75 protein-coding genes and 2 pseudogenes (2 of these 77 cut by a window edge) are annotated in these 115343 nt (G+C 50.1%); 14 read left to right on the plus strand and 63 right to left on the minus strand.

Annotation, left to right across the window (positions count from 1 at the left end; all coding sequences use genetic code 11):
* The 3 genes from H7F31_RS25180 to H7F31_RS25190 all read left to right on the plus strand — a co-directional run.
* Positions 1 to 696: the 3' portion of a YhgE/Pip domain-containing protein gene (locus H7F31_RS25180; RefSeq protein ID WP_187101033.1), read on the plus strand. 480 nt of this gene lie to the left of the window's left edge; the window shows 696 of its 1176 coding nt (coding positions 481-1176); its start codon lies beyond the left edge, outside the window; it ends in the stop codon at positions 694 to 696.
* A 554-nt stretch (positions 697 to 1250) separates the two neighbouring features.
* Positions 1251 to 2051 (plus strand): DUF2935 domain-containing protein, encoded by an 801-nt coding sequence (locus tag H7F31_RS25185; protein WP_397373042.1) that lies wholly within the window; start codon positions 1251 to 1253, stop codon positions 2049 to 2051.
* A gap of 134 nt (positions 2052 to 2185) precedes the next feature.
* On the plus strand, positions 2186 to 4591 hold the full coding sequence (locus tag H7F31_RS25190) for a leucine-rich repeat protein (RefSeq protein WP_187101034.1): 2406 nt from the start codon (positions 2186 to 2188) through the stop codon (positions 4589 to 4591).
* Positions 4592 to 4609: 18 nt separating this feature from the next.
* Here the strand turns inward: H7F31_RS25190 and H7F31_RS25195 are convergent, their stop codons facing one another.
* A complete protein-coding gene (locus H7F31_RS25195; protein ID WP_187101035.1) occupies positions 4610 to 5350 on the minus strand; it encodes an SDR family oxidoreductase in 741 nt (246 codons plus the stop codon).
* A gap of 216 nt (positions 5351 to 5566) precedes the next feature.
* Here H7F31_RS25195 and H7F31_RS25200 point away from each other — a divergent pair, with 216 nt between their 5' ends.
* Genes H7F31_RS25200 through H7F31_RS25210 form a run of 3 tightly spaced genes read left to right on the plus strand, consistent with a single transcriptional unit; the run spans position 5567 to position 7432 of the window.
* A complete protein-coding gene (locus H7F31_RS25200) occupies positions 5567 to 6421 on the plus strand; it encodes an ABC transporter ATP-binding protein (protein ID WP_187101036.1) in 855 nt (284 codons plus the stop codon).
* Positions 6414 to 7067: an ABC-2 transporter permease gene (locus tag H7F31_RS25205; RefSeq protein ID WP_187101037.1), complete on the plus strand. Its 654-nt coding sequence runs from the start codon at positions 6414 to 6416 to the stop codon at positions 7065 to 7067. Before H7F31_RS25200 ends, H7F31_RS25205 begins: the two co-directional genes overlap by 8 nt.
* Positions 7067 to 7432, plus strand: a complete 366-nt coding sequence (locus tag H7F31_RS25210; RefSeq protein ID WP_187101038.1) for a GntR family transcriptional regulator — start codon at positions 7067 to 7069, stop codon at positions 7430 to 7432. The genes H7F31_RS25205 and H7F31_RS25210 overlap by 1 nt, the downstream gene beginning before the upstream one ends.
* Before the next feature lie 197 nt (positions 7433 to 7629).
* On the opposite strand, the gene H7F31_RS25215 is transcribed toward H7F31_RS25210, so the two are convergent.
* The 18 genes from H7F31_RS25215 to H7F31_RS25300 all read right to left on the minus strand — a co-directional run bounded on the left by H7F31_RS25215 (position 7630) and on the right by H7F31_RS25300 (position 34434).
* On the minus strand, positions 7630 to 8196 hold the full coding sequence (locus H7F31_RS25215) for an SDR family NAD(P)-dependent oxidoreductase (RefSeq protein ID WP_187101039.1): 567 nt from the start codon (positions 8194 to 8196) through the stop codon (positions 7630 to 7632).
* A gap of 179 nt (positions 8197 to 8375) precedes the next feature.
* Positions 8376 to 10685, minus strand: coding sequence for a helix-turn-helix domain-containing protein (locus H7F31_RS25220; RefSeq protein WP_187101040.1), 2310 nt, complete (start codon positions 10683 to 10685; stop codon positions 8376 to 8378).
* Between the two features lie 346 nt (positions 10686 to 11031).
* Positions 11032 to 12525 (minus strand): sulfatase-like hydrolase/transferase, encoded by a 1494-nt coding sequence (locus tag H7F31_RS25225; RefSeq protein ID WP_187101041.1) that lies wholly within the window; start codon positions 12523 to 12525, stop codon positions 11032 to 11034.
* Positions 12526 to 12577: 52 nt separating this feature from the next.
* The gene (locus H7F31_RS25230; RefSeq protein ID WP_187101042.1) at positions 12578 to 13801 is read right to left on the minus strand and encodes a TolB-like translocation protein; all 1224 of its coding nucleotides are present in this window, start codon (positions 13799 to 13801) and stop codon (positions 12578 to 12580) included.
* A 23-nt stretch (positions 13802 to 13824) separates the two neighbouring features.
* Positions 13825 to 15243 (minus strand): sulfatase family protein, encoded by a 1419-nt coding sequence (locus H7F31_RS25235; RefSeq protein WP_187101043.1) that lies wholly within the window; start codon positions 15241 to 15243, stop codon positions 13825 to 13827.
* Positions 15240 to 16694 carry an arylsulfatase gene (locus tag H7F31_RS25240; RefSeq protein ID WP_187101044.1) on the minus strand — a complete coding sequence of 485 codons (1455 nt, stop codon included), beginning with the start codon at positions 16692 to 16694 and terminating at the stop codon, positions 15240 to 15242. The genes H7F31_RS25235 and H7F31_RS25240 overlap by 4 nt, the downstream gene beginning before the upstream one ends.
* Before the next feature lie 12 nt (positions 16695 to 16706).
* The gene (locus H7F31_RS25245; protein WP_187101045.1) at positions 16707 to 18026 is read right to left on the minus strand and encodes a Gfo/Idh/MocA family protein; all 1320 of its coding nucleotides are present in this window, start codon (positions 18024 to 18026) and stop codon (positions 16707 to 16709) included.
* Positions 18027 to 18094: 68 nt separating this feature from the next.
* Entirely contained in the window at positions 18095 to 19213 is a 1119-nt protein-coding gene (locus H7F31_RS25250; protein ID WP_187101046.1) for a glycoside hydrolase family 88 protein, read from the minus strand.
* A 44-nt stretch (positions 19214 to 19257) separates the two neighbouring features.
* Entirely contained in the window at positions 19258 to 20667 is a 1410-nt protein-coding gene (locus H7F31_RS25255) for a sulfatase family protein (RefSeq protein WP_187101047.1), read from the minus strand.
* Positions 20668 to 20695: 28 nt separating this feature from the next.
* Positions 20696 to 22099, minus strand: a complete 1404-nt coding sequence (locus tag H7F31_RS25260) for an alpha-L-fucosidase (protein ID WP_187101048.1) — start codon at positions 22097 to 22099, stop codon at positions 20696 to 20698.
* Positions 22100 to 22150: 51 nt separating this feature from the next.
* Positions 22151 to 23029, minus strand: coding sequence for a carbohydrate ABC transporter permease (locus H7F31_RS25265; RefSeq protein ID WP_187101049.1), 879 nt, complete (start codon positions 23027 to 23029; stop codon positions 22151 to 22153).
* A 14-nt stretch (positions 23030 to 23043) separates the two neighbouring features.
* The gene (locus H7F31_RS25270) at positions 23044 to 23958 is read right to left on the minus strand and encodes an ABC transporter permease (RefSeq protein ID WP_108993368.1); all 915 of its coding nucleotides are present in this window, start codon (positions 23956 to 23958) and stop codon (positions 23044 to 23046) included.
* 87 nt (positions 23959 to 24045) lie between these two features.
* Positions 24046 to 25662: an extracellular solute-binding protein gene (locus H7F31_RS25275; RefSeq protein ID WP_187101050.1), complete on the minus strand. Its 1617-nt coding sequence runs from the start codon at positions 25660 to 25662 to the stop codon at positions 24046 to 24048.
* A 246-nt stretch (positions 25663 to 25908) separates the two neighbouring features.
* Complete coding sequence (locus H7F31_RS25280; protein WP_187101051.1) at positions 25909 to 30243, minus strand: chondroitinase family polysaccharide lyase; 4335 nt, start codon at positions 30241 to 30243, stop codon at positions 25909 to 25911.
* A 393-nt stretch (positions 30244 to 30636) separates the two neighbouring features.
* Positions 30637 to 31494 (minus strand): sugar phosphate isomerase/epimerase family protein, encoded by an 858-nt coding sequence (locus H7F31_RS25285; protein WP_187101052.1) that lies wholly within the window; start codon positions 31492 to 31494, stop codon positions 30637 to 30639.
* Positions 31487 to 32557, minus strand: coding sequence for an oxidoreductase (locus H7F31_RS25290; protein WP_187101053.1), 1071 nt, complete (start codon positions 32555 to 32557; stop codon positions 31487 to 31489). The genes H7F31_RS25285 and H7F31_RS25290 overlap by 8 nt, the downstream gene beginning before the upstream one ends.
* Before the next feature lie 48 nt (positions 32558 to 32605).
* Entirely contained in the window at positions 32606 to 33373 is a 768-nt protein-coding gene (locus H7F31_RS25295; RefSeq protein ID WP_187101054.1) for a sugar phosphate isomerase/epimerase family protein, read from the minus strand.
* Positions 33373 to 34434 carry a Gfo/Idh/MocA family protein gene (locus H7F31_RS25300; RefSeq protein ID WP_187101055.1) on the minus strand — a complete coding sequence of 354 codons (1062 nt, stop codon included), beginning with the start codon at positions 34432 to 34434 and terminating at the stop codon, positions 33373 to 33375. Before H7F31_RS25300 ends, H7F31_RS25295 begins: the two co-directional genes overlap by 1 nt.
* Positions 34435 to 34653: 219 nt before the next feature.
* On the opposite strand from H7F31_RS25300, the gene H7F31_RS25305 reads away from it, so the two are divergent.
* A complete protein-coding gene (locus tag H7F31_RS25305; RefSeq protein ID WP_187101056.1) occupies positions 34654 to 35598 on the plus strand; it encodes a VOC family protein in 945 nt (314 codons plus the stop codon).
* A gap of 137 nt (positions 35599 to 35735) precedes the next feature.
* Here the strand turns inward: H7F31_RS25305 and H7F31_RS25310 are convergent, their stop codons facing one another.
* The 22 genes from H7F31_RS25310 to H7F31_RS25415 all read right to left on the minus strand — a co-directional run bounded on the left by H7F31_RS25310 (position 35736) and on the right by H7F31_RS25415 (position 73282).
* Positions 35736 to 37343, minus strand: coding sequence for a response regulator transcription factor (locus tag H7F31_RS25310; protein ID WP_261800126.1), 1608 nt, complete (start codon positions 37341 to 37343; stop codon positions 35736 to 35738).
* 31 nt (positions 37344 to 37374) lie between these two features.
* A complete protein-coding gene (locus tag H7F31_RS25315) occupies positions 37375 to 39156 on the minus strand; it encodes a sensor histidine kinase (RefSeq protein WP_261800127.1) in 1782 nt (593 codons plus the stop codon).
* Positions 39157 to 39209: 53 nt separating this feature from the next.
* Positions 39210 to 40118: a carbohydrate ABC transporter permease gene (locus H7F31_RS25320; RefSeq protein ID WP_187101057.1), complete on the minus strand. Its 909-nt coding sequence runs from the start codon at positions 40116 to 40118 to the stop codon at positions 39210 to 39212.
* A 13-nt stretch (positions 40119 to 40131) separates the two neighbouring features.
* Positions 40132 to 41031 carry an ABC transporter permease gene (locus H7F31_RS25325; protein ID WP_087567979.1) on the minus strand — a complete coding sequence of 300 codons (900 nt, stop codon included), beginning with the start codon at positions 41029 to 41031 and terminating at the stop codon, positions 40132 to 40134.
* Between the two features lie 97 nt (positions 41032 to 41128).
* Positions 41129 to 42874 (minus strand): extracellular solute-binding protein, encoded by a 1746-nt coding sequence (locus H7F31_RS25330; protein WP_187101058.1) that lies wholly within the window; start codon positions 42872 to 42874, stop codon positions 41129 to 41131.
* 246 nt (positions 42875 to 43120) lie between these two features.
* Positions 43121 to 45097: a YjhG/YagF family D-xylonate dehydratase gene (locus H7F31_RS25335; RefSeq protein ID WP_187101059.1), complete on the minus strand. Its 1977-nt coding sequence runs from the start codon at positions 45095 to 45097 to the stop codon at positions 43121 to 43123.
* 30 nt (positions 45098 to 45127) lie between these two features.
* Positions 45128 to 46585, minus strand: a complete 1458-nt coding sequence (gucD, locus tag H7F31_RS25340; protein ID WP_187101060.1) for an alpha-ketoglutaric semialdehyde dehydrogenase GucD — start codon at positions 46583 to 46585, stop codon at positions 45128 to 45130.
* Between the two features lie 30 nt (positions 46586 to 46615).
* Positions 46616 to 47491, minus strand: a complete 876-nt coding sequence (locus H7F31_RS25345) for a fumarylacetoacetate hydrolase family protein (protein ID WP_187101061.1) — start codon at positions 47489 to 47491, stop codon at positions 46616 to 46618.
* 142 nt (positions 47492 to 47633) lie between these two features.
* Positions 47634 to 48392 (minus strand): IclR family transcriptional regulator, encoded by a 759-nt coding sequence (locus H7F31_RS25350; protein ID WP_187101062.1) that lies wholly within the window; start codon positions 48390 to 48392, stop codon positions 47634 to 47636.
* Between the two features lie 333 nt (positions 48393 to 48725).
* A complete protein-coding gene (locus H7F31_RS25355; protein WP_187101063.1) occupies positions 48726 to 54626 on the minus strand; it encodes a fibronectin type III domain-containing protein in 5901 nt (1966 codons plus the stop codon).
* Between the two features lie 179 nt (positions 54627 to 54805).
* Positions 54806 to 56413, minus strand: a complete 1608-nt coding sequence (locus tag H7F31_RS25360; RefSeq protein ID WP_187101064.1) for an extracellular solute-binding protein — start codon at positions 56411 to 56413, stop codon at positions 54806 to 54808.
* A gap of 40 nt (positions 56414 to 56453) precedes the next feature.
* Positions 56454 to 57344 (minus strand): carbohydrate ABC transporter permease, encoded by an 891-nt coding sequence (locus H7F31_RS25365; RefSeq protein ID WP_187101065.1) that lies wholly within the window; start codon positions 57342 to 57344, stop codon positions 56454 to 56456.
* 12 nt (positions 57345 to 57356) lie between these two features.
* Positions 57357 to 58298 carry an ABC transporter permease gene (locus H7F31_RS25370; RefSeq protein WP_187101066.1) on the minus strand — a complete coding sequence of 314 codons (942 nt, stop codon included), beginning with the start codon at positions 58296 to 58298 and terminating at the stop codon, positions 57357 to 57359.
* 238 nt (positions 58299 to 58536) lie between these two features.
* On the minus strand, positions 58537 to 60771 hold the full coding sequence (locus H7F31_RS25375; protein WP_187101067.1) for a helix-turn-helix domain-containing protein: 2235 nt from the start codon (positions 60769 to 60771) through the stop codon (positions 58537 to 58539).
* Between the two features lie 127 nt (positions 60772 to 60898).
* Positions 60899 to 62518, minus strand: coding sequence for a response regulator transcription factor (locus H7F31_RS25380; RefSeq protein WP_187101068.1), 1620 nt, complete (start codon positions 62516 to 62518; stop codon positions 60899 to 60901).
* 28 nt (positions 62519 to 62546) lie between these two features.
* Positions 62547 to 63833, minus strand: coding sequence for an ABC transporter substrate-binding protein (locus H7F31_RS25385; protein WP_187101069.1), 1287 nt, complete (start codon positions 63831 to 63833; stop codon positions 62547 to 62549).
* Positions 63834 to 63950: 117 nt separating this feature from the next.
* On the minus strand, positions 63951 to 65681 hold the full coding sequence (locus H7F31_RS25390) for a sensor histidine kinase (protein ID WP_261800128.1): 1731 nt from the start codon (positions 65679 to 65681) through the stop codon (positions 63951 to 63953).
* A gap of 68 nt (positions 65682 to 65749) precedes the next feature.
* Positions 65750 to 66589, minus strand: coding sequence for a carbohydrate ABC transporter permease (locus tag H7F31_RS25395; protein ID WP_187101070.1), 840 nt, complete (start codon positions 66587 to 66589; stop codon positions 65750 to 65752).
* Complete coding sequence (locus H7F31_RS25400; RefSeq protein WP_187101071.1) at positions 66586 to 67554, minus strand: carbohydrate ABC transporter permease; 969 nt, start codon at positions 67552 to 67554, stop codon at positions 66586 to 66588. Before H7F31_RS25400 ends, H7F31_RS25395 begins: the two co-directional genes overlap by 4 nt.
* Positions 67555 to 67724: 170 nt before the next feature.
* Complete coding sequence (locus H7F31_RS25405; protein WP_187101072.1) at positions 67725 to 71009, minus strand: endo-1,4-beta-xylanase; 3285 nt, start codon at positions 71007 to 71009, stop codon at positions 67725 to 67727.
* Positions 71010 to 71255: 246 nt separating this feature from the next.
* Complete coding sequence (locus H7F31_RS25410) at positions 71256 to 72284, minus strand: S-layer homology domain-containing protein (protein ID WP_187101073.1); 1029 nt, start codon at positions 72282 to 72284, stop codon at positions 71256 to 71258.
* A 698-nt stretch (positions 72285 to 72982) separates the two neighbouring features.
* Positions 72983 to 73282: a YciI family protein gene (locus tag H7F31_RS25415; RefSeq protein ID WP_187101074.1), complete on the minus strand. Its 300-nt coding sequence runs from the start codon at positions 73280 to 73282 to the stop codon at positions 72983 to 72985.
* Positions 73283 to 73361: 79 nt separating this feature from the next.
* On the opposite strand from H7F31_RS25415, the gene H7F31_RS25420 reads away from it, so the two are divergent.
* Positions 73362 to 73820: a winged helix-turn-helix transcriptional regulator gene (locus H7F31_RS25420; RefSeq protein ID WP_187101075.1), complete on the plus strand. Its 459-nt coding sequence runs from the start codon at positions 73362 to 73364 to the stop codon at positions 73818 to 73820.
* Positions 73821 to 74067: 247 nt separating this feature from the next.
* On the opposite strand, the gene H7F31_RS25425 is transcribed toward H7F31_RS25420, so the two are convergent.
* From H7F31_RS25425 to H7F31_RS34620, 9 genes and pseudogenes are all read right to left on the minus strand, one after another.
* Entirely contained in the window at positions 74068 to 75393 is a 1326-nt protein-coding gene (locus H7F31_RS25425; protein WP_187101076.1) for a glycosyl hydrolase family 28-related protein, read from the minus strand.
* On the minus strand, positions 75394 to 77997 hold the full coding sequence (locus tag H7F31_RS25430; protein ID WP_187101077.1) for a glycoside hydrolase family 2 protein: 2604 nt from the start codon (positions 77995 to 77997) through the stop codon (positions 75394 to 75396).
* On the minus strand, positions 77994 to 80750 hold the full coding sequence (locus H7F31_RS25435) for an alpha-mannosidase (protein ID WP_187101078.1): 2757 nt from the start codon (positions 80748 to 80750) through the stop codon (positions 77994 to 77996). Before H7F31_RS25435 ends, H7F31_RS25430 begins: the two co-directional genes overlap by 4 nt.
* Before the next feature lie 134 nt (positions 80751 to 80884).
* The gene (locus H7F31_RS25440; protein ID WP_187101079.1) at positions 80885 to 82012 is read right to left on the minus strand and encodes a GntR family transcriptional regulator; all 1128 of its coding nucleotides are present in this window, start codon (positions 82010 to 82012) and stop codon (positions 80885 to 80887) included.
* 86 nt (positions 82013 to 82098) lie between these two features.
* Positions 82099 to 82929: a carbohydrate ABC transporter permease gene (locus H7F31_RS25445; protein WP_187101080.1), complete on the minus strand. Its 831-nt coding sequence runs from the start codon at positions 82927 to 82929 to the stop codon at positions 82099 to 82101.
* Between the two features lie 42 nt (positions 82930 to 82971).
* Positions 82972 to 83865 (minus strand): carbohydrate ABC transporter permease, encoded by an 894-nt coding sequence (locus H7F31_RS25450; RefSeq protein ID WP_179215525.1) that lies wholly within the window; start codon positions 83863 to 83865, stop codon positions 82972 to 82974.
* An 88-nt stretch (positions 83866 to 83953) separates the two neighbouring features.
* Positions 83954 to 85507: an ABC transporter substrate-binding protein gene (locus tag H7F31_RS25455; RefSeq protein ID WP_187101081.1), complete on the minus strand. Its 1554-nt coding sequence runs from the start codon at positions 85505 to 85507 to the stop codon at positions 83954 to 83956.
* A 57-nt stretch (positions 85508 to 85564) separates the two neighbouring features.
* Positions 85565 to 86137 carry a right-handed parallel beta-helix repeat-containing protein gene (locus H7F31_RS34615; protein ID WP_397374747.1) on the minus strand — a complete coding sequence of 191 codons (573 nt, stop codon included), beginning with the start codon at positions 86135 to 86137 and terminating at the stop codon, positions 85565 to 85567.
* Between the two features lie 201 nt (positions 86138 to 86338).
* Positions 86339 to 86896 (minus strand): annotated as a pseudogene (locus tag H7F31_RS34620) (glycosyl hydrolase family 28-related protein); the annotation flags it as partial.
* 328 nt (positions 86897 to 87224) lie between these two features.
* On the opposite strand from H7F31_RS34620, the gene H7F31_RS25465 reads away from it, so the two are divergent.
* A complete protein-coding gene (locus H7F31_RS25465) occupies positions 87225 to 91340 on the plus strand; it encodes a glycoside hydrolase family 2 protein (protein WP_187101083.1) in 4116 nt (1371 codons plus the stop codon).
* Positions 91341 to 91464: 124 nt separating this feature from the next.
* Here H7F31_RS25465 and H7F31_RS34500 read toward each other — a convergent pair.
* The 6 genes and pseudogenes from H7F31_RS34500 to H7F31_RS25485 all read right to left on the minus strand — a co-directional run.
* Positions 91465 to 91575 (minus strand): annotated as a pseudogene (locus H7F31_RS34500) (transcription elongation factor GreAB); the annotation flags it as partial.
* A 2-nt stretch (positions 91576 to 91577) separates the two neighbouring features.
* The gene (locus H7F31_RS25470; RefSeq protein ID WP_187101084.1) at positions 91578 to 91847 is read right to left on the minus strand and encodes a hypothetical protein; all 270 of its coding nucleotides are present in this window, start codon (positions 91845 to 91847) and stop codon (positions 91578 to 91580) included.
* A gap of 46 nt (positions 91848 to 91893) precedes the next feature.
* Positions 91894 to 93117, minus strand: a complete 1224-nt coding sequence (locus H7F31_RS25475) for a Ger(x)C family spore germination protein (protein WP_187101085.1) — start codon at positions 93115 to 93117, stop codon at positions 91894 to 91896.
* A gap of 45 nt (positions 93118 to 93162) precedes the next feature.
* Complete coding sequence (locus H7F31_RS34625) at positions 93163 to 93375, minus strand: CLC_0170 family protein (RefSeq protein ID WP_397373063.1); 213 nt, start codon at positions 93373 to 93375, stop codon at positions 93163 to 93165.
* 51 nt (positions 93376 to 93426) lie between these two features.
* Positions 93427 to 94536, minus strand: coding sequence for a GerAB/ArcD/ProY family transporter (locus H7F31_RS25480; RefSeq protein WP_187101086.1), 1110 nt, complete (start codon positions 94534 to 94536; stop codon positions 93427 to 93429).
* Positions 94484 to 96175, minus strand: a complete 1692-nt coding sequence (locus H7F31_RS25485; RefSeq protein ID WP_187101087.1) for a spore germination protein — start codon at positions 96173 to 96175, stop codon at positions 94484 to 94486. Before H7F31_RS25485 ends, H7F31_RS25480 begins: the two co-directional genes overlap by 53 nt.
* Before the next feature lie 178 nt (positions 96176 to 96353).
* Here H7F31_RS25485 and H7F31_RS34325 point away from each other — a divergent pair, with 178 nt between their 5' ends.
* Together H7F31_RS34325 and H7F31_RS34330 are read left to right on the plus strand one after the other, a co-directional pair.
* Positions 96354 to 96497: a serine protease gene (locus H7F31_RS34325; RefSeq protein WP_261800129.1), complete on the plus strand. Its 144-nt coding sequence runs from the start codon at positions 96354 to 96356 to the stop codon at positions 96495 to 96497.
* Positions 96498 to 96512: 15 nt separating this feature from the next.
* A complete protein-coding gene (locus H7F31_RS34330) occupies positions 96513 to 96803 on the plus strand; it encodes a S1 family serine peptidase (protein ID WP_261800555.1) in 291 nt (96 codons plus the stop codon).
* 83 nt (positions 96804 to 96886) lie between these two features.
* Here H7F31_RS34330 and H7F31_RS25495 read toward each other — a convergent pair whose 3' ends face one another.
* Positions 96887 to 97342, minus strand: coding sequence for a sulfatase/phosphatase domain-containing protein (locus H7F31_RS25495; RefSeq protein ID WP_187101088.1), 456 nt, complete (start codon positions 97340 to 97342; stop codon positions 96887 to 96889).
* Complete coding sequence (locus tag H7F31_RS25500; RefSeq protein WP_187101089.1) at positions 97327 to 97899, minus strand: sulfatase-like hydrolase/transferase; 573 nt, start codon at positions 97897 to 97899, stop codon at positions 97327 to 97329. Before H7F31_RS25500 ends, H7F31_RS25495 begins: the two co-directional genes overlap by 16 nt.
* Positions 97900 to 97956: 57 nt before the next feature.
* Between H7F31_RS25500 and H7F31_RS25505 the strand changes: the two genes are divergently transcribed.
* On the plus strand, positions 97957 to 98094 hold the full coding sequence (locus H7F31_RS25505; RefSeq protein ID WP_397373066.1) for a VOC family protein: 138 nt from the start codon (positions 97957 to 97959) through the stop codon (positions 98092 to 98094).
* A gap of 266 nt (positions 98095 to 98360) precedes the next feature.
* Here the strand turns inward: H7F31_RS25505 and H7F31_RS25510 are convergent, their stop codons facing one another.
* The 3 genes from H7F31_RS25510 to H7F31_RS25520 are packed head-to-tail and all read right to left on the minus strand — an operon-like array spanning position 98361 to position 101900.
* Positions 98361 to 99197, minus strand: a complete 837-nt coding sequence (locus H7F31_RS25510) for a sugar ABC transporter permease (RefSeq protein ID WP_187101090.1) — start codon at positions 99195 to 99197, stop codon at positions 98361 to 98363.
* Positions 99194 to 100501 carry a carbohydrate ABC transporter permease gene (locus tag H7F31_RS25515; RefSeq protein ID WP_187101091.1) on the minus strand — a complete coding sequence of 436 codons (1308 nt, stop codon included), beginning with the start codon at positions 100499 to 100501 and terminating at the stop codon, positions 99194 to 99196. The genes H7F31_RS25510 and H7F31_RS25515 overlap by 4 nt, the downstream gene beginning before the upstream one ends.
* A gap of 19 nt (positions 100502 to 100520) precedes the next feature.
* Positions 100521 to 101900 (minus strand): sugar ABC transporter substrate-binding protein, encoded by a 1380-nt coding sequence (locus H7F31_RS25520; protein WP_315970521.1) that lies wholly within the window; start codon positions 101898 to 101900, stop codon positions 100521 to 100523.
* A 391-nt stretch (positions 101901 to 102291) separates the two neighbouring features.
* Here H7F31_RS25520 and H7F31_RS25525 point away from each other — a divergent pair, with 391 nt between their 5' ends.
* Complete coding sequence (locus tag H7F31_RS25525) at positions 102292 to 103308, plus strand: LacI family DNA-binding transcriptional regulator (protein ID WP_187101092.1); 1017 nt, start codon at positions 102292 to 102294, stop codon at positions 103306 to 103308.
* 136 nt (positions 103309 to 103444) lie between these two features.
* Complete coding sequence (locus tag H7F31_RS25530) at positions 103445 to 105220, plus strand: glycoside hydrolase family 13 protein (RefSeq protein WP_187105536.1); 1776 nt, start codon at positions 103445 to 103447, stop codon at positions 105218 to 105220.
* 102 nt (positions 105221 to 105322) lie between these two features.
* On the opposite strand, the gene H7F31_RS25535 is transcribed toward H7F31_RS25530, so the two are convergent.
* Together H7F31_RS25535 and H7F31_RS25540 are read right to left on the minus strand one after the other, a co-directional pair.
* Complete coding sequence (locus H7F31_RS25535) at positions 105323 to 110863, minus strand: S-layer homology domain-containing protein (RefSeq protein ID WP_187101093.1); 5541 nt, start codon at positions 110861 to 110863, stop codon at positions 105323 to 105325.
* Positions 110864 to 111094: 231 nt separating this feature from the next.
* Positions 111095 to 115343 carry the 3' portion of an S-layer homology domain-containing protein gene (locus tag H7F31_RS25540; RefSeq protein WP_187101094.1) on the minus strand. 1520 nt of this gene lie beyond the right edge of the window, so the window shows 4249 of its 5769 coding nt (coding positions 1521-5769); the start codon falls outside the window, past its right edge — the gene reads right to left on this strand; the stop codon is at positions 111095 to 111097.

The following is a 115343-nucleotide window of genomic DNA, read 5'->3' on the forward strand; positions in this document are numbered from 1 at the left end:
GAAGAAGAAGCCGCGGCATTGGCAGCCGGCATTCCATCCAAGGTAGCCGCCAATATTGTGCTTACGAACGAGGTTCCGCCGGGCATGCACAATCTGATGGCGCCCATGTTCCTTGTCATGTCCATCTACACCGGCGCCATGATGTACACCATGATCTCCCTTAACGGCTTCCATGCGCTTAAGCGCAGGATGGGCAAGTGGCAATCGTTCTTCGCGCTTCAAGGCGCGCATGTCGTCGTATCGATACTCGCGCCGCTGGCCGGACTCGCCATCTACTTCCTGATGCAGGAGCATTCCGCGGCGTCCTTCTTCGGCGTTTGGCTGACGCATTCGCTGGAGACGCTGGCTTCCATTGAATTCATGACAATCCTCTTCATGCTGTTCGGCCAGATGGGCTCGATCGTCAACATTCCGATCATGCTGGTTATGACGATCGCGAGCGGCGCGGTCATGGCTCCGCAGATGATGTACCCCTTCTTCAAGTTTATTAGTCAGTGGACGGTTATGTATTATCCGGTTCATCTGGACTTCAACTTCCTCTTCGGAGGGGGAGGTACGGGAGAGCTTCTGCTCAAGCTGGTACTATATGCCTTCGTATGCATGGGCATCGCGCTGGGCATCCACTTCTGGAAATACAATAAGAAGATTGCGCCGCCTGCTCTCGGCGCGGCTCCGGCTGTGCAGCCTGTAAGCTAGGCATGACAAATCAGTGGCTGTCCCATACTTTGAGACAGCCCTTTCAAGGCATTCTATCGATTATCAAGTGCCCAGCGGCTTGCCTCAGGCGGGAGCGGAGTACGATTAGGGCCGGCTCGTATCGCTGATATTGGATCAGTTTGGTGGCAAGATCTCTGGCAACGCTCAAATACTACCGCTCCAGCCTGTACAGCTCTGTCGGGCACCAATGATAGTCGTTATTCTTGAACACTCCATACTGTCTATAAGAGAACGGAGCAGACCGCCGCTGCCATTCGGGTATCCGTTCAAAAGATCCACTTGCCGGACAGCCGCAATATACGCTTCCACCCAGTGCCCCTTGATGTCTGTGAAGCTTGATTCGCTTGCAGATAATGCGAGTCCCTTCAGCTTATGCGCGATAACGGCAATCTCCGCACTCCTACATTGTTTCCTCCCAATATAAATTACGGGCTCCACCAGTAGCCAAATTAATAACTCCAGATAGAGAATAGGACAAATTCTCCACTCATAAAGTACTCTAAAGATCATGTTTTAAAAGGGAGAGGCTGCCGTTGTTAGATCAGTCATTTGTTGCCCGTTCTTTAGAGGAAGTTCGGTTTTGGTCCCGAATTATGAAAGAGCATTCTCTTTTTCTTAAACTAGGGTTTCGTTGCGATGATACCCAATTAATTAATGAGGCCAATCACTTCTATGCCATTTTTGAAGCAATCGAAAACAAATCCAATGCATTTAACATCGGAACAGATCCCTCCGTGATTAAAAGATTCAACGAAGAAGTACACATAGCCGTTTCTTATATTTGGGCTTTTAAACTAAAAGTGCTCGGTTTAATACTGAGGTGCCAACTTCCTGGCGCAAACAACTTCCCCTTGTTGGTCGATCATGTTAGCAGAGAAGCCAATTATTTTAGAAATCGGTTATCGGAATTAAATGCCGGCAGGTTGGAGCCTCTCCCTGATGCTATTATTGACGAGAACGTATTCTTTTTAAGAATTATGGCCGATCACGCTAAATTTATAAGCCACTTGCTTGATCCTTCCGAGCGCCAACTAGTGGAACAAGCAAATAATTTTAGCCAGGAATTCGACACCTTGCTGTATCAAGCAAGGGATTTGGAATCGATGCGTCCAGAATCGCAAACGCTTCCTCTGCTCGACCAATTTTTAGATCAAAACAAGGTGTCGGTCAAATCGCTTCGCGACTTCAAAAAAACAGCCCGAGACATGATTGAAGCCTGCCGTATAAAAAGTATCATTCATCCGTTATTGGCGGATCATGTGTTTCGCGAAGCCGAACACTTCCTTGTTATCATCGATATGTTTGAAAATAGTTTAACGGGTAATTCTGCTTAATACTAAACCCCTCAGCCGATCATATGGTCGGCTGCTGTTATGTCTTCGTAACAGTATGAGGCTCGTTTCTTTCATAATTCTTTCATTGCCACCTGTTACACTATAAGCAAACTCGAGGTGGAAGGATGAAAGGTATGTTGCGAGGATTTGACTGGAGGAGACTGTTGCTGGCGGTAGGCGTTGTATGTTCCGTATGGTTCGTATCGGGAGGTGCCACTAGAGCCGATGCGACGCTTTCGGATTTCAGCTTCGACTATTATTCGGATTATGCCGAGATTTTTTATTATTATGGAACGGATACGGAAATTGTTATTCCGGAAACAGCGCGTGAACTTCCGGTGACGGCTATCGGCTATAGAGCGTTTAAGTGGATGAATCTATCAAAAGTTACTTTTCATGAGCGCCTTAAAACGATCGGAGACGAGGCTTTTAGTACAAATCAGCTAACGGAAGTCGAGATACCGGCTAGCGTGACATACATCGGGAAATTCGCATTTTGGCGTAATGCGCTGGAAAAAGTTATCTTGCACGAGGGCTTGCAAACCATCGATGCAGTGGCATTTGCTACGAATGACATATCGGAAATCGAAATACCCGCTAGTGTGAGCAGTATGGGAATGAATGCGTTTAGAGAAAACGGACTCACAAAGTTGAAATTAAATGAAGGGCAGCTGGAGGAAATCGGATATGGTTCCTTTTCTGACAATGCGATAACCGAAGTTGAAATTCCGAAAACCGTAAAAAGTATCGCTCATGCCGCATTTCGAGACAACGCGCTTAATAAAGTGATATTAAATGAAGGTTTGGAGACGATTTGGTATTCTGCATTTGAGAACAATGCGCTAACCGCCATAGTGATTCCGTCTACTGTAGATCTTATTCGAGGCAATGCTTTTTATAATAATGATCTTGCGTATGCCGTAATTCCTCCAAGCGTGACCACGATCGAGCGCGATGCGTTCAGTGAAAATAGACCCGACTTTACCATCATCGGATCACCCGGTTCGCCAGCGCATAATTATGCAATCGAATTCAACATTCCTTTTATAGATGCGGCAACGATACCTCTGCCCGATATTCGCTTTGCCCCTGATGGTCAAGACTGGGCGAGGACGGCCTCAACGACTGTGTCAGGCGATGATTACGGCATCTTCAATCTCAAGTATATCTGGACGATCACGGACCTTGAGCCCGCTCCGGAAGCAGAATGGCGCTCATTCGAAAGCGGCGACGAGATAGAACAATCCTCCGAAGGGGAATCGTTTTTGCATGTTCAAGGATTCCTGTTGGATCGAGCAGCCGCTTGGCGTTCCGAGCGCTTTCGGCTCGACAGGACGCCCCCGACGCTGAGCGTGGAGATGACCACTGGTCCATCAGCAGCTCCATATCTAAACGATACATGGAACGCATCGCCTGTTACAGTCCATGCAACCGCGTCCGACTCGTTAGGTGAAATCCGTGAAATCGTGGTTGAAACGGAATATGACTCGCAGAGTTCGGCAGCAGCCTATCCAGGCAACACGTACTCCGCAAACACGTACTCCGCAACATTCGCTGCCAATGGCACCTATCAACTGAAAATTACAGCTATCGATCAGGCAGGGAATGTATCAGCTGCAGAGCAACACATCGTAAAAATCAACATCACTCCACCCTCGTATGAGAAGTCCGGCAATGCCTGGCTAAAGGAACTGATCGTATCAACCGGAGAACTCGCTCCTGTATTTTCTGGAGACGTCTCGGAATATAATTTGCGAATCGACCCAGATGTACAAAGCATCACCATGACCATGTTGCCGGATCATGCACTGGCATCGACATCGCTGGGTGGACAAGCTCTCGGATCAGGCAGAGTAAAGGCTGATATCTCGCTGGAAGAGGAAGCCGACCTGTTCGAGATCGTGGTCACCGCGGAAAATGGGACCAAGCGAACATACAAGATTTTGCTGGAAAGAGACGAAGCCGAGCTTCCTCCTTCAGAAGCCGCGTGCTCCAAGCCATCCGCTTTCACCGATATCGCCGGTCACTGGGGAAAACCGTCTATCATCGAAGCGAGCTGTCGTGGAATCGTGCAAGGCTACTCGGACGGCAGTTTCGGGCCGGATCATCGCGTTACCCGCGCGGAATTCACCTTAATGATGGCAGCACTCTTTCAATGGGAAAGCGTCGAGTCCGTCCCCATGTTCGGCGATATGGCAGGCAAAGATCATTGGGCAGAGCAGGCAATTTCGCAAGCAGCGAATTCCTTCATCGTAACTGGATATCCGGATGGCACCTTCCGGCCGGAAGCGACAATTACCAGGGCCGAGATGGCCGTCATGATCGCCAAGGCACTCGAATTGCCAACGGATGCCGACCTCCTCTCGGATTTTACCGATAATGAGCAGATCCCTGCCTGGGCAAAGGGCGCCGTAGCTTCGATCCGCCAGCTGGAAATCGTCATCGGTCGCGGCGACAATCGCTTCGTGCCGGGCGGAGCAGCTACCCGCGCAGAAGCAACTGTCATGCTGCTTCGCATAGCGGAGATTAAGAAGAAATGATCGTATAAATCTAGTAGCCTAGCTGTTTTTCAAAATAGCTTCGGCTACGCCCGGAGCCAATCGGTTAAGCCAAGTTAGCAGTTTAACCTTGCCGATAGCAATTTCCAGCCGGTCGCGGCGGTACGATCGCCAAAACTCCGCGGCCAGCTGCTCGGCGGTTATTTTGCCTTTCCCCCTGCCGCTCGTCATAGCCGTGTCGACTAGCGGCGGAATAATCTCAAACACTTTTACGGGAGTCGACTCCAATTGATACCGGAGCGCTTTCGTAAAGATATGCAGTCCTGCTTTCGTCGCGCAATAAACCGGGGCGGACTTCTTGGGCGCGATGCCCAAACCTGATGAAATATTGACGATAGCGGTCTCCTGATGACGGGAAAGCAGCGGCAGCAGTTGGGCGATAAGTCTGATCGGCGCGATCAAGTTAATCTCCGTTTCCTCCTTGATTTTACCGTCAGTATCAAGTGCCTTCAAATCGTTGAAAGCGTAGTTGTGTTGGATTCCTGCATTGTTGATCAGCACGCTTAGATCGGGATGCTCTTCGCTCAACCACTTCACAAGCCTGTTCATATCCCCTTCCTGACTGATGTCGCAACGAATGACATGAACTTCCGGATAACGCGACTTCACCTCGGACAACTTGCTTTCGCTGCGGCCTGCGACGATCACCTTATTGCCATGCCTCACGAACTGCTCGGTCAAAGCCAATCCGATTCCCGAAGCGCCGCCGGTAATCAATACGGTATGTCCTGATGGATTCACAATAACAACCCCCTTCTTACGTAAAGTGTAGAACTTAAAGATGGAGATTTCCTTAACCTAGGTTTATTTTCGTCATTTTTTCTCATTCGGTCCAAGCGCCTCTTATCCGCTTTGGGCGGTCCCGAACGGAACTCGAAATAGGAATTGACACTTGAATTCCCTCAGTGATATATTGTGTATGCACAACATACACAATTTTGAGCGGAGGATAACTTTATGCTTGCATTGGATATCAAAAATTTGAATAAAAAATATGAGCACTTTCAATTGAAAGACGTATCTTTCCAACTGGAAAAAGGATATATTATGGGCTTTATCGGTGCCAATGGCGCGGGTAAAACAACCACCATCAAATCCATTTTGAATCTGAGTCGCATGGATGGCGGCGAAATCAGTATTTTTGGCAAAAACATGGCCGAACACGAAGTCGAATTGAAACAAGAAATCGGCTACGCATTTGGTGACATTAATTTCTATACCCGCAGTAAAATCAAAACGTTAACGAATGTGATCAAACCGTTTTATCGCAATTGGGATGATGGCACCTATTACAAATATCTAAAAAAATTCAACTTGATCGAAGACAAAAAAATAGCCGAACTATCGACCGGAATGAAAGTTAAATACAGCCTAACCCTCGCTTTGTCGCACGGCGCAAAACTTCTTATTCTGGATGAACCAACAAGCGGACTTGATCCGGCTGCCCGAGACAATCTGCTTGATATTTTTCAGGAGCTAGTGCAAGACGGCGAAATCAGCATCCTTTTTTCAACCCATATCACATCCGATTTGGAGAAATGCGCCGATTATATTACCTATATCCACAACGGCCAAATTATCAACAGCGCCGAGAAAGAAGAGTTTGTCGATACGTATCGTTTGCTAAATGGCAAAAAAGAGCAGTTGGATTTGTTCAAAGACCAGCTCATTGCCTACAAAATAAATTCTTTCGGATTCACAGGCTTAATTCATACCAAAGACTTTGATCCGTCTGTAGATATTAAATCCGCCGTGCCCAATTTGGAGGAGATTATGATTTATTTCTCGAGAAAGGAGAATATGCATGTATAACTTATTGAAGAAAGAATTAAAGTTAGGCGTAAATCCGTTTTTTTATGTGCTGCCCTTTTTGACAGGCGCCTTAATGTTGGTTCCGGCATGGCTTTATTTCCTTGTTCTCCTATACTTTTGTTTCATTACGGTACCGAATATGTTAGGGGGATTCAAAAGTCAAAACGATTTAATGTTTACAAGCATGCTGCCAGTAACGAAATCGGACATGGTGAAAGCAAAGGTCTCTTTTATTGTCATTCTGGAATTATTGCATGTGGTTGTCGCCGCTATATATGGCCTGATTAGCGTTCGCTTATATCCGAATCTGATCTACTATTTCTATGAGCCATCCTTTGGTTTCTGGGGGTTATGTTTCGTCATGCTGGCAATCTTTAATATCATTTTAATCCCTATGTATTACAAGACGGCGTATAAATACGGCGCGGCAACGGTTGCATCGATTACAGCCGCTATCCTGTTTGCCGGAGGCGCAGAATGGCTTGGCATACAGAATTCGTTTGTGTCTGATCTATTTAAGGGAGCCGGCGCCGACAATTTAGCTGTTCAACTCACCATCTTGCTTATTGGCATTGCGATTTTTGCAATATTTACGATAATGGCTTATTCTATAGCCAACAAAAGGTTTGAGAAAGTGGATATATAATGAACATTGCGATTTCGAACACATCCGAGAAACCCATCTATCAACAGCTATTCGAACAAATCAGCGCTCAAATTCTTAAAGGCGAACTTGGAGGCGGATATAGCTTGCCGCCTATCCGACAAGCGGCCACGGAGCTTCGGGTTAGCATCATTACCGTGAAAAAGGCTTGGGAAGAGCTCGAACGATGCGGTTTAATTTATACCGTTACCGGCAAAGGATGTTTTGTCACCGAGCTCTCGCCCGATGAGATGCTTCAAAAACGTAATAAAACGATCCTGGAGCAGATGATGATCGACACTTCCTATTACAAATCCTTTGGCCTCACGATAGAAGAAGTTTTTGAGCTGTTAAAAAAAGTTTATTAAACTGCTGAGACAAGCAACGCAAGAAGAATACATGGTCCCCAGGCGAGGAAACAGCGTGGAAAATGATCGGAATCGAAACGGCAAGAAAGCTTCGGTTGCATCGGAACATCGGAAAATGAGCGAGACAACAAAAGTTCCGAGCCGTATGCGAACGGCCTCAACGACTGTGTCAGGCGATGCTTACGGCATCTTTAATCTCAAGTACATCTGGACGAACACGGACCTTGAGCCCGCTCCGGAAGCAGAATGGCGCTCATTCGAAAGTGGTGACGAGATTGAACAGTTGACCGAAGAGGAATGGTTTTTGCATGTTCAGGGCTCCCTGTTGGATCGAGCAGCCACCTGGCATTCCGGGCGCTTCCGGGTCGACAATACACAGCCGACGCTGAACGTAGAGATGACGACTGGTCACTGATCGGCGCGAAGTTAATCTCCGTTTCCTCCTTGATTTTGTTGTCCGTATCCAGTGCCTTCCAATCGTTGAAATCGTAGTTGTATTGAATTCCCACATTGTTGATCAGCACGCTTAGATCGGGATGCTCTTCGCTCAGCCACTTCACAAGCCTGTTCATATCCCCTTCCTCACTGATGTCGCACCGAATGACATGCACTTCCGGATAACGCGACATTACCTCGGACAACTTGCTTTCGCTGCGGCCTGCGACGATCACCTTGTTTCCATGCCTCACGAATTGCTCGGTCAAAGCCAATCCGATTCCCGAAGCGCCGCCGGTAATGAATACGGTATGTCCTGATGGATTCATAATAACATCCCCCTTCTTACGTAAAGTTTAGAATATAAAAAGGAAGCTTTCCTTAACCTAGGTTTATTTTCGCCATTTTTTCAAAAGAAATGGAGGCATTCAAAAATGCCTCCGCCTTTAGGAGCTTGGCCGTAAATAATCTTCGTTCAAGCCGGATTGACACGGCTATGAATTACTTCTCACCCTGACTCGGTTTCTCTGTACTTCCCGGCCGTAATTCCTTGATACTTTTTAAATATCCGATTAAATGTAGTGAACTCGGTATAACCGACCTTTAAAGCAATATCTGCAATGGAAAGAGATTCACCCAGCAGCAATGCCTTCGCTTGTCTGATGCGGTACAAGTTTATATATTCAAGCAGGGACTCCCCGGTCTCCTCACGGAATCGTTTGGACAGATAGGAGGGTGTCATCTCAAACCATTGCCCGATGGCCGAAATGTTCAAATCCGGGTTATGGTAATTTTGATGTACATAATCCTTGACCTTTTTGCCAAAGTGATTAGAATTCAGCTCTCGTTGTGCCTGGATGTGATTCGTTACCTCTTGCAAAATGACCAATAAATGTTCCCGCATTTCCTGAATGGTCTTGCAGTTCATCAACCTCTCCAGCGGCTTGTTCATCTCGTCGATCCCTTGAAAATGATTCAGTTCATCTATCGTCTTCAATATTGTGCTGATAATGTCGAACATGAGACATCTGGACAACATAACAGTGACCGAATCGGCAGCTAAGTGCTGATTAAGGATGTTGTCGATTACTGTTCGAGCTTGCTGGAAATCACCGGATTTAACAAAATTGATTAGCTGCTGCTCCACGTGCAAGGGGTAATAATATCCTCGATGGCTAACTTCCTCGCTCGGAATATCCGTATAGCTGATCATCTCTCCGCTGCCCATCACCAGCTTGTACTCCATCGCTTCCAGCGCTTCTTGATACGCTTGCGGAAGTTTCCAAACATCTTCATGAATATCGCTTAAAGATACGGTTAACTTTACTTCCAAGCTATCATATATAAACTTTTTGGCTAATTGAGCAACTCTGGTAAGTTCCTTCGCCGTGAGGGAGTTTCCATTGATGATGCAGACAAGAAAATCATCTGCCTCGAACATGTACGCTTGATTGCTTTCGCTAGCCAGCTCTACCATTACGTTGGTAATAAAAAAATGGAGCAGCTTCTCATGGTCATAACTTTTTTCAGGTTCGTCGGTAGCCAGCTTCCCCCAATTCTCCGTTTGAACAACGACAACAGCGAACTTTGCGTCAATAAATTGGATTTCGTAAGCAGCCAGCCTCTCATGCAAAGGGAGTGTTGCTCCCAGCTTCCCCTTGACTAGAGAAGCAAGAAATTGGTTACGCAGGGCGTTCCCCTGCTGCTTCAGTTGCACCATCGTTTTTTCCGTCGATTCCAGGCTCTGATACAGCGTCTTAGCGATGAACTGATATTCATTAATCGATCCGTCCATCTTTGTGCCGGATTTAGTTGCAAGATTGCGAATGAGTGCTTGAATAGGATTGTAATTCCGACGCAACACGAACGCAGTGACCAGCGCACCCGCAACCAGACAGAGCAAGATGTAAATCCCGATAAGACGCTTCACGCTCCAGACGCTTTCCATATAAACGCTCGAGGGCGTCACCGAAATGTATTTCCATCCCGTCACATTGGAGGTCGTGTATCGAACTGTCAGTCTCTGCCCTTCTATCTCAACATCCTGCATCCCATCTGTTAATGTCAATGGGTTCATATGAGGCACGCTGTTGGCCGCAGCTTTGCTTGTAGATGCAATAACCTTGCCGCTCATATCTTGAATGACAAAATAGCTGTCTTTGTGTAATTGGATTCGCTCTGCATGCGGCAACAGCTTGTCACTCTTCACTGTAAACATGATGTAAGCACCATCGCTGCCTAGGCCTTTCATATAAGGGGTTCTAATATGCATGATCTGGGCTTCATCACTTGGATCGGACATATCCTTCACCAGAAAAAATCCCTTTATAAATCTGCTGTCCAGTATTTTGCTCCATGATTGATGGAGAGAAATAGGCTGGTACATTTTCTCGAACTGCCCTACCAATATTCGACTGTCGTTGGTAATTACCGTTCCACTTTTATCATAATAGAGGATGATTTTATCAATATATTCGTTGGTAAGCTTAAAGTTGTTCAAAATGAGGGTAAGCTGGCGCGCGTCATAATGATAATCATCGGAGCCCTGATCCTTGATTTCTTTATTGGCAAAAGAAATAATTTCGTTGTTCAGCGATAATTCCAGTCCAAGTCGCTCCAAATCTCTCATGCGACTGTCTGTCAATTCCCTCATTTGTGAAATCAGCTTCTCATTCGACAAATCAATTTCCTGCTCTACAATATGCAAAGTTTGCCAATAAAAAACGATTCCCAAAAGAACCGGAACAAGGAAAATGAATAGATACGAAATCAGCCACTTCGTCCAGATGGAATTCGTTCTCGTGATTTTCTTCAGCAATACGGTTGGCCTCCTCTATCGTCTCCCGGCAGACACACTGGATATGGCAGCAGTAAGAGAAATTGTCCATGAATCAGCTTTACTTGTCAACATCATAAAAGGAAAGCTAGATTCCCCGGCATAAGAGAATACAGCTCCCAAGGTGCGCCGACTGCAGCTCCGGAGATGCCGGATATGGCGAAATCTTTATCGATAAGCCCTTCCTAATTAAATGATGCGCTTTCATTATCCTATAATTTTGGCTTTTACGTATACTGCTAAAACGTAAACTTGACTTATAAAAGCGAAAAAGCAACGATAAAACGACCATTACCCAAACATGAGGATAATGGTCGCAGTTCGTTTATCAGTGTAAACCTCGAGGGTTGTTGTGCGAATTGAGATGCGCGCGTTCGAACTCGGATAGCTCAGGCACTAGCTGCCGGGGCCGTAAAACGCCATCATTGACGGCCGGATCGGATAACCGCGCCCCCAACTTGAACGCCAGCCGATTTCTCCACTCCTCTATGGGCGCTAACGGATCCCGAGATCGATCATGCAGCTCCTGCGGATCGTCCTCGATATGAAAGAGCAATTCCTCGCTTTCTTCTTCGAACCAAATATACTTCCAAATGCCGTCTGTCACCATGAGGGAACGTTTGCCAATAGGACCGAACTCGCCGAGCACCGTCTCTCGCACACGATCCGTCTTGGGCTGGAGTACGGCTCCTAATAAGCTCGTTCCATCCAGATCGTCAGGTACAGGCAGTCCCGCAATGGCAAGACATGTCGGTAGAATATCTTGCAGGCCAACCGGCGAATGATTCACCTGTCCCGGAAGCCATCCCGATTTCAGAATGGATTCCGCATCTATTTTGGCGGGCGGTGTTACAATAAGCGGGATCTGGCAAGCTCCGCTCGTGAAGTTGGCTTTGAACCATAGACCATGATCCCCCATATTGTCGCCATGATCCGATGTGAAGAGAAACCATGTGTTCTCGAGCATCCCCTCCTCCCGGAGGGTACCGATGATTCGGTTGATCGCACGGTCTACTTGCGTGATCGAAGCATAGAATCCCCGATAGGCGTTGTCGATTTGTTTCGGTGTCTTCGACTTCCCTTGATGCCTGGCGACCATTCTTTGGTGATAAAGCGTATGTTTGTCGACCCAGTCTCCCCGAACAGGCTGCGGCATCTCGTCCCTCTCATAGAGGTATAGATCACGCATTAATGGGGTAAGAGGGGGGTGAGGCGCCGTAAAGGAAGCCCACAGAAATAACGGACGGGTCCAGTCCCGCCGCTTGATCGTTCTGCAGCTGTTGTCTGCAGTCCATTCCGTCGGATGCAAGTTGTCTGGCAGATGCCAAGGCGACATGGCATATTCATTGTTGGCAATGCCGTGGCCAAAGGCCTGTCCCGGGTACCCCTGATCGGCAACCCATTGCTCGTAATCATCATACCCTCGTTGTTTCCCGCCTGCTCCCAGCATGCGGCCTTCCTCGCAGAGCAGCATGCTGTCGAATCCATAATGACATCGCTCCGGGTAAACGTGCATTTTGCCTACCACTCTCGTTTCATAGCCGGCATCGCTTAGCAACTTAGGCAATGTGTTGGTCGTAGGAAGCGCATACCCCTCCTTGTAGGTCGTTAATCCAAGCCGATGACCCTCCAGTCCCGTCATGATCGTTGCCCTTGCCGGGATGCACACCGGCGTCAACGAGTAAGCTTGATCGAATCGTACGCCGCTTCGTGCCAAATAATCGATATGCGGCGTCTGGATCAGTGTGTTCCCCGCGCACCCCATCAAATCTCCTCGCATCTGATCTGTCGTAATCAGCACAATATGAGGTTGGTTAGCCACAGGACATTCCTCCTTTCGTTCGCAGCTCGTAGCCCGCTCCTATCTTCTATGGTCATAGATGACCCACTTCGGCTATCAAGACCTGTCTTCTTCCTTCCGGCGTGCCGTTGAAGCATATGTATTTGTTGTCTTCGCTCCAAACGGGATGGGGATCGCAGCGTAAACTGCCATGTATCTCTGTACCCCCAAGCGTCCATATATCAACTAATCGGCGTTCTGATCCATCTATTGTATCGATCAATCGAATGGGCACTTCAAATCGTTCATTCACAAACTCTTTTTCCGTTGTATACGCGTCCGTCAGGATGTACCGTCCATCATTCGAGAAGCTTGGATGACCGCCGCCAGTTGCAAACGGAGCTGCCAGTCTGAAAGATTGTCCATCCTCCGCAAATAGGCAAAAGCGCAGCCTATTTAATTGAATATTCATCAGAATCTCTTTTCCGTTCGTATGCCAGTCCGGATGATGAGATCCATCCAGCCAGAACTCGTATGGTAACGACAGCTTGGCGTCGGACCCATCCATGTTCATCGTGATAATAAAGCGCAGCTCTCTTCTTTCATCATCAAACAGGCAGCGAACGACCTGCATGAGCCGCGTCTGCTGCGGATTGATCTTTACATGGAAAAAGGTAAATCGTGCCCCTTCTACATCCCTCTTATCCGGGAGAAGATCAAGCGCTTGCTTGTAACTGAACACTAGCTCTCTGCAATTGGTTCCAACATCGGTTCTCCACAGTCCATCTTCTTCGGATGCGCCGATCGGGGGCGGACAACTGTATTCGGGTGCCAATGTTGCGCCATAGCCCATCTGGGCATAATTGATAACAGAAAGATTTGGACTGTAGATGTAGCGGCCATCCTTTGACGCCTGATAGACGGATCCGGCTATTCGCACCTTCTCTCCCGTATGCGGATTCAGTTTGTAGGCAAAGACGCGGTCCGCCTCTTTATCGTTGAAGAAAAGCTCATCATCGCTCCCTCCCCAGCACAGATGCGCACCGACTTGAATCCCCCAACCGGTTGTCTTGCAGAGCTCAACGATCGACTGTTCCTGTAAGTCAATCATACAGACGGTTGACTCGTCATCGGGTCCCGGTAATTTATCCTGGAACGGTAGTTTAAGTACCGCTAAATATCGACCGGAAGGGCTCCATGGTTTCACATCGAAGAAATTGTGAATGTAGTAGCCGTCATCGGGCGTTACAATTTGGACGGGAAGCATCCCCTTGTTATAAGTGCGGAACCTGTAGTGCTTAACAAGTCCAATGGTCATCGGTTAAACCTCCATTTGTATAACTACTTGACTGAAGACGCAAGATCTATAGCTTCAGCCTTAAGGCTGAGTCTCATCTCAACTTCCATTCCGCTCTTGGCCAGCGAATACGGTTTAATGCGTTTCGCTACGGGACCGCCGCCTCGCTGAGATTCTTCCATCATCTGTAAATCCATCAAGTCGGCCCGCCAGGTCAGTAGCGCTACAAGCAACTCTTGCTTGACGCGATCATACTGCGGATCATCGTATAGATTATTTCGCTCCGAGGAATCGTTTAATCGGTCGTATAGCCTGCCGGTTTGTTCTTCGACGTAATATTCCAGCTTCCAGCGCCGCGTCGCAATAGCTGCCGATTTATACAGTGTTCCGACGGCGCACCGACGGGGCGAATCCAAGCCTTGCATCAGCGGCGTAAACAAATCGAGACCTTGCACGTAACGGGAGTAGGTGCCTGCGGCTGCCAGAATGGTCGCGGCAATGTCTGTCCAGATCGCAAAATCGCACACTTTTCCGCTTGGCAGCGTTCCGGGCATACTCATGATGAACGGAACGCGCCATGTGGCATCCAAGTAATTGTGCTTATCGTCAAAACCGTGATCGAACAGCTGGGTGCCGTGATCGGAAGTGAATAGGATAAGCGTGTTTTCTCTCAAGCCGGTCTGATCTAAATAGTCGAGCAATCTTCCGATTTGAGCGTCAATGAATGCGGTCATCCCGTAATACAGCCTTCGTTTTTGCTCCATCTCTTGCAACGCTTCCGGGGTCGCCAGACGGGCTTCAAGCTCGGTCTCCTTGCCGATGAATCCAAGCAATCTTCGTGCATGCAGAGGGAGATTCTCCAAATCGCCTGGTTGGTAATCGATTGGCGGCAGCGGCGTGGCGTCAAACAAGGTGGCCCAATCACCTGGAGGGTCCAATGGCGAATGAGGACTCAGCAGCGAGCAGAACGTAAAGAACGGACCCTCTCCCGCTTGTCGGCAGGCTTCCATTTCCTCGATGGCGGTATCGATCAAATAAGCGTCTAAATGCAGATGATCCGGAATGGATCCTAGACCTGAAAGCGAGGCCGCGGACTTTTCACCTTTGACTTCGCGTACAATATCGAATGAAGCCGGCTGCTCGCCGAAGTGTGTTTTGCCGACCATGATGTTTACGTATCCTTGTTCTCGCAATAGATCGGGAAAGGTTGAATGTCCGCTTTTCCGATCGATCCCGTTCTCGATACAGCCGTGAATCGGCGTATGAAGACCCGTCATCAGGCTGCTGCGTGCCGGAGAGCAGACCGGAGAAGCTGTATGCGCATTGTTAAACAACACCCCCTCGCTTGCCAACCGATCCAGATGAGGTGAAATGGCAAATGTCGAACCCATGCATCGAAGCGTGTCGCAACGTTGGGTGTCCGTTGTTAGGAGTAATATATTGGGCTTTTCCTTCTTATTCACCTTATACACATCCCTTCGTACTTCGGTGAAACAATCGGCGGTTTGCCCGCCTGACAGACGAGTGCGCCATTGTCCGTTAAACCCGCATTCCGTTCGGCCAACACCGCAACCAGCTTGTCTCGCCAGCGATTCAGCCCGGTTAAATAAGCTTCGTTATTGGCCAAATCCATACATTCGCCAGGATCTGAGGCCATATCGAACAGCTGCTCTGTGCCTAGTCGAGGAAACCAGATGTATTTCCATCGACCGTCTGTCAAATATTGCATCTCCTGCAGCTCCGAATAGCAAGTGCAATGCTCCCCATGCACGAACTCCCGCCAAGAGGTAGACTTTCCCCGGATAAGCGGCAGCAGGCTCCGCCCATCCACGGAATCGGGAACGGGGACCCTTGCCACATCGAGAATGGTCGGCATAATGTCCTGCAAACATACAGGGGCATTGCTTCGTTCGACCAGGGCGCCCCCCATTGCTTTCGGCAGCTTTACAATGAGCGGGATATGAGCCGATCCTTCATAGGCATAGGTTTTACGCCACAGATGGTGATCGCCCATCATATCGCCGTGGTCCGAGGTGAACAAGATAAGCGTATGGTCGAGCTGACCGATTTTCTTCAAGTACATCAGCAGACGGCCGATTTGCAAATCAATATGATGGATGTTGCCATAATAGCCAATCCGCGCTCTACGAATTTCCTCATCGCTCCGCTTGCCTCGCCAGGCTTCCGGACTGGCAGCGTCCTTCTCTACATGATGCATAGCGGACCATTCTCCGATAAGCGGCTTCGGGATATCCTTTTTCTCATAGATGTCGTAGTAAAAGGCAGGGGCATCATACGGTGAATGCGGACGCGCAAACGACATTTTCAAGAAGAAGGGTTTGCCTGGATCCCGATTTTGTATAAAACGGATCGATTCATTGACGGTCCAGTTGGTCGGATGAAGAAATTCCGGAGCATGGTAGGGCCGAGCCATCCATGAGTTCCAATCGATACCGTGATCGGTGAATCCATAATCGCCTGTTTTGTTTTGCTCAAACCATCTTCGATAGTCGGATACAAAGCCTGGCTCGTCCTCTCTTCCCGATTCGTCCAACACGGTATGATGGAAGCCGAATAATGACCGCTGCGGGTGAAAATGCATTTTACCGACGCCTTGAGTGTGGTAACCCGCCCTTGCCAATTGCTCCGGCAGCGTATTCTCCAGACCTTTCATCGGCCCTTGACCTCGACCCATCCCAAGAATTCCGGTATTCCATGGATCCATCCCCGTCATTAATGAAGCTCTTGCCGGCGTGCAGGAAGGCGTTGACGAGTATGCGCTTGTGAACACTGTTCCTTCCGAAGCAAGCCAATCCAAATTCGCGGTTTCTATCGCTTTGTTTCCATAGCAGCCCAGGGTGTCCCAACGCTGCTGGTCCGTCATAATGAGCAGTACATTCGGTGGCTTTAACATCTTTCTTCCCCCTTATACTCGCTGCAATTCAACGGTCCTTTGCTCCAGTCGCGACTGATCGGCTGCGAATCCGATCAAATGCCCATGAAGCGACTTCTCCAGAGATGTGGAGGAGATCGAAGGCGCGGCTCCCTTTAATACTTTCACGAAATCGGCGACCAGACGTAAATCTCCTCCGCCATGCATATCCTCAGTCACCCCAACTTCAATCCGTTGCTCCGAATAGATATGGCCTTTACGGGCATCGGGATGCCAGACGAAATAGGCGCCTTCCTCCATTTCCCCTTGAATTTCGCCTTTCGTCCCTATAATATGGATGGTTCGGCCGCGCCTGGAGGTGCCCCCTGTCATAATATGCGTTCCCGTGCTGCCATCGGCAAACTCTACGATTACCGTCTGATGATCAACCACATCGTTATCGCAATGCCAGACGCAGCGACCGTACGGGCTGTCCGTTCGCAGCAATTCCGCCAATTCCTCATCGCTCAATGTAACGCCTAAGTGAGTATTATAGGTGACATATGCACCCCACAAGCGCTGATCAATGTAATGCTTCCGTGCGGAATAAGGGCATGACTCCTCAATTGAACAGTCGACCAGGCAACGCGTGCCCGCCCCCAAAGGCGCTTTCTCAGGTCGGAACTGCAGCAAACTTCCGAAGCTGCTTACTTTTACCGGCTGAATGTCCCCTTTCATCCAAGCCATTACGTCCAGGTCATGGCAGCTTTTTGCCATGAGCATGGAGGAGCCTCCTTTATCCAAACGTCCCCATTTCCCCCTGACATAGGCCATAGCCATATGGTGATAAGTGACGTTCTCCTCTGTCGTTATACTGACAATATCGCCAATGACGCCATCTGCAATTGTTTGACGAATCGATTCGTAGAAAGGTGCATAGCGCAGCACGTGACAAATCATGACTTTCCTGCCCAGGCGTTCCGCTTCTTGATACAATTCCAAAACTTCATCCGCGCTGACGCCGATCGGCTTCTCCAGCATGATGTCATAACCAGCCCTGAGCAACGGAATCGTAGTAGAGACGTGCAAATGATCCATCGTACCGTTAATTACGGCATCCGCGAGCTTTGGCTTAGCGATAAGCTCTTCTATATCGGCAAAACAGCATTCATCCTGTAATTCGAATTTCTCCTTGGTTAGAGCTCTGCGCTCTCCATCCGGATCGACGACCCCGACAATTTGCATATGCTCGGGGTGCTTCTTTGCATAAGACGCATATATCAGACTCCGATGACCGGCTCCCACGATAACGACTGTAACAGGTCTTCCATCGCTATTCCCATTATTAGGGCTTATTAATGCTTGGCTGTCCATGCTTTCCTCCAAATAAATAGAATAGAATCGCGTGCTTGTTCAATAGCCTCGAGCTTACTTTCGCTTTTCTACCAGAAAAGCTCTGTCTGTCCGCGCAGTTTCGCTAATGCCTCCACGAAATAATAATCGCCGTAGATCAAGCCGACATCGATATTTTTACCGGCAGGCCAGTGCCCGGTGCCATGAGGCAGAATAGCATCGTCGCTGGAATCCCAGATTGCATAATGATCCACCATCGATTTCAATATACGTCTCGCTGACGTTCCGTATAATCGACCTTCTTCCGCTGGCAGCAGCTCCGCGAGCAGCAGCAGACCGCTTGCCGCGATCGAAGCGGCAGAGGAGTCTCTTGGCGCGCCTTCTTGCGTTGTCAGACGGAAATCCCAATAAGGAACGAGATCTTCTGGCAAATTAGCCAGGAAGAAGTGGGCTACCTTCTCGCTGCCCTGCAAATACTTCTCTTCTTTCGTATACTTGTAGCAAAGCGCCAATCCGTACAGCGCCCATGACGCGCCTCTCGCCCATGCGGATTCCGGAGTAAATCCTTGACCGCCCAATGCCCCAACACGCGCTCCGGTCTCTGGATCGAACTGTACGATGTGATAGACGGAGCCGTCTTCGCGGATAAACTCGCGTAGCACAGTGTCCGCGTGCTCCATGGCTATATGTTTAAATCGCGGATCGTTAATCGTTTCGGAAGCCCAGTACAGCAAGCTCAGGTTCATCATACAATCGATGATCGCCAATCCGCTTCTGCTCTCCCCGTTCCAGGCGCGGATGAAGTTGCCACGGACATTAAACCGGCCTGCAAGCCATGCCGCCACCTTCAATGCGCGCAGCCTTGACTCCTCGCTCCCCGTCAACTTATAATTAGCAACCGAGGTCAGACTCCACATAAAGCCGACATCGTGGTGAAGATTCGTAAATTCGTCGATACATGCGTCCATTGCGCTCTCGCAAGCCACGGCAATCCGTTTCAGCTCCTCATTGCCCGTATCGCGGTAAACAAGCCACAAAAGTCCGGGCCAAAAGCCAGAGGTCCAAAAACTAGGATCCGTACAATCATACTTGCCTTCCTTGGATACATGCGGAAATCCAGCACCTATGATCGGGCTCGTTTGATCGATTTTTTCAACCATCTTGCTCCATGCTTCGTCCACCCATTCTTCTTTCGGATGTTCACCCATTTGTCTGTCTCTCCTTCGAATGACTTAGCGATTTCGGAAGCTTCCTAGCTCCTAACCAATCCCTTACCAACTTCTCCTACAGCCGGTCCTCGATGCATCCTATAGCCAACCTCATGACTTCTCCACCGCAAATCATCCTCCAACTCTTTCCAGTTCAACTCCATAAAATTATCTTTTGTCTTTTCGATATGCTCTTCCAGAAGTTTGCGGTGTCTATCCATCTGTTTGGCATATGCAGCATGCTTTGCTACATTTTTCGTTTCATAGGGATCCAATACAAGATCAAACAGTTCCTCACCGTCGTTGATATAATGCGTATATTTATAGCCTTCTGTCCGGACCATCCTGCCGGGACTTATAGATAAATCCCATTCTGAATACCATTGACCAATAATATATTCACGGTCAAGCAAACCTTGCTCCGTAATGAGCGGCATTAGATTTTCCCCGCGCAGCGTTGCCGGCTGTTCAATCCCAGCGTAGGAACAAAGGGTCGGGAATAGATCCAGCAAGCTCGTCAGAGCATGTTCCTGACGTGAAGACTGGTTGCGGTATTCGGGAAAATTGAAAATAAACGGTACGCGGTTCGTTTCTTCGTAAAAATCCACATCCTTTGTTACCTTGCCATGACATGCCATGCTGTCTCCATGGTCTGCCATAAAAACAATAAGCGTATCCTCATACTTGCCTGATTTCTCAAGCGCGTCCAAAACTAAACCGATTTCCGCATCCACTCTATGAATATAGTGGTAGTAGGCCGCCAGATAATGCCTGAAGCTTTCGCTGCTCCACTCCGATGTCTGAGCCTGACGAGTATGTGAACAACAAATATACTTGACGGCATCCGGTCTGTTCTCGATATCATCAAACTCGAAATTTGGCGGCAGAGGCGGCAACGGACTGCCTGGATCCACATCATCATGCAGCCCTTTGTTTTTACCTGTCCAGGAGCATATATCATGGGGGTTCACAAAATCTGCAATCATAAGGAACGGCTTATCGGAATGTTTATTTTTTTCTAAATATTCAACGGTTTTCTCCGTCGTAAAACGATCTCTCTCGGTATCTTTGGACACCGGCCATGCCAGTGTCCCTTCCACCTCCGACTCTCCCTCCTCTTCACACCAAAAGCCCTTTAATGCTCCGGCTGCATGGGTTTTTCCAAAATGAACCGTATCATATCCCGCTTGATTGAACACCTCTCCTATCGTTGGGAGATCTTCAGGAATAGCATACTTTTTAATATTGGACAAAACGCCCGTCTCATGGGGATAAACTCCGCTCCAGAAAGAGGCTCGTGCGGGCATACATAAAGGAACTGGAGTGTAGCATCGGTCGAAGGCTACGGCCCCATTCGCAATTCTGTCAATATTCGGAGTTTCTGCAATCCCGCCGTAAACAGGAAGCGCCTTCCAGGAAAGCTGATCGGAGACAATAATCAGTATGTTTCTCATTGCGAATCTCCTCCTCTTGTGCTCAAACTTAACTGATACGGAATACGTGCGCGATCGGCGCTGGAGCAGAACGATCAGAATCAGGGAGCCGAACGATGATCCCATTTTCCGTGCGGCGATATTCCAGATTTTCTTGTCCGCCTACCAGATCAATGCGCTCGAAGTCTTGCGTGAATTGAAGGAGTACTTCCTCTTCGACAGTCTCACTCTCGTCTTTATACAAGTAGAAAGCATAGATCGTATCGCCTTTTCTCGTAAAATAGCCATGTTCCGCCGAATAGGGCTCGCAAATACGCGTTCCGTAAATGGCTTCCCCATAAACCTTCAACCATTCGCCCATGGACTTGATTCGGGAAATGGCGGTTTTCGGCAGCCTTCCGTCAGGCTGCGGGCCGACGTTGAGAGCCAAATTGCCGCCCTTCGCTACAACTTCGATAAGCAAATGAATCAACTGCCGCACGGATTTATATTCATGCTCGGTTTCATAGCGGTAAGACCAACCCGCACCCATCGTGATACAGCTTTCCCACGGTACATCCATAGCCACATCCGGCACCGTCTGCTCGGGAGTGATCACGTTCTCATACGGTCCGCCGACGCCGCGGTCTGCCGTCAGGAGCCAAGGTTGGATTTCTCGGGCTTTCTCCACGACTTCACCCAGTCTAATGTCCTCGCCTCTGCTTTCCCTGACCCAGCCCCCGTCGAGCCAGAGCATATCAATGCGACCGTAGCGAGTCATCAGCTCCATAATTTGCTCGTGGGTAAACCGCACGAACTGCTCCCATAGCTCAGGGTAATCCTCCGCTTGATAAGAAGCCGCTCGAGACATCTCGGTTCCGCTCTTCATACCTGGCGCCCAGTAGTATGGCGTGTGCCAATCGGGCTTCGAGAAGTAAGTTGAGATTCCTAAGCCTTTCGCACGGAAGGCATCGAACAGCTGCTTGCAAACATCGGCATACTTATGGGTATGGAATGGACAATCCGGCCCCGTAATGCTGTAATCTGTCGTATGAGTATCCCACATGCAGAAGCCGTCATGATGCTTTGTCGTAAAATTCAGATATTTAAATCCATTCTCCGCAGCCAGTTCGGCCCATAACTCGGGTTGGAATCGAACCGGATAAAACGTTTTATTCAATGCGTAGTATTGCTGCTTGAATTCTTCTGCGTCGACATCCCAATCAATATTAGCACGTGACCAGGATGCATCCCCGTCGCTAAGAGGCCACGAAGATATGACTCCAAGCTGCGAGTAAGGCGCCCAGTGCATCATGAGACCCAGCTTCTGATCTTTGAACCACTCGAGGCGCTCGAGCAGTAGCGGATTCTCGGGCTTTACCCATTGCTCTGCTCTACTGTAGCTATGAACACCTCTTCTTACAATTGTCGCTTGATCCCGTTCTTTTTCTTTTGTGCTATTATTCTGACTCATCGTATCGTCTAACCTCCATGTGGTTTATTCATCATTTATGTTTGGTAACTACTAACCCTTAACAGCTCCAACCAGCGCACCTTTGACAAAATATTTCTGAAGAAACGGATATACAAGAAGAATGGGTACCGTCGCTACCATAATCGTTGCATATTTAATCGTTTCGCCGACAATATTGGTTTGGCCGACGTCCAGACCTGCCGTCATTGCACTCGTATCATTCTGGATCAAAATCTCCCGCAAGATCAGCTGTAGCGGATATTGCGAGCGATCAGCCAGAAAGATCATGGCATTAAACCAAGAATTCCAATGGCTGACGCCATAATACAACGTCATGACCGCAATTACCGGAAGCGATAACGGAAGAATAATACGGAACAGAATGACTACATCGTTCGCTCCGTCTATCCGTGCGGATTCTTCCAGGCTGGCTGGGATCGCTTCGAAAGAGGTCCTCATGATCATCAGATTAAACGTGCTGACCGCGGCAGGAAGGACAAGCGCCCATAACGTATTATTCAAACCGATTCCCTTCACAACCAGGTAGAACGGTATTAATCCACCGCTGAAAAACATCGTAAAAATGATAAACAACGTGATTTGCTTCCTGTACTTTAATTGGCGACGGGACAGCCCGTAAGCTCCGAGTGAAGTTAACAGCAAATTAATTCCGAGGCCGACTACAACATAAGTAATCGTATTGATATATCCCGTCAGTATCATGGGATTTTCAAACACCTTCTGATAAGCAAGCAGTGTAAAACCGAGAGGCTTCCATAACAGGCCGCTATGGGAAAGAATTTCACTAGGCTCGCTCACCGAAGCCATAAATACATACAGGATTGGATAAATGGTTAGTACCATCAAACCTATCAATACCAGATAATTGATCGAATCAAAAAGAGTGCCGCTGAATGTGCGTTTCTCCATGATGTCCCCTCCTCTCACCACAAACTTGTATCATTCAACTTACGGCTTATAGCATTAGCAAGAATAACCAATATGAAATTAATGACGGAATTAAACAACCCTACTGCTGCGCTTAAGCTATAATTGAAATCTTGCAAGCCTATTCGATACACGTAAGAAGAAATAACGTCGGCCGTCTCGTAGGTGATCGGCGAATAGAGCAAAATGATTTTTTCAAAACCGACACTGAGCATTTGACCTAAATTTAAAATGAGCATGATGACAACCGTAGGAAGGATACCCGGGAGTGTAATGTGAATCATCTGACGGAAACGATTGGCTCCATCCATTCTGGCAGCTTCATATTGCTCCATATCAATTCCCGTCAAAGCTGCCAGGTAAATAATCGTCCCCCAGCCAATTTGCTGATAAATTCCGGATGACACAAAAATCGTACGGAACATCTCCGGCTGCAGCAGAAGACTCTCTCCGAGGTTTCTGCCTGAAATCCACTCATACATTAATGTGATAATGCCGCCTGAGCTTGTAAAATCCTTCAGAATTCCACAAATGACGACAAGCGAAATAAAATGCGGCATATACGTAATCGTTTGTACGGTACGCTTAAACACAGCTGATCTCAATTCATTGAGTAACAGTGCCAAAAGAATAGGTGCAGGGAATCCAAACACAAGCTCGTATACGCTTATCAGGATCGTATTCTTTAGAATTCGCCAAAAATAAATCCCATTAAAAAAATCGGTGAAATGACCAAACCCGCTCCAGGGGCTCCCCCATATGCCTACCGCGGGAGTAAAATCCTTAAACGCGATTATAGCGCCATACATCGGACCATAATGGAAAATCGCGTAATACAGCAGGACGGGGGCAATCATTAAATAAATATATTTATTCGTCTTTAGCTCTTTCGCGAATGCTAGCAATCCCATACACTACACCTCTCTCGAATCCATATTTGGAGATGCTGGCAACCTAATCCTTGCGGGAAACCAACATCTCCAGATGAATTCTGTGCATTATCTCTTTAAATAACGGTCATACGCGCTTTGGTAGATGGCAATAACCTTCTCTACTCCAATCGTTTTCAGTTGCTGTTGATACTTCTCGAAATCGTCCAACGATTCTTTGCCCATAATGAATTTCACGAACATTTCTTCCTTATAGCTGTTCAAATCGGTTTCAATTTTGGCAGCTTGTGCGCTTTCCTCAGGTGTCGGTGTAATAAACTTTGGCAGCATGTGCTTGACTGCTTCCGTATCGGACCAGACCTGAGCAGCTTCATCCTGTTGAGGATATGTGTTGGTATTTCGGTGCTTATCCGTAAGGTACGGACCAGCTTGCTTGGAGTACTGGGACAAGATCTGTTGAACGTTAAGATCTTTATTGTTTAATATTAAATCCGTAAATTTCGGCACCTCATTCTCTACCGTGTAGCTTTCGCCCTCGATACCGTAATTGAAGAGCATTTTCCCTTCCTCGCTATAGGCATAATCAAGCCAGCGCGCTGCTGTTTCTACATGCTTGGAGGACGCCGAGATAGCTGCCGAGCCTGAAGGGTTATACTTGAAGTCTCGCTGCCCGATGAATGCCTTCTCTCCTTTATTCAAGACTGGATAAGGAGCTCCCACCAAATCAAATGCAGGATCCTTTGTCTTCATCGTGTCGAGCCAGCGTCCAATGCCTCCTCCTATTAAACCAACTGTGGCTCCAGAAATGCCGGAAGTGATTTTAGTATCAAGGGTTTTCCCGTCGGAATCCGGTATTGCGAAATCTTTATCGATCAGCCCTTCCTGATACCATTTGCGAAGCAGCTCCAGGGCATCCTTAAATTGCGGATCATAGGGGCCGTAATGGACCTTCCCTTGATCGTCGAGATAGAAACCGTTGGAAGTTTGGAATGCCCCGATAAATGTATCTTCCAAATCCCACTTGCCGCCTGCGTATCTCGCGGTAAACGGCGCAGCTACGTTTTTCTTTTCTTTGAAAGCTTTTAGAGTTATATACCATTCGTCAATCGTCGTAGGGACAGGCAAACCTAATTCATCCAGCCAATCCTTGCGTAGTACAGGCCCCTCGTAAACCAGCTGCACAGGAGCCTCCCGTAGCATAGGAAATACATAGTATTGTCCGCTGTCCGTCTTCAGCTGCCTGGCCAGTTCCGGATCCGACTCAATGATCTGTTTCAAATTTGGCGCATATTGATCAATGATGTCATTCAACGGCAGAATGACTTTATCTTTAATCGCCTTCTCCGGTCCTCCCGGATAAGCCGTCCAGGTGTATTCAACAACATCTGGCAGTTCGTTCGATGCAACCATCAAGTTGAACTTCTCTGTCGTTTGCCCCACAGGTGGATGTGTATACGTTACCTTGACGCCAGTTTGTTTCTCAAGCTCCTGTCCAAAGATTGTCTCTGACATGTTCTCAATGTTGACCGACAACAGATTGTTGTTCAGCGTTTGCCATGAAGTAAGTGTCGAACCTGCCTTGAGCGGGTAGCTTACTGTTGCCGGAGCTTGCGTATTATCCGGTATCGATGGCTTCTCCCCCTCGGGAGCGGAGGTGCATCCTGCCGTGAGCATTGCCGCTCCTAACATAATGCTGATTGCCGTACAAAGCTTCTTTTTTGCCATGTTAGTTTCCCCTTCTATTCCATGTAGTGTGATACATGTTCATTATCGATTGGATTTGCTTTTACGTATACTGATAAAACGCAAACTCGACTTGTAAAAGCGGAAAAGGGCGTTGTTAATTCGTAGAGAGCAATTGCAATACATGTGATGTGGAAATAAATCGCCAACTTTGTAGCAACATCCATTTAACGAAGCAACACCCCCGCCGTAAAATCGGCGGGGGATTGTTTTGGGACGATCATAGGGCTAGTTTAACAATGCGTTTGCGTAGCGCAGCAGGTAATCGGCTGCCTCTTTCGTAATATGCTTACCGCTTTGGGCCTGAACATGATGGATGAATGACTGTAACTTATTATGATCCAACATCTTTTGCAGGCTGTTCGTTATTCCTTTGTTATCGATCCAATTGTTGTTTGCAAAACGCTCCACCATTTTTTTCAACCCTGCGATGCTTAACGGTTCAGACACCTCTGTATCATACTCCCCGTATACAGCTACGTTATCAAATACCGCGCGCGCATCCGCGGAAGGCAAGCGTAATCCGATATTTCCGCTGGTGTAGCTGCTGTCCTCCGCTGCCAGCACCTGCACGCCATCGACATAAGCGGTAAAATGGCTGCCATCTGTAACCAAGCGAATTCGATATTTCCGATTCGGATCTACAGGGAATGGCGTGCTGGATAGCTGCACCGCGGATCCAGCAAACTTGTAGAACCTGATCGTATTGTCATAGCTTCTGACATCAAGCAGATAATAATGAGTACTGTCCTGAATTCTAAACACGATGCCTGCTTGCTTATTAAGAACGGTAGCATCCAGGTCCAGGGTATAATTCGTCCATGCAGAGCCTATGTTTGATCTCATCAAGTTGTTATTTGTCAAGGTGAGATCGGCTAGGCCCGGACCCACCGGACCCGTAATAGCGTTGGCCGTATTCTGCCAACCTCCCAAGCCATTCTCCATATCATCCTCTAGCAATATCTCACCGGAAGAAGAAGTCACTCTAATATTATCGAATTTGGCCGAGGCTGTAGCACCAGGCACTCTAAAACCTACATTCCCACTCGTATAGGAACTGTCTGACGCTGTCAACGCCTGAACCCCGTCTACGAACACCGTGAATGTGTGTCCGCTTGCAACAATCTTAATATGATAAGAGCGATTTAGCTCCACGGTAAAATTAGTACTGGCAAGCAAGGTTCCCGATCCTGACATTTTAAACACACTGATCTTATTGTCGTAGTTTCTGATATCGAGCAAATAATAATGACTCAAATCGCTTTGCCCCCGGAATACGAGCCCGCCTTGCCTGCTTTGAACCGTAACATCCGCTTCCAGCGTATAATCCGTCCATTCAGAACCGTCGACGCTTCTCATCGAATTGTTGTTGGTCAGGCTTACATCGGTATTGCGGATATTGGCATTCGTTGTGCCCGTCCACTTCTCCAATCCACCCTCAAAGCCATCGCTGAACATCGATGTCCTTGTCACCAAGTCAACATCGAAGCTTCGGCCGTCCACGCAATCAAAAGCCAATGTAGTGGTATTGGTAGCTAAATCATAACCCACAAGCGTTACACCGGCAGGCGCGGCACCCGGGAACGTCCAATCGCCGTTCAGCTTCGCCAATACCGTCTTGCGTTGACTTGGCGTCTTTAATTGTTCCACCGTTTTGTTGCCAAGCGATGGTGATTTCGCCAGTCGAAGGTCAGGATCCGAGAGACTAAGTACGAAACGGTTATCGGATTTGTTTTTTTCCATCGCCAGCACCGGAGTATCCACGCTTTTCAATACACCATACGTAAGCGGGGTAGTCGGATCGAACAAGGCATAACCAATGACGTTATTCGTATTATGTCTGACAATATGCGCCATATTGTCCTTCCTCAATACCGAATAATCCAAGGCTTGCGCTGCTGCTGCCACTTGCTCGGGCGTCTTTTGGGGGAGAATGACGTATTCATAACCTTGACCAGTCGGCGCCGTTCCGTGGTCAAGCCAAGCTGTTGTATAGTTTCCTTGCGTTTTCTCGTAAGTTCCTGCTTTTTTGGTGTAAGATTCCTGCACCCCTCGCTCGATCCGGAGGCCATTGGCATTCGGAATAATATAGCCATTACCGAACGGATCCACCATCCATACCATTGCATTCGTTGTCGTCGTGCTGCTATAAGGGAACGTATGGGTCGCGTCGGGGGAATTGTTATAGAAAGGCATGACGGTACCGTTCATATTCGATTGGTACAGAGTCGTTTCCGTCCGATTGTCGGTGTCGCTGTTTACGATATCCGATCCCAAGGCAATAATCTCATCTCCGAAATAAAACCACGATTTGTTCGCCCGGAAGCTCTTATCGTAGGCTGTATCATGCATTCTCATGCTGAATACGCCATACTGTCCCTCGCTGCTTACGCCGCCGCCGAACGTTTCGTCCGAATAGGAGCGATGCTTTGCGCTTTCAAGCTCTAGTATCGGGATATGCTTTGTTGTAGTGCCAGGCCAGCGGTTGAAGTCCCAGCCCGCAGAAATATCCAGGCCGCTGCTTTTGTAGCCTCCAGGCAGCATAATCTCCGTGTTTCCATAGCTTAAATAACGGCCGAATGCATTGTTGTTGCCGTCTTTTTCGTAGTCCCAGTTGTATTGATTAAACCCTTTGGTCGTAACTAACCAATTATTTTTTCGGAATAGTGCCACCGCGCCGTAATTATAGTTTTTGAAGCCGAAAGCAGGACTTTGCGCCGATATCCCTTGTTGTGTAAATTGGGCAGCTGCGGATTCCGAGATCTGCAGTTCTCCAAGCGTCGCATTATAAATGATGGAGTTCTCCACCTTGGTAGCAAAATTAGCAGCAATGAGCGGGTCGTTCGGATCCCACAGGTCCAGGAAAATTCCCTTAAGCTCCTCATCTCCGCTTAGCGCGTTGAGCGCATAGGAGATATACTGCGTCTGCAACGTGGAATCGCCTTGCGGAAAACGTCCGGACAGACTATGCGACATCTCGTATTTATTTCCTAAAGAGCGCTGCATGAGTAAAAATTCTTTGATGTTCTTCGTCGTTGCGGCATCCAGCTGAAAGCTGGTGCCGTTGATGAGATAGCGAATTAAAGAGCCGACAAAGATCGCATCCGGAACGTAAGACTTCATATAAAGGCCCTCGTGGTGGTAACCCGTAAAGCCCGGTTTGAGCGTTTCTTGATAGCCAGAGTAAACAGCCAACTCCTTGTCGACAAAATCGAGGAAGCTCTTCATATAACGGACCTTCTCCGGCGAATGATCCATCATAAGAATGTACATCAAATTGTACATGGTTACCGTCCTCATCTCATCCGTGTTCACCAAATCCAGGCTATTAATGTCCAAAGGACGGAAGTCCAAAGCGTCGCCGAACTTGCTGAACCAGCGCAAGGTCGCCATTTCCCTCTCAAATTTGCCCGCTGCCTTTAACTCATCCCTCATCAGGTAGCTAGAATAAGCATAGCCAGACATCCTTAACTTAATGGAGGCCTGGCTACCCATGCCGCTGCCATCAGCCCAGCCCTGATCATGGAAATGATCCAGGAGATCAAAGTATTTTTGTTTGCTTTGCTCATTCCCGTTAAGCTTGTAATCATGGACCAAGGACGTCCAAATCTTCTCAAATTTACTGTGCGACAGTCCATTATACGGGCTTTTGGTGGCGCTCGATTCTTCATCGACAAAGATACCAGGGCCATGCATGACGCCGTTTCCGTCCCTGGTAATGTTGAATGCGTCGTATTCGGCAATATAAGTTGGCAATTTGGCAAGCAAAGCGTCATAACGAGTTTTGACAGGACCGTCAGGCAAATTTGCATAATCCAAATTGTCACCGTAGATGTATGCATCCAAGCGGCTCATGATCGTGTTGAAATCCTGTTCTTGCTGCACCGTTATTTGCGTTTCTTCAGGCAGTGCGGGCTGCTTAAGGGATGCACGATAAGTCTGATTGGACTTGGCATTGCTCATATAAGGAGCCTGGTTATCAGCCGAATACGTATGGTGGATCGTACCGGTAAGCTGAAAATGATCGATGAAGACGTTGGCGGTTGATGGTGTGGGCGGCGCAACAATCTCCATCGTAGTGGGAACTGCGTTGCCGGTGTATGCCGGATTTTTTGCCTCATTGTTCAATTTGATCCAGATCGTCCTCCACCCCGAATAATTCATGTAGAATTTGAACGTATACCGAGGGACGCCCTCCGACAGCTCCGCCCCGGTTCCCAGGTTGAACGTCAGAAATTTGTCGGCCATCGGCTGTTCATTGTACACCCACAATTTCAAGCCCCCGTTACTGCCTATGGCCTCAGACATATTCGGAAGACTGGTCGACTGCAGTTTGCTTCCATTCGACCATGTCCACATCAAAGAATTGGAGCCGGTCTTGGCATGAAGGTTAGAAAGCGCAACAGCGCCGCCTCCTACAGCAGACCAACCTTGAGGGATCGTAGAGTCCTCGAAGGATTCAGGCAGGACTTCATCTGCCGCGCTTAAGGTACCTACCGGAATCAATAAGGAACACAGTAGAGATATGACAAGCAACATGGTTAACCTCTTTGATTTAAACAACACAATTCCTCCTTCTCGCATCTTAATTTTGTGATTGACCATCAACTGTTGGCCCACACTGGTCCACTCCATGAAATGTCAACGCTTTCATTATGTTTTGACGCCTGCTGCCTTGCAAGTGATAAAAACTAAACAACAGTCACAATAAGTGAAATCATAGGGAACAGTTATATACTCAACTTTCGCAGCTTAAATCTATCTGCACATGAGTAAATCCGCCAATCGTAGTCCTTAGCGCATCATTTACGCACCAGTTCGGTACGTTGCTCGAGGTTGCTGAAAAATAAAAAGAGAAAGCGCAAGCAAGCGCCGACCTTAATTGGACGGACACCGACTTTGAGCTTTCTCTCATCAAAGACTGTTTTCATTTACCGTTAGAGATGTTGCGCCAGTTTATTTATGATTTGCAATTGCGTTTACACTATATGCAGTCTTAATCGAGTTCAATCCATACTTCGCCGTCTCTAATGCGCTTCGTCCCGCGTAGCTCTTTTTAAAAAGTTCTAAAGATAGATACCCTCTATATCCGATACTATGCAGTGTCGCCGCGATATGTTGAGTAGGCGCAATGCCTTCTCCCGGGAACAGACGCTCTTCATCGTTTATGTTCAAACGTGATGGCTCGCCCGGGTAGTCATTGACATGAACGATCCCGATTTGGTCAGCTGTAAGGGAGCCCAAAAGTTCATGATTACTCCCTCCTGTATACATATGAAACGGGTCAATGAGCATTTTGCTCATCGGTTGCAGATCAACAATCTGTTTTGCTTGCTCCAGAGTAGATAAATATTCAGCTCTCCCCCAGAACTCAAGGTAAGGCTCGACGCCTGCTTTACGTCCGATTGCCTTTAAGTCCGAGAAGTATTCTGCAATTGCTGCGGCATCTAAATGACTGACATCGCCAAAAGGCGGTGCGGCAATTGCAGGGCATCCAATAGCAGCTAGCATCTCCATTTCTTCTTCTGCTTGACGCAGCCCTTCTTTTCTCGTTTGCAGATCCTGATCACACCATTTAAAAAAAGCTATTGCATTAACAGGCGCAAGTTTCAATCGATCAAGCTCTCGCCTTAGAGAAGACAGTTTCTCTCCGCTGTCTACATATGCTTTTACATCTTTTACCCAAAGTTCAATCCCCTCATAACCGGCCTCGGCAACCAGCTCTATTTGCTGGAGAATATCAAGATTGTACGGGAATAAAGTGGATGTATTAAGGGCGGTTCGAAAAGGGAATATTGTATTTTTTTCAGTCATTGATTTCGTCCCCAATCCGGATTGTACGTTGCTCTCTATGGCTCTTGTAAGCTAATTCGATCAATTGAATCGTCCTTAATGCTTCCTCGGGTTTGACTGCCAATTCTTCCTCTCCAAGTATGTGCTTGTAGACATTATTATAATAAGAAGTATAAGCGCCTGGTTGGGTTTCGACCAATCCCCTTACATGCAAATCCCCTATGGATGTATGAATGGTTCCCCAATTTTTGGGGTCTTCCTTGCCCCAGTTTTTAGAATCGCTTGGACTCTCCCCCGCAATTAATGCAGCCTCTTGCGGATCTATTCCGTACTTGACAAAAGATCCTTTACTACCATGAAGGGTGTATCTTGGACTTGGCTCCCGTACGATCCGGGATGATTTTAGTACAACCTTTAAATTATGGCTATAGCCAAGGGAAACATCGAAGTAGTCATCTGTTATCCCTCCATCTCTAGTAATGCGAATATCGCCGGTTATTGTATCCGGTGTACCAAAAAGCTGTACAGCTTGATCGATGAAATGGCTGCCTAAATCATAAAAAACTCCTGTAGCGGGACCTTTTTTATCACGCCAATTGTCTGATTTCATAACGGGATTAAAACCATCCCAATGGAATTCACAGTCAGATAGTTTGCCTAATAAACCTTGTTCAACGATACTTTTGACGGTCAAAAAGTCTCCATCCCAACGCCTATTATGGAATATGCTTAGTACTTTGTTTCTTTCCTTAGCTAACTCTATTAACTGTATGGCTTCTTGACTTGTAGCCGTAAAAGGCTTTTCGACAACAACATGTTTATCAGCAAGTAAGGCATCTCGCGTAAATTCCACATGATTTGTACTAGGAGTGGTCACAACAATAAGATCTATGGTCGGATCACTGTACAATTCCTCAACGCTGCTTACAACCTCAATCCATGGATATCGCGCCTTGGACAACTGACTTCTGCGTTCCACTACTTTGGACAGTTCTAAACCTGGCACGGATGTAATTACAGGTGCATGAAATGTTTTCCCGGCAAAACCATATCCAATAAGTCCTACTCGAATTTGATTTTTCAAAGGAATCTACTCCCATTGTCATTATTTGTATTGCCATGTAACCCTTCCTTACAGCAAACCTCTCTCCTTCAAGTTTAAATAGCTGACCGTCGCCGTTTCCATTCCAGTAAGGTTACGAAGTTGATCTTGCTCGACTGTCATCCATTCAACCCCGATCTCTTTTGCTGCAGCAATAGATTCCTCAATCTTTACCATGCCTGTACCTACTGCCGTCCACTTGCCGACCTCATCAACTCCGTATACGTCTTTTAAATGAATAGCGGGTACACGACCAGCCATTTTGCGTAGAATATGTGCCGGATCGGCTCCGCCGAGCGTAATCCATGCAACGTCTAATCGAAAATAGACATGACTTGGATCTGTATACTCGGCTAAAATATCTAACGAATAGATGCCATTAAAAACGTTTTGAAATTCATGTGCGTGGTTATGGTAACAAAAACGCAGTCCTTCCGACTTTAATCTGGCGCCAACAGCATTATATAGTTCGGCATCTTGAAGCAATTGCTCCCTCGTGTCCACCACATCCCACCAGAATGTGACATCCTTTGTTTGCAACAAGTGCGCCTCTTTAATGATATGATCCAACTCATTTTGATCGCGCATTTGTTCCTTGTTGATACTGTGAGTTGCGACTTGGAGCCCCAATTGATGAAATCGATCCACGTTTTCTTGTACATGGCCTGTAAGCAAGTACTGACCGCCCTCAATTCCCTCATAGCCAATGTTTGCGATTTGCTGCATGGTTCCCCAGAAATCTTGTTTTGCTTCTTCGTTCACGATACCAATTAAAGCAAGTTTAGGTTTCTTAATCATTATTCCGCACCTCTTCCTTGACCAAATTGGCCGTTCTCTAACATTGTAATAAACGGACTATCTGTTATACCGGTTAGGGGTAATTCTACTCTTGCATGTTGACGCACCGATTCAAAAACAGCAAACGTGATCTCAGAAGCACGGAGTGCCTTTTGGTGGGAAACCTCTGATTCAATCCCCGTTTCCAAACAATCTATTGCATGCTTGACGTATGCCTTCATCTGTTCGGACATGGACGATAAAATCATTTCCGGACTCCAGGAAGGATCCTTGTAGTTGACCCCTCTGATGATTTGGCCATCCCACATCACTTCAATAAATCCTTCCGTGCCATAGAGACGAACTCCAGCCCAAACTTTTGTCATATCATCCGTCGGTTCCCATGTATCTACAGGTCCGCAGTATAAGTTGGCTTGAACGCCATTGGCAAAAACGATATGTCCGGACGCCCCATATTCGGAGGGAACATTAAACCAATTTAGTATACTTGTTGTATCGACTGCGCCTAAAACAGATTTTGCCGGAGTTTCGTTTAAAAAGCTAAGCGCTTGATCAAACGTATGGATCCCGCAATCCAGCAGGTTTTGCGGAGAGTACAGGTCCAATCTGACAAGTTGACCGATTTTCCCTTCATTAAGCAATTGTCGTACTAATTTGTTCCCTTCCGCAAAACGGCGTTGCAAGGAGAAGGTTAACTGGCAGCCCGTCTCTTCTGCAATCCGCGACATCTCCTGACATTCTCCCCAAGTAGGAGACATCGGTTTTTCGCATAACACAGCTTTAACTCCAGCTTCGGCGCAATCACGAAAAACGGAAAGATGCAACGGCGTCCACAAACAAATTAAAACGACATCCGGTTTTTCTTTTTCAAGCATAACTTTATATTCAGTATAAATATTGCCTTGGAATTCAAAATCTGCTTTTAACCTCTCGGCTGACTCCGCAGATAAATCTGAAAACGCCACCACTTCGCATCTGTTATCAGCCTTGATACCAATTGCATGTTCATGTGCCCGTTTCCCGCATCCGATGAAAGCTACTCGATGAACAACTTTACTCATTTAAAGATCGCTCCTTTTTTTTCAAGTCATAATCACAGTCTAAAGCTTTGTTTGCTTCCAGATAGATGAATCGTTGCTCTATTATAGGCTGAACTACTTTCAATTCTGCCATATATCGTTTCAAAACTCTAGCGTTATTGCCGGTGGATTCATGCGAACGTATGTGCTATAATCAAAGGCGTAATAGGCACTTCATTAACGAATTGGGAGGCAATACTGATGAGCGATGCTAATAATGGTCTTGCGCAACCGATCATTCCGCATTTGTGGTTCGACAAAGAAGCAAAGGAAGCTGCTGAGTTCTATTGCTCTGTTTTCCCGCATTCCAAAATAACCAGCTCGACGACCTTAAACGATACGCCTTCCGGAGATGCACCTATCGTTTCGTTTACGGTTTGGGGGCATCCGTTTATGGCTATCTCTGCAGGGCCGCTCTTCAAGTTAAATCCTTCGATTTCGTTTTTCGTTAATTTCGATCCGTCGCGGGAACCAAATGCCGGAGAAATGCTCGAAGAAGCGTGGAATAAGTTGTCCGACGGAGGAACTCCTCTCATGCCTCTGGACAAGTACCCGTTTAGCGAGCGGTATGGCTGGATACAGGACAAATACGGGGTCAGCTGGCAGCTCATATTAACTAATCCGCACGGGGAGCCGCGCCCGCCGATTATCCCTTCCCTGATGTTTGTCGGCGACAACTGCGGCAAGGCGGAGGAAGCTCGCGAGTTCTATCTCTCGGTCTTCCGCAACGCGAAGCCCGGCGCGCTGGTTCGTTATGCCTCCGGTATGGAGCCAGACCGCGAGGGGGACGTCATGTTCTCCGACTTTATGCTGGAGAACACCTGGTTTACGGCTATGGACAGCGCGCATGAACATTCGTTCCAGTTCAATGAGGCGATTTCCTTGCTGGTCGATTGTACGACGCAGGAGGAAATCGACTACTATTGGGACAAGCTGTCCGCCCTTCCCGAAGCCGAGCAATGCGGCTGGCTGAAAGACAAATACGGCGTTTCGTGGCAAATCTCGCCCGCCGCTTTAGACAAGATGATGAACGAAGGCACACCGGAGCAGCGTGATCGCGTCACGAAAGCATTCCTGAAGATGAAGAAGTTTAACATTGCGGAATTGGAACGGGCTTATCTGGGGAATGAACCAACCGGGTCGTAACACCGACATCGATTCGAGCTACCATGACCATCGTTGCCGTCGGTGTGATGGGTTAGAGGAAACAGAACAGCCCAGGAGGCGTACTCCCGGGCTGCATTTTTATATTTTCGTTTCATATTCCAGCTGTTCGTTAATGTCTATGCCTCTCTTCGCTTTCCGGCCTGTTCCCGAAATTCATGCGGCGAAATGCCCGTCCACTTCTTGAATACTCGGGTAAAGGAATGGGGCGCCTCGTATCCGACGCTGGCACCGATCTCCGCGATTTTCATTTCCGTATGCAACAGCAGCTCCTTCGCTCTTGCAAACCGGACATCCTCGATATATTCCGACAGCTTGATCCCCCGTTCTTGCTTGAATAAGCGCGAGAGGTACGAAGGGTTAAAGTGGATTTCGTCTGCCAGACGAACGAGCGACAAGTCCTCTGCGATATGTTCGTCAATATAAGCGCTGATCTTATCAATAGCCGTAACAGCTCGGTTATGCTCCCCGTCTCGTCTCAATTCGAACAGATCTTCCGCCACGCCCCTCAGGACGGAGTATCGTTGTTTCCAGGAGTGATACCCATCCAATTGCATCAAGCCCCCTGCAGACATCGGCAGCTTCTCTCGTTCCCCCCAACGATTGGAGTAGGAAAGCAGGATAAGGGCGATGGAATAATACAGCTCCGTGGCGTAAGCCGTTGTCCATCCTCCCTCCGTAGCAGTCAGCGTAAGCTCGTTAAACAACCCGAGAAAGTCCTCTCTTCTGCCACCCTCCAAATGTGAAGCCAGCGTCTCCGTCTTCTCCTTCGGGAAGCGCAAACGCACCTGAGCTGCCGTTCCCTCCTCGTTTAGCAGCACGGATTGCACCATCGTTGTCCCGTCTCCCGCACGCAAGTGCTGCCGTTCTCGGAGCTTATCGTAAGCCGTGGGGAGCTGCTTCCAGTCCGTTGGCTCCTTCGCCAGCGTAACGGACAACTGAATGCCCAGCGACTGCTGGCAGGCCTCCTGAATCAATTCGAACGTTCCCTCCAGGAATGTAGATAGACGTTCGAATCGGTTATCCTCTTGCTCGGCTACAGATGAATTCGATAGCGGCCGGCATGGATCGGGCGGCTGAACGAGCCAGATCAGATCGCCGTAACGATCGATTACGCCAAGACATCTGCTTTTCTCCTCCAAATAAGTATCAGCAAGGATTTTAACCCTGAGCGCCGTCTCCTGCCGATCGGCATAGTAGCGGTGAGCCTCCGCCGCGGACAGGCTGCCAAGGGCTATGAGGACGGGAGCGCGGGGTTCGAATTCGATGCGCAGTCTATTGAAGTTGTCCGACATCGTCTCGTCCGCTCCGCCTTCGAACAAGAGATGGCGCACAAAATTGCCTGCAGCGAGCGTGTCAAAGGCATTCTGGCTTGCTTTGGAATTCTGCAGTAGCGCAGCCGTTCGCAACTCTTCTTGAATCTCGCTAACAACCAGGCCAACGGTCTCAATCAGTTTGTTATACCCTTCACTCTTAAGCAAATAACGGATACCCGGCCACTGAACCGCCTGGTATACCGTTTCGAAATGGCTGTAGCCGGTCAAAAAAATCATCTTGCATTGCGGCCAATCGGAGCGGATTACGTTCATTAAGGCCAGACCGTCCATCTCCGGCATGGCGATGTCCGAGAGTACGATATCGAATCGGGTCCTCCGCAGCCATAGCAATGCCTCCTGTCCGGAATATGCCTTATACAGATCGAGCTCCAGATCCAGCTTGCTAAGCACCTCGTATAGACCGTCCGTAATAATTTCCTCGTCATCTACGATAAGTAATCGGATTATCTTGTTCTCCCCCCTCCCTAGGCAGCTTCAGCGTCGCCATTAATCCTCCGAGCCCGCTTCTTGACACCTGTAGTCCTCCATCGCCTAGTGTCAAAAGGACACGTCGATGTATGTTGACCATCCCTGTAATCTCGCTTTGGTCTTCGTCATCCTTCAACGAATGTATGATTCTAGCCAATTCCTCGTCAGACAAGCGATCTCCGTTATCCTCCACGATCACTCTAACCTCTTCGTCATCCCATTCGAAGCGAACCACTATCAGTCCGTCGTACGCCTTTTTCTCCAGGCTGTGCTCGAACGCGTTCTCGATGATGGGCTGTACGATCAGACGGGGCACCTGCATAGGCGCAAGTTCGGAAGGAAGCTCCTGGAAATCCACCTTAATACGCCTCGAGAAACGCAGCTCCTGAATCTCCGTGTACATTCTCGCATGCGAGATCTCATGCTCCAGCGACAAATTGTCGGAAGCGTTACGCGTTACGAATTGAAAGTATTTGCCCAATAACGTCGTGAATTGCTCGATGCGCTCGACGTCTCCCGTCTTCGCCATCGTATTTAAAATGAAAAAGCTGTTGTACAGGAAATGGGGATTGATCTGCGATTGAAGCTGTTTGAGTTCCGAGCGCTGCGCCAATATCTTTTGCTTGTAAGCCTGATCGATCAATGAACGCAGATTGGCGACCATTTGGTTAAAGCGGCCGTACAGATAACGGAATTCGTCCTTCGAGGCATGATCAATGAAAATGTCGAGGTCCCCATTCTCCATTCTTCTGAAGCTCTTGACGAACGTTAATAAGGGCTTGTGGATGAATTTGTACGTCGATAGAGCGTAAACGGCTATGATTCCAAGCGATAGAATGAGAAACAACCATGCCCAGGAGTAGAACCGGTCGAGCGGTTCCTGGAATACTCGTTCCGGGATGAACCGGTACAAGGAGAAGTTCAGCTTCTCCGAATTAGCGTGCATATAATAGAAACGCATATTGGACAACTTTACTGCGTCCGTTTTCAGTTCCTCGCTGTCTCGGGATCGCTGCAGGAAAACGGGCATATCTTGCTCTGGAAAGGCTCCTGCCCCATTGGTAATAACTACGCCATCCCGTCCATGCACGAGCATGACCCCGCTGTCTGCGTAGAGGTTGAACTGGTTCAATTCCTCTCGCATGACCCCGCTGTCGAGCGCGATCTCTACGGTAAACAGCGGCTCTGCATCTTTTCTCCCCCCGGGCTTGTACGCACTCAGGTGCAGGCTGCCCTTCCATTCGATAATCTGGGATCCGTGCCCATACACGGAGCGAATCCCGTAAAACCGCTCCGCGTCGAACTCGCGCGCCCCATCGACAGACAACGTCTTGCCGATAGGAGCAATGTGCACGCTGACGTCTTCAATGTAATGGCTGCTGTTCTGGATCGTATAAACCCGTTTCAGCAATAAATTGATATTTTCCATCCGCTCGATCGTGTCCATCGTTTCCCAGGTCAGCGCCAGTTCGTTCAAGTGTTCATCTTCGAGCAGGCTGTACTGGAGCAGCTTTATCCGTTCGATTTCGTTCTCCATGTCCGAGAGGTAATAAACGATCTGCGAGACCGCCGTCTTGGATATGTCCTCGCGGGCGGTCTGCACGATCCAGTTATAAATGTACGCCCCGAACGACCACATAGGGAGCATGATAAGCAGAAAGGTAATCAGCAGTCGCGAAAAAATGGAATTTCTGAGCGAGATATCCTGGCGATTGAACAACAGCGTCGCCTCCACCGTTTTCCCTCATTGTAACGAATGTTCAACATTCTGTCCCTAGATTTCTCCAGTTATCCCTTAACGCTCCCTAGGACGATGCCTTTGACAAAATATTTCTGCAGGAACGGATACGCCAAAATGATAGGCAGCGAACCCAGGAATATCTGCGAAGCCTTCAACGTTCGATCTGAGATTTGGGCCAGGTTCAGCAGATCGTCCCTCGACACATTGGACAGATTCTGTTGAATGACGATCGTCTGAATGTAACTCTGAAGCGGATAATTGGATGGATTGCTCATCAGGATCAATCCGTCGAACCAACTGTTCCAATGCTCCACCATGGAGAACAGAGCGAGTGTTGCAAGCGCCGGCTTCGAGATGGGCACGTAAATGCGCCATAACGTCGTCCAGTGGCCCGCGCCATCGATCAGCGCCGCTTCCTCCAGCTCCTTTGGCACCTCTCGAAAGAAATTAAGCAGCAGAATGATGCTGAAAACCGGAACGGCTCCGGGAAGCACGAGCGCCCATATCGAATTCAGCAAGCCGTATTCCTTGAGCGTCACATACCACGGAATCAGACCTCCGTTGAAGAGCATGGTGAGGAAAAATATCCATGCATACACGAGCCGAAAGCGCAGAGCCTGAGACTCCTTCGACAGAGGATAGGCAACTAGAATCGTCAGCAGAAGATTCAAAGGAGTACCTAACGCAAGACGTTTCAGAGACATCCACATGGATTGCCAGAATTCTCCCCGGCTAGCTGTAAATTCATACGAAGCCCAGGTGAATTCGACAGGCCACAGCTTGACTTGCCCAGCGGCGGTCGCCGCGCTGGAGCTGAAGGAAACAGCGATGATATGAATGAGCGGGAACACGCAAAGTATCGCTACCAGCACTAGAAAGACCGTGTTGACGATCGGGAACCACTGGCGCTTCCTGCCGCCCCCTCGGGATGTGCTTACGGATGACTGCTGATTCATGGCTTCTCTCCTCCTAGAAGATTCGGTACCTAGCAAAGTAGTATGCGAAGAAATAAGAAGCGGAAATGAGAATCAGCGACACAATCGACTTAAAAAAACCAACCGCGGTTGCAACGCCATATTGCGCGTCCAGCAAGCCAATTCGGTAGACAAAGGTGTCCAGAATGTCTCCGCTTTCGTATACTTGAGGACTGTACAGGTTAAACACTTGATCGAACCCGGCATTCAGGAGCTGCCCCAAGCTCAGTACGGACAGCAGGACGATGACCATCCTCATGCCAGGCAACGTAATGTGCCAGATCTTGCGCCATCGATTGGCGCCGTCAATCGTTGCCGCTTCGTACAAGCCGGGATCGATCCCGGTAATTGCCGCGAGGTAAACGATCGTTCCATAGCCGAAGTTCTTCCAGACGTCTGACCCAATCAAAGTCGTAGGGAACCAGTCGTTATCGCCGAGGAAAAAGATTTTGGGCAATCCCAGCGACGTTAGCAGACCGTTCACGATTCCGCCCGATGGGGACAAGATATCAACCAGGATACCTCCGAGCACGACCCAGGAAAGGAAATAAGGCAAATAGATGGTCGTCTGCACTGTGCGCTTAAGCACGGCGTTCTTGACTTCGTTAAGCAGAATCGCGAACACAATCGGCACAAGCAAACCAAGAATCAGCTTGGAACCCGCAATCAATAGCGTATTTAACAGCACTTGCGAAAAGCTGGGCAAATGCATGACATATTCGAAGTTGGACCACCCGATCCATTGTTGGTCGCCGAAGAGACCTTTGGCGGGGATAAACTTTTGAAATGCGATCACGATGCCGGCCATGGGGACGTAAGAGAATAGTATGATGAAGACAAGCCCCGGCACGATCATCAAATGAAGCGGCAGCTCTCTCCTTGTCTTGGCTCCCATTGGATGTTGTCCCTCCCATTCAGTCATAAAACATGGAGGACAGAAGCCGGAACCTTGTTGCCTCTGTCCTTTGCATGACTATGCCGTTACCTTCTTTTTATTTTGTTGCCGCATACCATTCGTTGACCTCCTGCGTAATTTGATCTCCGCCGAGTTTATTCCAGTCATCAACGAATTTATCAAAGTTTGAAATGGGATCGCCCAATATAATCTTGACAAACACTTCGTTCTGCAGCTTCTCCAGCGTAGCTTTGCGCTCCACCATCGTCGGCGTCGGCGCTCCGACAAACTTCTCAAGCAGGAACTGATTGTTTTTGTCGTATTGATCCGTTATGCCCATGGAGCCTTGCTCGCTGTAGATTCGCTCCCAACCCCAAAGCGCAAAGCCCTCCGTGGAGCCGGAATAGTAGGATTCCATTTTCTCTTGAATCGTCTTTGCTTCCCCAATCAGCTTAGACATATCGCCGCTTTTGCGGGCCTCATCGATGTCGCGGAACGCCTCGACATTTTTTTTCAGAGGGTAAGGGGTGACCGGCGATAACTGCCATACGCTTTCCGCCTCCGGCGGCGCGAAATAGTAATCGAAATCTCCCGTCTCTCCCCAGTTTTTCTCCATATGCATATTAAAGAGCTTGACAAGCGCTTCCGGATGTTTCGTTCCTTTCTTAGCCGCAAAGAATCGCGTCGTGCTGAATTTAAGCGGCACCTTCGCCATCTCTCCGGATTCAGTAACGATTGGGAAAGCCTGCCATTCTGCATCGGGGTCGTTGTTTTTGTTGAGTTGTAGCGGATAAATCGAATTCCATTGTTCGCCGTATTGCATGCCAATCTTGCCGGCTGCGATCAGCTCGGATACTTTGCTGCCGTCTTTAATGCCGAACTCGGGATCAATCTGACCATTCTTGGCCATATCCTGAAGTGCTTGAAGCGCCGTTTTCACTTCAGGCTGAATGCTGCCAAACTTGAGGTTGCCGGATTCGTCTTCCAGCCAAATGTTCGGGAAGGCGTTATATCCGGCAAAGAAGCCTTCCAGCCCCATTGCTCCGCCCCATACATTTTTGGTGAAGCCGATGCCGTACGTGTCCGCCTTGTTGTTGCCGTCGGGATCCTTTTCCGTAAACGCTTTGGAAATCGCCAGAATGTCGGCCATTGTCTTGGGTTGCTGCAAACCGAGCTTCTCCATCCAATCCGTGCGGATCCAGACGAACATGGAGCGCTCGATAGATGCCTCGACAAGCGGAACCGCCATCAGCTTGCCATCCAGGGTTACGGCGTCGAAGGGGCTGGAGCCCTCTTGAGTGAGCGCATCCTTTAACATTGGAGAGGCGTACTTCTCAAAGATTTCCGTCATATCTTCAATCTGATCGGAATCCGCCAGCTGTTTGAGCTGCGTCGCGTTGACGGGAATAAAGTCGGGAAGATCTCCCGAGGCAAGCGTCACATTGATCTTTTGCAGATATTGATCCGAGCCGACATCGCCTTTCACTACCCAATCATTGACGATTTTAATGCCCAGTTCTTCTTCGTACACGCGCGTCCAGCGATTGTCTTCCAATGTCTCGTCTTTCAGGACGCCCAATACGTTGTTCTCGACCACATCGCTTAGATGACGTACGAACGATACCTCGATCGGCGGATCGTATTTGCCGAACGGTCCGTCATTCGTTCCGCCGTCCGTATTGGTTTGACCTTCATTGCCGCCGTTTCCGCTCCCTGCCGTCGCCGTAGGCTTTGCCGTGCTTGCAGGCGTTTCGTTCCCGCTTGAACAGGCTGTAATCGCAAGCGATGCCAGCAGCAGAATCGTAAGCCCTTTCAATCCTCTGCTTCTCCAATGCTTATCCATGCGTTCTTCCCCCCAAGTTCATATAGTCTTGCTGGAGCTCCCTCTTGTATACGTTTTCAGTATATGTGCTAGATCAACGAGCCACAATGTGCAACTCTTTACATGCTTACCCGTTGTTTACCTATTTGTAAGCGTTTTATTTGTTAGTGCGAAAACCTCTGGCGTGGTCAAATATTATTGCGCACAATACAAAGCGGTTGTTCCCGTACGGGACAACCGCTTCCAAATTGTTCCTTGTGGTAGAGACTATCGGTTCAACGCTTTTCTTCCCGCTTCCAACAACTCGACTATCCGATCTACGTCGTAGACGCCGCCTCGCCAAATTCCGCCGCTGGCTGCCTGGAGCGCGGCCCACAGACGCGTATCGTCAGGCAGATCCGGATCGGGCGAAAGCAAGGGATGGGCCGGACGTTCATACAACCGCCTAGCCCCTTCGACTGCATCGAAGCGTTCTTCCCCCTCGCCTACGAAGTTGATGCTGCCTTCCAGTTGGTTCAGGTCTACAACAATCTCGATCCAGTCCCCATCGCGCAGCTTCGCCACAGGACCGCCAGCCAGCGCCTCAGGGCCGATATGGCCGATGCAGGCGCCGGTCGACACGCCGGAGAATCGTGCATCCGTGAGCAAGGATACCTTTTTGCCAAATGGCAAATGTTTCAGAGCGGAAGTAAGCTGGTACGTCTCTTCCATCCCTGTCCCGCTAGGCCCCCTGCCGATCAAAGCCAACACGTCGCCGGCCGATATCCCCCCTGTTTTTATCGCTTTTATCGCGGCGCGCTCGGTCGTGAACACTTTGGCTTGACCCAGATGCCTGTATATACCGTTGTCGCTTACGACCGAAGGGTCGATTGCCGCCGACTTAATGACCGAACCTTCCGGAGCGATATTGCCGATCGGGAACGTTACGGTTGAAGCCATTCCAGCCGCTCTGGCGCTTTCCTTCGTATAGATGACCGTTTCGGGGTCGATGCCGTCGGAGCGGAGCAGCACCTCCCGCATTCGTCTTCTTCTCTCGGACGACTCCCACCAATCCAGCACTTCGCCCCACGTCTTGCCCGATACGGTGAGCGCCGACTCCTCCAGCAGTCCGAGTCCCCTTAGACGGAGCATGACTTCCGGCACGCCGCCCGCCAGGAATGCGCGAACCGTCGTATGTGGAACGGGGCCGTTAGGCAATACGCTGACAAGACGAGGAACGCTGCGATTGATGTCCGCCCAGTCGGCTACATTGGGCACGCGAAGACCCGCGGCCTGCGCAATCGCCGGGATATGCAGCAGCAGATTCGTCGAACCCCCGAAGGCGGCATGAACGATCATGGCGTTGCGGATAGAAGCATCGGTCAACACCTTTCCAACGGTTAGTCCTTGCTTTGCGGCGAACATCGCAGCCCTTGCCGATTGACGGGCCAACTCTGTCCATACCTCCTGTCCCGATGGCGCCAATGCAGCATGAGGGACCGTCAATCCCAGCGCCTCTGCCACGATCTGGGATGTTCCAGCCGTGCCGAGGAACTGACAGCCGCCGCCCGGCGTAGCGCATGCCCGGCACCCCATATCCGCCGCTTCTTCGAGCGTCATTTCTCCGTTTGCGTATCGCGCGCCGATCGTCTGTACCTTGCCTGCGTCTTCTCCGAACGTCGGCGGCAGAGTAACGCCTCCGGGCACGATGATGCCGGGTAGCGAAGGGCTACCTGCAAGAGCTAACATCATGGCGGGGAGTCCCTTGTCGCAAGTGGCAACGCCGATGACGGCTTTGCGGGTCGGCAGCGAACGGATAAGCCGCCGAAGTACGATCGCGGCATCATTTCGGTAAGGCAGCGAATCGAACATGCCTGCAGTTCCTTGAGACCGGCCGTCGCACGGGTCGCTGACATATCCGGCGAACGGAACTCCGCCTGCGGAGCTGATCTCCTCGGCTGCCGCCTGCATCAGCAGCCCGACTTCCCAATGCCCCGTGTGGTAACCTAACGCAACCGGTCTGCCATCATCCCGACGTATTCCGCCAAGCGTACTTAAGAGCAGCACTTCCTGACCCCCCAGGCGCGATGGCGAAAGCCCCATCCCGACATTTTGCGACCAGCCGAACAAGTCTCCGCTTGGGGACTCTCGAAGCAGCTCCGGCGTAAGCGGCAACGAACCGGCCGGACCCGAAGCATGGGTGGCAATCCTGTAGACTTCCTCTCCTCCGGGCTCCGCGATTTTACACCAATCATTATGCAGCATGACTTGCTCCTCCTCATGGCTGGAAGTCGATTACGGTTTCATAAATACCGTCTTTATCGAGGTATAGAATTCAATTGCCGCCTGTCCTTGCTCCCTTGTGTGGGAGCTGGACGCTTTCATGCCGCCAAACGGCGCCTGGAGCTCAACGCCAGCCGTCTCTGCATTAATGCGGACCAGCCCGGCATCCATATCCTGAATAAAAGCCAGCGCGCTGGCGATATCCTTCGTGTACAGCGAAGCGCTAAGACCGTATGGAACATCGTTCGCCAGTTCAATCGCATCGGCCAAATCATTCGCTTTAATCAAGGCCAGCACGGGTCCGAATATCTCCTCTTGCGCTATTGCCATACGCGAAGTGACGTTCTCGAATACCGCAGGCGTAACATAGTAGCCGTTGCGAAGCTCCTCCTCCTCGGGCTTGGTCCCGCCGAGCGCCAACGTCGCTCCCTCCTCCACCCCGGTCCGAATGTAGTCGAGAACCGTCTGGTATTGCTTCTCGTTCGCGCACGGTCCCAGCCACGTCGACTCCGACAAGCCGTTCCCCACGCGGAGCGTTGCCGCTTTCTCGAGCAGTTTGTCGCGGAAACTGTCATAGATATCCTTTACGACGATCACGCGGCTAGTCGCCGTGCACTTTTGTCCCGAAGACTTGAAGCCGCCGCTGATGGTCGCATCTATCGCCAGGTCCAGATCCGCATCGGCAGCTACGATGATGGGATTTTTGCCGCCCATCTCAAGCTGATATTTCGCCCCTCGCGCGAACGCAGCCTGCCCCACGGCCTTCCCGGTCCCGTTGGAACCTGTAAACGTGATGCCTTGCACGTCGGGATGCTCGGCCAAGCCCTGCCCGATCTCTCTGCCGCTCCCGATGACCAGATTCAGGACGCCGCTTGGCAGCCCGGCTTCGTGGAAACATTCCATAACCAGCGCTGCGGTGACAGCCGTCTCGGAAGCCGGCTTCCACACGACCGCGTTGCCGTAGATCAGAGCTGGAGCTAGCTTCCAGATCGGTATGGCCACGGGGAAGTTCCAAGGCGTAATCGCGCCGACTACGCCAAGCGGAACGCGAGTCGTGAACATAAAGGCATCGGAGTCCGTCGCGGGGATGACATCGCCGATCTTTCTCATGCCTTCGCCGGCGTAATATCGCAGTATCGCTACTCCCCGCGCTGTTTCCCCCTTTGCTTCCGTCAGCGTTTTGCCCATCTCCAGCGTCATTATGCGGCCGATCTCGTCCAGTCGCCTCTCCAGCATATCCGCCGCTTTGAATAAGAACGCGCCGCGTTGCGAGCCGGCGAGCTTGCGCCAAGCTCCCTGCGCCCCTTTCGCCGCCGCCACGGCTCTTTCGAGATCTTCTTTCGTCGACAATGGAATGCGGCCCACGATTTCATCCCGATTGGCAGGGTTAACGCTTGACGTCGTTCCTCCGTATTGCGCCGGCATCCACTCTCCGCCAATGTAATTCGAGCAGCTCTTTACAACCTCCATATTCTAAACTCCTCCTTTTCTATTTCGCAATCAGGCGACTACAGTATTGACTAACGTTCCAATAGATTTAATTTCGATTTCGATGCGATCGTTCGGCTGCAAGGTGAAGTCGTCCGGCGGAACCAGGCAAGTGCCCGTCAGAAGCACCGTCCCGTCGAACAGCAGATTGTCCCTCTTAAGATAAGATACAAGCTCCTCCAATTTCCGCTTCAGCATCCCGGTATTCGCCGCAATGTCGACGACGATCTCCTCATTGCGATAGATTCGCAGCTTCATCTCCAAATCATAGGGATTCGCAGTCGTTTCTGCGAGCCTAATGGCGGGCCCGACGGAGCAGGACTGCCTCCAAATCTTGGCTTGCGGGAGATACAGCGGGTTCTCTCCTTCGATATCCCGGCAACTCATGTCATTGCCGATCGTGTACGCCACGATGTCCCCTGCGGCGTTTAGAACGAGTCCCAGCTCGGGCTCCGGCACTTGCCATGTCGAATCGCTGCGAAGCTTGACGGTGCCTCCCGGACCCACCGTTCGGGCGGACGTAGATTTAAAGAACAGTTCCGGTCGTTCGGCATCGTATACAAGATCGTAGAACGTGGCGCCTGCATTCGCCTTTCCGCCGGTCGCTTCGTAGTTGCGGGCCTCGCGGCTGCGCTGGTAAGTGACGCCTGCCGCCCACACTTCGGGAGCATCCACCGGAGGAAGCAGTTCGAGAGAACGCCAATCTCCTTGCAACGGCATTTTTTCCGTTATATCGGCAGCAATTGCCTCGAGCGTCGTCATGCCGAGCCGCTGCGCCCTGCGAAACAACTCCCAGACATCCTTATCTTGCAGCCTATAAGCCACTTCATTGTCGCCGACCGCCGCGAGCGCATTCCGATCCCCGTCCAAATACTGAATTAACCTCATTAACACCACTCCCTGTTTTATAATATAGTACACGGTTTTATAATACTGCTATAATAAAACCTCTACGGAGGTCTCTCAATAAAGAGCAGCCTCGCTTAGAGGTGGGTTTTATCGTCTAAATAAACAAATGGAAGGAGAACAACTATAACTTATATCCCAGCCTTCGGGAAACTTCCGCTGCTGTTTGTTGCAATTCTGTTATCAGATTCTCCAGCCCTCGATCGTCGACACGCGACCGCAACGTAGATACGCTGATGGCCGCCGACGTATGCCCGCGATGATCGAAGACGGGAACGGCCGCACATCTGACGCCGATCTCATTCTCCTCATTATCGACAGCGTACCCGCACTCTCTTACGAGTTCCAGCTCTCGGCGGAACGCGGCCGCATCGGTAATGCTCTTCGCCGTAAGGCGAACGAATTCGTATCGTTCAAGAAGTCCGTCAATCCATGCATCCGACTGATAGGCGCTTAATAGCTTGCCTACGGAGCTGGTATGCAGCATGACGCGCCTGCCTACACGGGAGTATCGAATTGGAGCAAGTTCGCCCTCCACCTTGTCAATATATACGCCTTCGTCGCCATCCAATATGACCAGATGCGTCGTCTGCCCCGTGCTCTGCGTGAATAGCTCCAGGCTAGGCTTGGCGACTTGCCTAATATCCATCGATTGCAGCACCTGTTGCCCCTTCTCGATTAGCCGCAAGCCAAGTCGATATTTCCCCGAATCAACGTCTTGCTCCATATAGCCGCGAGCTTGCAGCGTCCTCACCAACGAATGGACCGTACTCTTGTGCAAGCCCATCCGGGTGCCGATCTCCGTAATCTTCAGCTCCGGGGTCCGTTCGTCGAATAAATCCAGAATGAGCAGTGCCCGCTCAACGGCTTGTATAATCGGCATAACCGCCTGCAACCACCTTCATGTTCGATTAGCTTCTGTAACCGTATTCGACGTCTGCCTTCGCATTCCTGCTTGATTCGAAACATTTGAGGCGACATGCCCGCTTGCTTTTAAGATACTAACCTGGACGAATGAGCGAACTGAATCATAAGGGATTCGCCCTTGAAGATGAAGAAGTTTGACATCGCCGAATTGGAACGAGCCTATCTTGGACAATAAACGGTACCGAAAGCGCCTATAGTCCGGACACTCCTTACAAAGTGTCCGGCTTACAGGTGCTTGTTTGTTAATTATCGCCGCGTGAAACATTGACCTTGCTTGCGGTTAATAAATCTATCTTTCATAGATTCTAAAGATAACTACAGCCGCCTGCGCCCTAGTAGTTGAACCCGTCGGGTTGAGGGAAGAGCCGTCTCCCATTATAATCCCCTCGTTTATCAATGCCGCCGCGCTGTCCCGCGCGTATTCCGCAACACTTGAAGCATCCAGGAATCCGCTTAGATCCTCCGCGGTTCCTTTGGACGGCAATTTACCGGCCAGCTTGAGCGCTCTTGCGACGATTACCATCATATCCTGCCTGGAAATCTCGCTCTTTGGATTAAAGTTGCTTCCGTCCACGCCGGTTACGATGCCGAGCCGCTTCGCGATTAGCAACGCCTCATAATAGTAATCGTCGGTGTGGATATCCAGGAAGCTTGCCTCATCGTCCGTTTCGGCCTCGAAGCCGAGCGCCCTGACCAGCAAGACGACAAAGTCCGCTCTCGTTATATTTTTGCCCGGACTAAAGCTAGTATCGGACGTGCCCTTGATAACGCCATTCGCATACAACTCGTCGATCGCTTCGGATGCCCAGTCGTACTTGCCATTGCCAACATCCTTAAAGTTATGGGGCTCAAGCGTAGGCTTCGGCGTTTGCGTTGGTGTTGGCGTCGGTGTTGGCGTCGGTGTTGGCGTCGGTGTTGGCGTCGGTGTTGGCGTCGGTGTTGGCGTCGGTGTTGGCGTCGGTGTTGGCGTTGGTGTTGGCGTCGTTTCCGGCGGCGACCACGCGGATTGTGTAGTCGCGTTTACCGTCGGGCCATCCGCGCTCCAGTTGCCGGCTGCGTCTCCCGCCTGCACCGAGAATGTATATGCCGTGCTCGATGAAAGTCCCGTCACTTGATGGGAGCGTACCTCTCCACCGACTGCCGCCACTTCCGTAGCGCCATTATAAATTTTATACCCCGCTACTCCCGTGTCGTCGGAAGCTGCCGTCCAGGCCAATGTGAGACTGTAGGTAGATACGGAGGAAGCCGTCAACGCGCTTTCTTCCGCCCAAGTCGGAGCCGCAGTATCCGTTTCCGTCAACGTGGTTACGGTAACCGAAGGACCGTTCGCGCTCCAGTTGCCTCCGCCGTCTCCGGCTTCTACTTTAAAGACGTATTCGGTATTCGGAGCTAAACCTTCGACCCGGTAAGTCAAGATCGTTCCGCCCACGGTCGCGATTTCTTCCCTATCATTGAAAATCCTGTACCCCGTAATCCCGGACTCATCCTCGGCCGCCGTCCAAGTCAGCGTAATCTCCCTCGCTCCGACGCCGGATTCCGCAAGCTCGCTTTCTTCCGGCCACACCGGCGCCGTCGTGTCGGCCGACGGCAATGTCCTGACCGTTGCGGTCGGGCCGTCCGTGCTCCAATTGCCTGCCTCGTCTCCAGCTTCGATCTTGAAAACATAATCGGTGTCCGGAGCCAATCCGACGACGTCGTAGGAGCTTGCCGCTCCTGCAACAGCTGCCAGTTCCTCGGAGCCTTTATAAATTTTGTAGCCCGTAACTCCTTTGTTATCCTGCGCGGCGGTCCAGGTCAGCGTAAGCGTGGTTGTCGCTATGTTAGAGCCCGCAAGGGCGCTGCCTTGCTCCCATGTCGGCGAAGCGGTGTCCGGGCTTTCGCCGTCTCCCGTAATCGAGACTCCATGCACTTGGATCGACGCTGCGCCTTTTGCAATCGCCAACGCAAATTTACCGTTATCGACAGCTACGGTGACGGCAACGCCTAACGCCTCCAGCTCCTCGTCTTGGTTAAGGTAGTCTTGCGCTAGCGCCGCAAGTGATTCCGGCTGCGTAACGCTTGTATTCGGCACTATGACGGTCGAACCGATCAGTCCGGCTGCCTGCTCAACCGCCAACTGATCCGCGCCGATCGCCGAAGAACCCGTCGACTTCACAAAGATTATATCGTTGTATGTGACTTGCAGATCGGAAGCGCTTAAGTTATTGCCGTATAATAGCAGTTTTGCGTCTCTAAAGAAATCCGGCGTAAACGTGGTCGGCACGGTTGCGCCGGGGCTGCCGCTCATAATGGTATAGCTGGCCCCGTTATTTGTCGAGAAATACCCTTGTACATCGTTGCCCGTCTTTACGACCCGCAGGAAGTAATTGGTACCGCTCAAGCTCGTTCCGACGGTCTGATTGTTGGAATTCGTCGAGCCCGACAACCCGGAACTCACGACCTTTATGCTGTTGTCCAATTTAGTAGCGGCAAGTCTAAAAAATTCGCCAGTTTCCGCTTTGCGGATGCCGATGCCGACCTGCGTCGCGTTCGTTAATGCGGCGTCGCTAAGCGGTTTGTCCACCGTCAGCTTTGCCGTCAGCGTCCAGTTTCCTTCCGCCGATCCCGGCAATTGCAGGAGATTCGTGCTATTGGGATACGGCGGATCCTGTTTGACCGTATGCAATGTCACGTTCCCCTCCGGATGGAAGCTGAACGCTTCTCCGCTTGGGTTTCCGATGCTCCAGCCATCGGGAAGACCGTCTGCGAAGTCGAATCTTTGCGTCTTGGTGAACGCTACCGTAAACGTCTTGATCGATTGTCCCTTGATAAAGCGTATGATTGCCGTATCGCTGACGCTGCCGGCTTGCGCGATGCTTACCTTCACGCTTGGATCATTGGAGGACGCGGTCACGACCGGCACTTCCGTACCCGCAACCGTGTACGTATAGTCAAGCTTATCCTGCGAGAAGCTTACGGGCAGACTGCCATCGACAAAAATCGTGTAAGTCGTTAGTATGGGAGGCGTCAAAGAAAGCAAATCGGCATACATGATATTCGAATCCTTGGCATAGGCGGCCAAAACGACTTTAGCCGTGCCGACCGGCTCTTGATAGACAAAAGATTCGTTGTCGCTTTCATGCCAGTCCGCGACTCTTACATGAAGAGGCTGGAACGAAGCCAGGTTTAATGGCCCGCCTTGCAGCAACCGTCCGATAAATTGACCGTTCTGCCAATAACCGGCATCCCCGGCTTCGCGCTCCCGATAAGGCTCCGGCATATCGCGGCCGCTGATCGGCGTCAGCGCCAGCTGTTCGCCCTCGCTATCGTAATAAACCAATGCAACCTCTACATCGCCTGGATTGTCCGCGGCAACGTCGTAGCTCTCCGGACGATGTTTCATGGACATAAAGTGTCCCTTGAAATTGTAGGTTTCTCCGGCAGTCAGCGTACCGGTCACGTCCTGCCAGATGCCGTCGTACTGATTATCGGCATCGATCCGGTTGGCCAGCTTCGCGGATCCCGCTATTCTCGAAGTCGCGTTGTTCTTTAAATAACGAGACAGACCCGTGTAGCTTTGAATCGTGTCCGCGGTAAGCTCCGGACCCGCTACGGATTGCAGGAACGTGCCGTTATCGTATCGACCTGCCGCCCAGTTGCTCGTATTGGAAGAATTCACCGAATCAAAGTCGCCGTTAATCAACAAATTGCCCGGTATAGAAACCGTCGAATTGTTGGCGGCGGGGCTCCAGTCGGAATCGTTGGCCCCGAACAAGAATCGGTCGACTACGATCGGGCTGCCGCTTGTTTCCGATACGATATACAAATCTTTATGGCCGTAAGCGCTGAGGTCGCCCGTAGATACCATATCCTGGTATTTGCCGTACCCGTTATTGGCCGGCACCGAAATACGCGCCACCTCTCTGCCTAACGAACGGATGTCGTTCGCATCGCCTACATGCGTGCCTACCGGCACAACATAAGCCGCCAGATCGCCGCCATTGACAGCCTTGGCTTGCGCCGTTAGATAAAGCAGATGCCTGCGGACTACGCCGCCGTTCGCGGAACCATCCGCAAAGTTGATATTGCTGTAAGCCAGGTAGCTGTCGTTGCCCATAGCGACGGCTTCATTGGCGCGGCCTGCATGGCCGGCCTCGTTTCCTTGCACGCCATTGTCGTTTCTTTCTGCCTCGAGCGAAGAGAAAATATCGCGTTCGCCGTCCAGACTGTCAAAAGTCGCGTATGTGCCTTGGGATGGAACAATCGTAACGACGCTAGCCGAAGGAATGTCGATGACAAACTTGCCGTTTACGACGGGAATCGTGCCGAGCTTCTCCTGATTCTCGCTGGCGGAAGTCCGGAATACGGTCACGCTCGACGTGCCTGCCGGGAATTGATTGAGCGTGAACTCCAGCGGTTGAATGCTATCGTCGTTTTTGGCGTTGGATATCGTAATGGAGAAATCCGTATTGTTGCGGAAACCAACGATGTTAATGTCTTGCGCCGGAGCGCGCGTTACATCGAAGCGCTTGTCTCCCGGATTCATAAAGCGGGAGAAATGCCCGAAGCTGTAAAACCGTTTGAAAATCCGGTATTCCCCGGTCAATGTGCTAATGCGCCCCGGCTCCTGCTGGGAGTTCGTTGTGACGAAGCGGATCAAGTCGGAACCGTCGACGCCGTTGTTATCCCACATGCTCCACCAGATGAAGCCATTGAAGCCGGGATTGCTTGTAAACATATTGGTCATCAGGTTGGACCAACGCACCGCATCGTTGATGTTCTGATTGCCGTACCGATTGGTATAGGCGCCGGCGGAACCGTCGCCGGTATCCTGGTTCATGAACTCCGTCTGCCAAAGCTTGTATTTGGTCAGATACTGCGGATACGAGTTGCCCGCTGTCGTATAATCCATTGGCGTCTGCGAGAAGCCGCCCGTATGATACAGCTTGTTCTCGTCCGTGCCGATCCCTGTCGTACCGTACAAGTGAGTCGAAAACACGTCAAGAAACGGATTCTTCATCGTGGCAGTCGCTTCATCGACTTGGGAGAACATCTGACCGCCTCTGCTCAATGAAGCGTTAAGGTTCGTCCCATCCACCGCAACGAGCTGAGGGATAAAGTCGATGGCTTCGCCGTCGGGATTCTGGATATCGTACAGAGCCCCGCCCGGTTCTACGGCTGCTTTCAATGCAGGGCCGACATATTCGTTGACCAGCTCGGTTACATAAGCCGCGCTTCCGCCCGCCAAGTCCACCTCGTTAAAAGGTCCTACATGGGTAATCGGAATCCCCCATTGCTCCCACATGCCTTTTACGTAATAAACCAAATAATCGGCAAACGCCTGATAATAGATTTTCACTTGCTTGCCATCGATAATGGCCACATCGTTGCGAATAATCTTGCTCGGCGAATTGGATGAGGAGTTGCTCATCCAATAGGGCACCGTCCACACGCATGCATAGAATGTCTCGACGCCGTATTGCATGGCTTGACGCATCGTCCATACTTGGTCGAAGTCGAATAATTCCTTCCTTGTGCGCGGCGCGTTCTTGATGACAACGGGATCCGAGCCTTTGTCGCTAAGCAGATTGGTCGGGCCGCCGGCATCGTTCGGGATCGGCTCGTTCCAGGATGGATAATTCCACACGAAATCCTCGAGCGGCACCAGCGTGCCTGGTTCATGCGCCGGCTCGTTCGGCCAGATGCTGTCGGTGTTGCCGTCGTAATAGCGATTCTCGGCATCGATTTTATAGCCGTATTGACCGGCCGTCCCCCTCATGGGGATGGGATTGCCCTCTATATCGAATCCCGGATTCGCGACATCCGCGGGCAACGAGGTTACGGGGTTGAATCCGGGGCTTGCAGCCGTACCGCTTGCGGCGACGCCTCCGTTGTCTCCGATCATGACGCGAACGATATCATGCCCCGTGCCGTTCTTCTCGTCGAAGGTCATATCCAGCAATCTTCTGACCGTATCCTGATGACCCGCGGATGCGAGCTGCATCATTTGTGTGGAAGGCGTATAGGCATAGGCCGCGCCTACGCCATCCATATCCTGGTATGTTGTATACCAGTTCGCTGTTACCGGGGCGGCATCTGCAGCGGCTTGAACCGTACTGCTCATGGACAAGGATGCCGGAGCAACGATGGATGCCGCCAATGCGGCAGCCGTCAACTGCGCAAGAGTCCTTCTCCTAAATCGTGTTAACATGATAAGTCTGCCTCCTTTTTATGAAATCTTCAATTATGAACACGCTTACATTTCGCTGAAGTATTTATGTACCGTTACGTGGCATCCGCCTTTTCCAATGTCGATCGCTGTCTATTCCCGCGTACGCATGATCGATTCCCCGCCGACGAGGCGGAGAATCGAGTTCATGCCTGCGATTCTTATTTCATGGCTTCGAATGCCTGGCGTTTCTCGTCCATGACTTCTTGTCCGCCGATTTTCATATAATCGTTGACTTCGTTATCGTAAACCTTATCGAAGTCTGCCGGTTTTGCCGTTATGACTTTAACGAAAATTTCATCCGTCTTCTCTTTAAGAGTCGTGGCGTATTTAATTTCCGCTTGAATCGGCGTCGTAACGCTAGGCTTGATCACGCCGTCCTTGGTACCCATCTCGAAGCTGGCGACGGTGAAATCCTTATAATTAGGGTCGGATGCGTTTACCGCAAGGTTTAGTTTCTCGTCTGTCGAGCTTGCGAGCTTGCCGTTCAAAATGATGGCGTAGTCCGTATAGTTGTAGAGCGTTTGTTTCGCTTCCTCGTTATCAAGCACTTGCGGCACGCCATCTACCATTTCGTAGGTTTTGCCTTCCGTTCCGTTTTGCAACGGAATGAAGTTTTCGGGCATGGCCATCCAATCCAGATACTTGACTACGGCTTCGGCGTTTTTACTGGTTTTTGGAACGAAGATGTACATTCCGTTTGGCGAATAAAGCGCTTTGGGCGTTTTGCCGTCAGGAGTAGTAAACGGATTGATCGGAACGACCTTCGCGTTGGCATCTGCTTTGCTCACCTCGGCCAAGTAGCCTTGGTAGACCGGCTCGTTCGTATTGGCCGTGCCCGATCCCACGACGCCGTTGATCAAGTCCTTCTGGAACTTCTGGAAATCCTTGTTCATCGTCAACGGGAAATCCGGATCGATCAAACCTTCGTTATACAGCTTGTTCATGAAGCGGAACGCTTCCTTGTTGCCCGGCAGCAGCCAGTCCGGCGTCGCGTATAGATCGGCATCCGAAATTTTATCCCATTCCCAGAACGAATATTGAAGCGGCTTGCTATGGAATGGATCGATGTTGCTATAGGGAATGACCTTGTCGCCGGACTTGCCGGGCTTCTTCTCTTTAAACGCCTTCAGCGTATTGTAGAATTCATCCGTCGTTGTCGGAATCGGCAAGCCCACCTCATCCAGCCAATCCTGGCGCATGATTGTCGTGCTTTCCGGCAAGAGAACCCGGCGGGCCGGAATCGCGTACTGAACGCCTTCGAATTTACCATAATTCAGAACGGTTTCGCCCAAAACCGTTTTCAGGTTTTGCCCGAATTGCTCGAGATAAGGTCCAAGATCGGTCAAACCGCCGTCTTTGACGTATTTCTGCACCGTTGGCGTATCATACGTATAAACCAGATCCGGAGCCTGATTGGCCGCCATCAGCACATTCAGTTTCTCTACCTCTTGAGTCCGCGGTACGGTAACAAATTCGACTTTAATATTGTTCGGATCCCCGAAATTCTCCTGAATGTAATTCGTCATGAAATTGTCCGTGATCGGCGGGGCGCCGGCCGGCGTATTATTGCGGTCGAACAACTCGATGCGCAGCGTGATGGGATCGCTCTTAGGCGCTTCCGTTGCAGGATTGGAGGTTGGATTGGTTGTCGGCTTGCCGGAAGGCTCGTTGCCTCCCGTATTGTTGCCGGAGCATCCGGCAAGTATGGATGTCGATACAGCCACCGCCATTAGCCCGGCTGACCACTTTTTGGACTTTGCATTCATTTGACCCGCTCCTTTGAATGATTGTAATCCTGCTTCAACACTATCCTTTGACTGCGCCGATCATCATCCCGGATACAAAGTATCGCTGCAGCCATGGATATACTAACAAAATCGGAATCGTGGCAAACATAATGGATGCCGCTTTAAGACTTTCGGGGACTGGCGTGATCGTGCCAATGCCCTCGAGCATGCTGTTTACCTGGCTATTCATGACCATTTCGTAAAGTCGGAGCTGCAAGGGGTACAAATTAGAGTTTGTAATGTAAAGCAAGGCATCCATAAAGCCGTTCCACCGTCCGACTGCATAAAACAAGCTGATGGTCGCCAACACGGGAAGTGATAACGGCAAAATAATGCTTAGCAACACTCGGAACTGGCTGGCGCCATCCATTCTGGCGGATTCCTCCAGCTCCGACGGGATGGAGCTGAAGAAGGTCTTGACGATGAGCAAATAAAAAGCGTTGATGGCGCCCGGAAGAACCAGCGCCCATACGGAATCGAGCAGGTCTAAATTTTTTATGTTCAGATACTCCGGAATCATGCCGCCGCTGAAAAACATCGTAACTACGATAACAAAGAGAAAGAAGTCCCGCCCTCTGAGATTCTTTTTGGTTAACGGATAGGCAGCCATAACGGTCATGGTCATGGCAATTACAGTGAATAACGACACCATGCCTATCGTAAATGCAAGCGATCGAATCATCTGAGCATTGCCGAATACGGCTTTATAAGCCGTCAAATCGATATCGAGCGGGATAAGCGTCACTTTGCCTGCCATAATGGCGCTGTTACCGCTCAGCGACAAGGCCAGAATATGAACCATGGGCGCCAAACAAAGCAAGCTTGCAATGGAGACGACGAAAATAAGCACGATATCCAGCCATTTGTCGCTCCGGTTCACTCGAACGCCGGAATAATTAGAGCTTGTCACGATTATCTCCTCCTACCATATGCCCTGATCGTTGACCTTGCGGGAAATCAAATCGGCAGACAGGAGGAAGATCAAACCGATGACCGCCTGAAATAGTCCAATAGCCGTAGCTATTGTATAACGGGCCGATTGGATTCCGGTCTTGTACACGTACGTACTGATGACCTCCGAAACATCGGTGACGAGCGGATTGCTTAATACGAACGGCCGGTCGAAGCCGATGCTGGCCATATGCCCGATATTGATGATGAGCAAAATAATAATGGTCGGCTTTATGCCCGGCAACGTGATATGCCATATCTTCCTCAATCGGCTGGCGCCGTCTACATCGGCCGCTTCATAAAGATCCTTGTTGATTCCCGTTAAAGCCGCAAGGTAGATAATGGTCCCCCATCCTGCATTTTGCCAAATTCCGATACCTAGATACGTAAATACCCAATACACCGGATCTGTCAAAAACGGGATAGTGTTCAGGTTAAAGGACTTTAATACATTGTTGACGATACCGGTATTGGTCGCGAGCAATTGGATCGCGATGCCTCCAATAATGACCCATGAGATGAAATGCGGCAGATACAGCACCATCTGCGCACCCCTCTTAAACCAATGGACCCGAAGCTCGTTAAGGATGATGGCCAGCAGGATGGGAAGAGGAAAGCTGACCAGCAGATCGAGCAAATTCAGCATGAACGTATTTCGCAACGCCAGGTAAAATCCTTGCATCTGGAAAATTTCCCTAAACGTCTCGAAGCCGATCCATGGACTATCCCAAATGCCTTTAAAAATGTTGTAATCCTTAAACGCGATGACGGCGCCTAACATCGGTACGTACTTGAATGTTACGAAAAACACCAAGGGTACCAGAATCAAGATGTATAGCTGCCAGTCTCGGAGCAAGGAGCGTAACGGCAGTCGTGGTGCCGTCCTGCGCACCGGCTTGGTTGTTATGGCCATCTACCTCCTTCTTAAGTTAGTCGTTGCCAACGGCCCATGCATGGTTAGGCGCTGCTTACAGGCACTAATGTATCATCGAGCCCGCTTGTTTGAACATTGACAATAATTAAGCTCCTAACCAGCTGCTTTCATGCAAAAATCGACTTGATTTTGTGCTGATTTGAATCGTCTTTACCTTTATTGCAAAGCTAACAGGCCCCTGTTTCGAACGCAAAACCCGCTATGCATCAGACCTCTCCTAACCTTTTCGTTGCGTACGATAGATAGCTCTGTACTCGCCTGGCGGAAACCCGAATATTTTCTTGAACGCCCGGTGGAAGGAGAGCACATGCGCGTAACCTACCCGCTCGGCAATGATTTGTATGGCATCATCCGAATCCACGAGCAGCTTCCGCGCATGCTCGAGCCGAACCTTTAAGACGTAATCGATAAACTTCTCTCCGGTCTCCTTTTTAAACAAAATGCTTGCATTGGTTGAAGGCAAATCGAAGGTATCGCTCACGGCAACGAGAGACAAATCCGAATCCGCAAAATGATGATCGATATACGCCTTCATTCGCATCGCGATCGATTTGTTGCTGTTGCTTTCGCGCTGCTGCTTTAATTGCACGGCCAGTTCTCCTAAAACGTCTTCAGCTCCTTGGCAGAAATCCGACAACGTCTCCGCTAAATTGGCAAGCTTCTCGAAGCGGTTACGATAATTGCTCTCCCATGCATTCACCATGTCCGGCGGCATGGATGATATTTCTTTGTCCAGATGCAGCATCAGACTCGTTATAAAGGCGACTAGCTCCGACCTTCCGAGTCTCTTGCCCCGCAGATCGCCGACCAGCTGCTCGAACTTGTCACGCCAGCCGTCATCCCCCTTTCTAAGCAGGTGAATCATTTCCGGCATCATGCCCATTACAACGTAAGAATCCATGTCCGACTTTTGCTGGGCCATTAGTCGATCAATCACGCTATTGGTTCCAAATACGGCTTTCAGGCAAACATGGGAAACGGCAATGCGATAGGATGTCGCGACTTGAGTTACGCTTTCCACGCATGCGCCTATTCCGACGGATATGGTAAATTCCAGATTGTCTTGTATCCAATTCTTGTATACGTTGCATATCTCATAGATCTTGTCTTCATAGGGAAGATCGCATTCTTTAAGAAACAATACCACCGCCGCCTGATGCTGATCCGTCCAAGCGAAGTGCAGCATTATGTTCCTTTCGCTTGCCGATTCCTTGAGGGCGCTTTCCAGAATATACTTGAGCAAGTGTTGATCGCCGGGTTTGTAGTTTTCGGAAAACATATGGTATCGGTCTATCTCTATGGAAAGGGCGCATACTCGGTCGTAGTCGATTGGAAGTCCCAGCACGGAAGCCTCGCTGTCCCACTCCGAGGCGCTAATAACGCGTTGACCGGCAATAAGCTCCTGGATAAAAATTCTTTTGCGATGAATGGCCTCCGCCTGCTGCAAGGAGTTATAATCCATCGATTTTTGCAGCAAATTTTCGAATGCCGATTCAATGATGTTAAATTCGTTTGACCTTCTTTTCATGCCGTTGCCTGCGCCCTTTTTAATCCCGATCGACGAATTGATCTTCTCGACGAGATTATGGATCGGCTTGTAGTGGATATGCGTGATGATTGTAAACCAGATAAGGGCTAACACGATGATGACGAGGACAAGGATGAACCAGATGTTTGACAGCTGAGAGATTGCGGAGAAGCTTGCGGCATTGACGCTCTCGACCGAATAGGCCCACCCGGTATAATCCGATTTGGTTTGAAAGCTGGACACCGGAGATTGACCGTCGGATACGTTGTGGAACTCTTTATTTTCGGAGTCGAGAATGTGGATTTTCGACTGCTCGAGTTCGCCGAATTGATTAAGGTATTCCATCATGGGGTTGACGTAGATATTAATGACAATAATTCCCGTTTGCTGCGAGGGGTACTTGTATTTTTTCATGAGAGAAACTACTTTTTGCCCATTGTTATTGGTAAACAGCGTATACTCGCGGGGCTCCGTCCATTTGTTTGGTTCGGTTTGACTTATGTTATCGCGGAGAAATTCGCTATCCGCGAAAGAATCGAGCGAGTACGTATTGGAATCGGACAAAATCATTTGATTCGATTCCCGGTACATATAGATGGAGCTTTCGAAAGGAAAGGAGGATTTGAGCTCGATTAATCTCTTTTGAATGACGTAATAATCATAAATATTTTTCGTTCGCTGAGAAAAATAATCCATAATATGCTGGTCGGTTATCAACGCGCTAACCGAATTTCGTTCAATCAGCTTCAGATTGACCTCGGTATACTTCATCATCTGCGTGACGATCGATCGATTGGTCTCCATATATCTGCTCTCGGACTGATGGTTTAAGGTCGTAAAAAAGATGATGATTACCGAAGAAATCACCACAAAAAAAATAGGCGTGTAGGACAACATCAAACGATAATACCAGTTTAATTTCATTGCAATCCGCCTCCGCTCTCGATAAATGGAATTGATAGCGCTTACAATTAATCGCTGTCTCCCGCCGCTTATTCAGCACGGGAGTTTAGCGATTCTCGCGTAAGGTATACATCGTTTTAACGTTGCGTTATTTCGTTAATTCCGTTGGATTATTGCCGATATATTTTTTGAATAGCGTGCTGAAATACGGCACGTTCTTATACCCGACCTGGCTCGCCACTTCATAGACCAGCATTTTTCTCTCCAGCAGCAGCTCCTTTGCCTTCTCCATTCTTACGCGGGTCAAATAATTATTAAACGTGTCGCCTACACTGTTCTTAAAGATATCGGATAAGTAATTTCGGGACATATTGACTTTGTCCGCCAGATCTGCGAGAGTTACTTCTTCCGCATAGCTGCTGTGAATATACTGCAGCATGAAGTCCACCGCCTGCCGATGTTTACCATTGCCCTTCCACTCTCTGCTGGAGCATATCGCGCTTACCGTTTTCGTGATCCACTGCTCCAGCATATCGATTCTTGTCAGCATCACGATCTCTTGTTGAGGAAGCTTCAGCGGAGATCTCTCGTCCAACACGATTCCCGCCTCGTATAAGCTATAATTAAGAATGCCCCACATTTCGCCGGCGAGAAGCTGCACTTCAGATGGCGTATATCGGCTCCTGGACGATAGGAGCAGGAATTGATCGGCTATAATGCGGAGAGCGAGTCCCTCCTGATTTGCTTTTATCGCGCTTGTAAGCTCCTGATAAAATTTCACGGGACGAGTCAAGGGCCCAATGTCCCCAGACCATTCGGTTCCACCCGCTTGATAGAGCTCGTATCCTTTCATGGACGGGGATTCTCTCAGCTCGATGGACCGGAAGGCTTCTTCCGTCGAATCCGAAATTTGCAGCCAACTGCCCTTAAGGCTGCCCATTCCGATTCTAAGATTAATATTCAAGTATCGACTTACGCTTTCGATGGCTTCGGTACCGAGTTGTCTTAGCTTCATGTGGAGGTCTTCTTGTGAAGGAGAGCGGGGGAGATGAATGACAATACCCGATCGTGTGCCGTGCAGCTCGGTATACGAATACGAGTCGAATATGGGATTCGCGATTTCCTTGATAATATTGCCGACAGCAAACCGGAACAGGTTTAAATCCGCGATAGGTACGGCGTTCAAGCGCGCATCCCGAACAATTTCGATGCCGATGACGAGATGACTGATTTGTCTCCAAAAGCTGTACGATTCCGGTAATTTCTCGTCTTTGCGATACGAGGGCTCCAACGTGCCCGAAATAACCGATTTGACCCATTCTTTCTCAATAAAGGGCTGGAATTCGCTCAGCCATTCGGACTGTTCCGCATGCTCCTTGTCCTTCATTCGTTCTTCCTGCAGCTGCGTTACGATTTTGTGCAGGATGGATTTTAAGGTAGATACGCTAACCGGCTTGCTCAAATAGTCGACGACACTCAGCCTCATCGCTTGACGAGCATACTCAAAGTCCGAATATCCGCTTAAAATGACGATTTTTCCGTTGAAATCGTCGTTGCGCAATAATTCGATCATGTCCAATCCGCCCATGACCGGCATATAAATATCCGTAATGACAAGATCGGGGTTCACCTTGCGGATCAGTTGCAGCCCTTCTTCGCCATCGGTCGCTTCGCCCGCCCATTCGGCTCCCAGATCGTTCCACGGAATGACCTGCTTCATTCCTTGCAGAACATTACGGTCATCGTCGATGATCACGATTTTCCACATGGCTCCGTCCCCTTCGTTCATCTCTTGATTATTCGTACTCCTTGGCCGTCTTCCGCAAGGCCTCGTAAGCTTGCTCAGGCGTCTTTTTGCCGAAGCTGAGTTCGTCTCGGACAAGCGCCCAGTCCTTATCCACCCAATTCGTCCAGCCGCTGGGGCCAGGCGACCATTGTTGACCGTTCTGTTGCGTGGCGTGATACAATTCCATCCCCGCCCTATCCGCATCGCTGAACGAGGCTTCTATCGCGGTAGCCACCTTGGTGTTGACCGGGACCCCCCGGGTGGTTCCGAGAATTTCGCCAGCTTCTTCGCTGTTAATGAACCAGTCGACAAACTTCTTGGCCTCTTCGACGTTATCGGAGAAAGGCGATATGCCAAAGAACAAGGAGGGTTTCAACCAGCCGCCCGCTTCTGCGGATCTGGGCATCGTCACCAAAGCATAGGCGCCTGGATTCATGCTGTCCCAGCCACCGTAGCTGGCGTTGAATGCAAGCCGGAGCAAAATGGCCCCTTTTACCAGAAGATCCGCGGAAGGATCAAATTCCTTATCCGACGCATTGACGTCAGCCGGCGGTACGGCCCCTGATTCGCGCAGCAGCTGCCAGCGATTGGCCCAATCCAAAAACAGGTCCTTATCTATATTAAATTTACCATCGTCCGTCACCAGCTGACCTTTGCCGTTCGCGTACTGATAGGCGCTGTAGGCAAAATAATCTCCCGCGTAATCCTTTGATACGTATTGGTTGCCGGCCAGCTTAATCTTCGCCTCTATCGCGAATTGAAAAAAATCGTCCCAGGTCCATCCCATGGAGGGAAAAGCGATGCCGAGCTTCTCCATGGCAGCCTTGTTATAGATCATCCCATGGGCTACCGACCCTAACGGAACGCCGTACAACTTGTTATCGATCAAGCTGATGCTTGTCAACTTGGAATCAATATCTGTAAGATCGATAGCTTCCGTCAGGTCGGCAAGCTGATTCCGGGAAGCCCAATCCGCTACCCAGCTGGGGTCAATCTGGAATATATCCGGAGCATTATGGGCGGCGGCTTGGGTAGACAGCTTGTCCAAATATCCATCCATGCCCGAATACTCCGGCTCGAATGTCACATGCGGATTGGCTTTCGAATAAGCCTCCAATGCCTTAAGCGTCACTTCATGCCTGGATTGAGCTCCCCACCACATCATGCGCAGCTTCACTTTCTCTCCGATTTGGGGTTTTGCCGGATTCGCGCCATCGTTGCCGGATACGCAAGCCGATAACGTCATGGCCAATACAATTGCCGCAGCAATCCCGGCTATTTTTTTCCGAGCTGCCATTTTGCCCCCCCTTTTTTTCTGCGGTCCTGATCTATCCCCATCTTAACAAGCACAATTTTCTATTTATACAAGAAAGATGCACAATTTGATTTGATATTTTCCGATTACCGCTCAAGATTACGGGATCGTATACAGAACGGGGAGCGTCACGCCGACATGGGTTCCCCCTTCCTCGCGCGACTTCAGCTCGACAACATAATCGCCGCCAAAATGAGCGAAAATACGTTCCCTCACATTGCGAATGCCGTAACCGCCTGTTTTACGTTTCGGGGTCCTGGCGGGCTGATAACCTTGTCCGTCATCCTCGATCTCGATAACGAGCTTGCCTTCTGATTGCTTGATGCGAATCCGGACCGTTCCGTTGCTGCGATTGTGGAAGCCATGAACGACCGCATTTTCTACGAAGGGCTGCAATATCATTTTTGGAATGTACAGCAACTGGATGGATTCCGGACTATCGATAAAAAATTGCAAAGCGCCCTTATAGCGAATCTGCTGAATCTCCAGGTAACAGCTTAAATGCTCAATCTCCTCTTTAACGGTAATAAACGTATTGCCATTGGACAACCCTATCCGAAACATTCGTCCCATAAGCTCCAGAATGCGGCTAATCTCTTCCTGATGATTGGTTATGGCTATCCAATTCAGCTGATCTAATGTGTTATATAAAAAATGCGGATTAATATTGGCCTGCAAAGCTTCCATTTCGGCCTTTTTTTGAAGCTCGTGCCTCTCGCGAAGCGACTGTACCAGCTGCTCGATACGTTCATTCTGCTTGCGATATCCCGAGAAAAGATACCCGAACTCATTCCTGTAGTCATCCGGCAGCTTCAAATTTTCGCCGTCGACGGAATAACGATTCATCGCGCCGACCAGCTTCTTGATCGGCTTCGTGAACTGCATACTGAGCAGCATCGTTATGATTAACGTTAATAGAACGGATAAGGCCCCAATGACGGCAATGACCTTCGCCAGCTTCACGCTTCCTTTGGTAATTTCGGACCAGGGGGTTATTTCCACCAAAGTCCATTTGGAGTTAATGTTCCGAGCGTATACGAACAGCGATGCCGAGGTCCCGTTGCCTGCCTCGATCCGGAATACCCCCGAGGGACCATCCATTTTGGCCTTAAGGTCAGCCCATGTTTCCGCATCCGGGACATTGCCGATTTGGAGTATCGGTTGCCCCGACATATCCAGCATGATCCTGCTCACTTCTCCTGTGGAGTGGCCTATTAATACTTGACCAAGCAGTTCCGACTTTAAATGGATAACCAGATACCCGATCCTTTTATTATTATAGAGGATGGTGCGTACAAAACTGATGACGGAGATTTCTCCTTTAAACGAAGCGCGTTTATATTCGTCGCTCCATGCAAAATCGTTGCGTTTAATGTCTTCCGCCCAATATTGTCGCGAAGCCTCCTTCAAATCCAAAAACTGAATGTAGCTTACCGAGTCCCCGTAACCGGGGTCATTCATGAACACATCGATTCCTTCGATTAGCGGCATCGAATTCGTCAAGCTCGCCAGAGATTGTTTAACTTCCTTAAACTGTTGGTACCTGATGAATTCATCCTCATCATTGTCGCCCGACAATAAAGAAAGCAACGAATCGTCCCGGGATTTGGACAATGAAATTTGTTCGATGGTGACCATTCGCGATGTAATTTCATTGTTCAGTTCATTAAGAAGTTTTTGTTGATTGGTAGATGCGGTCGTCGCCAGCTCCCTTGAAGTCAGACTATAACTTATCCATATAATCGTTATAATGACAAGGGTTACGAGCAAAGCAAAGCTGCCAAAAAATAATCGGTCGATTCTGTACCTCTTAAATGGATTTCCTATCATGCAGGCACTCCTCTACCCTGTTGATTATATCGAATAAGCAGCGGTTCTCGTCGTGGCCGGGGGTCCTATTACTTAATGCCTGTTGTGGCGATCCCTTCAACTAATTGCTTCTGCGCAACGGCGAACACCAAAGTTGCCGGAACGACCGAAACAAGCGACATAGCAAGCAATTGCCCCCATCGATGATGGCCCTCCGAATCATTGAGCATCTTTAGGGCGAGCGTTACCGTATACTTGTCAACGGAATTAATATACAAGAGATGACCCAAAAAATCGTCCCAATTCCAAAGAAAACAAAAAATCAGTACCGTTGCGATCGCGGATTTCGTCAGCGGGATCACCATGCGCCAATATAAACCGAACCAGGTACAACCATCGATCTTCGCCGATTCGTCAAGCTCCTTGGGGATTCCCCTTATAAATTGCACGAGGAGAAAAACAAAAAAGGTACCGCCTGTCCCTCCAGCCAACATTTGCGGAACGATAAACGGCCAATACGTATTAATCCAACCAAACTGATAAAACATCGCGTATTGCGGGACGATCAGCACTTGCGCCGGCAACATGAAGGTCAGCATAAGTATCGCGAACCAAAATTTTCTCAAAGGAAAATCAAGTCTTGCGAAGCCGAACGCGACCAAGGTGCAGGAAAATATAGCAGCTGCAAGAACGGCGATCTCAAGCAAAAACGTATTCAGGTAAAAGCGGGTGAAAGAATATCCGGGGATCGCCGTCCAGCCCTCGCGGAAATTGCTCCACACGGGAACCGACGGAAATACGTTAAGAGAGCTTATTTCCGCAGTCGATTCTAACGATGCGCCGATCCACCACGCAATGGGGTATAGCATGACGACACTAAACAAAACAAGCATAATATGGCGAATCGCGTCGGATGTTTGCCGCCTCATGGCCTCCCTCCTCCGGATTCCGATTCGTAGAACACCCAATACTTGGAGGTCAGGGCGATGATGCCCGCTACAACGGCAATCGTCATCAACATCATCCAGGCAAGCGATGAGGCATATCCCATTTGATAACGGTTGAAAGCGCGTTCATAGAGATAAACGGCGTATACCATTGTAGCATTCATAGGCCCTCCTCTTGTAATGACATAGGCAGCCGTAAACATCTGGAAGGCTCCGATTATCGCCATGATCAGGTTAAAGTACAGGGTCGGCGTTAGCATGGGCAATGTAATGCACCAGGTCTGCTTCAACCGGCTGGCGCCGTCCGCCGACGAAGCTTCGTATAGATCCCTAGGGATTTGCTTCAGGCCAGCCAAAAAGATGACCATGGCCGAGCCAAGCTGCCACGCCGTCAGCAACACTAGCGTCCATAACGCCGTATCGGGATCGCTAATCCATCCCCTCCCTTTAAATCCAAATAGCTGGAGAACTCGATTGACGAATCCGTCTATTCCGAATATATTCCCCCATAACATCGATACGGCGATACTCCCCCCGATCAAGGAAGGAAAGTAAATAGCAACGCGGTAAGCGGATAACCCTTTAACCGCTTGGTTTAACGCCAGAGCGACAAGCAATGCCGCCAACAAACGAACAGGGACAGAAACGATGACGAATTTGAACGTTACGGCCAAAGACTGAACAAATTTATCGTCCTCCAGCAATATCCGTTTGTAATTGCCGAGTCCAACCCAGTTCATGCCTTGCATTAATGTATAATCCGTAAACGAATAATAGAGAGAAAGCATCATGGGGTATAACGTCAGCCCCAAAAATCCGAGCAACCATGGCGAAATAAATAAATATCCCGCCAGCGGAGACTCCCACCTTCTGAAGGATGTTTTCTTGCGAAGCTTGTTCAAGGCATGATGGCTGGGGCCTATGGATATGTTCTCGTTGCGGCTCATATTATCCTCCTAGCTTGGATGTCTCTATCTTCCAAGTATAAGAGCAAGGTCAGTCCAAACCTATAAGGGAATCTCACGATTCCTTTCAATATAATCAGAAAAAAAGGAGAGAGGCAGCAATCTGCCTCTCTCCCATTCCCTAAATCAGTACTTGAATAACGGTTAGCGCATTACCATTCTAGAATCATGCGAGCCAGCATAGTCAGATCGAGAATGTCGATTCGTTTATCGTTGTTCAAGTCCAGGTCTTGCACTTGATCCCATCCAGCATCTTCATAGGTCATGCCATAAACCTTAGCCATAATCGCCAAGTCGCCAACGCTGATCTTGCCGTCTTCATTGTGGTCGCTCGGGATCTTCACGATCACGGAAGACTGGAAGTGCAGTAATGCGGCGTTCAACAGAGCCGCAGCTTCATCGATCCGATCTTGAGTGGCGTTCGAGTTATCCGCTACGGTCTCCGCTGCATCGATGGCAGCCTGCAGCGTTGCCTTGGAGCCTGCCGGATATTGTCCGATCAGCTTGCCTTCCGCTGCTTGATCATGCGCGCTTTGCGCTTCGGCAATCAGCGCGTTCAGCGCCGCTTTGTCGATGACGTCGATTCGAACGGTGTGTACCGTGCCGTCACGATCCGTCTCCGCGCCTGCGCCGTCTGCCGTCACCAATCGGGCGACCTCGACGTTCGTCAAGCCGGCTGGCGCATGTTCTTTGGCCCGGAACGACAATTGGATCAGATCCGCATTCGGATTGGTTTGACCGGCGCCAAGATGAACGCCCAGAATGCGGAGCGTTCCGGCAGGTTCTGTCTTGTAATCGGCGACGACGAATTTCGCTTCGTCTGTCGAGACTGGCGGTGCGGTCAGTTCCAGCTTTTCGGCATCGTACGTAATCGTGACGTCTTGAGCCAGTACGTTGCCCTGCACATGGCTCAAACCGTAGACAAGGTCGAAGGAACCGCCGGCCGGCACATGATCGGCGCCGGTTAATGTTGCAGGCGCTTTAGAGCCACCGACGGAATAGATGCCGAGATCGCCAAGGTCAATGGCATAGTCATCCTGGATTTTCTCGTATTCGCCTGCAAAGAAATCATCCAGGTAGGAATGCCCCAGCATGAAGCGGTTCGGATTCATGGCGCCATAGTATCCGGCATTGGCATTGCTCTGACCGTCGAACAGCACATAACTTCCCTGCCATCCGGAACCGGTTACGCCCCAACTAATGATGTGATCGATGTACGGGGCGAACTTGGTGAACAGTTTATACATCAGCGCATACTGATAACCAAGGGCGTCAGACTGTCTCACATTGAGCGCCGCTGGAGCGATCGCGCCGCCGCCGGGAGCGTTTGTCGGCAACTTAAGGTCGAATTCCGAGAAAGTAATACCGGCAAGCAAGCCCTGGTCAACTAGAGATGCATAGAGGGCCATGGCATATTGGTTATCGCTTGCAAGTGTTTTCTTAACCGCATCATGTCCCTGGATACCCATGTCCTCAATAAGGGGTCTTCCGTCATACAGCGGGTCGGTAAGCCATGCGGTGTTCAATTCGCGGATCATGTTGTACGCGGTCCTCGCTTTGGTGCGGACGGAAATGTCGTAATCGTTGTAGGTCAGCTTCGGAGGACTGTCCGTGATATAGGCGTCAATGCTGCCTTCGGCGTCGTGTCCGTCGAGCTTCATGTACTCGGGAAGGTTGGCGTAGTTGGCTTTGTAAGCCGCCGCCATCTGAGCGTTCGGCGCCGCGATGTGCGCGTACTTGAAGAGCAGGTAAATGTAATGCTCTCTGATGTCGCCTTCAATTTGGTCATCCGACAAGGCAACCAGCCAGTTGGTGTGTTTGAGGCTTGTTCTCCAGCTGTTCGGATCCGCCGGGATGTTTTCGCTATGGCGGCTTTCGTGAACCTCTTCGTTGAGTACATCCCATGAATTGAAGGGGATGACTCCGCGGGTTTCGCTTGAGCCGTACTTCGCATCCGTGGTCAGGAAGTGGCGCATCACATACATGGTGTGATTAAACTGCACTCTTCTGGCGCTTTCTTTGTCTACCGGAACCGTGCTTGTCACGCCGTTGCCCAATCCGTAGAAACTGGCTGTGCCTTTATATCCGGATTCAAGATTCGCGGGAATGATCTGTCTCATCCATGCAGGTGCCTGGTTGTACCATGCCAACACATGACCGTGAGACTTGTATTGCCCGGTAGTTCCCGAATCCCTGATCGCTTGATAAGAGCCGGTCGGGAAGTTGTACTCAGCTGTGCCAGGAGTGGTGGTTGCCCCGTTCAGTGGCGCTCCGGTCACGCTTTTTAGCCAATTGGGACCGCGGGGATGCGTTGGTTCGGCCTTAAGATTGTTGCCGTCGACAAAGATTTCATAGTGCCGGGCCCTGGTTCCGGTTACGGATCCGGTTCCGATCGAGCCGACCATGAACAGGTCGTTCTCCTTGTTGTATACACTCTTAAGAGGCGCTACGGCACTCTGATTTTCCTTGTTGACTACATTGGGAAGCGCAATGCCGTCTGGATCGGGCGCGGTTATTTGGATATTGGCGACAAGCAGCATGCCGGTTTCTGCGGGACGGCCGTTCTCGCCATGGAGCTCAAGAATGAAATTCGACGAATTGCCTGTCGAGGCGTTAATGCTGTGGTGGGCCATTAACCAGGATTCGCCGTTGTAGCTGCCAACCCAGTCGGGGTTAAGGTTATTGTACTGGTATTCCCTGAGGTAGCTATCAAGATCGGAGTTGGCATTTCTGGTTCTCCACCGCATGAATTTGCCCTGCGCGCTCTTGGGATAGTACACATCAAACTCAATCGTCGCTCCTGCAGGGACATTGACAGCCGGAGACAACGGAGATGCAAGAGTTATTCCGCCGAACGTGCTTGTTCCGTTATGGACGTAATTGATCTGGAGAACATCGGCTTTGCCCGCGGAATCCGCAAAAGGATAAGGAATCATTTTGAATGTGCCGCCGGCAAAGTCGGCAGGGACGCGGTTGTCCAGCGGAGTTCTCGTGGCCCAGGCACCGGTGGGCTCGGTAATTAATACAGGCATTTTACCAGGACCCGGATCAAGACGGAAGTAGGGATCCGAACCGTCCGCTTTGATCCTTCCGGTGAAAATCGCTATTGCCTCCTCAAGGCTGGCAATGGCTTCGTCGGCGGGAGTGAGCTCATGGCGAGCGAATTCGAGCGCTTTATCGAGATCCTCGAGTTCGTTGGCGTACACCCAAGGGAAAGCTTGGTTTACATCGGAGCCGTCGTCAGTACGGCTAACCTGGAGCGGGAATTCCTCGTTGCCTGCTTTTAGGGCTTCGGCTTGCGCAATGAGGTCGTTCAGTTCAAGCGACGACTCGCCTTCGGCCCCGGCGGCCGGGGCGGGGACAAACGCGAATGTGGAAATCAGCATGATGACTGCGAGGATGCGGGAGACGTTAATTAAGAGTTTTTCAACTTTCATCTTATTTTGCTCCTTTTCGTAAGGCAACCACTAAAATCTCGTTTTAATGCCGCCCGTTTTGGAATTTTGGGATTTCGGAATCCCACATACAAGAAGAGTCGCGCTTTATCGCAATCACAGACGCGTAAGCGCTTACCATAACCCCTAATAATCTGCCGAATAGATCCACCTCCTTCATTCGATACATAGCTGCCTCATTTCCGGACGTAACGCCATCATTGTAGCGAATGGAATAATATTCGTCGGTTAAAATAACGCGTTCCCGCTGCTCTGCAATGTCAAAATCAGAGTCACCGCCTCGGCCCGGGTAGCGTTAGCTTTCGGAACAAACCGATTATTGCCCCTCCCTTGCATAATGCCTGCTTCTACCGCATGCGCGATGAACGGACTCGCCCATGACGGAATTTCACTATCATCCGCGAAGCTTGTCGTCTTACCGGAATCAATAGGGACGACTAAGGTCCTCGTAGCCATTACGGCCATCTCCGCACGGTTAATGTGTTTAGAAGCGCGGAAAGTATGGTCCTCGTAACCTGTTACGATTCCCGCCGAGATGGCTTGACTAACAGCTGGCACGGCCCATGAAGGAATGTGAGCGGAATCGGTAAATTCAAGGGCAATATCTGTAGCTTGAGGCAGCGATAAGGCGCGAATTAACATGGCCGTAAACTCTGCGCGAGTAACGAATTGCTGAGGTCGAAACGTTCCATCGGGGTAGCCGTCCACAATGCCTATCGAAGCTGCTTTGTCAATGTTTCCCTCAGCCCAATGCCCCGAAATATCCGTAAATGCCTGTAGTTGCCTTGTAATGTCAAAGTCGATCCGCACATCGGCCTTTGGCTCTTGAGCCATAATATCGCTGCTTACAAGCTTAACTTTTTTGAGCTCGACGGACGTCTTGCCTGCAGCAATCATTCTGAAGGTGATTTCGGCCATCTCAACCTTGCCGCTTTCGCCATTCGTACGCCCGACCTTGGTGTGGGCAAATAGAAGTCGGCCCTCTTCTTCATGAACAGGGACGGAGAAGCCGGAAACGGCACTCTTGGCTCCCTTATATTCCAGCCTGCTCTTATCATAGGTTAGCTGAATTTCAAAACCATACATATCCTGCAGATGCTCGCCCGTCACGATCACCCTGATGTCCCGACCTGCTACAGCTCGGTCTTCCGATGCGGTTAAAGTAAAAACGGGGCCGCTTTCCGCTGAAGCGGCTGGCGCGAAATAGGATAGAAGCAGTACGAAGGTTAAAATACCGGCTATAGCTCTATTGATCATGTCGATCCGCTCCTTCATTAATAAGTAGAGGAGACGCTTGCTTCTCTCCCCCTTGATTCCATTATGACGTTCTGCCATAAGATTGGGCGGCGAGAGCCAAGTCGCCTACGCTTCCTTTATTATCTTCGTTAGATTTGTTTGATCCCCGTCCGCTTTGTTAAATGCGTAAGCGCCCCCAATACCATCCATAACCTGCTTTAATCGACCTCGCTGGTCGCTACCGCTGCTTTGACCTCAGGCGCCGGCATCCAACCCAAAATCAATGTCAGACCGAGACATAAACACATTATTCGACTTAGCTTTCCTTTAAACAAATCAACCGCTCCCCTGCCATGGATTCAATTCGCTATTAGCGTAGCAAATCGATAGGAAAGCGTATATTGACATTAATCAATGCCCTAACATATTTCTAAGGCCATCATTTCAATCCTTTGTCTATTGACAAACATAATTAAGGTGCGGACATATTTCCTATTCGCACTGTTCGCGAACGGCTAATCCTATTGGCTCCTCTGACAAATAGCCAGTTCAGATAGCATCTCATGTTGTCCTCGCTCGGCGGCCAACCTCCATCTACGCCGCTTGTCATAAATTAAAGATAGTCTGCGAGAAGGGATTCCCCCCTCCGCAGACTACCATTTTTTTCTTGAAATGAGGATGCTCTGATGTTGGATACGGTCATTGCGCTATCCGCCACCTTAATTTTCCAGTGCTCCAATGATTTCGATCCTGCCGCCATATTCCAATTCAGGCCAATCGGAGGTTAACCTGGCAGCCTCCTCCAAAGATTCTGCTTCAATTACCGACACACCGAATATATCACCTGTGTATTCTTCGACCATATGCTGAGTAACAACTTTACGGCCAGTGCCGGCAAAACGAACCTTTTCATATCCCATTTCCTTCAGATTGTCCAGCCAACTCCACAACTCATGAATATTCTGAGCAGCTTTCTCGTCCGGAACTTCACCGCTTCGATATACATACAAGAACTTCATTTCATAACCCTCCTTTTTAGTTGCAATTTGAAACTAAAATCAATATAATAAATCGTAATGATAAAGTCAAGGAGGCAATATGCAAAATAATCCTCGCAAAAGATCAAACTGTCCCATCTCTTTTTCACTTGATATCTTAGGCGACTCATGGTCGCTTTTAATTATCAGAGACATCATATTTGCAGGAAAAAAAACATTCGGAGAGTTTATTGCTTCCGATGAAGGGATTGCCAGAAACATTTTGACGAATCGCCTGTCTCGACTTGAGGCAATGGGTTTGATCACTAAAAACCCTCATCTCGGTGACAAAAGAAAAGATTTATACGAACTCACAGAGGCCGGATTGGATTTAATACCGGTGTTGTTGGAGTTATCGGCTTGGGGAGCGAAACATGAGCCTGAAACCGCAGAAGCTGCAGCATGGTTGGACGATGTCCAAATGGATAGAAGCAGCCTCATTCAACAAATACGAAATACGGTTAAGCAGGGAGGATCGGTGTTTGCAGGCACAATAAATGTAATCGACCATCCGGAATAGCGATGAATTACTTTCTATAGATTCGGACGCTGTGTCTAAGGATGTCCCGCATTCTGACGGTGATCGCTCCGTTGTGCAAGGTTGTCCTTCTAACGGACAGGAGTGTCGCTATTCTTCGATTAGATGACGTTTTTAAAATCTAACGGACACAGACGACCTTACTTCCGTCAAAACCGCATAGAAGGGGGTTCGGATGAAAGCGAAAGGAAGCCTTATGGGAAAAGGCTTCCTGATGCTTCTAAAACGGTTATAAATTATTGGCAACCACTTTGCTTGTACCGGTCGCCGCGTCATGAATGCCGCTTCCCGATTCGGAAGTGTCGTTGCCTGTTACGATGTAATAGTTTAATTTGCGGGCTCCATCGTCAAATAGCCCGATGCCGTTCCGGTCAAAGTCGCTGAACACGCGATTGCCGTTTACAATCACATGTTTCCCGCCTTCGATCTGCATGCTGTCGCAGGATAAACAATTGTTGGGATTGAGCCGGTTACGCACTACATTGCGTTCCAGCAGGTTTCCTGTAATCGTCACATTATCCCCTTTGGAGAAAATGCCTTGCAGCTGCTGGTCGCCAATACGATTGTCTGCAATCGTGACCTTTTTTGCGCCCGACTCGATCAGGATGCCCAGTCGCGTAGTCGTGCCTTCCTCGTCACCGGCACCGATCCAGGAATTCGCAACGGTGACGCGCTCCGATTCTCCACCAATGTAGATTTGCTGATGATGGGCGTTCTCAAGAATACTGTTGACGATATAACGGGCAAATCCGTTGCCGACGCTCATGATGCCATAATTAAAAGGAGCGCCGTTAATAACGGTCGTCGTATCGATATTAATGCCATTTGAGTTGCCTTCCATCAGCACGCCTATATTCGTCGGCTCCAAAAATGTTTTCGACAATTTATAATCGGCACCGGACCAGAACACGATATTAGCGCCTGGAAAAACCGATGTCGGCTGCATGCTTCCAGTCGTCATTACATTGCTGTTAAGGATGGTTACGAACTGCGTATTCAATTGTGCGTTGCCTTTTACACCGACGGAAATGCCATATGCGGCATTGTAGACCGTAACGCCATCCAACGTCGTGAATCTTGCTCCCTCCACACGAATGCCGTATGAAGGTGAATGGACGATATCGGCATTCGGGGCTACAGAACGATCAATCGCCAAATTTTTCACCTTGTTGTGTGTCGTCTGACCGCTCCCTGTTCCGATATGAATGACAGCATCCGTTCCCTTGTTGAGGAAGAGGGACGACCCCTTTCCCGTTCCTTCCAGTTGTACGTTATGTTCGCTTATGTTGAGTGTCGAGCTTAATTTATAACTCCCTTTTGGAAAAAACACGACGCCTCCGCCTGCGCTTTGCGCATCATTGATCGCGCTCTGAATCGCGGCTGTATCATCCGCTATGCCGTCACCGACCGCGTTATAAGGGGCGGCTTTTACATTGTAATCCGTCACGCTCGCCGCTACGGCTAGGTCAGGTGCAGTTATGGTACTTCCCCCTAGTACAACCGTCGCCAAAATAGCAACCAGTATTCGCATACGAAATTTAAATTGATTCATCATCTACGATTCCTCCTTTAAATTATGCTGCCACTCGTTACAATCGGCCTCGACATTCAGCCCTTCTATAATAGGAATGAATTCGCTGCCTTCCTTTAGGTTCCGTTGAGCAAAGTTCATCTGCAACCGCTCTCCTGGCAACAGCACAACCATATTGCGGTCGAAACATACAAATTGCCCAGGATCACGTTCCATCGCCATCAGCCCGATGGCGCATACAGGCGAAACATTAACCAGAATAAAAGCTGAATGAAGTACTTCCGGCTCCCTTTCTATGACAATTTGTGCCTGCGGAAGCTGCAGCAGCGGCTCCAGGGGGGCGGAACTCTCCACAGCGAAAGCGTACTCGTTACGCTCTACAGTCCATTCCCCGGCGACAGCCTCCAGCCGCAGTACAAATACACCATGCGCCGGGCGTTCCACTCTCCAGGAAAAATCCCCCGCCAGCTGCGCTCCAGCGCCCAAAGAACAGTCGTAAACGCACCGCTTTAGCAGATTCCCGTCCGCTCCATACAGCGATACATTCACTGTGGCCTCTAGCCCCTCAATCTCGGAATGTTCATTGTGGATAAAGATGCCGCATGCGAAAGTATCGCCCTCTTTGTACGCCAATTGGTTGTAGTGCGCGGAGAGATGCAGGCCCGCGTAGGCTTTCTTCAACACGTAGTAAGCCGGTTTCGGCATGCCGTCATATTCGATGACGGATGTATTCGCATTGTTCGGAAATGGTTCGTTGCCCATCCAGACGATAAACCCGGAAGCTTCCGGTTCCCGCCGGCGAGTTGCTTCCACGGCGTACCGCAGCGACTCTGCCTGCATATACCTGCTGACCCGGCAATACAAATCCAGCTCATCCGCATCCGCAGCCCACAATCCGAACAACGCGCCCAATTGCTCCCACTGGATCCACCAGGCTCCGCGATGAACCCAGTACGGATTGTCCCGGGTAGGCGGCCATACAGGCAGCCCATCCGCCCACTTGCGTATCGTTGCCGCCCGAGACGTGCCCGGCGTCCCTGTTTCCGAGCGAAACAAGGCATCGTCGCTATTAAAGAAAGCATAATGCTCGCGATCGCCCAAATACTGCCACGGACCATGGACATCATGATGGAGTCCCTGGCCAAATCGGCTGGCATCGGCCACGAAACTCGGACCCGATGCACTTGCAGGCAAAAACCGCCGTCCTGGATCGAGCTCCGCAACCAATCGCTTCAACATGGCGATATTGAGATGTCGCTCATCAACAGGCACACCCCCTTCCCACATGAGCTCATTGCCTCCGCACCACACCGCCAGCGAGGGATGCGAGCGCCTCTCCCGGATTGCTTGGGCGGCTGCCCGCTCCAATGTCGCTAGCACAGCCGGATCATCAGGCGGCAGGTTGCTGATGCCGCTCGACGATTGGGGAAATTCCTGCCATACAAGCAAACCCAGGCGGTCGCATACCTGATAAAAGGCTTCTTGCTCAATGATAGCGCCGCCCCATACACGCAGCAGGTTAACGTTCATATCGCAAAATCGGCCGACATATTGCTGGTAGTCCTGCTCCGTCACGGAACCGTAGAGAGGCTTAATCGGCACCCAATTGACGCCCTTAATGAATATGCGCTTGCCATTGACTACGAGCGTATAGGGCAAGGCGCCGACAGGCGCGTTCTCATTCGCAACCCATTCCAGCTTGCGAAAGCCGATCGTTTTAACCACGGCCTGGAGCTCCTCCCCCTGTTCGCCAAGCAGCTTGATTTCAGCCGTGTAGAGGGAAGGTTTGCCATAACCGTTCGGCCACCATGACTGTACTTCGCCCACTTCCGCCATATGCTCGAAGGAGTTAACCCCGCCTTTAAGCATAAGTGTCTCTGACCATTCGTACTGGACGGTGTCATCCTCGTCCTTAAGCCGATATTCGGCCCTGTATGGCCCGGCTGCGAGCGTCTCCACGGAGGCGGCAAAACGAACCTTCCCCGTATGCAGATCATCGTTTAGAGTCGCATGGGGCCAAAAATCAGTCAGCTTCGCAGCCCGGTACGTATAAAGGCAGACGTCTTGCCAGATGCCAACCGGCACGATGCGCGGGCACCAGTCCCAGACATAATTGAATCGCGGCTTCAGGGTGGTGACAAGGTGGGTGTATCCGTACTGGCCGTCGATCTCCGGCGATTGCCTGAACATGACGCGCAGGTGGTTCGAGCCCTCGGATACTGTACGAATATAAGGTGAAACATCAAAGGTATGAGGCCAAAAGAAACCCTCGAATTCGCCAAGCTTCACGCCATTGAGAGAGATCTCCCCGGCGTAATCAAGCCCTTCGAACACAAGCTCGCACCGGTCCAAAGACCAGCCGTCCGGAATATCGAACTTCTTTTCGTAGCACCATTCCCGGTTATTCACCCACTCGCCGCTCAAGCTGCGCAATCCCCTGTTGGGATCGTCCAACAATCCGGCTTGGAGCAAATCGGATTGCACGGCCCCGGGCACTGTCGCGGCAATCGGCCCGACCGGAGGAGGAAACGCCTCCCCTAGCTCCATCGATACCGTAAACCGCCACTGATTACGGTACCAGCCGGTCAGCTGCCAATCGTCACCGCTCAGGTTCAAGCGGCCGTTCATACAGGCACGATCTCGATCGTGACGATTTTTTTGCCGTCCGCTTCAATAGCGATTTCCTGTTCATCCGTGACAACTAACGGAGCGAGTCGGTTTTCCGCCAAATCTACGGCATACGCTTCGCCGATACGCTGCCACCAGCGGAGCATCGTCCGTCCTGTAACCTCGGATGCATTAAAAAGGCGGATCAGGATGCTGTCGCGCGAATCCGCTTTTTTCAGCGCGGACAGGACGAACGAATGCCGCTCCCCGCCCAGCTGGAGAAACGATTGCGTCAGGGGCAGCGCTCCCGTTCCATCCCCCCCGTTCTGATCGGCAAACTTCGCCGAATGCCGCATTTGAACCGTTTGGACCGCCAAATGATGCTCATGCGCTCTCCGCCATACTTCTCCTTCTAGCGGACGGCCTTGATGCGGCACTAGCGCGAAGCGGAACGTATGCGTTCCCTGGCATTGTCCTTCCGGCGTCGGGAAATTCGGCCCTGCGCCGCTCACGATTGTCAGCGGATCCGGCGAACCAAGATAACCGACCGCGCGCAGCAGCGTCAAATACAAAGTTCCGTCCGCGGTCGCTTCGCATTCCGGTAAGCCAAGAGGCGCAACGGCAAATCCCCGCTCGCCGCCGGCATCGGTCATACCGGCAAAACCATGATTGTGGAAGACGCCTACAGCATCCTCAATCCACGCGGCCTCATCTGGCTGAACGACCTGTACAGACCTTTCTACAAGATCGAAGGCGGCAGAAGACCAAGACGTATCGGCTTTCAGTCCCGTAGGAAGCGCCACCCGCAGCCGATGATCGGTAGCCTGATTGTCGAAAATGACCTTTACGCCCAGCCATTCGTCCTCCACTCCCAGGCTGACCTCAGTGACGAGTCGGCAGATCCGTCTCTCCAAAGCCCTGCGTTTGCGATCGGACGCCAGACCCGCAGGCAGCTCCCAGCTGCGCTCGATGCGCAGTACGCCGAGTGCCTCGCCATCGGCCGCGACCGTGACGGAAGCCTGAATCCCTCTGGTAGTGAACACCTCATCGATTAGCGGGGCGGAGTACGTATAACCGTCCCCTCCATCGCCGCCGTCTTCGAATACGAGCAGCCCTTGATAACAATGGCCGTTCTTCTTGTCATAAAGCGTCAAACTGCCGTCGAAATGCACGTCTGCTTTCAGCCACTCGTTTTCAAGCGAATGTCCTTTCGCGATAACCCCTCGTTCCGGTACCCGCTTCCGGTTCGGAACCGCTGTAAAGGTGGCATAACCAAGTGCGGGCAGCGTCTGCGGCACGAATGCTACTGTCGCCTTTAGCGAATATTCCAGCCCTGGCAAAATGCCTCGCTCCTCGGGAGGAGCAGCGTTATGCAGCATCGCCATATCGCGCACGGCAGTCTCGTGATGGTGAACGCAGCGGAATTCAGGCCGCACATCCATCAACTGGCTCGGAAGCCGGTTCCCTTCGGAGTCGTAAATATCGATCGTCCGGAAGGCAGGGGCATCGGCAGGCAGGTACAACTCCGCCATGACAGTATTGCGGCGCGTATGCTCCAACGGATTAATGGCATGAAAGATGATGCGGTCATTCGGAAGCACCGAAGTGTCGACTTGCGCCAGTAATGAATAGAGGGCCTCGTCCTTCAGTTGCCCGGCAATCTCCGTCGACCATTCGAAACGCGTCATCATCTGCCGGTGAACCTCGTCCCGACTGCAGCCGCAAATGGAGTCATGCGGGTGGTTTTGCAACAGATAGATCCAGCTCTGCTCAAGCAAGCGATCCGGGTAGCGATTACCCGCCAAACTGCAAGCTATGGTTGAGAACGGCTCCGCCCATCGTTCCAGCAAATATTGGGCCTGTGCATTGGCCTGCTTCAGGTACATTCGCGAGGAAAGCACGTTTGCCAAAAGAAAGTTAAACCCGCCGCTAGTGACACGGTTCGTATCGCGAAGCTCTCCATGCGCTTTGAACAGATCCTTCCCGTACGTTTTCTCCTCTGCTTCGTTTAGAAATCCATCGATCGTGCCGAACACGAGCTCATATTCCGGCAGCAGCGGAGCTGCTTCGCGGATGATGCGGGATAGATCGCGCTGCGGCTCCATATGGTCGACGCCGACCATTAATAGCAGCGTGTCAATGCCCGATGCAGGAATAAGATGGCGCTCTACTGCACCACGTATTTGTTCAGCTGCTTTATCCGGATCGGAATAAAGGCGGAACAATTCCGAGTAGCCCATCTGATTGGATAACCTGTAAGTAAACAGCTCGCTGCCATCGGCCCCTTCCCACAGCAGTTCGGATTGGCTGCGGGCGGCAACGTCGCCAAGGCCTCTCCATACGACCGCTTGCGACATGCCGAATCCCCTCAATATTTGGGGCAATTGCGAGATATGTCCGAACATATCCGGCAAGTAGCCGAACTTGAGACTGCCGCCCATCTCCTCCGTCTTGCGGATTCCCAAGGTGAAGTTGCGAATTAACGATTCTCCGCTTACAAGCGATTCGTCCGGCTGCACATACCAAGGTCCGACCTTGATCCGCCCCTCGGCAATGCGGGCGCGGAGCCGCTCCCGATCCTCCGGATGAATTTCCAAGTAATCTTCCAGAACGCTGGCCTGCCCGTCGAGATGATAGCTGACATAGTCTGGATCATCGTCGAGGATCTCCAGGAGCCCCTTGATCAGCCGGGTTAGACGGATGCGAAAATGTTGATAGGACAAATACCATTCCCGATCCCAATGGGTATGAGGCACAATATAAATGCGTTTCATTTGCTGTACACAACCTTCCATTTGACATGTTGACATGACTTTTGTGATTAGAATATAACGCTTACATTATAATGCCGCCAGCCGAATCGCCGGCTGCACCGCATTGCAATTCTAGCAATGCGGCACTGCCTCTTTTATTTCGCCTTGCCTGTCGACTTGCGGACGACCAGCTTTGTGTTCAGCATCACATGCTCCAGCGGCAGCTCGTTATCCTCGATATGCCGAATGAGCATTTCGCCGGCCTGTTCGCCTAGCCGCTTGCGGAACTGCTTGACCGAGCTGAGCGGAATCGACACATGATCCAGCATGGGGGAATCATCGAAGCCGATCAGACTGACATCTTCCGGTATTGCCACGCCGCGCTGAGGCAGTGCCTTCATCACGTCGATCGCAATTTCGTCATTGATGGCAAACACTGCCGTTACTTTGTCCGTAGGAGATTGGATCTGCTCCAGAAGCCGTTCGGTGATCGCCGCCATATTTGCCGGAATGTAGTCTTCCATAACCAGCTCCCGGCGCAGCGGAATCCGGTGATCGCTCAACGCTTCGCAGTAACCTCTATACCGTTCGTGCACCGATGAGGCATAGTCGATTTTAAGCGACAGAAACGCGATATTGCGATGTCCTTGCTCAATCAGATAGGAAACCGCTTGATAAGCGCCGTCAAAGTTGTCGGATGTGACCAGATTCGTTCGCAGCGTCCGGATCGTGCGGTCAATAACGACGAACGGAAAACGCCGCTCGTTCAGCCGCTTCAACTCCTCTTGCTCATGATTGCTGGATAATGGCAAAAGGAGAAAACCGGAAAATTGGCCGCTCGAAGCCGCAGTGATCAGACGCTGCTCCTGCTCCTCGCTCTCATCGCTGAAAAAGATCGATACGTCGTATCCGTACTCGGCAAGCACCCGCTGCGCGCCCAGCAATATTTCCATACAGGTGGTATACCCGTACTGATGATGCTGGACATCTGCAAAAATCACGGCAACCCTGCGTGCCGCATCGGGCACGCTGTACTCGGTACCGGCACCTGCCAGACGATCGTTAGGAGAAGCCACGAAGCTGCCTTTGCCCCGCGTCCGATAAATATACCCTTCCATCTCCAGCTCGCGAATGGCCCGGTTGGACGTAATCCGGCTGACACCGAACTTTTCCGACAACATGAACTCTGTCGGTATCTGATCATGCGGCCTAAAATCGCCCTGATTAATTTTCTGAACGATGTACTGCTTAATTTGTGAATACTTAGGTGATTCCGATTCCATGTTTACTCCTTTGAAAACACATTTCGTATTTGACATTACAAATCGTGAGTTCAGTTTAACCAGAACGAATACGTTTGTCAATGGAATCAGCCTTTGACGGAACCGGAGCTAAGCCCCTCGATAAAGTATTTCATCGTAAACAAGAAGACTGCCATGAGCGGCAGCGAAGCGACCGTGTATGCGGCATACATCTGCGTTCGTTTGACGTCGTATCCGCTGCTGATGTTGGCAATGCCCAGCGGCAGCGTCCAGTAGGACTGGTCGCTAATTGTTACTAGCGGCCAAATATAGGAATTCCATGAGCCGAGCAGCGTCAGAATCGAGATGGTCATGACCATCGGAATCGCCAACGGCAGCACGATTCGCAGCAAAATGCTTCCTTCGGTCGCTCCGTCAATCCTTGCCGCCTCTAGCAGCTCCTTCGATATTTGCTCGAAGAAGGCGCGCAGAAGAAAGATGGCCATGACCTGTCCGCCGGCGATTCCGGGGATAATCAGCGCTAGCGGAGAATTTAGCAGACCGAGCTTCTGCACGATGATAAATGAAGGAATGAAGGTCAGAATGCCCGGAATCATCATAAGCGAGATGACGCCGATATACAGCATTTCTTTCCCGGGAAAGCGGAACCGGGCGAAAATATAGGCAGAAATGACGCCGACTAGAAGCGTGCCCGCCACGGTAAACAAGCCAATATAGATACTGTTCCAAATGTAGGGCGAGACAGCCTTCCACCCGAATTCGTAATTTTCCCAGGCAAGATTTTTCCACTCCGGCAGCCAGTAATTGATCGTCATTTGCGCTTCTGTCTTGAACGAATTCATGACCATGAAAAAGAGACCGTAAAGCGAGAAAGCCATCATCGCGCTCAACGCGATATAGCGGAGCGCTTCAAACACGAGCCATCTGCGGTTCTGCACCGCATTCCCTCCCCTGCATGTTCGGTTGTTGTCGTTCGGCATTTATGCGTCTACACGATTATAGCGATTATTAATGTAGGTAAAGCCAATAATGAGCAAGAACAGCACGATGCCGATTGCAGAAGCGTAGCCGACGCGCCCATAGCTAAAGGCATTGTTGTACAGCATAAGCCCCGGCACATTCGTAATGCCGTACGGACCGCCTTGCGTAATGATCAGGATGCTTTCGTACGATTGGATGCTGCCGATGATTGTCAAAATGATCAGCAGCCTAAGCTGTGGCAGAATTAAGGGAATTTCGATGTTCCACATTCGCCGCCAGGCTGATACGCCATCGACGCGCCCCGCGTCATATAATTCCTTGGAGATATTGATCAGGCCGGCTAACAAGATTAATGTACCGACGCCGTTTACCCACGGAAATCCGATAAAAATGAGAGCTCCAATGACCGTATCCTCATTTCCCAGCCAGCTTGTCGCAAATTGTCCCATTCCGATTACTTTTAACAGCTCGTTGATCATCCCCGTTTCGCTCAAAAAGCTTTTCCACAAAAGCAGCCCGACCATGCTCGGGACAACCGCCGGAACGACGAGCAGGACGCGAAAAATGTACTTCGCCCGCTCGCTGCGCAGGTGGTGGATCATGAGCGCCACAAACAAGGGGACGCTGACCGCCTTGACTACGTCAGCCACTGCAAAGACCGCCATCACCTTTAGCGCGGGGTAAAACTCGGCATCGTTTGTCAGCAGTTCAACGAAATTGGCGAGCCAGACGAACTTGCTGTGATTGACGCCGTTCGAATCGAGCAGCGAAGTGTAAAACGAATTAAAAAACGGATAATACGAGAATATGGCGAGCAGGCCGAATGATGGAAGCAAGCCGGCATAAAGCCATTTGTTCTTGAACAACGCGCGAAAATTGATTTTCGAAGCCAAAATTCCACCCATCTCCTCCGGCATTTGGAGTGCACAGCAGGACCAGCCCCGCAGACATGCAAGGGCTAGCCCGCTCCCCCCTTGTTCCTTATTTCAACTCGCTATCGATCAGAGCCTGGTCCACCTCGCTTTGGAGCAGCTTTAATTGACGCTCAATACCTGCTCCAAACGATTTGCTGCGCTGGGCCGCAAATTCGTCCAGCGTTATTTTGTCGGTCAAATATTTTTGCCATTGCCCCCAGAACTCATCCTGATCCTTCTGATCGGCGAAAAACGTCAGGTTGAGATCGGCATATTTGCGTTCAGGCGAAAGCATCTCCGCGCCTTCCATTGGAGGGACGCCCGCGATCGCGGCTATATCTGCTACGAAGCGTTTGCCGCTGTCCGGATTTTTTAATTGGAACAGCTCGGACGCCATTTTCGGGCTCGTCAGAAAACGGAGGAAATCAATCGCAATGTTGGTAGTGTTTGCATCGTCCGACTTCTTGACCATGAATCCGTTGCGCAGTCCCGACAGTTCATTTGACTCGCCTTTGTCAAAAAAAGCACCGTTCTCAGCTCCAACCTTAGGGAACGGAATGACGCCCCAGCGAAATGTTTGATCCTCCTTGCCATCGGCCTTGAGTGATTCCATATGCATGTTGATATTGCCGACGAACCAGGTTCCGTTATAGAACTGGGCATTTTTGGCGGTCAGGAACCGCTGCGGCACTTCCGAGCCCCCGATGGCCATAAAGTCCTTGTTCATATAGGGGGTCATCTCTTTGAACAGCTGGAAGAGGGAACGCAGCTTCTCCGATTTGGCCGGGTCGAGAATGCCCTTCTTGTAGCCGATCCATAGCTCGTCGATTGTAATCGCTTCGCCGACCGTCGAAGCCGGGTCGTTCGGATCGTAGCTCCACCCTTCCTTATGCTTGAGATTAAGCACCTCGTAATCCGAGCGGAAAGCGGCGTTCATCCAGTTGCCGATAGCCCACAAGCTTTGAGCGTCGTCCGGTTTAATTGCCAATCCCCAAGGCAAGAAATCCGCGTCCGCCAACTGCTGGTTCACCTGCTTCCATTCGTTCCATGTCGCTGGAGGCTGCGCAACTCCGGCCTTTTCATACATTTCCTGGTTATAGAACAGCCCCAGGCTAAATATGGACCATGGCACCATGTTCGATCGTCCCGCCCCATCTCGCGTCATATCGATGTAGGGGGCGACAAAATCGTCTTTCCACGGCTTCTCCGTATCCGAGTACGGATTCGGAGTATTTAGATAGTCGTCGAGCGAAATGATCGAGTCCTGCGCCCGGAACGTATTCGCCTCCTCCGTAAACATGACGTCCGGCGCGCTGCCTCCAACCAGAGTCGTTTTCAGAAACGTTTCGTAACCTTCCCAAGGCTTGATCTGATAATCGACCGTCACATCGGGCTGTACCTTCTTGTATTCTTCGATTGCCTTTTCCAGCAGCGCCGTTTGTTCAGCCATTTTGTTAGAAAGGACGATCCTGCCCTTAAGCTTGCCCGAAGCATCGGGATTGTCCGTAGGCGTGTTGATTGTCGGACTGTTGCCTTCGTTGCTGCAAGCAGATAAACCGACCATAGCCGCCAAAAGGCTGATCATAATAGTGCTTTTCGTTTTCGAACCGATAAATTTCATTTACTCTTCCCCCTTAAACAAATATACCACTAAGTATTAAGCGCTTACATTATGCGTTTACAAATTATCTTTAACGATCGCATTTTTACCAGCGGCGGCCGCATGCACGCCAGCTTCCGGCGACACGTTGCCGGTAATGGTGTAGTAATCGGTATTGCCGCTGACGTGAATGCCATACCGATCGAGACTGCCAAACACCCGATTGTCCGAGACGATGACATAATCTCCTCCTGTAATCTCCACGCTATCGCAAGCACAGCCGGAATTGACGTTTTCTTCGATTGTATTGCCTTGAATTATGACGTTGAATCCTGCTGACAGTATGGCCTGCTTGCGCTGATCGCCAATTCTGTTGTTGGCGATCGTCACTTTTTGCGTTGTGTCCTCGATGACAATCCCGGCGCGGTCATTCTTGTCGTTGCGATTGCCCGCTCCGATCCACGAATCGGATACGGTGACCCGCTGCGAGCCTTCACCGATATAGATTTGTTCTTCGAGCGCATTTTCAATGATCGAATTGCTGATGTAGCGGGCGAAGCCTTTGCCAATGCTGACAATGCCCTTCTTGTAAGGCGCGCCGTTAATGACGGTCGTTTCGTTGATGTTGATACCGTTCGCATTGCCCGTCATCAAGATACCGACATGGGTCGGCTCTACGAATGTCGTATTGACTTTATAGTCCGCGCCTGACCAAAAAACGATATTTGCTCCGGGAAACGTCGATACCGGCTGCATGCTTCCGGAATACATGACATACGAATTCACAATATTCGTAAATTGGTTCGGAAACCCGTCCCCGCCCTTCTCGCCCACTCCGATGCCGTAAGCTGCATTATAGACAATGACGCCATCCAAAGTAGTGAAACGCGCACGCTCAACATGAATACCGTACGAGATCCGTCCCTCGATATCCGGATCAGGCGGCACGGCTCGGTCAATCGTCAGATTCGTTACTTTGTTATGCGTCGTATGCATCATTTCATTTTCGTTGCCGATTTTAATGACCGTACCCTCGCTCTTATCCATAAAAATGACCGAAGCCTTGCCCGCCCCCCGCAGCTCTACATTATTGCCTGATAGAAGCAGCGTTGACGAGACTTTGTACTTGCCGGCAGGGAAAAAGACGATTCCCCCTCCCGCGCTCTGCACATAGTCGATGACGCTGCGAATCGCCTCTGTGTCGTCCGTCGTTCCGTCGCCCTTGGCGCCATGCATCTGAACGTTGTAGACCCCCTCCTTCTCCAAGAAGCCCGAAGAAACGTTCTGTCCGCCCCGCTGACTCCACATAACAAAAAAAGCGATTGCTGCAGCTGACAACAACAACAAGGGCAAAAAAATGAACTTCGCTCTATTTGTCTTTACAAATGGCATATAACCCCCCTCTTGCATGTATATTTCAGCCAGTAAGTTTAAAGTTTTGGCCAGAAACCAATAACTTAACTGTCCGATATGATTAAAATTAGCACGGTCGATTTGTAATGTCAACAATAATTTGTCATGATATTTAAGATTGACTCCTCCTAATTTAACATGATATATTCCACACGTAACCAGTTGTATTTTTTAAAAACGGGAGGTGAGGGAGCACCGTTCTCGCATTCAGTCATAATGGGCCTGACATGATCTATCTATCCTAAAGGAGGAACACAGTGTGAGGAGTTTACGGCTTGTCCTGCCAATCCTTTGTTTTACGATCATAGTAATGGGAGCGCTTGCAATGAAAAAAGCTGAAGCTTTTACCGACAAGGTCAGTCTAAACGGGACTTGGCAGATCTACCCGGATATAGAAAATGATATTCGCATCATCAAGTACGATTCTGGCGTTCGCGACACATCAACGGTAATTGGGCAATATTCGCCGAATGGAAAAACTTATATCGAACGCATGGTATTGAATATTCCCGACAAAAACGATGTCCAATACGCCAAAATCATGGCTCAAATTCATGTGGGCAGCAATCTTACCCGTAAAACAGGCGAAACCTGTTACTGCTTAAAGGTGAATGTTAATGATGGCCAATGGCAGCATGTAGATCTTCGCAAGTATATGGACAACAAGACACATTGGATCGAAATTCCCGTAAATAATGCCGATCTGCTCGATGGCGATAACGCCGTCACTTTCGATTCTAGCATTGTTAGCGGCAGTAATATGGGAGATGATTCGCTGGACTTATTGGCAACAATCCCTGGCGGCACAACCCATTTGGCATGGTACAGCAATGACGGCGTCAACTTTATGCAAAACAGCGATCGACATTGGAATGTCCGCCTGCAATATTCGAAGCTTGATCATGCAGTCTGGCAAAATATTGCCGTTCCTTCGGCATGGGAAACAAGTCTGTCCTTTTCCGGTGTCAAAAAAAATTTTGTAAAAGTAAAACTAAATGACAACGAGTGGGTATCCGCCGATATTTCCAATCTGCAGGATAACGGCAACCATTGGATCGAAATCCCCGTTCCGATCAGTTATCTAAAGGCGGGCAATAACTCGATCATTCTTGATTCGACAATCGACAACCCCGGAAACATGCAAACGAATACGCTGGATTTATTCGCCAGCGGCAACGCTCCATCGGGAAACAGCTACTGGTCGAATGATTTAACGAATTGGACAGCCGCAACGGATCGCAACTTTAATATTCGGCTCATGACCTACAATACCTCGCTGGGAGCTTGGGAAGAGTCCAAATACGATAATGGAGGAACGGACCATACGGTCGTTATCGGCCATTATAATCCAAACGGATTAAACTATTACGAACGTACGGATCATCATATCGGAAGCCTGTCCAACCTTTCCGCCGCGAAAGTCCGAATTTACGCTCACGTAGGCAGTACAATCGATTCCGTTTACCAAGACCCAAAACGATTCGACGGAATAGGCTGGTACAAGACGAATATTTCGATCCCTTCGCTTGCATCCGATGAAATCAAGTGGCTGCAGTTCGATGCTGCCGACTATAAGCTGGAGGCATGGTTGAACGGCAAGTTCATAGGTTCTCACGAAGGCGGCTATGTGCCGTTTAAATTCGACATCAGCTCGATGAACAACATCGTTAATGCAGGCGGAACGAACTCGCTGATCGTACGAGTAACCGATCAATTTGATTCGCGATTAAACTCCGGTACCGGGACAATTCCCGTTAAAGAGACGAATGCCGGCTTTCTTCAGGATACAATTGCTATTAATTACGGCGGCATTTGGCAAGACGTCAACTTAAGCACCTCTAAAAACATCTATATAGAAAATGTATTTATGAATCCCGATATCGATAATAATCGTGCAGAAGTGCGACTGAGCGTGCACAACAAGAGCAACATCTCAAGATCATTAACGTTTCATTCTGATATTGCGCCCCGCTCTGGGGGTGGCACTTCCTATTCAGGTTCGAGCTCCGTAACGCTGGACGCGCACGGGATGGCCGACATCAGCTTTTATGTAAATATGCCGTCCTTCGAGCTTTGGTCAACATCCACCCCCTATCTCTATACTTCCACCGTATCGGTCAAAGAAGGATCGTCCGTGCTCGATGCCGAAACCGTAGACTTTGGGATGCGAAAAATAAGCGTATCAGGCAAAAAAATTCAACTGAATAATGAAAACATCTTCCTTACCGGCATGCTTCACTGGGGACTTTATTGGGACACGCTTGCAGAGGCGCCTTCTGTCTCGCAAGTACAAAAAGAAATCACCGATCTAAAGAACGCAGGATTCAATACCATCAAATACACCCTGACGGTGCCGCCAAAGTATGTTCTTGATGAAATGGACCGGCAAGGCATGCTTGTCTACATTGAATATCCAATCTGGCATCCGGTCGAGTCGGATGACTTCTTCTCCCGATCACGCAGCAATATAACCGAAATGGTGATAAAAGATCGTAACCATCCGAGCGTCATCATGAGCGACTTCAATTGCGAAATGATAACCTTCTCGCCAAAGATGGACTCGTTAATGTTCGATTTGTACAACATGGGCAAGTCGCTGGCTCCTAACCGGCTATTTCTGGACAACAGTTCGGGAGGGATGACGAAATACGGCGATTTCTACGCGACCCACCCCTACTATCAACTAAACAAATTCAAAGAAATTATCGATGTTTGGGCAAATGCCAGGGCTAGCGGCGGCGTTGATAAGCCCCTTATACTGGGCGAATATGCCGATACCGATACCATTCGCAATACGACCGCGATCAAGAACGCCAACGGCGGGACATTGCCTTGGTGGTGGACGATGTTCGGAACGAATGATCCCGAGACGATTTTGCAAAGCCAAGGCTTCAGTCTCGCGCAAATCAATGTGTTTAGATCGTCTTCCATCGCAAATGCGCAAATGTCCAAGAAGCATTATATCGAAGCATCCAAAATGAATAGCAGAGTAGCCGGATTGTTCGTTACACACATTCGCGATATCGCGCAAACCCAAGCCGGTTTATATGACGATAACGGTGATCTCAAGTTCGACTCGGCTGAATTAACAAAATCGACAAACCCGACGGCGTTGCTGCTTGATCGGCAGACACTCAACGTGTGGGGAGGTTCTTCATATACCGTTGCCCCGAAGCTGTCGCATTACGACGGAACCGCAATTACGAATGGCTCAGTCACTTGGAAGCTGAAAGCAGACGGGACGATCATTTCGTCCGGAACGAGCCAGAACGGTGTAACACTTGCAAACGGCGATGTATACGACTTGAATGCTATTACATTTACCACACCGGACGACGCAAGCTCGTATAAATATACGCTTCAAGTGACGCTAACCGCCAATGGCGGAGATTATATCGTTACGAACGACTGGCCGGTCTGGGTATATTCGAATACACCTTTATCTAACCCGAATAAATCGGTTCAGGTTTACGACCCTGCCAATAAGTTAGATCTGATAACTCGTTATCCCTGGATGACGGCTTGGGCTAACGACAATCCGGATCTACTCATTACGACAGATTGGAGCGCGACCATCGACAGCTATTTGAACAACGGCGGGAAAGTGCTTTATGTCGGTCACGGCGCCGGACCAGTCGCATCACAATCAGGCACATTTAACATCGGGGCGTATGCCTTTGTTCCGAATGAGTATCAAATACTGGGACAATTCCCTCATGAAGGCTTCGGCAACCAGCAGTTTCTCGATTTGGCAACCGACTATTCGCTAGATTACAAAGGTTTTTATGGCGGGACGAATCTTGCGGCTCATCAACCTATCATTGCGAGAATGGATTTACGCGGCTATTCCGTAAGCTCCTACTTATCTGAATTCAATGTTGGCAGCGGCACGCTGCTTCAGACGACACTGCGCCTCGACAGCCTTGCGGCAGGCGGCGACCTGACCGGCGATCTCATTACGGATCATGACGCTAGGGAAAACGTGGCAGGAAAATATCTGCTGGATCAATTGCTGAAATATGAGTTAGGTCTAGTCGTAAGCGGCAACAAAGCGCCTGCAGCCAACAAATTGGAAACCTCTTCGGCCGATCCGACGTTAAATGGCGCCCTTGCAATCGACGGCATCAAACATATTTGGGGAGCCGGAGAATGGGCATCTAATGGCGAGGAGCGTCCATGGATTAAATTGACTTGGAACACTGGCATTACAATTGGATCCGTCAAATTATATGATCGTTCTAATCCTTATGATAACATCCAGTCCGGTACGCTGACCTTCAGTGATGGATCGAGCATCGCTGTCGGAGCGCTCGATAACGCCGGGACTCCGATTACAGTGGCCTTTCCCGCAAAAAGCGGCATTACATGGATGAAGTTTCAAGTCGATTCATCCAACTCTGGTTGGCTTAACAACGGCTTGTCTGAAATCGAAGTTTTTTAAAGAATTGCTAGGAGGAACCTTCTCATATAAGAAGAAACCACTAAGATCGAGTAGGAGGAGGCGCCTAGCCTTCGTCCTCTCACACCACCGTACATGCGGGTCCGCATACGGCGGTTCCAAAAGGTTAACAAAGCTCTAAATAACGAGTAAGCAAACTTTTCAGCCCTTTCGCTTCCCAATAGGAAGTCGGAAGGGCGTTGTTTGTGTTTCGAGACATTTCCCACGCCCCGCGTCTGATCATGCTGGCGATGACAAGCTGGTTCTATACGCCGTCGTTTGTATGGGCATTGCGTTGGGTCTCCACTTCTGGAAATATAACAAACGGGTTGCTCCGCCGGCTCTCGGCGCGGCGCCAACCGCGGCCCCAGGAGCGCAGCCTGCAAAGTAGGCGCGCCAAACAAGGGTTGTCCCATAGTCATTGCGACTGAGGGACAGCCCCTTCAAGGATTCCGGCTCATATCGCCGGAATTGGAGCAGCTTACGGGCAAGCTGATTGGCAAAACCCAAATACAGCCGCTCCAGCCTGTACAACTCGGCGCTCTAGGTTTATGCCTTATTTCGATTTCATGCCAACTCGTCGCACTCTTGTCTTTACGCTCACTTCAATTTCAACATTCATGTAAGCCTCTTGCCAACGATCCGCAGACCCAATCTCCTTATCCCAGTACTTCGGTTTTTTGGCCCGCAAATACTCGCCGAAGCCAAATATGTCTGATCCTTTTTGCTGCGTTTGTTTGATCAAACTTTCATATGATTTCTTGAGCGATTTTTTGTTTTCATTTTGGATATCTTTTATGGTCTTCTCATTCACGACAAGCTGACCGGTTATTTTTTCCTCCAGATTAATCTCGGTTTGGACATATACTTTAAAATGCGGACGCCCATTCTCGATTCGTACTTCGAATTTCGATTTGCGATGAGTAGCGACTATCATGACAGCCCCTTCCTCTGTTTTCACGACTCCCCGATAACCGGCGGGATTCAGCCCTTTAATTCCCATATATCCTGCTATCTCAAACGGTTTCGTTGTCCCTACCAATTTATCGTCTTTAAAATAAGCCAATCCCAACAGATTAATATTCTGTTCTTTCATGATCCCAACATATGGAAGAAATCCTTCCTGTCCTTTCTTAGAGGAATTGCTCCAGAACAGGCCGACGTAATCAATCGGAAATTTGCCTAGTTTAACGGCATTGTCCAACGTAGACAGTAAGTAAAGACTCGGAACGCGTTCCAGTTTCGGAGAAGCGGTCATGATTTTTCTCGCATTTCCTTTGGATATCATAATCCACAGCGTTCTCCGCACTTCAGAATTGCGTCGGAGGATGTCGTTCACATTCTGCAAACCGTTCCTGGCTAATGCCTCGGAGATGACGATAACACGCAAATGCCCGTAAAACAGTTTGCTGGAAATTTGCTGTTGCAAATTCAATAATGCATCATCGACGGAATGACCTACGACATCGACAACCCAGACCGTTTGCCCCGGACCTCCACTACTGCCGCCTCCTTCCCCGGGCCCCAGCGGTATCCTGCCTGGAAGCGCGATCTGAGCGGCAAGGCGGATCATCGCTCCTTCCGGAGTAGGAAAGCTGCCGCGAAGGTGAGAGACCTCTTCCTCCTCTTTCTCAGCCCCGGGTTTTGCCAAATCTATAGAAATCCCCAATATAACAGCGCGTTCCTCGATTTCAAGACGATCCCAGCAGCCAGTCAAGAATGGAACGATGAGAAGAATGATGCATGACAACTTGACCGATTTTGTCCATTGGCATGACACGTTGACGATACCTCGCTTTATTTGAGATGTTTCTCAGATTCACGATCACCCCCACGATTTAAGAATCCAATTTCCTACGAATAGGAGACATGCTAACACGATGTTAAACCATCCCAAGAAACGAGAAACTTTCTTTTCTTTGTTCTTCTTCGCCAGTTCAAAGTATTTGATGTCCAGTGATAAGATGAGCAGTCCGCTCACGAGCCATAAGGGGATTGCATAATTAACATAACTGGTGAAATATCCGTCCATCGCCATACCTCGCAATCCTCCTCCAATTACGAATAACCTCCCTATGTATCGGGCATCCTACTTTTTGGAAACAGGAACAGATTCTCCTCTTTTCTTGCGCATAAGGGCAATGGCCAGCAGCATACCGGGATAAGCGATCGTAATGATTAACCCAATACGGCCGAAGTTTTGAATAATCGTGTACATTTGCAAGATGTTCTGGGGCAGCATAGCCAAGATGAATACGAACGCAAGGAGAAAAAAAGATAACATACGATGATCACTCAAGCGAAACAGCTTGCTTATGGAGTGAATCGTCAGAAAATAACTGGAGAACAAGGTCGTGAATACGGCCGTGACCCAAACCGCAAGGAATGCCGCATCCAGACGTTCCAGAATATTCGCAGGCAAAGAAGTCGCTTTGGCGAGCTCCAATGTCGGCCATAGCAGCTTCTCAATTTCTTCTGAGCCAAAGACGCTAACCGTAGCCGCAACGATTGTAATATACAGCCCTCCGGCAAAAAGCATCCCGACTATGCTGGCTTTCATCGCTTTCTCGGGCTGACGCATCGCCGGAATGACAGCGGATAAGATGAACGATCCTTGGAACAGGGCGGCGATCGTTAATATGCCGGGCATCATGTTGCCTGTTGCATTGCCCCATATGGGTTGCAAATTGATTAAATCCGAATTTTTAAATGAAAGCGCGACGATTAACAAGGCAGGAACCAACAATATCGGTGTATAAAAAACATGGATGTAAGCAAATGTTGTAATTCCATTGCGTGTCGTGATGGCGGCAAGCAGCAGCATGACAATAACCGTCACTTCGACCGGCGTCGTCTTCAATACCGAAGTCACGACCACTTCGCCAAATTCCCGAGCTGTAAGAGAGGTCAATACGGCGAAAAAAACGATAATAAGGATATTGCCGAGCAAAGCTGGCCATTTGCCAAGTATATCTTCGCTATATTGCACGATCGATCGATTCGGAAACCGCATGCCAAGCAAGGTAATAATCCAAAGTCCTACGAAGCCTAGAAGCATGCCAAGCAGAGTGATCAGCGGAGCTCCAGAATTCGCCGCGCGAACGGCGAAGAGAGGCAGCGCCAGAACCCCAACTCCAATAATCGTGCTAAACAGTATTGCCGCTGCCTGGATCATTGTGATCTGGCGGGGATTCTCCATCGTCTGACGCTCCTTTCGATTTTTTTACTTTATTCGGTTCCAGTACGTTTTCAGTCTGTTCGTGGAGGTTCTTCAGCATTTCACTGCCGGCTTCCGTTCCCAATCGGTTTTTGTCATGCGGCTGCAAGAAAGCCGGCCTCTCGCTCATCCACCATAGTGGGCTGCGTATGAGTGAATCCTTCAGCCCTTGAAAGTTGCCGGGAACAAACGGGCTCATATAGGGGACACCGAACGATTTCAGGGAAAGCAGATGATTCAGGATTAGAATCAATCCGATCATAACGCCATAGAGGCCGAAGATACCGGCCATTATGATGAGCGGAAATCGTAGGAGACGTAAAGCCAACGCAGCATTATAGGCCGGTGTGGCAAAGGATCCGATTGTCGTTAACGCAATGATAACAACAGTGATCGGACTTGCGAACCCAGCTGCTACCGCTGCCTGCCCGACAACAAGGACGCCGACGATGGAGAGCGCCCCGCCGACTTGCTGCGGCAAACGAATCGTCGCTTCGCGAAGCACCTCCATCGAGACTTCAATGACCAGCACCTCGATAATCGCGGGGAACGGAACGCCCGCCCGTCCGCCGGCCACCGCTACAGCAAACTCGGTAGGAATCAGCTCCGGGTTGAAGGAGATGATCGCCACGTACAGGGAAGGGAATATCAACGAAAATACCAAGGCTACCAGTCTCGCCATCCGGATCGCGCTCATAAGCACGAATCGCTCCGTGTAATCCTCGACCGTTTGATAGAATTGGCTGAACACCGTTGGCACGACCAGGGCCAGTGGAGATCCATCGACAATAATGGCCACCCTTCCCTCCAACACGTTGGCCACTACTTTATCTGGCCTTTCCGTATATTGAACTTGAGGGAACGGGGATAAATGATTATCCTCGATAAACTGCTCAAGATAGCCCGAATCCAACACTGCGTCTATATCAATGTTAGAAAGGCGTTTGTCGACTTCTTCCAGCAGGTCCTGATTCGTAACCCCCTCCAAATAGCAAATCGCTACCTTCGATTTGCTTCTGCGGCCGATCTCCATCGTTTTAATGTGAAAATCTGCGCTGGGCAGCCGATAGCGAAGCAGGGAGATATTCGTTTCCAACATCTCAATGAACCCTTCGCGCGGTCCACGAATGACTTGCTCCGTCGCCGGCTGTTCAATGCCCCTTTTGTCCAGGCTCCGCGTGCGAAGCATGAAGCCTTCATCCAATGTGTCAACCACTACGATTGTTTCCCCGAGCAGAATGCCCTCGACAAGGCATGAAAGGCTATTTTCCAACCGCCCTCCGCTGTGGTACAGAGAATCGTTGAACAATATACTCTTTAACCTGTCTCCCTCGATGCATTCATCCCCTAGACCGGTAGGCGGATACATAAGCGGTTTTAGAATCTCCGAGTTAATCATGGTTGAATTTGTCATGCTAGAATAATAAAACATGGCAGCCGGGTATTGTCCGAATACATGAAAGCGACGCAATGTAAAATCCACATTCATGCTCAGAAGGTTTTCTATTATCCTGATCGTTTCCTCTAGATCTCCGCTTAATTTCAAACTTTCTATTTTTTTCAGGGACTGATCGAATACGGGGAGTTGCTTTTGTTTCTCCGCTGCGTTTCGTATAGACATCTCCTACCCTCCGATCATGAACTTTTTATCTTTGAATACCCCACAATAAGGAAGTCGTTACTATCCTTGACGAATCACCTGCTTTTTAAACGAAAAAGGATTGCGCCAGGGCAAACCTTTCTGTTGGGTAGAGGCACATCAGCCAATCGATGCGGCTCGTATGATATAATAATTAGACATGATATCGAACGTAAGGGAGGGACCAGATTGGAAGGCGGAGCTGGCAGGCAGCGATCCTGATCTGGATATTGCCATACTGAAGATTGATACGGGGAATCTGCCGCTTCCTTTTATTGAACTAGAGCGAGGAGAACGGCGCTAGGAATCTGGCGATCATATCTACGTGATAGGCAATCCGCTTTATTTCACGCAGATCGCCAATGAAGGATCAATCATAGATATGCTCCCGATTCAAGGCAGCCAAAGTCCGGTCATGGCTCTCGATGCGCCGGTGTTCAACGGCAATAGCGGTTCTCCGGTTATCAACGGGGATGGCAAAGCCATCGCCGTTGTTTACGCCACCGCGAATATCTCGCATCAAGATGAGATGATCGAAGCCGGTTTGGCCGTACCGGTCGACGATTTTGACGGCCTACTGAGGGAGCTGCTGTCGCCGGGTATTCCTTAACCGACCCCAATGTAATTCGGTTCGAACAAAAAGGCCTCAGCCCGAAAGCTGAAACCTTGTCTCCTGTTATTCCGTTATTCCTGTTATTCCATCCGCATTCGTTTGTATTGCCGCACCAGACCGTCTTCATGCCGCTCCATCCAGTCTGCGAGCGTCTGCCGCATGTCGGCAAGCATGTCCGCATGCGCCCCGCTTCGGATCAGATTCGTCATCTCATGCGGATCCGCTTGCAGGTCGTACAGCTCGTCGAGATCGCCGCAGTTGAACACATATTTGCTGGTCCCCTTGCGAATCATCCGTTGCGTGAACATCGCCGCTTCCAGCCCCGCCCCTTCCGTCACGATGCATTCCGGACAATCCGCGACCGCTGCTCCCGCGAGCATCGGCGCGAATGAACGTCCATCGCTGCCTTCCGGCGGCTCCCCCGCTCCCGCCAGATCAAGAATGGTGGCGAGAATATCGCATGTGCCGACAAAGCTGGCTTCCTTGCGCGACACCGTCAGGCCGGCAGCCGGCTTGACGATCAACGGAATCGGCAAGTCTTCTCATACATGAAATACGACTTTTCGCATAACCCGCCGTGAATGCCCAGCGATTCGCCATGGTCGGCGCTGAATATAATGATCGTATTGTCATAGAGATCATGCTGCTTCAAATAAGCGATCAACCGTCCGATCTGTTCGTCAATGCTGCTCATGGACGCGTAATAATGTTTGATGTACGGCACAAAATCGGTCCATTCCTTGGTGTTGCTCTTCTTGATGTTATGAATGGACGGTTTGTCCGCGCGATCATCGTAGAAATTCGGCCACGGCTCCAGCTCGGTATCGCGATAAAGCTCCAGGAACCGGGTCGGCGCAATATACGGCTCATGCGGTCCCCAGAAGTTCAGCGAGAAGAAGAACGGCTTGTCCCGCTTCCGGAATTCATCCATATAATGTATGCTCCGCTCGGCCAGATAATATTCCACTGTCGACTCCACGGGGGACGTCAGCTCTGCTGCATAATGCCACTCGAAGTGGCCGCTCACCTTGTTCTCTTCTTGCCACGCCAAGCCATTATCCTGCAAATATTGCCGGAATTGCGGGTAACGCATCCCTCCGCCGCCATGTCCGGCAAAGTCATCGCCCTCCGGATCGCGAGGGGGGACGTCATGTTCTCCGACTTTATGCTGGGGAGCACCTGGTTTACGGCCATGGACAGCGCGCATGAACATTCGTTCCAGTTCAATGAAGCGATTTCCCTGCTGGCAATCCACCAAACAGGCCTGCACCGGGCCATTCGTGTATGAAAGTTCATACACAATTCACCAATCAGGCCGGCCACTGGACAAATGGCCGTCCCATAAATCAGTGAAACGGAATGCTGGACGCCCCGTTTCGGTTGAATGTTAAGTGGCAGGCATCCACCTCGCCATTTTCCTGAAAAAGCAGGTACACAAAAAGGCCAACCAGAACATTCTGGTTGACCTAATCATACGAAAGTTGGACGGACATTTCCGCCCAACTTTTTATTTTTGAGGCTTATTGGACAGCCCCATCTGTTTTTGACGTTTTTCTATCCCTTGGACGCCCCAGCCGTCAGCCCTTCCACCAGGAATCGCTGCAAAAACATGAACAACATGGTAACCGGAATGGCCACCAGCACGGCTCCGGCTGCAAACAATGTGAATTCCGTCGAATTGCGTTGGCTTACCATCCGATAGAGACCGACGGCCAGCGTCCGCTGCTCCTCCGTGCGGAGCACGAGATCCGCGAATATGAAATCCACGAAGCTGCCGTTAAAGATCATGAGACTCGCATACGTCAACATCGGCCTGGACAGCGGAATCATAATGGAGAAAAACAATCGCATATGGCTGGCGCCGTCTATCCGCGCCGCATCCTCCAGGCTTCTGGGAATCGTGTCGAAGAAACCCTTGGCCACGAACACGTTCGTGATGATCGCCCCGCTGCTGTAGACAAGCACCAAAGCCCAATGGGAGTTCAACAAGCCCACGGTATTAAGCAACACATAGATGGCAATCATCGCCATAAATCCCGGGAACATCTGCAGAACGAGCAGCGTGGTGAGCGTTGTCTTCCTGCCCGCGAACCGATAACGCGAGATCGCGTAAGAGGATAGCAACAGCAGAAATGTGCCGAGCACCGTCGATAGCGCCGCTACTTTAAGGGTATTCAGAAACCACAGCGGATAACTGGTATTTTGGAATAGATTTATATAATGTTCGAAGGTGAAACTTTTAGGTATGAAGGTGTCGCTGAACAAGCTGTTGCCGACCTTGAGCGAGGACATGACAATCCAGAGCGCCGGGAACAGGCTGATGCAGCTAAGAATAATCAGAATCACATAGCTTAACGATAATTTGGCGACAGCGGCCGTTCCTCTGTTCATGCGATCATGTCCTCCTCTTTGTAGGATCGCGTCCGCCTATAGCTCCAGATGGAGAAGGAAGCCACCAGCAGGAAAATAACAATGCCGATTACCGAGGCGAAGCTGTATTGCGACTGGTTGAGCGCCAGCTTATAAAGCCAAGTGACGAGCAGATCGGTATGGCCGGCATACTGATAATTGGAATTGACCGGATCGCCGCTAGTCAGCAGGTAAATGACGTTGAAGCTGTTGATATTGCCCGCGAACTGCATAATTACGATCGGCGCCGTTGCAAACAGCACCATCGGCAATGTAATCAAACGGAATTTCTGCACGGAACCCGCGCCATCCACCTCGGCTGCTTCGTACATATCCTTGGGAATCGTAGTCAGCACGCCAATCGCCAGGATCATAGTGACCGGAATGCCCAGCCACATATTGGCCAGTATCACCGTAACCTTGGCCCAAAACGGGTCCGTCAGCCACGGGATCCCCTCCAAACCGATCGCCCGCAGATAACCGTTAATGGGACCGAACTGGTTGTTGAACATATTGCGCATGACCAGCAGCGAGATCATGCTCGGAATCGCGAACGGCACAATAAGTACGGTACGCCACAGCTTCTTGAAGCGGATGCCCGGCTGTTGAATAAGGACGGCGACCAGCACGCCGCCGACATAGGTCGTGAACGTAGCGATTACGGCCCATGTCAATGTCCAGGTCAGCACGCCGCCGAAGGTCGAGCTCCATACCTTGAGATTCACCATTTTCACGAAATTGTCAAAGCCCACCCAATCAACAAGATTGGCAGGCGGGAGAATAGGATCCGCATAGTTGGTAAAGGCAAGCAGAATGGAAAAAATAATCGGCAGGATCGTCAGGAACAAGATGGCAACAGCCGGCAAGGCAAGCACCATATAGGCAAAGTGCTTGCGATTAATCTCTCTAAGGGATTCTATGAAGTGATGAGGCCGCTCGCCTTGGTCGCGCGACCGCCCGACCAGCCAGGCATCCCTGATATTCAGTCCATACAGGAAAAGATACAAGATCAGCGCAAGCAAGGCGACCAATCCGTCGATCATCATGAAGATGGAGTGATCCCCCTCCACCATTTTGGTCAGCTTGCCTACCTTGACCATCGCGCTCGGCTGAACGCCGAGCGTGATGAGGCCGCGCAGATAGTCTTGCAGGTATTGAAGCATGCTGTATATGCCCGCTGCATGGATGAACAGAAACAGCAGCCCTTTTAAATATTGGCGGTTATACAGCTGCCCCGCACCCATAAACAGGATGGATAGAAGGACTGCGATTGTTTTTTTCTGCATGCCACAACCCACCTGTCATTTATTTCGAGGCGATATCCGCCTTAATCGTCGTTACCATCTGATCCAGAGTCTGCTTTGCATCCAGCCCGGCATCGTCCCATAGGGAGATAAACGCCGCCTTCAGCGGATCCCACACCGAGTTGATTTGGGAGATCGACGGCATGGGAACGGAATTCTGGAACTGCTGGAAGAAGCCGCTTGTAATGGGGTCATTTTTGATCGCCGGGTCTTCGCCCGCTTCGATATTCGCCGGAATGGCGCCTGTCATCTCGAAATTTTTGAGCTGGTTTTCCTTGCTGCTGGCAAAGTTCGCGAACAGCCGGGCCGCGATTGGATAATTCGAATACGAATTGACGTAATAGGATTTCACGCCCGAGAATGACAGGGATGGCTGACCGTCAGGAGTTTGAGGCAGCGGGGCCACGCCGAAGTTCACCTTGTCCTTGAAGGCCGCCACGGACCACGGACCATCAATATTCAGGGCCAGCTTGCCTTCCTGGAACAGCTGGGTCTTTACGTCATACGTTACGTCGCCGGCATTCATCGGCAAAATGTCGCGCAGGCTCTGCAGGTAAGTGAAGCCCTTGACTGCTCCTTCGCTGTTCAGCCCGATATCGTTCGGGTTCATGTTGTCATCCCCGAAAATATAGCCGCCGAAGCTGCCGATGAACGGATAAGAGTAGTAACCTACGAACTCCCACATAATCGCGTACTTGTTCTGCTTCGGATCATTATGGGTTTTCGCGAAGGCTATCACATCATCCCAGGACTGCGGAGCCTCGGGCAGCAGATCCTTATTATAGAACATGCCGTAAGTTTCCACCGACTTGGGATAACCGTACAAGATACCATCGTAGGTGGATGCGGTAACGGCGGCCTCCACCATGTTGGCACGCGTCTCTTCTTCGAACAGATCATTGGGCAGCAGCAGCCCCGCCGTAACCGCCAGACCGATCTGGTCATGAGGGAGCGTCAGTACATCGGCTGCCAGCTTGGATGGCCCGTCTGTCGCCAGACGTCCGCCCTGATCGCCGCCGGCAACCTCTTCTACCGTAACCGGAACACCGAATTGCTCTTCGAAGGCGGCACCGACTTGCTGCATGTACGCCAGCTGTTCCTTGGCTTCCCATACGACCAGCTTCGCGCCCTCCTCCGGCGCAATCTCCTCTTCTTCGTTGCCGCCTGTTTCCTCCGGCGTCCCGCTATTTACGCCGGTATTGCCCGGCGGAGTCGTTCCAGCCCCATTGCCGCCTCCGTTGTTGCTGCATGCCGCCATCATCACCGCCAATGCCAGGCCCATCAGAAGCATGCCCCATGATGTTTTCCTTGCTCTCTTCGCTCCGTTCATTGTAATCGCCCCTTCTTCCGTCAGAATAAATAGCATGGTTAATTGCTTCATCCTGCTTGCCCACCGTTGTCATTCGATTATTTGCGCAAACGCTGTACCACCTGTCCATATAAGGGCATGCATGCAAAAAAAGAGTACAAACCCGCTGCACAAGGTGCCGAGGTTGTACCCTTCCAGGTAACATTGCCTTTAAATTATGGTGAATCGGTTGGTAAATCGTTGGCTCGCATTCATCATACAGCAATCGTAAAAGCGTTTGCAATTCGCTTATTCCCTTAAATTCGCTCATAAAATGGTAGAAACCTTCTAAATTCTTTTTATACCTCTTCTATACTTGTTCTATCGGCCATTTTCATCTTTCCGTTGCTGTTTTTCTTCTCCTAAGCTATGATTAGGAATCATCAAGTGAGCAAGCGCTTGCACAAAGAGACGGGAGGCTCTCATGAGGGTTACAATCAAAGATGTTGCCAATAAAGCGCAGGTATCCCCTTCGACTGTTTCGCGCGTCATTGCGGGCAATGGAAGGATCGGAAAAGATACCATTCAACGGGTCAGGCAGGTACTCGACGAGCTCGGCTATCATCCCCACCATGCCGCCCAGGGGCTGGCCAAGCGCACAACCTGCACGCTTGGCATCATTCTACCGCGTACACCGGATGATGTATTCAGCAATTTCTTCTTCCCCGAGCTGATCCGCGGCATCTCTACGCGCGCCTCCCGCTCCGGCTTCGATATTCTGATGGCCACCGGTTCCCTGGCGCAGGAAGAACGGGAGAGCCTTAACCGGATGGTTCGAGGGGGCCGGGTGGATGGCGTCGTGCTGCTCAGCTCGCGACTGGAGGATCCCCTGATCAGGCTGCTGGAAGAGGAGCAATTCCCCTATGTTCTTATTGGACGCAATGACTATTCCGCAAGCACGCTCTCCGTGGATACGGATAATGTCCGTGCCGCCTATGAACTGACACAGCATCTGATCGCCCAGGGCAACCAGCGCATCGGATTCGTCGCCGGACCAGCCAATATGATCGTCAACCGGGACAGGCTGGAAGGTTACCGCAAGGCGATGGATGAGGCCCGCATTCCTGTGCAGGACGAGTGGATCATCGACGGCGAGCTGCTTCAACAGAGCGGATTCCGCGCGATCTCCATGCTGATGGAGCTGGAGGACCGGCCTACGGCGCTTGTCGTGATCGACGATGGGGTATGCTTCGGCGTGCTGCGCGGACTGGGCGAGCTGGGTTACCATGTTCCGCGTGATATCAGCCTGGCTGCCTTCAACAATATCGCTTTATCCGAGCTCTCCACCCCATCCTTGACCAGCATTGATATCGGCACCTATCAGCTCGGCTATACGGCTGCACATCAGCTGTTGCTGCTGCTCGCGGGAGAGGAAAAGGCCAAATCCCGCTTCATCATCCCCCACCGCCTGGTGGTGAGGGAATCTTCGCTTCGCAGATAAAAATGTTATTGCGTTGGCAGAAACGTTATGGTATGATTTAGAAAATTTAAAGGCAATGAAACTTTCGGGTTCAACCTCGTTCTTAACAGAGGTTGGCCCTTTTTTGTGTTTTCATGCCTAAGGAGGCCTGGTAATGATGATTATGCTGGAAGCCGTTTACCACAGGATGGGACAAAACTGGTCCTATGCCTACAATGATTCGACCCTGCACATCCGCATCCGCACCAAACGGAACAATGTCTCGCACATCGACCTGCACTGCGGCGACAAATACAATCCGGAGAAATACAAGGTAACGATATCGATGGAACGTCTGGCATCCGACGAGCTGTTCGACTATTGGCAAGCCGCCGTGCAGCCCAGATTCCGCAGACTTGTTTATTACTTCGCTCTGCATTCGGACAATGGCGAGATCCTTTACTTTATGGAGAAGGGATTTTTTGACCAGCCGCCCAAGGTCATGTATGAGGGATTATTTGATTTCCCGTATCTTAATCCGCAGGATGTTCACATGCCCCCGGCATGGGTCAAGGATGCGGTATTCTATCAGATCTTTCCGGAGCGTTTCGCTAACGGCGATCCGTCCAATGACCCCGAGGGCGTGCAGGAATGGGGCGGTACGCCCAGCGCCGGCAATTTCTTCGGCGGGGATCTGCAGGGAGTGATCGACCACCTGGATTACCTGAGCGAACTAGGGATTAATGCTTTGTATTTCAACCCGCTGTTCGCCGCCACCACCAACCATAAGTACGACACTGCGGACTATTTGCGGATCGATCCCCATTTCGGCACAAACGAAAAGCTCAAAGAGCTGGTCGATGCCTGCCATGCCCGGGGCATACGCGTGCTGCTCGACGGCGTGTTCAATCATTGCGGCCATACGTTCCCGCCGTTCGTGGATGTGTTGAACAACGGTCCGGATTCGCGTTATGCGGATTGGTTCCATATTCGAGAATGGCCGCTGCGAGTCGTTGACGGGATTCCGACCTACGGTACGTTTGCATTCGAGCCTATCATGCCCAAGCTCAATACCGCTAATGAAGAAGTAAAGGCTTATTTGCTTAATGTCGGTCGCTTCTGGCTGGAGGAGATGGGGCTGGACGGTTGGCGGCTCGATGTCGCCAATGAGGTGGATCATCAATTCTGGCGGGAATTCCGGAGCGAGATCAAACGGATCAATCCTTCGGCATATATCCTGGGCGAGATTATGCATGATTCCATGCCATGGCTGCAAGGCGACCAATTCGACGCGGTCATGAACTATCCCTTTACGAACATCCTGCTCAATTTCTTCGCCCGCAGGCTGACGAATGCGACCGAGTTCGCCCAGGCGATCGGCACGCAGCTCGCCGGTTATCCGCAGCAGGTTACGGAAGTATCGTTCAATCTGCTCGGCAGCCATGACACGACGAGGCTGTTGACATTGTGCGGCGGCAATGTGGAGCGCATGAAGCTGGCGACTTTATTCCAGCTGACCTATCAGGGGACGCCTTGCATCTATTACGGCGACGAGATTGGCATGGACGGCGAGTATGACCCCCTCAACCGCAAGTGTATGGAATGGGACAAGAGCAAGCAGAATACGGAGCTGCTTTCGTTCTTCCGCAGCATGATCAGCCTGCGCAAGGCTCATCCCGCGCTGCGCGGCAGCGGACTGCGCTTCCTGCCGACGCCTGAGCATCCGCAGCTGCTGGTCTATGAGCGCTGGGACGCGAATGAGCGGTTCCTCTTCATGCTGAATAATGAGGATGCTCCTGTGGTCGCTGCAATACCGGCAGCACTTCCGGCTGCGTCATGGCGCACCGTGAACAGCGAGCCGTACGCAACGGTTGAGGAGAGTGCGATACAGGTGACTCTCCCTCCATACGGCTACACCATCCTGCACGCGTCTGCGGCAGGAACGGCTGGGTAGGATCGCTCATTTCGTTCTACAAATTTAATTGAAAACGCCGCCTTTCCATAAGAGGCAAAGTCCTCTTCGAAAGGCGACGTTTTTGCTAACTAAGTCAACTTTTTATTCGCTCAACAGAAAGTTTAATATGGCTTGCGCCGCTTCCGCTCGCAGCGTGTCGGACTTGGGATCGAAGACTTGCTCCGACTTCCCTTGCATGAATCCCAGCTCGATCGCTTGGTTGACATAGCTGCTTGCCCATGAAGAGACATTCGCAGAGTCGGAATATCCGTTTAACGCATCATTCGCAACCATGCTGCTGCCGTTTTTATACTCGAAAGCTCTTACGAGAAGCGCAGCCATTTGTTCACGGTTGATCTCCTGATCCGGCGCAAAATTGCTGTCCGTGACGCCTTGAACGAGACCCGCTTCATAAGCTGCGGCTACGTCCTGCGCAAACCAGTCCCCGCTATTCACATCTTCAAATGCGGTTACCTCATTGCTAGCTCTCAAACCAAGCACTCTTACAAGAAGCGCGGTAAATTCCGCTCTTGTTGTTTTGCCGGATGGCGCAAACTCCTGCTCGGACACGCCGGCAACGAGATGCTTCGCGGAAAGAAGCTTGATGGTACGATAGGCCCAATGTGCCGCCGGCACGTCTGTAAATGTTTTATCGTATTCCATGACCGCATAGGTGCCTGGTTGGGTGAAAATAAACGTTGCCTGATCCTCATTGAACTCGCCGCCAATGTATTCCCATTGGCCCGTCGCTTCGTTAAGGATGTATATCCCAAGCAAATCTTTATCCACATTCGCAAGTTCTACCGGCAAGGTGACCTGAACCCCATCGGCGGCTATGTCTTCCAGATTCGTTTCGCGGCCGTCCGCTGTGCGAAGCACAATGTTGATATCGTAAGCCTGACCCGCCAGGCTTTGCTTCAACACATGGTTATTGGCAATTTCCCGCTCCGTATCAACCGGCGCAATTTGAACCCCGATGCTTCCGCCCGTTTCACCGTCAAGTTGTTGCTCTATTAAAGCTTGAGTTTGCTTATTAACTGCAACGGTCACTTGACCGGCACGGACCTCCAGCGGATTGCCCGCGATTTGCTGCAAAGGAATGTCAACGCTCGTTTGATCCTCATCCATCCGAACAATGGCCGTTCCTTGATCGATGACTACTTCTACTTCGTCTTTGTCATCGTCGGGAGCGGGAGTCGGATAAATGATGACGCCAGACCCATTGCCCTGATCAGGATCTTTTGTAATAACCGATGACTCAAAGGTTCGCACCGCTTCATTCAACTCTGCCAGCGCCTGGTCAATCTGCTCTTGCGTCGCCGCCGCAGCGTCCGCTGCCGTTTGCGCCGCGTCTATCGCATTTTGCAGCAATGCCTTGGAGCCTGCCGGATACTCGCCTTTTTGCGTACCTTCACTTGCAGCGTCATGTTTGTCCTGCGCCGCTGTGATAGCCGCCAGCAACAATGCTTTATCTGCTTCTTCGACTTCGTCTTGTCCTGTAATGACAATGCTGGCTTCGCCCTTCACTCCGGAAGCGTCATTGGCCGATGCCGCAACCTTGGCGGTCCCGTCTTTCAGCGCCGTAAGCAATCCCGACTCGCTAATGACGGCGATATCGGTGTCCGAACCGTCTTCACCGTATACAGCCCATGTAACCGTCTGGTCGGTCGCATCATCGGGAACAACTGTCGCGATCATTTGCAGCGTTCCGCCTTTTGTGCCGATTGAAGTTTTGCCATCCTGTCCTGTGACTTGAACGGACTCTACTAGAACAACAGGTTCTTCTGGACCGCTAAGCGTCGCCGCTTGCAGAACAACGTTGCCGTTCCCGGCACTGTCATAGTTTTTATCGACAACATAAGTGACCGTCAACGTTTTGCCTGGCTCGGCGGCTTTGTACCGAATGGTAAACACTTTCCCCGATTTGTTTGGCGCAATATTGTCCGCATCTCTTTCGGAATAGCCGACATAAGCTTCGCTTCCATCGTCGAGCTGGGCAGTCAGCTTTCCATCAGCCTGCCAGGTTCCGACATATACCTTTAAAACCCGTTCCTGCGTGCTTGCCGCTGCAGTAAACTTGAAGCCGTTATTTATTGGTCTTACGTATATCCCCATTCCTTTGCCCGCAGCGTTAGTCCCGGCTTCGATCGGTTGTCCGTCCGACCATTGGACAAGCGTCGCAAGATCTCCCACACCGCGATAACCATCGTTTGTACTTCCTATAATTTGTGCGTTGCTAATTAAACTTTGAGCCGTACTTTTGTTCACAAACACAGGAAGTCTGTCGGCATTAATATTGTTCCAATGCGCCCAATCCAACGTTCCTTCAGCCGTCAGATCGGTCATATGGCCCGCCGCCAACTTTTCGCCTGTTCCCTGAACCGTTCCGGACGGCTTTCTGATCAGACCATCCATCGCGCTATGCAATGCCTGGATCGCTTGATTCACTTCTTCCTGCGTGGCGTTGGCGTTGGCGCCAATAAGCTGCGCTTGAGCCAATGCCGTTGCGAACACGCTCCATGTCTCGGTCGTATACTGGGCTTCCTCGTAGTCGCCCGCTTCCGTCAACAGAGATAACAATTCGTCTCTGGCATCGATCGGAACGTCTCCGCCTCTTAGCAGAACATAGTTGCCGCCGATCGTCGTATTAAATGAGACGTATTTTTCATTCGTATACGGCGCTACTTGCATCGTTGCGTCCACGGCTTCCCCCGTATCCGCATTGTATACGGAAGCGCCCAGCGTATCATAATTCCATGGAACAACCAGATTCAGCGGATGGCCAGCCTCGCTGGTAACGTATACCTGGTTCACGTCGTCTTCCGTATCCTTGGAAGCGGTGAACAGGAATGCTCCTTTGCCGCGCAGACGAACAAATTCCGCGTCCCGCGTAGGCGACCAGTTAGGGAAAACTCGGGTAATGCCATCGTTCGTTTGCAACAACATCGAATTAATCGTTTCAATCGATCCGGCAGATTCGATTCCGCCGCCATAACCGGCTTGAGTCAGGTTGGTCGCTCTGAAGCTTCCGTAACTCGATCCATTCAGCATCGGACGCTTGAAATAGTTAATGAGCTTGTCCGCCGGATATCCGATCTTGGCCGCAATGGGATACGTTTTGGCGAACGCGTTGCCCCAGGACAAGGATGCCGCCTCGAACGCTTGCATGTAATCGAGCGTATTCTCGATCATGCGAAGCATATAGGGGTCCGAACCTATGGCATATAGCTCGGCTGGAGCTACCAGGCCTTCGAAGGATATAGGTTGATCCTTCATATTAATAAGCGCATTGCCTTTAATCGGATTGTCGATTTTGTACGCCAATTGAATCAATGGCGTGTCATAACCTGAATACGTTGCCGTCTTAATAGGCACCAGGTTGTCCAAATAGTGCTGCCAAACTTCAACTTTATCCTGATCGGCATTTAAAATTTCGCTGTATTCAATGAGTTTGGTGAGCGTATAAGTCATAAAGCCGATATCAATGGTTGTATTGACATCTGTATGCCCGGATTCGCTTTCGTTGGCCGAACTGTATATAATTTGATACTTACCGAACGTACTGCTGCCTGGATTCTCGTCAAGTACGACGTAGTCCATCCAGAAGTCGCCGATTTCGCTTAGTCGAGGATAAACCTCGTCCCGGAGAAACTCCAAATCCGCCGTATATTCATACATCCAAATAAAATGATTGGCCGCCATAGAGGCGGTGAACGCCTGACCGCCAGGAAGGCTCTGCGGAGATTTGACACTTGCCTTTGGAACCTCCGCCAGAGGAACGTCGCGGGCGACATCCCGAGCGCTTAGAGAACGTATTCCGTAACGTCCCTCATAACCATAATTGGCAGCGTTGTTTTTCAATCTTATATCCGCCGCCATGATCGTGTCGAAGTACGTGTCGGCAAGCTCTATCCGATTAGCGGCATACGCACCATAAAGCGGCGCCTGGAAGTTATAGTTCATTGTGTAGCGGGATCCCCACTGCCCTACGTCGGATGTGTTCCAGATACTGTACAACCCGGGTGCAATATGGTTGGAACGATAGGAGCTTCCAAGCGCATAGAGGGAACCGTAATAGTATCTTTCCAGATCGGCGTCATTCAGCGTGACGTAGGACTTCAGCCAATAGTTTTTCCACCAGTCCAAATGCTCGCTATAAAGCCCGTCAATTTCCTCCGCGTCCTTATCGGCTACCAGTTCTTTGGCATTGTCGATCAAGGTGTCCAATTCAGAAATTTTCCCTAAATTGCCTTCTCCGATCAAAGAAGTGACGATATAAACCGGAGTGCCGGGCTGCAGCGTAAATGACAGCGTAGCCTTCCCTTCATCCGTCACCGCAGTCGCCGTCGCTCCGAGGATTCTGGTCGCCGCGGCGGCTTGAGAACGATAACGGCTTTCCGCGTATGCCTTCTGCTCATCGGTATCCGTCGGGTACACCGTGCTTTGCCGGGTAACATAGATCATATCGCCATCCGTTCCGGTCGTGGAAGGAAAATCCCTCGTCTGCTGCACCGTAGTGCCCGTAACGGCTTGGCCCTTGACCGGAGACGGCTGCGCCCAGAGCGTGGCGTCCATGGCAACCGCCGGAGCACCTGCATCGGATTCCAGCTTCGTTACCATCACGTTTTGCGAGTCGGATACCCATGTTTCGTAGCCGACTTTGGCTGATGCGAAGTTCATGCGGGATTCGATCTGTGCCTTTTCAATATTTTGCTCATGTACAAAATCGGGGATTTCTGATTCAAACGGGAAAACCTTCTCGCCTTGACTATAAAACTCGATCTCTCTTACAGCCGCAAATTGATTATTCAATCTATCATGCGGCTTGGAAATATATAACCGAAACTTCTGGCCGGTTATCGGATCAATAGGACGGTCCGTTCTGTTGCCGGTATTCCCGGTTACGCTATCCACAACTTCATAGTTTTCCGGATCTGTTACATCGCCGTCGGCTCCGGCTATGTAACGCTCCAGCCTGTAATCTTTGTTGTTATAAATGGCATACGCACTCCCCAAGTCACCGCCAGCGCTGTAGGAGTTATGATAGATCGCCCATCTGTCAAAGGTGATTTCTTTACCGAAATCAATATAAATCGTTTTTGGCACATGTACATTTGTGCTGCTTGGCTTGACAGATACCCATTTAGTTGCAAAATCCCCATCATATAAAGAATCTACACCCACTCTTGTCTCAGGGGAATAAATGTTGAAAGAGTAATGCTTCTCATCCGAGGAAGACAGCGTCAATCCGCCGAATGTGATCTTCTGATCCAAATCCCTGTCTGTCGCATGATTATCCCGATCATTCCACAATGAGGCATGGGATAAGTAGAACTTGTGCGAATTCACATTCGGTTCGGATACGACGCCGATTTCTCCATTGCCCAGTAGCTGCCCTGCTGTGAAACCGCTAGTATACGCGGATGCATAAGAGGTCTGTATGCCTTTAATATTCACCAGCTTCTCCCGCAACTTCTCCCACTCTTCCTCCATCGTTCCCATAGACTCATAGCCCGCTTCCAATAGACTTTCATTAGGAGCGGCAGACACTGGGGATAATGGAAACCATGTTATTATTAATGTCAACACAAGCAATACACCGAGTAATTGACGAACATTTCTGTTATTCGTTAGATAGGCCATCTTCCGGTCTCTCCTTTACTCTCATAATAATAGTTTACAATCGCTTTGAAGTTCATTATAAATATCGATAGCGCCCGTAAAAACATCAAAAAATCTAGACGAACTGGAATTATTAGTACTCTTGCCGAATCGATACACGATGTCCCGTTACTTGCAGCACGATTTCTCCTAAATAGCTTCTTATTCAAGCAGAAATGCTAAAAAAAGAGGGCGAGCCGCCCTCTTTTGGAGTTACTTATTATTCAAGAAATTTAGAATGGCTTGTACAGCCTCCGCGCGCTTCGTATTCGACTTTGGATCGAGTGCCTGATTCGATTTGCCTTGCATCAATCCAAGCCGGATCGCCTTGTCTACGCTCTCTCTTGCCCAGGAGGATACATAAGCATAATCGGCGTAACCTTCCAAACCTCCAGTCAGCTGACTTGCAGCCCCGTTTTTGTACTCGTATGCGCGCACTAGCAGCGTTGCCAATTCCTCTCTTGTGATTGGTTTGTCCGGCGCAAACTCATTGTCGGATGTTCCGCGGATAAGCCCCGCTTCATAAGCTGCCGCCACTTCCTCCGCAAACCAGTCATTTGCACTTACATCCCCAAATCCTGTCGTTTGACCGCTGGATGTCAGACCCAACGCTCTTACAAGCAACGCCGCAAACTCTGCCCTTGTCGTTTGATCGGACGGCGCAAAGCTTTGTTCGGATACACCGCTCACCAGATGTTTGGCCGAAAGCAGCTTTATCGTACGGTAAGCCCAATGCGTCGATGGAACATCGTCAAAAGTTTTGTCGTATTCCACAACGGCATATTTTCCTTGCCGAGTCAAGCTGTACGCAGCCGTGTCACCATCGGCGTCATACACACCGCCAACATACTCCCATTGGTTTGTTTCCGGATTCATGTAATATACGCCAAGCAGTTCACGATCAACGGCATCAAATTTTGTTGGCAATGTAAAATGAATGCCGTCAGCCACTTGCTCATCCATTAGCATTTCTGCGCCATCCGCCGTTTTCAGCGCAATACGAATATCGTAAACATGCCCTGCGATCGTTTGCCTAAGAAACGGCGTATTCGGAACTTTAACCCCGGTCTCTTGAGGCGTCGCTTGCACAACAATTGCCGCGCCTTTCGTATCGCCAACCCACTGCGCCAATTTCTCCTGCGTTTTCTGATCGATAGATACGATCACCTCTCCGACTTGTACCTGCAAGCGATAACCTCTGGTTTTATCCAGCGGTGCCTCAATAGTGGTTTCGCCGTCTTTTGTTCGAATATAAGCGTTATCTTGTTTGACCTCTACTTCGATCTCATCTTCTTTTTCAACCGGCATGACCGGTATAACCGGCGATGTCGGGTCGGAATCAACCGTTTTCAGCTCCAACGCGTTAATCGCGGCTTGCAGTGCGGAAGCTTGCTCGTCAACTTTATCCTGGGTCGACTCTTCATCCTCCGCTGCAGCAAGCGCCACAACAAGCTGCTCACTGAGCGCCGCCCAACTTGCTGACGTATAGTTTTCTTCTACCAATGCTTGAGCTTGCTCAATTGCTGCCAACAATGCCGTTTTATCAGCCGGTTCAACTATTTTTTCAAAATTAGCCGTAATCGTTGCAGCCGCAGCCGGCATCGTATAATGAATACTCGTCTCCGTACTTTCTTCTATTCCGTTTACAGTCCAATTTTTAAAGACATAACCGCTGTTTGCTTGCGCTTCAAGAGCAGCCGCAGAGCCCGATTCGTAGCTGCCTCCGCCAATTACTGTACCGCCTTCCATCGGATTGGCCGTTACAGATAATTCGTATTCAGAGGTATTGGTGTATACTTTGACATCATCAATATACAAGTCCCCGGTGCGAAGCTGACTCGTTCCGAACAAAATATGGTCGACCTGGGCAAGCGGATTTCTTAATCGGATATCCTCCAGCTTTGGTTCGCCATCCACATATAAATCAAATGTGCCGACAGACGGGTCCGCTACAACCTTAATCGTATACCAGGTATCGCGGTTAATCGGTTGAATATTAAATTGAGTATTATTGTTGTCTCTATAAGCCAAATGATTATCATGTAAATAAAGTTCTACGATAAAATTGGACTTGTCGCCATAATCTGCAAGAGGCGGGCCGTCAAGCAATAACATTCGCAAATATTGGCCATCCGAGCCGCTGCCCGACATCGCATTCCATTCAGCGGTAAACTCTCGAGTTTTGGCCGAAAAACCTTTACTTGCATAAACAACATTATCTTCGGCGCTCGCATTGTTATCGCGTAAATGAAAACTCTTATTGCTTTCATCCGGCAAACCTGCAATTGTGGCAGTTGCTTCATATCCGCTGAAAATGTCCCATTCCGCAGGTATTTCGCCTATCGTTCCATCATCAAACGTTTCATCCAGCGCAGACTCGAAGGCTTTAAAATGGGCTATCACAACCGAATCTTCTGACGGCACCGTATACGTAAACGCTTGTTCAGCGCTAACCTCAACTCCATCTACTGTCCAATGTGTAAAGGCGTAACCTCTGTTCGGTTGCGCTTGAATGACAGCAGTTGAGCCTTCTCCATACACACCGCCGCCCGTAACGGCTCCGCCATTAACAGGATTGGCAATCACGTTTAACTCAACATTGCTGTTGCCATCAATAACAGACGCCTGGAAGCTCTCCAAAGCCAATTGTAACGCCTCAATCGCTGTCTCGACTTGCATAAGTGCGGCTGCGGGGTCCAGCACCACCACTTGAGCTGCATCCATAGCAGCTTTTAATACAGCTTTAGAACCAACCGGATATTTCCCGGCGCCGTTGCCTTCTTCGGCAGCCCCATACGCTGCTTGGGAATTCGCAATAGCCGCAACCAATTCTCCCTTGTCAACCCCCGAAAGTCCGTCGGCATCACCCTTTGTAACCTCGTATGTCATGCCCGCTTCTGTTGGAATCGAATAAATCAGTTCATTCGTATGTGCTGTTACAGCTTTTAACGGTGCAACTGTCTTTCCGTTTTTATCTTTTATCGTCAATCCTTTCGCCCATGGCGAAACAAGATTTAACCTATTTCCTTTTTCGCTTGTTATTTCCAGCAGCTGCACTTCTCCTTGGTTGGCGTTATATTCAGACGTTACCAAGAAAGCGCCTTTAGCCTTTAAGTCCACAAAACGCGCATCAATTTGTTTGGTCCATGATGGGAATAAACGCAATTCATTTGCTTCATTTTGTAAAAACATCGAATTAATCGCTTCAATGGTTCCCATCGTTTCTATTCCATGTCCGGAAGTGGCCGCCGTCAAATTGTTTCTCCACAATTGAGCAATCGCCACTTTCAAATCATTAACCAATGTCTCCGGATCAAATCCGATTCTTGCCGCGATGGTAAAGGATTTCGGGAACCCGTTATATCCGGCACCTCTGTAATGGACATTCAAAGGATTAAAATATTCGAATGTATCCCTTGCCAGCGTAAGCATTTCCGGATCGGAAGCCAAACTGACATTTTCGGCAGGATGCACAACAGCTTCCAGCGCAACCGGCTGATTCCCTTCGTAGATATAAGAGCCCCAAGACTTATTTGAAGCCTTTCTTTGATCTTCATTGTCCGAAAAGTAACCGCTCAGAATGAGTTGTTTGTCATTGTTGAACCCAACCGACTCCAAAAACTGCTTGGCAACTGGAGAATTCTGATTGGTTGCAAACGGGCTCAAGTTATCCAATATTTCTTGCATTGCCGGTATCATATCTACATTTTGATTTAAATAAGTAGACATTTCGATAAACGCTGCAAAATGAGACCGAATGTACCCTAAATCAAGCGCAGGATTGATATCGTATGCCGAGCTTGCATTTAGTTCATTGTTAGCGCTGTTATAAATCCAATATTTTCCCTCTGGACCTTTGACCACAAAATCCATATAAAAAATAACGGTTTCAAGAATGGCAGGATAGATATATTTTTGTAGTCTTTCTTCGTTGCGATTATATTGCCAATCCCAGATTAACGGTTGGGTGTACAACATAATGTTGGATTTTTGATCGGTAGGCAAGCTGCTCAGTTTTTTTGCTCCAACGGGAGCTTTTGGCGCTACCTTGGTCAGCGTATTATAATTCGGCGGAAAGGATCTCGGGATTTGCGCGCCTTTATATCCCGCATTGGCCGTCGCATTTTGTTGTCTCGACACTCTGATCGCGGCTTCTTCATAATAAGGCTCCAGCAAGTCTCCCCGATTGCTTGAAAACATTCCGTAATAGGGAGCTTCATAGTTGTAATTGGTATACGCTTTGCCCATAAAGACGGAAGTATCATTGGTCTGCCACAGACCATGCATAGCCATCGGCAAATTAGGCTGCTCGGCACCGTCGGGCGTTGGTCTGATCCCGCTGCCCATTGCATACAACGCACCGTAATAATAGTTTTGCAATATTTCATCGTCTATGTTCACAAAGGAGCGCAGCCAATAATTTTTCCACCATTCCAAATGCTTGGTATGCAAGGTATCAATA

The sequence above is a fragment of the Paenibacillus sp. PAMC21692 genome (assembly GCF_014303795.1).
Lineage (GTDB): Bacteria > Bacillota > Bacilli > Paenibacillales > Paenibacillaceae > Pristimantibacillus > Pristimantibacillus agaridevorans.

What these genes read in the sequence shown, in the direction of transcription:
- H7F31_RS25360 (WP_187101064.1), bottom strand. Translation starts at nt 56,413, where the DNA reads ATGAATGCAAAGTCCAAAAAGTGGTCAGCCGGGCTAATGGCGGTGGCT.
- H7F31_RS25520 (WP_315970521.1), bottom strand. Translation starts at nt 101,900, where the DNA reads ATGAAGCAATTAACCATGCTATTTATTCTGACGGAAGAAGGGGCGATT.
- H7F31_RS25330 (WP_187101058.1), bottom strand. Translation starts at nt 42,874, where the DNA reads ATGGATAAGCATTGGAGAAGCAGAGGATTGAAAGGGCTTACGATTCTG.
- H7F31_RS25270 (WP_108993368.1), bottom strand. Translation starts at nt 23,958, where the DNA reads ATGGGATTGCTAGCATTCGCGAAAGAGCTAAAGACGAATAAATATATT.
- H7F31_RS25190 (WP_187101034.1), top strand. Translation starts at nt 2,186, where the DNA reads ATGTTGCGAGGATTTGACTGGAGGAGACTGTTGCTGGCGGTAGGCGTT.
- H7F31_RS25370 (WP_187101066.1), bottom strand. Translation starts at nt 58,298, where the DNA reads ATGGCCATAACAACCAAGCCGGTGCGCAGGACGGCACCACGACTGCCG.
- H7F31_RS25505 (WP_397373066.1), top strand. Translation starts at nt 97,957, where the DNA reads ATGTTCTCCGACTTTATGCTGGGGAGCACCTGGTTTACGGCCATGGAC.
- H7F31_RS25210 (WP_187101038.1), top strand. Translation starts at nt 7,067, where the DNA reads ATGAACATTGCGATTTCGAACACATCCGAGAAACCCATCTATCAACAG.
- gucD (WP_187101060.1), bottom strand. Translation starts at nt 46,585, where the DNA reads ATGGAGGTTGTAAAGAGCTGCTCGAATTACATTGGCGGAGAGTGGATG.
- H7F31_RS25420 (WP_187101075.1), top strand. Translation starts at nt 73,362, where the DNA reads ATGCAAAATAATCCTCGCAAAAGATCAAACTGTCCCATCTCTTTTTCA.
- H7F31_RS25380 (WP_187101068.1), bottom strand. Translation starts at nt 62,518, where the DNA reads ATGTGGAAAATCGTGATCATCGACGATGACCGTAATGTTCTGCAAGGA.
- H7F31_RS25345 (WP_187101061.1), bottom strand. Translation starts at nt 47,491, where the DNA reads ATGAGGTTAATTCAGTATTTGGACGGGGATCGGAATGCGCTCGCGGCG.
- H7F31_RS25275 (WP_187101050.1), bottom strand. Translation starts at nt 25,662, where the DNA reads ATGGCAAAAAAGAAGCTTTGTACGGCAATCAGCATTATGTTAGGAGCG.
- H7F31_RS25510 (WP_187101090.1), bottom strand. Translation starts at nt 99,197, where the DNA reads ATGAACAGAGGAACGGCCGCTGTCGCCAAATTATCGTTAAGCTATGTG.
- H7F31_RS25525 (WP_187101092.1), top strand. Translation starts at nt 102,292, where the DNA reads ATGAGGGTTACAATCAAAGATGTTGCCAATAAAGCGCAGGTATCCCCT.
- H7F31_RS25500 (WP_187101089.1), bottom strand. Translation starts at nt 97,899, where the DNA reads ATGCGTTACCCGCAATTCCGGCAATATTTGCAGGATAATGGCTTGGCG.
- H7F31_RS25435 (WP_187101078.1), bottom strand. Translation starts at nt 80,750, where the DNA reads ATGAAACGCATTTATATTGTGCCTCATACCCATTGGGATCGGGAATGG.
- H7F31_RS34615 (WP_397374747.1), bottom strand. Translation starts at nt 86,137, where the DNA reads ATGACGGGCAATGCGAACGGTATCAACATCAACGAAACGACCGTCATT.
- H7F31_RS25300 (WP_187101055.1), bottom strand. Translation starts at nt 34,434, where the DNA reads ATGAGTAAAGTTGTTCATCGAGTAGCTTTCATCGGATGCGGGAAACGG.
- H7F31_RS25485 (WP_187101087.1), bottom strand. Translation starts at nt 96,175, where the DNA reads ATGTCTATACGAAACGCAGCGGAGAAACAAAAGCAACTCCCCGTATTC.
- H7F31_RS25455 (WP_187101081.1), bottom strand. Translation starts at nt 85,507, where the DNA reads ATGAAATTTATCGGTTCGAAAACGAAAAGCACTATTATGATCAGCCTT.
- H7F31_RS25350 (WP_187101062.1), bottom strand. Translation starts at nt 48,392, where the DNA reads ATGCCGATTATACAAGCCGTTGAGCGGGCACTGCTCATTCTGGATTTA.
- H7F31_RS25240 (WP_187101044.1), bottom strand. Translation starts at nt 16,694, where the DNA reads ATGTTAAAGCCACCGAATGTACTGCTCATTATGACGGACCAGCAGCGT.
- H7F31_RS25405 (WP_187101072.1), bottom strand. Translation starts at nt 71,009, where the DNA reads ATGAAAGTTGAAAAACTCTTAATTAACGTCTCCCGCATCCTCGCAGTC.
- H7F31_RS25255 (WP_187101047.1), bottom strand. Translation starts at nt 20,667, where the DNA reads ATGAGAAACATACTGATTATTGTCTCCGATCAGCTTTCCTGGAAGGCG.
- H7F31_RS25205 (WP_187101037.1), top strand. Translation starts at nt 6,414, where the DNA reads ATGTATAACTTATTGAAGAAAGAATTAAAGTTAGGCGTAAATCCGTTT.
- H7F31_RS25410 (WP_187101073.1), bottom strand. Translation starts at nt 72,284, where the DNA reads ATGATCAATAGAGCTATAGCCGGTATTTTAACCTTCGTACTGCTTCTA.
- H7F31_RS25260 (WP_187101048.1), bottom strand. Translation starts at nt 22,099, where the DNA reads ATGAGTCAGAATAATAGCACAAAAGAAAAAGAACGGGATCAAGCGACA.
- H7F31_RS25230 (WP_187101042.1), bottom strand. Translation starts at nt 13,801, where the DNA reads ATGACCATTGGACTTGTTAAGCACTACAGGTTCCGCACTTATAACAAG.
- H7F31_RS25400 (WP_187101071.1), bottom strand. Translation starts at nt 67,554, where the DNA reads ATGAGCCGCAACGAGAACATATCCATAGGCCCCAGCCATCATGCCTTG.
- H7F31_RS25265 (WP_187101049.1), bottom strand. Translation starts at nt 23,029, where the DNA reads ATGGAGAAACGCACATTCAGCGGCACTCTTTTTGATTCGATCAATTAT.
- H7F31_RS25425 (WP_187101076.1), bottom strand. Translation starts at nt 75,393, where the DNA reads ATGATGAATCAATTTAAATTTCGTATGCGAATACTGGTTGCTATTTTG.
- H7F31_RS25440 (WP_187101079.1), bottom strand. Translation starts at nt 82,012, where the DNA reads ATGGAATCGGAATCACCTAAGTATTCACAAATTAAGCAGTACATCGTT.
- H7F31_RS25385 (WP_187101069.1), bottom strand. Translation starts at nt 63,833, where the DNA reads ATGGCAGCTCGGAAAAAAATAGCCGGGATTGCTGCGGCAATTGTATTG.
- H7F31_RS34625 (WP_397373063.1), bottom strand. Translation starts at nt 93,375, where the DNA reads ATGGCGATGGACGGATATTTCACCAGTTATGTTAATTATGCAATCCCC.
- H7F31_RS25295 (WP_187101054.1), bottom strand. Translation starts at nt 33,373, where the DNA reads ATGATTAAGAAACCTAAACTTGCTTTAATTGGTATCGTGAACGAAGAA.
- H7F31_RS25535 (WP_187101093.1), bottom strand. Translation starts at nt 110,863, where the DNA reads ATGGCCTATCTAACGAATAACAGAAATGTTCGTCAATTACTCGGTGTA.
- H7F31_RS25335 (WP_187101059.1), bottom strand. Translation starts at nt 45,097, where the DNA reads ATGCTGCATAATGATTGGTGTAAAATCGCGGAGCCCGGAGGAGAGGAA.
- H7F31_RS25215 (WP_187101039.1), bottom strand. Translation starts at nt 8,196, where the DNA reads ATGAATCCATCAGGACATACCGTATTCATTACCGGCGGCGCTTCGGGA.
- H7F31_RS25285 (WP_187101052.1), bottom strand. Translation starts at nt 31,494, where the DNA reads ATGACTGAAAAAAATACAATATTCCCTTTTCGAACCGCCCTTAATACA.
- H7F31_RS25390 (WP_261800128.1), bottom strand. Translation starts at nt 65,681, where the DNA reads ATGATAGGAAATCCATTTAAGAGGTACAGAATCGACCGATTATTTTTT.
- H7F31_RS34325 (WP_261800129.1), top strand. Translation starts at nt 96,354, where the DNA reads ATGATATCGAACGTAAGGGAGGGACCAGATTGGAAGGCGGAGCTGGCA.
- H7F31_RS25430 (WP_187101077.1), bottom strand. Translation starts at nt 77,997, where the DNA reads ATGAACGGCCGCTTGAACCTGAGCGGTGACGATTGGCAGCTGACCGGC.
- H7F31_RS25415 (WP_187101074.1), bottom strand. Translation starts at nt 73,282, where the DNA reads ATGAAGTTCTTGTATGTATATCGAAGCGGTGAAGTTCCGGACGAGAAA.
- H7F31_RS25515 (WP_187101091.1), bottom strand. Translation starts at nt 100,501, where the DNA reads ATGCAGAAAAAAACAATCGCAGTCCTTCTATCCATCCTGTTTATGGGT.
- H7F31_RS25355 (WP_187101063.1), bottom strand. Translation starts at nt 54,626, where the DNA reads ATGTTAACACGATTTAGGAGAAGGACTCTTGCGCAGTTGACGGCTGCC.
- H7F31_RS25200 (WP_187101036.1), top strand. Translation starts at nt 5,567, where the DNA reads ATGCTTGCATTGGATATCAAAAATTTGAATAAAAAATATGAGCACTTT.
- H7F31_RS25375 (WP_187101067.1), bottom strand. Translation starts at nt 60,771, where the DNA reads ATGAAATTAAACTGGTATTATCGTTTGATGTTGTCCTACACGCCTATT.
- H7F31_RS25320 (WP_187101057.1), bottom strand. Translation starts at nt 40,118, where the DNA reads ATGAATCAGCAGTCATCCGTAAGCACATCCCGAGGGGGCGGCAGGAAG.
- H7F31_RS25480 (WP_187101086.1), bottom strand. Translation starts at nt 94,536, where the DNA reads ATGGAGAATCCCCGCCAGATCACAATGATCCAGGCAGCGGCAATACTG.
- H7F31_RS25250 (WP_187101046.1), bottom strand. Translation starts at nt 19,213, where the DNA reads ATGGGTGAACATCCGAAAGAAGAATGGGTGGACGAAGCATGGAGCAAG.
- H7F31_RS25465 (WP_187101083.1), top strand. Translation starts at nt 87,225, where the DNA reads ATGAAAAAAGCTGAAGCTTTTACCGACAAGGTCAGTCTAAACGGGACT.
- H7F31_RS25325 (WP_087567979.1), bottom strand. Translation starts at nt 41,031, where the DNA reads ATGGGAGCCAAGACAAGGAGAGAGCTGCCGCTTCATTTGATGATCGTG.
- H7F31_RS25395 (WP_187101070.1), bottom strand. Translation starts at nt 66,589, where the DNA reads ATGAGGCGGCAAACATCCGACGCGATTCGCCATATTATGCTTGTTTTG.
- H7F31_RS25245 (WP_187101045.1), bottom strand. Translation starts at nt 18,026, where the DNA reads ATGGACAGCCAAGCATTAATAAGCCCTAATAATGGGAATAGCGATGGA.
- H7F31_RS25305 (WP_187101056.1), top strand. Translation starts at nt 34,654, where the DNA reads ATGAGCGATGCTAATAATGGTCTTGCGCAACCGATCATTCCGCATTTG.
- H7F31_RS25530 (WP_187105536.1), top strand. Translation starts at nt 103,445, where the DNA reads ATGATTATGCTGGAAGCCGTTTACCACAGGATGGGACAAAACTGGTCC.